Source organism: Streptomyces sp. NPDC058697 (assembly GCF_042715345.1).
Classification (GTDB): Bacteria; Actinomycetota; Actinomycetes; order Streptomycetales; family Streptomycetaceae; genus Streptomyces; species Streptomyces liliifuscus.
In genome coordinates this window covers 1-94440 of sequence record NZ_JBHXSU010000033.1, presented here as the reverse complement: position 1 = coordinate 94440, position 94440 = coordinate 1, and the positions used below count along the sequence as shown (strand labels likewise).

Here is a 94440-nt window from a genome sequence, read left to right as displayed (position 1 = left end):
CCCTAAAAGACTGCGCAGTTCCCCGCGCCCCTAAAGACCCAAAGACCTAGGGGCGCGGGGAACTGCGCAACGGGGGTTCGGGGGCGGAGCCCCCGAGTAGTGACGGGAATGGGTAGGGGCGGCGGGGGCGAAGACAGTCCGAAGCCCCGCCAACCGCGAAGGTGAACGGGGCCACGAGGGGGGGGCAAACCGGCGGAGCTACTCCGCCAGGATCGCCTCCGCGTCGAGGGTGACGCCCACCGCCTGGACGACCGAGGCGATCTTGAACGCTTCCTGGACGGTCTCCCGGTCGACACCGGCCTTGCGGAGCACCCGCTCATGGGAGTCAAGACACTGCCCACACCCATTGATCGCGGAGACGGCGAGCGACCACAGTTCGAAGTCGACCTTCTCCACACCGGGGTCGCCGATCACGTTCATCCGCAGACCGGCCCGCAGGTTCCCGTACTCCGGATCGGACAGCAGATGCCGCGTGCGGTAGAAGACGTTGTTCATCGCCATGACCGCGGCGGCGGACTTGGCAGCCGTGTACGCCTCAGGAGAGAGCTTCGCATTGGCCTCCTCCTCCAGCTCGCGCAGCACACGGGGGGACCGCGAGGCGATGGCGCAGGCGAGCACCGTCCCCCACAACTGCTGCTGCGGAAGCACGGAGTTGCCGATCACCGAACCGAGGTTCAGCCGAAGGTGCGTGGCGTAGTCCGGAATCGCGGACTTCAGCGCGTCGAGCGACATCGCTCACTCACCGGCCGGCAGCTTGACGGGGTCAAGGGTGTCCCCGCCCCAGACGCAGGCGGTCAGTTCGAAGTCGGGCAGACGGTCACCTACGGTGAGCATTTGTCTCCTCTTGGGCGACGGAAAAGGTCGTTTCGCGGCCTTCCGTGTGAGTTGGACGCCGCCAAGACTGCCATGGAGTAACTGATCGCTGAAATCGGCTGGGTCGGGACAAATGATTTGATTCGGCCAATAGTTGTGGGGCGCGCCGCAGCCGTTGCCGGTACGGGTCACACGACCCGTACCGGCAACGGCCCCGCGCCCCTGAGGCGCGCCAACTCCCTGCGCGGCCTCCTGAGGCGCGCTACTCCGTGCGCAGCCCGTCCGGGCGCATCAGCCGCAGCAGTGGCGGCACGCTGAGGGCCGTCACCGCGAGGACGACCGCCGCGCCGATGCCCGTCATGGCCAGGACGCTCAGCCAGTCCACGGTGACCTTGGTGTCCGTCATCTTCAGCAGGACCGCGCCCAGGGTGAGGCCCACCACCGAGGCGAGGACCAGGCCGAGGGCGACCGGGATCGCGGTCTGCCACAGCACCGACAGGCTCAGTGTGCGGCGCCGGGTGCCGAAGGCGACGAGGACCGACAGGAGCTTCTTGCGCTCGCGCAGCTGCTCCAGCTGTGAGACGAGCAGGCTCGCCCCGATCAGCGCGAGAACACAGGCCGCGCCGACGAACAGGCCGGTACGGATGGAGGCGAAGGTGTCGGAGCGCTCGCTCGCCGAGTACGACCAGGGGTCCGCGAGCGGGTCAACCTTCGCCGCGGCGTTGCGTACGAGTTCCTGCACGTCCGGGACCGCCATGTCGAGCTGAAGGTAGATCTGCCCGTCGAGGGTCGGGGCCGCCGCGGTGGGCAGCGCGCTCGGGGTGAACAGGAAACCGCCCCTCTCCCAGCCCTTCGGGTCATTGCCCGGGGTGGCCTTCTTGATGTCCCGCGGCACCGTCCAGGCGACCTCCTTGCCCTTCTCGGAGTCGCTGTAGGAGGGGTCGATGTAGAGCTTCTGGCCGGCTGCGGCGAGCTTCGGCGTGTCTGTGTCGTACTCGGCGCCGTGCACGGCGAAGACGTCACCCTCGCGGCACGACGGCAGCTTCGCCACCTCGCGCAGGGCGGCGCAGTCGCCGACGGTCAGCCCCGCGGCCTTCTCGGGGTCCGTCCTGCCCGCGCCCAGCCAGCCGTCGGAGAGCGCCATCGCCTCGCGCACACCGCGGGTCTCGACGAGGGCCTGCCGGGCCTCGGCGAGCGGGGCGGTCCTCGGTACGGACATCTGCATCTGTGCGCGTGAGAGGTCGTTGCCGGTGGACTCCGTGTAGTCGCTCTGGACTCCGGCGAACAGCATCTGCAGGGCGATCGCGCCGGCCACCGCCACCGCGATGCCATTCACCATGCGGGCCGCCGTACCGCTGCTCAACTGGAGCCTGCGGACCGCCAGTTGCCAGGAGACCGAGCCCGAGTTCAGCCGGGCCACGACGGCCTCCACGATCCACGGCAGCAGCGCGGTGATGCCGACGAGGAGCAGGATGACGCCACCGGTCACCATGTACTCGTTGAAGTTCCCGTTCTCGGTGCCCTTCCCGACCATCGGGACGAGCAGCCCGATACCGCCCAGCGGCAGCAGCAGCCGCCACCACAGACGGCGCCGCGCGGGCCTGGCCGTGCGCACCACGCCGAGCGGCTCGATGACCACACCGCGCAGGGCGAGCAGCGTCACCGCGACCGCGGCCGCCGGGACCGCGACGGCGATCAGGACGGCGAGTACGGGCGTCGGGTTGAGGTAGCTCGGGAAGACGCTGAAGCCGAAGACCTCGACGGAGCCCGCGATCTGACGACCGACCAGGAAGAAGCCGGTACCGAAGAGCAGCCCGAGCACCGCGCCGGAGAGGGCCTCGCCCGCGGCGATCCGGCGGGTCATCCGGCTGTCGGCGCCGACCAGTCGCAGCGCCGCGAGCCTGCGGTCACGCCGCTCGCCGCCGAAGCGTACGGCCGCGGCGATGAAGACGCCGACCGGCATCAGCAGCACCACGAAGACCGTGAGGACGAGCAGCAGCAGGACCGGGTCCAGCTCCTCCGAGGGCGCCTTCTCTCCCTGGAACGTGTTGATGCGCGTGATGCCGGGGCCGTCGCCGTACCGGGCCAGGTTCTCGCCGCCCGCGTAGAAGGCGAGTTCGGCCGAACCGATGAGGCCCGCTTCACTGATCGTGCCGGTGATCCGGTCCGGCAGCCGCTCGCGGAGCAGCTTGGAGTCCTTGGACTTCAGCAGTTCCTTGAGCGCGGGCGACACGACCATCTCGCCCGGCGCGGGGAACTTCTTCAACCCCGGAGGCAGCGGCGCCCGCAGGCCCTCCGGTTGCAGCTGGCGGCCCCGGACGTCCCGGCCGCGGAACTCGGTGCCGACGTCCGCGACGAGCACCGTGTTGTCGGCCTTGGGCGGCTCCTCCACGCCGATCGTGACGTCCATACGCGCGTGCTCGCGGTCGGACCGTGCCTGCATCGCGTTCGGTATCGCGGTGGTGAGCAGCAGCAGCGCCACGCCGAGACCGACTCCAATGCCCGTGAGCAGGACGCGAACCCAGCCCTCGCGGCCCCCGGTGAACGCGAACTTGGCGCCCATGGCCAGGTCTTTCGACCATTGGCGTGCATTCATACGACGCGCTCCATGTCCCGGGACTTGCCGTCGCGTACGACGATCTCGCGGTCCGAGTAGGCGGCGACGCGGGCCTCGTGGGTGACGAGGACGACGGCGGCGTTGGCGGAGCGGGCGGCTTCGGTGAGGAGTTCCATCACGCGCTCGCCGTTGAGTGAGTCGAGGGCGCCGGTGGGCTCGTCGGCGAAGAGCACGCGCGGGTCGGTGACCAGTGCGCGGGCGACAGCGACGCGCTGGCCCTGGCCGCCGGAGACCTCGCCGGGCCGCTTGGCCTTCAGGTCGTCGACCTCCAGCTGTTCCATCCGGGCCAGGGCGGCGCGCTCGGCCTCCTTGCGGGAGGAGCCGTTCAGCCGGAGCGGGAGCGCCACGTTCTCGACGCAGGTCAGCTCCGGTACGAGCTGGCCGAACTGGAAGACGAAGCCGAACTGGGAGCGGCGCAGCGCGCTTCGCTGGGCGTCGTTCATCGTCGCCATCTCCTGGCCGCCGTACATGATCGAGCCCGAGTCGGGCGTCACGATGCCGGCGAGGCAGTGCAGGAGGGTCGACTTGCCGGAGCCCGAGGGGCCCATCACGGCGACGACCTCGCCCGGGTGGATGGAGAACCCGGCGCCGTCGAGGGCGTTGGTGGGGCCGTACGCCTTGCGCAGGTCGTGGGCCACGAGCAGGGAGCCTGCGGGGGTCATCGAGTCACCGCCTCTGCGAGCTTGCCGAGGCGCGCGGCGGTGAGTTCCAGCCAGCGCAGGTCGGCTTCGAGATGGAAAAGTGCGTGGTCACAGATCAGCTGGTCGGCGAGATCGCCCTTGCGCTTGCGGTCGGTGAGCATCCGCATCATGCGCAGGTGCTCCGCGCGCTGGGTGTCGAGGATCCCGGACGCGTCGCGGTGCGTCAGGAGTGCGAGGACGACCTTCGTGTAGAGGGTCGACTGGAGGTACGGCTCCGGCTTCTCCGGTGTGGCGAGCCACCGCTGGACGTCGGTGACGCCCGCCTCGGTGATCGCGTACCGCTTGCGCTCGGGGCCGTCGCCCGCCTCTATCCCGTCGACCTCCACGAGGCCGTTCTTCAGCAGCCGTGACATCGTCGAATAGACCTGGCCGTAGTGGAGCGGCCGGTCGTGACCGAACTTTTCGTCGAAGGCCCGCTTCAGGTCGTAACCGTGGCGGGGCCCGGACTCCAGGAGTCCTAGGAGCGTGTGACCGATGGACATGCGGAGCACTGTACACAGGGCGTATACACCGCGTGTATACGCACCGTGGATAGCCGCGTTCGAGGCGTACGGGTCCGCAGGTCAGGCTTGATTGTCACGGTTCTGCTACTGGGGTGGCGGCGTCTTTTTCTCGCCCCCGCCGCCCCTACCCTCCCCCACTCTCGGCTTCGCTCGAGCGGGGGGACCCCCATCGTCCCTTACTCAGGGGCTTCGCCCCCGAACCCCCGAAAGACTGCGCAGTTCCCCGCGCCCCTGAAGACCTAGGGGCGCGGGGAACTGCGCGAGCAACCCACGACGGCCCGCAGCCAAAAACGAACCCGCTGCCCCCAAGCCGTACTTACTCCTCCGCCTCCCCGGAAGCGGGAGGCCGCCCCCGGCGAGGTATCGGCCCAGCCCCGCCCGGCAGGCGCCCCGTCTCCGCCAGAGCCCTCCGGAGCAGGAACTCGATCTGCGCGTTGGCGGAGCGCAGCTCGTCGCCGGCCCAGCGTGCCAGCGCCTCGTACACGAGCGGATCCAGCCGCAACAGCACCTGCTTGCGCTGCTGCTGCGGCCGCCGCTGGGGGGAAGCCCCCTCGGAAGGTGAGGTCACTGGTAGAGGGACCCCGTGTTGAGGACGGGCTGCGGGGCGCGGTCGCCGCACAGGACCACCAGCAGGTTCGACACCATCGCCGCCTTCCGTTCGGAGTCCAGCTCGACGATGTCCCGCTCGGTGATCCGGGCGAGCGCGTCCTCGACCATGCCGACCGCACCGTCCACGATCTGCCGCCGCGCGGCGACGACCGCACCCGCCTGCTGCCGCTGGAGCATCGCCGAGGCGATCTCGGGAGCGTATGCGAGATGCGTGAAGCGGGACTCGATGATCTGCACACCCGCGGCCTCCACGCGCGCGTGGAGTTCGACGGCGAGCTTCTCGGTGATCTCCTCCGCGTTGCCGCGCAGCGACAGACCGTCCTCGTCATGGGCGTCGTACGGGTACTCGATGGCGATGTGCCGCACCGCCGCCTCGGTCTGGGTGGCGACGAACTCCAGGAAGTCGTCCACCTCGAAGCTCGCCTGCGCGGTGTCCTCGACCTTCCAGACCACGACCGCGGCGAGCTCGATCGGGTTGCCGTAGGCGTCGTTGACCTTGAGGACGGCCGTCTCGTGGTTGCGTACCCGCGTCGAGATCTTCGTACGGGACGTCAGCGGGTTCACCCAGCGCAGGCCGTCCTCGCGGATCGTGCCCCGGTAGCGGCCGAAGAGCTGGACGACGCGGGCCTCGCCCGGCGCCACCATGTTCAGACCGCACATGGCGATGAAGGCCGCCAGACCGATCAGGATGCCGAGCACGATCAGCACGGCCTTGCCGCCGGTGGAGCCCACCGCGGTGGCGCTGACGACCATTCCGGCGCCGGCCAGCAGCCCGACGAGGCCGAGCAGCAGCGCGAGCCCGCCGCCGATGCTGTGCGCGACGGACTCCCGGACGCGCGGTGCGGGCATCTCGGGTACGTCGGCGATGTGTGGAGTGTCGTGCGTGGACATGGGTGATCCCCCGTTTCGTGGTACGGCGATTTGCGGTGCTGTGGCTCGTTTTGCGAGCGTCTAGCTTCGTTCTAGCTAAGTGATATCACTTTACCCCGCACAGCAACCTTCTACGCATCCGAATCGTCGGTTCCATAGGGACAGGTGGGGACAGGTGCTGATTGTCACGTCCGCAAAAGACGGGATCGACCGTCCTATGTCCCCACGCGCGGTGTTAGTTTGCTGAGCTGACCTGACCGGTGAACCTGTGAGACACGAGAGACGGAAGCGGAGCGGATCGGACCCATGGGACGAGCGGAAGAAAGACGAGCGCGGCAGCGCGGCGGTGGACACCGCGCCGCGCCGAAGCGCTCGTCCAGAGCCGGCGCCAAGGGTGGTGCCACGGCCGGTGCCAAGGCCGGTGCGAAGAGTGGCATACGTCGCCTCTTCACCTGGAAGAAGCTCCTCGGTACGTTCTTCGGCCTCTGTCTCCTCGGGATGGCGGCCTTTGTCGCTCTGTACCTGATGATCGACGTTCCCAAGGGCAACGCCGCCGCGGTCCAGCAGAGCAACATCTACAAGTACAGCAACGGCGACACGCTCGCCCGCGACGGCGACGTCAACCGCGAGCTCGTCGACCTGGACCAGGTCTCCAAGGACGTCCGGATGACCTTCGTCGCCGCCGAGAACAAGTCCTTCTACGAGGACGCCGGCGTCGACTTCAAGGGCACCGCCCGCGGTCTGCTCAACACCCTCTCCGGCAAGGGCAAGCAGGGTGGCTCGACGATCACCCAGCAGTACGTCAAGAACTACTACCTGACACAGGACCAGACCGTCACGCGCAAGCTGAAGGAACTGGTCATCTCCCTGAAGGTGGACCGCCAGGAGTCCAAGGACGACATCCTCGCGGGCTATATCAACACCAGCTACTACGGCCGCAACGCGTGGGGCATCCAGGCCGCCGCGCAGGCCTACTACCGCGTCGACGCGGACGAGCTCAACGTCGCGCAGGGCGCGTACCTCGCCGCGCTGCTCCAGGCGCCGAGCCAGTACGACTGGGCGGTCGCTAGCCCCACCAGCAAGAAGCTGGTCACCGCCCGCTGGAACTACGTCCTGGACAACATGGTCGAGGAGGGCTGGCTCAGCTCCGCCAAGCGCGACGGCATGAAGTTCCCGGTGCCGAAGGACCCCAAGGGCGCGCCCGGTCTGCAGGGCCAGGCCGGCTACCTGGTGGAGGCCGCCGACACCGCGCTGAAGAAGCAGCTCGTCTCGCAGGGCACGGCCGCAGACATGGACGAGGCCGAGACCATGGTCAAGGCCGGCGGCTGGACCATCACCCTGAACATCGACAAGAAGAAGCAGGCCCAGCTGGAGAAGTCCGTCAAGAGCCAGCTGACCGGCAAGCTGGACGCCGAGAAGCGGGACATCGACGCCGACGTCCAGGCCGGTGCCGCCTCCGTCGACCCGAAGACCGGCAGGGTCGTCGCGATGTACGGCGGCGTGGACTATGTGAAGCACTACACGAACAACGCGACGCGCCGCGACTACCAGCCCGCCTCCACCTTCAAGCCGCTGATCCTGGCCGCGGCCGTCGACAAGGACGCCGAGACGCAGGACGGCACGCCGGTCACGGCGAAGACGATCTACGACGGCACCAGCAAGCGGCCGGTCGTCGACGACGGCAAGAAGGTCGGCTTCGCCCCGCCGAACGAGGACGACGTCGACTACGGAGACGTCACCGTCCAGACCGCGATGAACAAGTCCATCAACTCCGTCTTCGCCCAGCTGGGCGTCGACGTCGGCATGGACCAGGTCATGAAGACCGCGGGCGACCTCGGCATGGACGTCGAGGGCGCCAGGTCGGTGCCCGCCCAGACCCTCGGCACGATGGGCGCGAGCCCGCTGGAGATGGCCGGCGTCTACGCGACGCTCGACAACCACGGCAAGAAGGTCACCCCGGCCCTCGTGAAGTCCGTCGAGCACAAGGACCGCGTCGTCAAGTTCCCGGACCCGGTCGGCGACCAGGTCATCAGCCGCGAGGCCGCCGACACGGTCACCTCGGTGCTGACCGGCGTGGTCGACGACGGTACGGCCAAGACGTCCGTACGCGACAACCCGGCCCGCGACGGCCAGCAGGTCGCGGGCAAGACCGGTACCTCCGACTGCAACAAGTCGGCCTGGTTCACCGGCTACACGCCCAAGCTCGTCACCTCGGTGGGCGTCTTCGGCGAGGCGGCCAAGGCGGGCACCACCCGCTGCGGCAAGGACAAGCCGGTGAAGGTCAAGGCGTTCAGCCAGGTCACACTGCAGGGCGCGGCAGGCGGCGGCCGGGTCAACGGCGGTGGCTTCCCGGCCCAGATATGGGCGACGTACACCTTCGGCGCGATGGGCGGCGTCTCCAAGTTCGACCTTGACACCGACCAGGGCGCGGCCGTCCAGCCGACGATCACGCCGACGACCACTCAGCCGCCGGCGACACCGTCCGACGAGCCGAGCACCGAGGACCCGACGACGAAGCCGCCGACGACCAGTCCGCCGGTGGAGAGCAGTCCCGAGGAGACGCCGACCGAGAGCGAAGATCCTCCGACGCCGACCACCAGCGCACCGTCGCCACCGGACGGCATAGAACTACCAACGGACCCGGACGACCCACAGTCGGATCCGTAGCCGGCAATTACTGGGAAGACGCGCCCCCCATAAGGGGCGCGGGGAACTGCGCGACCAGCCACAAACGGCCCGCAGTTCCCCACCGGCATCACAGAAAACGGCTCGCAGAAACGGCCTCAGTCCCCGTTGACCGAGTGGGCGATCCGGTCACCGATCTCCTTGTCGATGTTCCGCCAGTACTGCAGCGCCCGCTCCAGCACGGGCCGGGACACATCGGCCAGCAGATGCCCGCTGACGTTCGACACGAGCCGGTCCCGGGCGCCGTCGTCGAGGACCTGCCGGACCATCGTCCCGGCCTGCCCCCAGTCGTCGTCCTCCCGGTGCAGCTTGTACGCCTCGCGCACCAGCTCCCCGGCGGTCTGCCAGCTCGCCGGGTCGCCGAACTGCCCGTAGTCGGCGGCGGGCCCGCCGTAGGAATTGGGCGCGTACGGACGGGCCGCGTTGGACGCCTCGTACCGCATGGGGCCGTCCTTGGCGTACGAGTTGACCGGTGCGTGCGGCCGGTTGGGCGGCAGCTGCGCGTAGTTGGGGCCGATCCGGTACCGATGGGTGTCCGGGTACGAGAAGAGCCGGCCCAGCAGCATCTTGTCCGGCGAGGGGCCGATGCCCGGCACCAGGTTGGACGGCTCGAAGGCGGCCTGCTCGATGTGGATGAAGTAGTCCTCGGGGTTCCTGTCGAGGGTCATCCGGCCGACGTCGATCAGCGGATAGTCGCCGTGCGGCCAGACCTTCGTCAGGTCGAACGGGTTGAAGCGGTAGTCCGCCGCGTCCTCGAACGGCATGATCTGGACCTTGAGCGTCCAGCTCGGCGCGTTCCCGGACTCGATCGACTCGTAGAGATCACGGCGGTGCTTGTCCGCGTCCGAACCGGCCAGCTCGTCGGCCTCGTCCTGCGTGAGGTGGTCGATGCCCTGGTCGGTCTTGAAGTGGTACTTCACCCAGAACCGCTCACCGGCACCGTTGATCCACATGTAGGTGTGGGACGAGTAGCCGTTCATGTGGCGGTACGTCTTCGGGATGCCCCGGTCACCCATCAGCCAGGTCACCTGGTGTGCCGACTCGGGCGAGAGCGTCCAGAAGTCCCACTGCATGTCGTTGCTGCGCAGCCCGGTCGCCGGGTGGCGCTTCTGCGAGCGGATGAAGTCCTGGAACTTGATCGTGTCACGGACGAAGAAGACCGGCGTGTTGTTGCCCACCAGGTCGTAGTTGCCGTGCTCGGTATAGAACTTGAGCGCGAAACCGCGCGGGTCGCGCCAGGTGTCGGGCGAGCCCTGCTCACCGGCGACGGTCGAGAAGCGCGCCAGCATCTCCGTGCGCTTCCCGGGCTGGAACAGGTCGGCCTTGGTGAACTGGCTGACGTCATTGGTTACTTCGAAGAATCCGTACGCGCCACTGCCCTTGGCGTGCACCACCCGCTCGGGGACCCGCTCCCGGTTGAACTGGGCCATCTTCTCGATGAGGTAGTGGTCCTGCAGCAGGATCGGGCCGTCGGGACCGACGGTGAGCGAGTGTTCGTCGCTCTCCACCGGAATTCCGACGTTGTTCGTGGTGTAGGGAGCCTTCTGGGGTGTCTGCGTCACGAGCGTCCTCCCGTCAAGAAGAGAGTCGTAAGGTCGCTTCGGCCACCCCAGCAGTCAACTCCGCCGACGGGATGTCGGCAACATTTGGACGCGATCCAATACCGGTTCGGGTCTCACCTGCCTGCCGGGGGGCGTCTCCCGTGGGTACCCCCCGATCAGGGATCGACTCAGCCGTGGCCGGACTCGTCCAAGGTCCGACTCAGCCGTGGTCCGACTCAGCCGTGGTTCAGCTCGAACCAGACCACCTTTCCCGTGCTGAGCCGGGTCGCGCCCCACCGCCTGGCCAGCTTGTTCACCAGGTAGAGCCCGCGGCCGCCCTCGTCCGTGGCCCGCGCCTGCCGCAGCCGCGGCAACTGCGGCACATCGTCACCGACCTCGCAGCGCAGCACGTCCGTACGGAGCAGACGCAGCGTGACCGGCCGTGTCGTGTAGCGCACGGCGTTCGTCACGACCTCGCTGACGAGCAGCTCCAGGGAGTCCGTGAGCTCCTCCAGGCCCCAGCGGGAGAGCGCCTTGCGGGCCAGCCGACGGGCCCGGCCCGGCGCCGCGTCCTCGGGGTCCAGATGCCAGAAGGCGACATCGCTGGGCGCGATTCCGTCGAAGCGGGCGGCGAGCAGTGCGATGTCGTCGTCCCGGTCGCCCGGGCCGAGCATGTCGAGCACCTCGTCGCACAGCGCTTCGAGCGGCGGCGGATGGTCGGCGCCGGTCAGCTGCGCGGTGGCGGCGAGCTTCTCGCGCAGCTGTTCTATACCGGTCCACACGTCACGCAGCCGCGACTCGACCAGACCGTCGGTGTAGAGCAGCAGGGTGGCGCCGGCGGGCGCGTCCAGCTCGACCGCCTCGAAGTCCACCCCGCCCACACCGATCGGGGCGCCCGGCGGTACGCGCAGGACCTCGGCCCGGCCGCCCAGGTGCAGCAGGACGGGCGGGGGATGGCCGGCGTTGGCGATGGTGATGCGGTGCGCGACCGGGTCGTACACCGCGTACAGGCAGGTCGCCATGCGGTCGGTGCCCAGGCGCTGGGCCTGCTCGTCCAGATGGTGCAGGACCTCCTGCGGGGGCAGGTCGAGCCCGGCGAGGGTCTGCGCGGTCGTCCGCAGCTGGCCCATGATGGCCGCCGAGGTCATGGAGTGGCCCATGACGTCACCGACGACGAGGGCGACCCGGCTGCCGGGCAGCGGGATCGCGTCGTACCAGTCGCCGCCGACCCGGGCGGTCTCCGCGGCCGGCAGATAGCGGGACGCCAGCCGCACGCCGGTCGGCCGGGGCAGCGTCTCGGGCAGCATCGTGCGCTGCAGCTCGTCCGCGATGTAGGCCTCGCGCCCGTACAGCACGGCTTTGTCGATGCCGAGCGCGCTGTGCGTGGCGAGCTGGGCCGCCACGAGCAGGTCGTCCGTCTCGAAGGCGGGCCGGTCCGGGCGGCGCAGGAACAGCGCGGCGCCGATCACACGGCGGCGCCCGCGCAGCGGGGCGAGGATCGCCCGCTGGCCGCCGGGCACGGTCAGGTCCTCGCCGATCAGCTCCGGCAGCGCGGCCCGTGCGGCGGGCGCGTCCGCGAAGACGGGCCGCACCCCGCGCAGCACCTCGTTCAGCGCGCCACCGGGTCGTACGGTGCACAGCTCGGCGGTGATCCCGAGGTCGGGCTCGGGCTGGAGCGCGGGCAGCAGGAAGCCCTCGGTGTCCCGGTCCTCGGGGATCCGGTCGGTGCGCCGCAGCCGCAGCACGACGGGCCCGGTGGGCCGTTCGTCGCCGACAGGCAGCGGGTCGCGCAGATAGACGAGGATCGCGTCCGAGAAGGTCGGCACGGTGGCCCGGCACAGGCCCATCACGATCTCGTCGAGGTCGATGCCGCGGGCGATCCGCCGGGTGGCGGCCCCCACGAAGCGCAGCCGGTCGCCGTCCCGGCGCATGGGCATGGGAGTGCCCGGCGCGGGCCCCTGTCCCGTACGCCGCTCCTTGCCGCTCTGGACCGCGGACGCCTCGGCACCCGACTGGGCCGGGATCGTCTCGGGCGCGGGCCGCGGGCGGTGCGGGTCGGGCTCGGTCACGGACGGCTGGGAATGCTCGGATCCCGAGCCGGTGGGAGCGTCGGTCGGGCCGTGGCCGCCGGAGGGCGCGGGCGGGCCCTGGCTGCCGGCCGGGGTCCCGGACGCGGCGGGCGTGCCCGTGGCGGCGGCGAGGGAGCCCGGGGGTGTGGGGGAGCCGGTCGGGCACTGGCCGTCGGAAGCGGGCGCACCCGGGATCCCGGGCGGGGCGGGGGCCTCGGCCGGCCGTCCCTGTGCGGGTAAACCGGTGGAACCCTGCGCCGGCGGCTCCGGGGTACGCAGAAGCGCCCCGCGGGGGTCCGCGGGGGCGGTGGGCCGGGCAGCGCTTGGCTGGCGGCGCTCGTGGGAGGTGGGGTGCTCCGTCACGCGTGTCGAATCCATCCGTCCGGTGCTGCGCGCCGTGCGTGCAGTTCGTCCCGCAGAAATCCCGATACCCGGAATGCGTGCCCCAGGAACGGAATCACCGCGTGGTCAGACAGCCTCTCAGAAGAGGGACCGTCGGGCACCGGCGGGAACAGCCCGTCCGGCCGTCTCCTGACCGTACCGCTGTGGCCCTCGTACCCCTCGCTCACGTCCTGCCGCCCCTCGGTGACGTTCGGTCAAGCCCAGCGTGTGCTCCGGGAGTTGTCGCCTCGCGCCCGCCCGCCACCCGACCACCACTCCTCAACGACGGTGCTGCGCACCGACCGTGACTGTTCGTTGCGGAGGACGATCCTACGGTTCTACCACGGGGGCACAACAAGGGTCTCACGTGGACACGTGCGCGGGCGTACGATCCCAGTCGTCCGGCAGCGACGGTACGGACCAGGACGGATCCGGGCGCCAGTGCGGCCAGCCGTCCGAGAACGGCGGGCCCCAGGCGCGGATCACCTCCACGGCGGCCCGGCCGGCCTCCCGCACCCGCGCGGCCAGTTGGGCGTCCATCAGACCGTCCCGCCGGGCCTGCGCGAACTCGTCCTCGTCGCGCCAGTCCCAAGTCCGGTCAGGGTTCACCGAGATGTCGAGGAAGTGGTCCTCGGAGTCCACCCCGCCGGCCCATCTGGCCAGCGGTTCCTCCAAGTTGACGTACCAGTTCTTGAACTGCCAGCCCGGCTCCCAGAACAGCCACACCGACCACGGCTCACCGGGCCGGGCCAGCTTCAGCACACCGGTGCCGAACCAGTGGCCGCGCTGCACGGTCCTGGGCTTGGTGTAGCGGGACTCCAGCGGCTCCACGTGCACGGGCGTGCCGTCGGCGAGGACGGGCTTCACACACTCCGTCCCCGGGGCCAGCCACACGGCGAGCAGCTCCTCGTCGTCCCGCACGACGGTCACGGGGCGCACGATGTGGAAGCGCTCGCCGGCGTTCTCCCGGTAACGCCACAGGATCCGGCTCCCGGGGTTCCAGTACGCCGCCGACCCGCCCGCTTCCACGTGTGTCACCGCTCCACCCTCTGCCATGAACAGATATTAGGTGCCCATGGCATACGACGCTGCGGCGCGCGTCACGGTTCGCGCGCCGGGCCGCATGACGTTACGGGCGCGTCATCCGCAGGACATCCAGGGCCTCGTCCAGCTGCTCCCGGGTGAGGTCGCCGCGCTCGACGTAACCCGACTCCAGGACGACCTCACGGATGGTCCTCCGCTCGGCGAGCGCCTTCTTGGCGACCTTCGCGGCCTCCTCGTACCCGATGTACTTGTTCAGCGGCGTCACGACCGACGGCGACGACTCGGCGTACTCGCGGGCCCGCTCGCGGTTGGCGGTGATCCCGTCGACGGTCCGGTCGGCGAGCAGCCGCGAGACGTTCGCGAGGAGCCGGACCGACTCCAGTACGTTCCTGGCGATGACCGGCAGCATCACGTTGAGCTCGAAGTTCCCGGAGGCCCCGGCGGTGGCGATCGTCGCGTCGTTCCCGGTCACCTGCGCGGCGACCATCAGTACGGCCTCGGGAATGACCGGATTCACCTTGCCGGGCATGATCGACGAACCGGGCTGGAGGTCGGGAAGACTGATCTCGGCCAGACCGGTGCGCGGCCCGGAGGCCATCCACCGAAGATCATTCGCGATCTTCGTCAGCCCGACCGCGATGGTCCGCAGCTGCCCGCTGGTCTCGACGATCCCGTCCCGCGCCCCCTGCGCCTCGAAGTGGTCGCGCGCCTCGGTGAGCGGCAGCCCGGTGCTCCGCGCGACCTCGGCGATCACGGCGGCGGAGAACCCGGGCGGGGTGTTGATCCCGGTCCCCACGGCGGTCCCCCCGAGCGGCAGCTCGGCAAGCCGCGGCAGGGAGGCCTGAAGCCGCTCGATCCCGTACCGCACCTGGGCGGCGTACCCGCCGAACTCCTGCCCGAGCGTCACGGGCGTGGCATCCATGAGATGCGTACGCCCGGACTTCACGACGTCGGCGAACTCCTCGGACTTGCGGGTGAGCGCGTCCGCGAGGTGCTCAAGGGTCGGGACGAGATCGCGGGTGACGGCGGCGGTCGCGGCGATGTGGATGGACGAGGGGAAGACGTCGTTGCTGGACTGCGAGGCGTTCACATGGTCGTTCGGATGTACGTCCCTGCCGAGCCGTTCCGTCGCCAGCGTGGCGATGACCTCGTTCGTGTTCATGTTGGACGAGGTCCCGGAGCCTGTCTGAAAAACGTCCACCGGGAAGTGCTCGTCCCACTTCCCGTCCACGACCTCCGCGGCCGCCTCCTGGATGGCCTCCGAGACGTCCTTGTCCAGCACTCCGAGCCCGGCGTTCACCTTGGCCGCGGCCGCCTTGATCCTGGCGAGGGCCTCGATGTGCGCCCGCTCGATCCGCTGGCCGGAGATGGGGAAGTTCTCGACGGCACGCTGGGTCTGCGCCCGCCATTTCGCGTCCGCGGGGACGCGGACCTCACCCATGGAGTCGTGTTCGATCCGGTAGTCGCTCATGAGACGTACAGCGCCCCCGCCGCCCCTACCCATTCCCGTCCGTAGCGATTGCGGCTGCGGGCCCGGTGGGGGCTGATCGCGCAGTTCCCCGCGCCCCCAGGTACCCAGGGGCGCGGGGAACTGCGCAGTCTTTTGGTCTTTCGGGGGTTCGGGGGCGGAGCCCCCGAGTAAGGGACGGGAATGGGTAGGGGCGGCGGGGGCGAAAAAACGCCTGTCGCGACGAACGGACTAACCCAGCCCAGGCCCCCGCACAGGAATCGACGTGAACGTCGGCGCAGGCGCCGGGTCCTTGAAGAAGTCGTTGCCCTTGTCGTCAACGACGATGAACGCCGGGAAGTCCTCCACCTCGATCTTCCACACGGCCTCCATCCCGAGCTCCTCGTACTCGACGACCTCGACCTTCTTGATGCAGTCCTGCGCAAGCCGCGCCGCGGGCCCCCCGATGGAGCCGAGGTAGAAACCACCGTGCGCGTCACAGGCGTTGGTGACCTGCGCGGACCGGTTCCCCTTGGCGAGCATCACCTTGGAACCGCCCGCCGCCTGGAACTGCTCCACGTACGAGTCCATCCGCCCGGCCGTGGTGGGCCCGAACGACCCGGACGCGTACCCCTCGGGGGTCTTGGCCGGCCCCGCGTAGTACACGGGGTGGTCCTTCAGGTACTGCGGCATCTCCTCGCCCGCGTCAAGACGCTCCTTGATCTTGGCGTGCGCGATGTCCCGCGCGACGACGAGCGGTCCGGAGAGGGACAGCCGGGTCTTCACCGGGAACTTCGTGAGCTCGGCGAGGATGTCGTCCATGGGCTGGTTCAGGTCGATCTCGACGACGTCGGACGCCTCGTCGAGGTGCTCCTCCGTCGTCTCGGGGAGGAACCGCGCCGGGTCCGTCTCCAGCTGCTCCAGGAAGACGCCCTCGGCGGTGATCTTCGCGACGGCCTGACGATCCGCCGAGCAGGAGACGGCGATGGCGACCGGGCAGGACGCCCCGTGCCGCGGCAGCCGCACCACACGCACGTCGTGGCAGAAGTACTTGCCGCCGAACTGCGCGCCGATCCCGATCCGCTGCGTCAGCTCGAAGACCTTCTCCTCCAGCTCCTTGTCCCGGAAGCCGTGCCCGAGCTCGGAGCCCTCGGCCGGGATCTCGTCCAGGTAGTGCGCGGAGGCGTACTTCGCGGTCTTCAGGGCGTACTCCGCGCTCGTACCGCCGACGACGATCGCCAGGTGGTACGGCGGGCAGGCCGCGGTCCCCAGGGAGCGGATCTTCTCCTCCAGGAACTTCATCATGGAGGACTCGTTCAGGACGGCCTTCGTCTCCTGGTACAGGAACGACTTGTTGGCCGAGCCGCCGCCCTTGGCCATGAAGAGGAACTTGTAGGCGCCGCCGTCGGTCGCGTACAGCTCGATCTGGGCGGGCAGGTTCGACCCGGTGTTCTTCTCGTCCCACATGGTGAGCGGGGCCATCTGCGAGTACCGCAGGTTGAGGTTCAGGTAGGCGTCGTAGATGCCGCGACTCAGCGCGGCCTCGTCGCCGCCCTCGGTGAGCACGTTCTGTCCGCGTTTGCCCATGACGATCGCCGTGCCGGTGTCCTGGCACATGGGGAGCACGCCCGCGGCGGCGATGTTCGCGTTCTTCAGGAGGTCGAGCGCCACGAACTTGTCGTTGCCCGACGCCTCGGGGTCGTCGATGATGCGCCGCAGCTGGGCGAGGTGTGCCGGCCGCAGATAGTGCTGGATGTCGTGGATGGCCTCGGCGGCGAGCTTGCGCAGAGCCTCCGGCTCCACCTTGAGGAACGTGCGCCCGTCGGCCTCGAAGGTGGAGACACCCTCGGAGGTCACCAGCCGGTAGGGGGTGGTGTCCTCTCCCTGGGGGAGCAGATCGGTGTACGCGAACTCAGGCATCTCGCCAAATCCTTCATCGACAGACAGCGGCCGGCCTCCATTGGCGGGCGCCCACCAGCGTAGAACCTGCTACCGACACCAAGCTTGTGAGGTAAGGCTCAGTTCGCCGTCCACACCCCCTAGTCGCGATCTATCGCGTTTGGGTACGCTGCTGTCGTGGACCTAGAGAAGCGCACCTCACCCGCACCCGACCTTCGGAAGCAGACCGACCTCCGGGCGTCCGACGCCGACCGCGACCGGACGGCCGACATCCTGCGCGAGGCCCTCGCCGAGGGCCGCCTCACCGCGGAGGAGCACTCCGAGCGGGTCGAGGACGTCTTCCGCGCGAAGACCGTCGGCGAGCTGGAACCCCTCGTGGCGGACCTGCCGGTGGCCCACCGCTCCCGCCCGGCGGCGACGTTCGCCCCGGCACCGAACCGCCCCACCCCGGGCACGGTCCCTTCGGTCGCCGAGGAGAACGTGGTGGCGGTGTTCAGCGCGGCCGTCCGCAAGGGCCGCTGGCGCATCGGCCGCCGCACGCACGCGTACGCGATCTTCGGCAGCGTGGAGATAGACCTCAGCGAGGCGGTCTTCGAGCACCAGCAGGTCGTGATCAAGGCGATAGCGGTCTTCGGCAACGTCGAGATCCGCGTCCCGGAGAACGTGTCGCTGCGCGGCAACGGCGGCGGGGTCCTCGGCAACTTCGAGGTGGACACGCTCGATTCGGCCGACCACGACGCACCCGTGGTGTATGTGGACGGACTGGCCGTACTGGGAAATATCGAGGCAAAACCCAAGCGGGGCAAGCTGATCGAGGACATCCTCGACCGGGTCGGGGACCGGGTGAACGCGAAGTTGCGCAAACACCTCGGGCATTGACGGTCGCGAATTTCCCGGCGAGCGGAGGGTATTGGTCCAGTAGTGACGGTCCAGTGCCGGTCGGGATCTCCCGCGCTTCGGAACTGAGTGCATAGGCGCGCGTACAGCGGGTAGGCCTTGCTGCATCGTCTCTCGCTCGCGAAGCCGTCGTCAGGAGTAGACCGTGCTGCATCCGCCGCATCAGTCCCTGCAGGTCGCTGCCGTTCCGCCCCAGCCGGTGCCGGTGCGCGAGAGGGACCAGGACGCCCCTTGGCACACGGAGGCCGTGTGCCGCCGGGACGAGGCCGGGTTGTTCTTCGCGCCCTCGAAAGAACCCACCGCGGCCCGGCTGTCCCGGGAGGAGGCGGCCAAGCGGGTCTGCGCGCGCTGTCCGGTGATGGTCGAATGCCGAGAGCACGCACTGCTGCAACCCGAGCCCTACGGAGTCTGGGGCGGCCTCACCGCCGCCGAGCGCCGAGTCGTCCTGGCCCGACGCCGCCGCCGCGACCTCGAACTGCAGAAGGCCGCCCGCGCCACAGGCCCGATAGCCGCAGCCGGCTGACACTCACACCGATGGGGCGCCCCTCCGCACAAGGGGCGCCCCATCGCCGTACAAAAATCAATCGCTCCGCCGCAGCTTCGGCCGTTGCGTCACGTCTGCGGCGCTGAGCCTGCCACCGCGCCGCCAGAACGCGCCCCTTCAGGGGCGCGGGGAACTGCGCGACCAGCCCAAACGAACCCGCAGATGCCCACGGTCCGCATCGCACGCTTGACCAGCGAACTACTTCGCCCTGTCGAAGTCGATCGCGCTATAAGCCCGCAGCTTCGCCAGCCGATGCTCCGAGTTGATCTGCCGCACCGTCCCCGACTTCGACCGCATCACGATCGAGTCGGTCGTCGCGGTCTCGGGCCGATAGCGAACCCCCCGCAGCAACTCACCGTCGGTGATCCCGGTGGCGACGAAGAAGACGTTCTCGCCGGAGACCAGGTCGTCGGTGAACAGGACCCGGTCGAGGTCGTGCCCCGCGTCGATCGCGCGCTGCCGCTCCTCGTCCTCCTTGGGCCACAACTTGCCCTGGATCGTGCCGCCCAGGCACTTCACCGCACAGGCGGAGATGATGCCCTCGGGCGTACCGCCGATGCCGAGCAGCAGATCGATGCCGGTGCCCTCGCGCAGCGCCAGGATGGAGCCCGCGACATCGCCGTCGGAGATGAGCTTGATGCGTGCGCCGGTCTCCCGGATCTCCTTGATGATGCCGTCGTGGCGCGGCCGGTCGAGGATGACGACCGTGACGTCCTCGGGCGTGACGCGCTTGGCCTTGGCGACCCGGCGGATGTTCACGGACACGGGCGCGTTGATGTCGACGAAGTCGGCGGCCTCGGGGCCGGTGACCAGTTTGTCCATGTAGAAGACCGCGGACGGGTCGAACATGGTGCCGCGGTCGGCGGCGGCCAGCACCGCGATCGCGTTCGTCATGCCCTTCGCGGTGAGCGTGGTGCCGTCGATCGGGTCGACGGCGATGTCGCACTCGGGGCCCGTCCCGTCTCCGACGCGCTCCCCGTTGAAGAGCATCGGGGCCTCGTCCTTCTCGCCCTCACCGATGACGACGACGCCGTTCATCGAGACGGTGGAGACGAGGGTCCGCATGGCCCGTACGGCAGCGCCGTCGGCGCCGTTCTTGTCGCCGCGGCCGACCCAGCGGCCCGCGGCCATCGCGGCGGCTTCGGTGACCCGGACGAGCTCAAGGGCGAGGTTTCGGTCGGGGGCCTCGGACGGGACCTCGAGTTCGGACGGCAAGTGATGCTCGGTCATCGGAGCGCACCTTTCTGATACGACGACGGCCGGATGAGGGTTCGGGCCGACTCTATCCTCAGTCCGACAAAATGAGCAGGGGGGCCCACGGATGAGCAGACCAGTACACCTGCGACGATGGGTGCGTGGCAGGTATGAAAGGCAAGCAGACGGTCCGGGACATGGTGTTGTCCCTGGGCCTGATCGGCATAGTCGCGGGCTTCATCTACGTCTTCATTCCCAATGACGACTCGGAGCCCCCTCTCAAGCGGGTCGACTACCGCGTGGAACTCCTGACGGCCCGCCGTGCGGCCGCCTATCCGGTGGCGGCGCCCGAGGGGCTGTCCAAGCAGTGGAAGGCGACGTCGGTGCGGTTCCAGGGCGCCGACTTCGACGCGTGGCACCTCGGCTTCCACGACCCCGACGGTGAGTACGTGGCGATCGAGCAGTCGACTCAGAAGCCCGTCACGTTCATCGACGACGCGAGCCAGGGCGCCGAGGAGACGAACACGACGCAGCGCATAGGCGAGCGCACCTGGGAGCGGTACGAGGGCGCGAAGTACGACGCCCTCGTCCTCCGGGAGAAGGGCTCCACGACGGTCGTGACCGGAACGGCGTCCTTCGCTCAGCTGACGAAGATGGCCCAGGCCCTGAAGACGGAGTAAGGCGCGCGCACATGGCGACGGCCCCCGGCGTTCGTGCCGGGGGCCGTCGTCGTCATGCGTGCTGCGAGGGTCAGACCGTCGTGATGACCTGGTCGGCGTCGAGGCGCGGGGAGCGCGGGTGCCAGGCGTCCTCGGCCGGCTTGCCGATGTTGACCACCATCAGCGGGGTGTGGTCGTCGTCGAGGAACTCCTTCTGGACGCCCGCGAAGTCGAAGCCCGTCATCGGACCGGCGGCCAGGCCGGCGGCGCGGACGCCGACGATGAAGTACGCGGCCTGCAGCGCGGCGTTGACGGTGGCGGCACCCTCACGGACCGGACGCTCGGCGAAGAAGAGGTCCTTGGCCTGCGGGAAGTGCGGCAGGAGGTACGGGAGTTCCTCGTGGAACTCGTTGTCCGCGGAGAGGATCGCGACGAGCGGTGCGCCGGCCGTCTTCGGCTGGTTGCCCTCGGACATGTGCCGCACCAGGCGCTCGCGGGCCTCGGCGGAGCGGACCAGGGTGATGCGCAGCGGGGACTGGTTGAAGGCGGTCGGGCCGAACTTGACCAGGTCGTAGATCGCCTGCACCTGCTCCTCGGAGACGGGCTCGTCGGTGAAGGCGTTCGCGGTGCGGGCCTCGCGGAAGAGCAGGTCCTGAGCGGTGGGATCAAGGACGAGGGACATGAATCAACCTTTTCGGGGAGTGCGTCGAACCCTGTGGGGGGATTCGCCTTGCACTTCCGAAGGTACGTCGATGAAGTTTAGGATTCAACCAAAACTGGAGCATGGTGATCCGGTTCACAGACGGCGAGGGTCGGCGAAGCCGCTGTGAACGTGATCGCGAAGCGTGTGTCCGGGAGCTACTCGGTGCCGGAACCGGTGCCGGAGCCGGAGCCGGAACCGGCACCGGATTCGCCGGACTCCTCCTCGGCTTCCTCCCCGGCCCCCGCCAGAGCCGCGTCGAGGCGGGCGCGGGCGCCGTCCAGCCACCGCCGGCACACCTTGGCCAACTCCTCGCCCCGCTCCCACAGGGCGAGCGACTCCTCAAGGGTCGTACCGCCCGCCTCCAGGCGTCGTACGACCTCGATGAGCTCGTCCCGTGCCTGCTCGTACCCGAGCGCCTCGTCCGTCCTGCTGGTCATGCGCCCACCCTAGGGTCTGTCTCGGACATCGACTCGTACCGTGAACTCGCCCTCGGCGACCCGCGCTCGCAGGGACTCCTCCGCCGTCACCTCGTCCGGGGACCGGACCGCGTGGCCGTCGGCCTTCTGCAGCACCGCGTAACCCCGCTTGAGGGTCGCGGCGGGGGAGAGGGCCACCACGCGCGCGTGCGTGTGCGTCAGCTCCGAGTCGGCACGGTCGAGGAGGTGCCCGAGCGTACGGCGGCCGCGGTCGAGCAGCGAGGCGACATGGTCCGCGCGCTCGTCGACCATCCGGTGCGGATCCTCTATCGAGGGGCGGGCCAGCGCGTGCGCGAGACCCCTCTCCTCCCGGTCGATGAAGGACTGGACGCTGCGGCGGGCGCGGTCCCGCAGGAACTGGACGCGCTCGTACTCCTCGCCGACGTCCGGAACGACCTTCTTCGCCGCGTCGGTCGGAGTGGAGGCGCGCAGGTCGGCCACGTGGTCGAGCAGCGGGTTGTCGGGTTCGTGCCCGATGGCCGACACGACCGGTGTACGGCAGGACGCGACCGCCCGTACGAGCTGCTCGTCCGAGAACGGGAGCAGGTCCTCCACGCTGCCGCCGCCGCGCGCCACGATGATCACGTCCACGTCGTCGAGCGCGTCCAGTTCCTTCACCGCCTGGACGACCTGGGGGACCGCGTGGACGCCCTGCACGGCGACGTTGCGCACCTCGAAGCGGACGGCGGGCCAGCGGTGGCGCGCGTTCTCCAGCACATCCCGCTCGGCGGCGGAGGCACGGCCGCAGACGAGCCCGATGAGCTGGGGCAGGAAGGGCAGCGGCTTCTTGCGCTCGGCCGCGAACAGCCCTTCGGCGGCGAGGGACTTCTTCAACTGCTCCAGCCGGGCGAGCAGTTCACCCACGCCGACCGGCTTTATCTCGGCGGCCCGCAACGACAGCTGCCCACGCGGCGCGTACCACTCGGGCTTCGCGAGTACGACGACACGGGCGCCCTCGCTCACCACGTCGGCGACCGCGTCGAACACCTGGCGGTAGCAGGTCACGCTCACCGAGATGTCGTACGACGGATCGCGCAGCGTCAGAAACACGACCCCCGCGCCCGGCCGCCGCGACAACTGGGTGATCTGCCCCTCCACCCACACCGCCCCGAGCTGGTCGATCCACCCCCCGATGAGCCGCGACACCTCACCGACGGGGATGGGTGCGTCCGAGGACGTGTTGAGAGCCATGCGGCGAGGGTATCCGCCGGCTGTGACAGAGCGGTCGTGCGTCGGCCGAGTTGGGCGGGTGCGGGTCCGCTGTGGCTGATCGCGCAGTTCCCCGCGCCCCTAAAGACCTAGGGGCGCGGGGAACTGCGCAATCTTTTGGGGGTTCGGGGGCGAAGCCCCTGAGTCAGGGACGGGAATGGGTAGGGGCGGCGGGGGCGAAATCCTCGGTTCAGCCCTCCGAAGGCCCCCGCCCCCGTTGCCCCACCAGCACCCCCACCCCAACAACCAGCCACACCGCCCCCACCACCTGCGCCGCCCCCGACGCCTCGAAGATCACGGCCACAGTGATCGCCGCCCCGAGAACCGGCATCAGCACATGCCGCCACCACACCACAGCCCCACCCCGCCGCCGCACGGCGAACCAGCCCACCACACTCGCGTGCAGCAGCGTGAACGCCGTCAACGCCCCGACGTCGACCACCGACACCAGATGGTCCATCCCGTCGTCACGCCGAGCGGCCCACACCGCGGCCACCATCGTGATGACGGCCGCGCAGAGCAGAGCCACCCGCGGCACCCCGGAGTCCGTCCGGGACAGAACCCGCGGCAGCCGCCGGTCCCGGGACATCGCGAACAGCAGCCGCCCGGCCGCCGCCTGCCCGGCCAGCGCCGCGAACGCCGCCCCGATCGCCTTGCTCACCGCCACCAGATCGTGCAGCCACGTCCCGACGGAGGCGTCCACGGCGTCGTAGAACGCCGACCCCTGCTTGCCCGGATCGGCGGCGAGCTGCGCGGACGACAGAGGTTCGAGCAGGGCGATGAGATACGTCTGCGCGATGAACAGCACACCGGCGAGGGCGAGACAGAACAGCACGGCCCTGGCCACCTTCTCCGAACTACCGGTCACCTCCTCTGCGAAGGAGGCGATCGCGTCGAAGCCGAGATAGGAGAGCACGGCGACCGACACGGCCCCGACGACGGCGGACAGCGCGAACGCCCCCTGGGAGCCGTCGCCCGACAACGGCGAGAGCCACCCCCGCTCGGCCCCGTCGCGCGCGAGGACGACGACCGCCGACACGACGAAGACAAGGAGGACCACGATTTCCATCGCGAGCACCAGGAAACCGACGCGCGCGGCGGCCCGTACGCCCCACAGGTTGAGCAGCGTCGTGACGACGACGGCGAGCGCCGTCCACACCCACCGCGAGACCTCCGGGACCAGGGAGTTCATCGCGATCCCGGAGAAGAGGTACGCCACAGCCGGGATGAGGAGGTAGTCCAGCATCGCCATCCAGCCGGCGACGAACCCCGCCTCCTTTCCGAGCGCCGCGCGCGCGTAGGCGAACACCGAACCCGCCTGGGGGACCACCCGCACCATCTGGGCGTAGCTGAAAGCGGTGAACGCCATCGCGACCGTGGCGACGACATAGACCAGCGCGACCGCCCCGTGCGACTTGGCGTCGAGGGTCCCGAAGATGCCGACCGGCGCCATGGGGGCGATGAACAGCAGCCCGTAGACGACCAGATCACGGAAGCCGAGATTCCGCCGCAGGCCGTGTTCGTCGTGTTCCTCGCCGGCCGCGTGGGCCGAGGCCTCCGTACCGGACATCCGTACCTCCCGAGAGTCGCGCCTGGCCCCACCCCTCCCAGCTCCCGACCAGTCTCCCCAAGGCGGCGATCTTTGACCCGCCGGGCGCGGCCTTACGATGGGACGCATGACTGCTTCGACTGGCCGCCGTGTCCTCCTCGCCGCCCCCCGTGGCTACTGCGCGGGAGTCGACCGTGCCGTGATCGCCGTCGAGAAGGCCCTTGAGCAGTACGGGGCCCCGATCTATGTCCGCCACGAAATCGTCCACAACAAGTACGTCGTGCAGACCCTGGAGAAGAAGGGCGCGATCTTCGTCGAGCAGACGGCGGAGGTCCCCGAGGGGTCCATCGTCATGTTCTCGGCGCACGGCGTCGCCCCGGTCGTCCACGACGAGGCCGCGGCCGGCAAACTCGCCACCATCGACGCGACCTGCCCGCTGGTCACCAAGGTCCACAAGGAAGCGGTCCGCTTCGCCAAGGAGGACTACGACATCCTCCTGATCGGGCACGAGGGCCACGAGGAAGTCATCGGCACGTCCGGCGAGGCGCCCGAGCACATCACGCTCGTCGACGGCCCCGAGGACGTCGCCAAGGTCGAGGTCCGGGACCCCTCCAAGGTGGTCTGGCTCTCGCAGACCACGCTGTCGGTCGACGAGACCATGGAGACGGTCGACGCCCTCAAGAACAAGTTCCCGCAGCTCATCTCCCCGCCCAGCGACGACATCTGCTACGCCACGCAGAACCGCCAGATCGCGGTGAAGAAGCTCGCCGAGGACGCCCAGCTGGTGATCGTGGTGGGCTCGAAGAACTCCTCGAACTCGATCCGCATGGTCGAGGTCGCCCTGGACGCGGGCGCCTCCGCCGCCCATCTGGTGGACTTCGCCGCCGAGATCGACGAGGCCTGGCTGGAGGGCGTCACCACGGTCGGCCTGACCTCCGGCGCCTCGGTCCCGGACGTACTGGTGGACGGCGTACTGGAGTGGCTGGCCGAGCGTGGCTACGGCGACGTGGAGACGGTCAAGACGGCCGACGAGTCCATCACGTTCTCCCTCCCCAAGGAACTGCGCCGCGACCTGCGCGCGGAGGCGGCCGCTCTGGTGGCGGACCGCACCGCCGGGACCCCCTCGGCCGAGTGACTGTCCGTCGTACGACGTAACGTAGAGCCATGCAGATCTTCGGTGTGGACATCGGTGGCTCAGGGATCAAGGGTGCTCCCGTGGACCTGGACGTGGGCGACCTGGTGGAGGAGCGCCACAAGGTGCTCACGCCGCACCCCGCGACGCGCGACGCGGTGGCGGACGGCGTGAAGGAGGTCGTCGGCCACTTCGGCTGGACGGGCCCGGTCGGGATCACCTTCCCGGGTGTGGTCACCGGCGGCGCCACCATCCGTACGGCCGCCAACGTCGACAAGGACTGGATCGACACGGACGCCCGCGCCCTGCTCAGCGACCGGCTGGGCGGCCTGCCGGTGACCGTGCTGAACGACGCGGACGCGGCGGGCGTCGCCGAGATGCAGTTCGGCGCGGGCCAGGGCCGCCAGGGCACGGTCTTCCTGCTCACGTTCGGTACGGGCATCGGCAGCGCCCTCTTCGTGGACGGCATCCTCGTGCCGAACACGGAGCTGGGCCACCTGGAGCTGAACGGCCACGACGCGGAGAAGCACGCGTCCACGAAGGCCAAGGAGGACCACGACCTCTCCTGGGAGCACTGGGCCCACCGCGTCCAGAAGTACCTCGCCCATGTGGAGATGCTCTTCTCGCCCGAGCTCTTCATCATCGGCGGCGGCGTCAGCCGCAAGTCCCACAAGTTCCTGCCCCTGATCGAGGGCGTCAAGGCGGAGATCGTCCCGGCCCAGCTGCAGAACAACGCGGGGATCGTGGGCGCGGCGATGAGAGCGGCGAAGGCGGACTAGCGACCACGCGGTGGTCGACGCCGGGCGCCGACCACCCCAGGGGGCCCAGGGGGATCCAGAGGGACGGAACCTCAGGCGGCTGCCCGGCGCCGCTGGGCGGCACGGCGGCTCATCATCCGCACCTTGCGCACGGTGACGATGAGTCCGGCGACCAGCGTGCCCCCGTACAGCCACCCGGCGTGCAGGGCGAGAGCGGTGACCAGCCCCATCAGTCGTCCGCCGAGCCCGCCACCGCTGTCGGCGATCGGCAGCAGTCCGACGGCGAAGGCGATCGGCACGGCGACGACCGCCGTGACGAGATCGGCCCGCCGCACCCACACCGCCGTCAACGCGCACACCGGCAGGAACAGCACCCCGTAGACGACGAGCGAAGACCCGAACAGCAGCGCGTCGAGACAGGCCAGCGCGAACATCACCGCGGCACAGAACAGCCCGCTGCCCAGCCCGGTGAGCCGGGGGTTGGGGAACCGGCGTACGGCCTGCACCAGCGGTGAGGGGGCCGGCGCGGTCCTCGGGACACCGGCCCCGGCCTGCTGCCGGGCCGTACGGGTCCCACCCCGGCCGGCCTGCGGGGGAAGGGGCGCGCCGCGTCGCAGCGGCGGTGACTGAGGGGGACGAGTTCTGTGTTGCTCCACAGGTCCAACTTAGGTCGGGTTATGTGTGGAATGGGCCCTGGGACACGCGCTTTGGCCGACCTTGGGCAAGCGTTCGATACGTCGCCGGTGCGGGGCGCGGAACGCCGTAGACTGGTGGATCGTCTGGATCGTCCTCCACCCTTACGTACGGGAAGTCGCAACGTGTCGCTCACGATCGGAATCGTCGGTCTGCCGAATGTCGGCAAGTCGACCCTGTTCAACGCCCTGACCAAGAACGACGTGCTGGCGGCCAACTACCCGTTCGCCACGATCGAGCCGAACGTCGGCGTGGTCGGTGTCCCCGACGCCCGGCTGACCAAGCTGGCCGAGATCTTCGGTTCGCAGAAGATCCTCCCGGCCACGGTCGACTTCGTGGACATCGCGGGCATCGTGCGCGGCGCGAGCGAGGGCGAGGGCCTCGGCAACAAGTTCCTCGCGAACATCCGTGAGTCGGACGCGATCTGCCAGGTCATCCGTGCCTTCAAGGACGAGAACGTCGTGCACGTGGACGGCAAGGTCTCGCCGAAGGACGACATCGAGACGATCAACACCGAGCTGATCCTCGCCGACCTGCAGACCATCGAGAAGGTCCTGCCGCGCCTCCAGAAGGAGTCGCGGATCAAGAAGGACGTCGTGGCGAAGGTGGCGGCGGTCGAGGCGGCCAAGGAGATCCTGGACGGCGGCCAGACCCTCTTCGCCGCGGGCATCAAGCAGGACTCGGACCAGGAGGCCCTCCTCCACGACCTTCACCTGCTCACGGTCAAGCCGTTCCTCTATGTCTTCAACGTCGACGAGGACGAGCTGACGGACGACGCCTTCAAGGCCGAGCAGAGCGCCTTGGTCGCCCCGGCCGAGGCGATCTTCCTCAACGCCAAGCTGGAGGCGGACCTCGCCGAGCTCGACGACGAGGAGGCCCTTGAGCTCCTCCAGTCCGTCGGAGTCGAGGAGCCCGGCCTCGCCACGCTCGCCCACGTGGGCTTCAACACCCTCGGCCTGCAGACGTACCTCACGGCCGGCCCGAAGGAATCCCGCGCCTGGACCATCAAGAAGGGCGCCACCGCCCCCGAGGCCGCCGGAGTCATCCACACCGACTTCCAGAAGGGCTTCATCAAGGCGGAGGTCATCTCCTTCGAAGACCTCGTCGAAACAGGCTCAGTGGCCGAGGCCCGCTCCAAGGGCAAGGCCCGCATGGAGGGCAAGGAGTATGTGATGCAGGACGGGGACGTGGTGGAGTTCAGGTTCAACGTCTAGCGGGTGACATGTCACCACATCGCTGATCTGGCAAAAAAATGCAGGTAAGAGAGGGTCCGACTCTTCGGGGTCGGGCCCTTGGTTTCTTCCCCTGCTGGGATGGTGCTGGGATAGCTGACCCCTCGTCATCTGTCATCACTCCTGCTCATCCCTACCGTGCTGGGATCGTGCTGGGAGGGGATGAGAACGCCCGTGCTGGGTTTCGGACAGCGATCTCCCGATGCGACAGGCGGGCGGGTGGGGCTCCATCCCACGACTTCTTCACGGCTCCGGGGCCGTGCAGATTCGATCCGTGGCGCTTTTCCTACTCGTTTGACACACTCGACGTATGGGTGAGACGACGTACAGCATCGGGGAAGGCCCGGCGACGCGGGTGAGCCTGTCGCTGCCGGAGGGGACCGCGGAGGCAATCCGGGCGCGGGTGGGCAAGCGGGAGTTCTCCGCGTTCATCGCTGAGGCGGTCGAGCGTGAGCTGCGTGGGCAGGTCCTGGACGAGTACTTGGCGGACTACGAGAGCCGCAAGGGGCCGGTTTCCGAGCCGGCTCGCCAGCGGGCGCGGCAGGTCTTCGACGAGGTGTTCGCCGAGGAGGCAGAGTGGCCCGCCGCAGGTTGAGTCACGAGGGGACGCTGGTCCTCGACAGCGAGGGACTCTCGAAGCTGCTCGCCGACGACGAGCAGGTGGTGGCTTTGATTGCTGAGGCGCGCTCGCGCGGCATGGAGGTCGTGATCAGTGCGCTCGCCATCATCGAAGCCGTCCACGCTCGTACGAACAAGTCCCGCCTGAACTGGGTGCTTTCCGGGCTGCGGGTCGTCCCAGTCGGAGACGAGGAGGCGAGGGCGGCCTCGAAGTTGCTGATGAATGCCGGGTTGCACGGACACAAGTACGCGATCGATGCGGCCGTCGCCGAGGCCGCGCTGCGACAGCACCGCCCCGTGGTCATGCTGACGTCCGATATTGACGACATGGCCAAGCTGTGCGGCGAGAGGGTCCGGCTCGTGGCGGTGTGATTTCTCCTGATCCCCTTTCTGTCTTTCGACGGTTGGTCAGTGAGTGGCGGTGGAGCTACCGGCATTCGGCGGAGCGCCGGTTTCGGTAACCGGCGATCCGCCGCTATGTTGCCGCTCTTCCGTCCCTTGGTGAATTCCGTAGGTCGCGGACGGAGCCAAGACTCAGTAGGAGCGGGGCCCGTAGGGGCTCCAGTGGCGGAGGAAGGGCTTGAGGTCGTCGCCGCTGGGCATCGGCGGTGTGGCCAGTTTCGGCGCTGAGACCGATTCGGTGAGGTGTTGGAGGTGCGCGTCCGCGAACACGAGCCACGCCTCGATCTCGGTCCGCTCCTGCCCGGGCGGCAGTGATGTGGCGTGGTCGCGTACTGCTGCGATGTATTCGGTCAGGTGGCTGGCTTGGTACCAGGCGTCTGTCTGTTCTCCAAGGTGCTTGACGCGGTAGGCGTGGGCGTAGGCGGCGCGGGCTTCCTGCATGGCGGCTTCCCAGCGCTTTTGCTGTACCTCTCTGGCTTGCTGGTCTGCAAGGCGTTTACGTTCCGCGGCTTCGCCGCGGAGGCCGACCTCTTGCACGATCTCGGCGAGTTGTTCTTCCAGAGGCCGGTCGGGGAGGTCGGTCCATTCGCTGGCGCGGTGCGGGCTGCCGCCGCGGAGCATGAAACGCAGGCGGCTGGAGGGGGTGTAGTCGAAGCGGGCGATGCGCATCCATGAGTACTTCTTGGCGTCGACGAGCTCCTTGTCCGTGGGGACGTGTTCGCTGCGGTCCCGTTCTTGAAGGACGAGGAATCCGACACTTTCGCCTTGGGCGGTGATGGTGAAGTGCGGTTGCGCCTTACGGCGCCGATGGGGCGGGGGCGCGCCTTGTGTGGTTCCGAGCGCGGCCTTGTGGCCTTGTGCTTCGGTGGCGGTGATGAGGGTCTGGATAATGCGCAGGGCTCGGCCCTGGAGGGGTTTGGTCAGGCCCATGGGCTGCGGCTGCTTTTGGAGGGCGGCCACGACGGCATGGGGTTTGGTGAGTCTGGCCGCCACATGGAGCGGGGTGAGTTCCGAGAGGCGCCAGGCAGGGATGTCGACCAGCTTGATCTCGTAGCCGCGGTGGGTGCGGTATCCGTAGAGTTCTTGCGTCTGGGGGATCTTGCCGGACTTGCGGGCGGCGCTGACGCGTGACGCCCAATTCACCGCGTGCGGGCCGGATTCGATGGGCTTGATGAGACAGCCGTCGTTCGCAGCGGCCAGTTCTTCGAGTAGTTGGTCCGCGTAGTTCTTACGGGCCTTCGGCACGGCTCTGGGGCGCGGTAGTGCCGGCTTTCGGGTGGGCTGTTGTGGCGGTCGGGTGCTCTGCTCCACGGGGCGGATGCCGCGTTCGGTGAGATGCTGGCGCCCTTTCTCGGTGAGGTGGGCGCTCCAATGCCCGCGGCGTTTGGTGATTTTGATGAGCCCTCGGTTCTGCAGGGCCTGTCCGCTGGTCTTGTACGTACTGTCCGGCCAGACTCCGTCGGCACACCCCTGGCCCACCCAGTCGAGTACCTCCTGCTGCCGTTCGTTGAGGTCCTGGTGCATGTAACCTCCTGCCGTTCCCTGAGTGCGTTGCCCTGGAAACACAATGCCCGCTGCCTTTCCGGGAATCCGGGGTGGGCTGAGAGGACTCCTCGTTCGGATGAGAGGTACTGGAGGGCGCGTTTACGGCGAGAACAGGTCTTCCTGGTGTTGATGCGAAACGGCTTGGGTTCAGAGTCGTTGATGGGGTCCTGACTCAACGGGCTTGGGGTGCGGGGTACATGGCGCCTTTTGCCGTCGGCGTAGGAGACTTTGCGAATCCGGGTGGTGAGGTGAGGGTCGCGGTGCCCGGCGGCTCTCCTGGCCGAGGAGAGGAAGGCGTTGGGTCCGACGCTGTTCCGATGTCTCATCATGTGGAGTGCGTGGCGGTCCTTGAGCCGGTGGCCAAGGGCTCCTGAACTAGGGTTTTGTGCATGCACGTTATGTGTGGTGTGGGTGGTTAAGGTCGATATCTTGATGCTGGAGGACGCTCGTTCTGATGGGGCGTCAGGCGTATTGGGATGCTGGTCAGGCCGTCCGTAGCGGCGTGGGAATGGAATGGCTCTTCAGCGAAAAGGCCCCCAGCGTTGGCCTGTGAACGGCACATGCTGGAGCACAGGTCGGCCCGGATCAGCGGCGTGCAGCACGCCGGTGTGGGCGAGCGTCAGCCGTGTGTGCCGGACACGGTGGCATCCCCGCTGCCAGTGTTCCTGGGGCTCCGAAGGCTGGCACGGCGGACCGGCCTTGCCGCGTTGGAGACCTGGATGACGACGCCACCCACTCAAGCCAAGAGATCCAAGAGTCCCGAATAGCCCTCCTTGTGAGGCGACGCACGTCCATCCTGGGGGCATGACTCAGGCCGAGCCCTTGTTGGCACCGCAAAGCACGCCGAGGATCACGGCGGTGACGCGACGCGACATCTTTGACTACCTGCGCGGTGAGGGCGGCCCCTGGTGGGGACGGCTCGACGAGATCGACTTCCTCGAGAGCCTGTACGACCTGGACCGGCTGGCGTCGACGGACCGCCCGTTCACGACGGCGCGCGACGACATAGTCCAACACCGGATCAACAACCCACTGGACTTGCCGGACGACTGGGTCTTCGAGGACCCACGCTTCCAACTCCTCGATGGCCCCGATGAAGTCCTGCTCGCCTTCCTGGCACGGCTCGTTCATCCAGAGGTACAGCCCGATGTTGACCAGTCCTCCCGACGAGTCGAGAAGCTGAACCGCCTCCTCGGGCCGGACGGCTGGACATTCCGCACCTTCGAGTTCCTGTCGGGCCGGCCGATTTACACACCGTTCGCCATACAGGCCACGGGCCCGATGATCTCCCTGCCGCTCGCCGACGACGACACCGGCAAGCTCGACCTCGTTCTCGGGCAGATCTACAGCCTGCTCGACCATGACGGCGAGGAGGTGGTCCGCGACCTGATCCGCGCGACCGTCCTGACGCTGCGCCGTGACGGCGGTAACTACCACCCCATGCCCGGTGACCGATGGACGGACGATACATACGAGGCTGTTCTCACCGTGGATCGCGTGTTGCTGCCCGCGTTCACAAAAGCGGTCACTGATGTGATCTGGCAGCGGTTGGAACCCGTGTTCACCAGGCTCCAGCGCCAGGATGTTCAGTCCCTCGTGGTCGAAGGCGACCCAGGGCCTCTGCCGGCCGTCCCGCCGGACTGGAGGAACCAGACGGCCGAGGATGATCCGCCCATCGCTCGGCGTCTCCGCATCGGTCTGCTGACCCAGGAGTTCGACGTCACACGGCAGGACTTCTCGGACCTTGAGATCCGCGGACACGGATTTCCCTACTTCTACGACACCCGCCACGGTCGTTTGATCACCGAATTCCTCCTCGACGACCGGCCGCAGGTGGCGACGCTGTGCCACGTCACCCTCATCAAAAAGGACGGCGTCTTTTCTCCCAGGATCAAGCTGTGGAAGAAGGACAAGACCAAGGCTGAGAAGACGGCCGCCATGGAGGCGATTCCTGGCACCGAGGCCCCTCAGATCGTCAAGGCGCTCATTGACACCAGTGACGTCCACGAGAATTTCTGGAAGGTCATCAGCTTCCTCCAGAGCTGTGTCGGGCTGGACATCCCCGGAAGCAGCGTGCGGCTGGTCGCTGGCGACGAGGCCGAGTTGGCTCGACTCCTGGCCGACCAGGACCGCACGACGCTTCTCGAAGCTGTCAGGATCGCCGTTGGCGGCGCCCTCACGGAAGAGGACATCAGACTGATCAGCAACCGCAAGTCGCAACTCCAACGGTTCAGACAGCTGTTGAACGACCCGGAGTTCTTCGAGCGGGAGCGCGGGGCGGCAGGGCCGGAGGCGGTCTGGCAAGGCTTCTTTGAGGAGAATCCGTGGATCTTCGGGTACGGCCTTAACCTCGTCGCCTGTGGCCCCTTCGATGACGGCAAGTTGGAGCGCATCACGACTGGCGCCAACATCTTCACGGGGGCAGGAAAGCGCAGTGACGCGGTCATGCGCTCCAAGGGCTTCATCAGCAGCCTGCTGTTCTGCGAGATCAAGACCCACATGACGCGACTGCTAGCTGGCGCGCCGTACCGGCTCCCAGACGTGTATCAGGTCTCCAAGGACGTCGTCGGCGCCGTGGCGCAGGTGCAGAAGACTGCCCACAAGGCCCGACTATTGGTCAGCGGTGAACTGCACAGGCACTACCGGGACGACGGCGCCCCGACCGACATCGAAGTCTCAACCGTCCGCCCCCGACAGGTGCTGGTGATCGGAAGCCTCAGCGAGTTCACCGACGGCGGCGCGGCGAACCCAGAGAAGATCACCTCCTTCGAGCAGTACAGGAGATCAATCCAGGACGTCGAAGTCATCACGTTCGACGAGCTCTACCAACGGGCCTGCTTCATCGTGGAGGACCGCTGACGTGCACCCGACTACACCGAGACGGGACCCGATCCCCGTCTGATCCCCGGCACTTGCGGCGGTCACGGTGTGCGCGGCTGGGCGGTCAGCGGAGACCGAGGACCTACCGCTGTCAGTGCCCGAGGGGATGATGGAGCCGTCAGATGCGATTGGGGCGACAAGGGGGCGGCGTTGTTTTTGAGCCGTGTGAGCGTTTCCGGCTTGCGGGCAAGTGCGGAAGGGCCGATCGAGTGTGAGCTGCCGGGGCGTTTCAGCGTCGTGATCGGTGCGAATGGCGCGGGCAAGACGACAGTTATGGATGCCTTGTACCTGGCCCACACCAGCCGTTTTCCCCACCTGCCTCGCCTGGGCACTGCGGTTCTGGCGGCCGGTGGTGGACCAGGCGTAGAGGTGCAGTACAGCCTTGAGCAGGACAGCGCAGCCGAAGGTCCGCTAGGACATCAAATCCAGCGTTCCTGGCGTCATACGTCGGACGGAGTTGCGCAGAAATGGTTCACAGAGTTCCAGCGCAACCTGGGGGCAGTCCGCGCCAGGGTAGACCGCAACCGGATGCATGACACGGGACTGGGCACGGACCCCTTCAAATTTATCTACTTGCCGGCGTGGCGGCACCCGCTCGATGAGCTGGCCCGTCGCGAGACCCGGATCCTCATTGAGTTGTTGAGAGCGGAGCAGCAGCGACTGGACGGCAGCCGCAGCCTGGTGCCGTTGCGCGTCAAGGCGTCCCGCCTGCTGGAGAGCTTGGCCAAGGACGGACTCATCGAAGCAGTCGAAAAACGCGTCGGCGATCACCTAGCCTCGCTGTCCGCAGGGGTACAGCGCCAGTGGCCTTACGTGCGGGGCCAAGTCATAGACGACTCCTACCTTGCGCGCGTCCTTGAGCTGATGCTGGCCGTCATGGAAGGCCGTGCATCGGCGCGCCCGCTGGAAGTCTCGGGTCTCGGGTATGTCAACCTGCTCCACATCGCGGTGACTCTTGCCGCGATACCTGACTCCACCCGTGGTGCCCCGGCAGCGGAAGAGCCATCCCAAGGTCGCGAGGCATCCGAAGAAATAACGAACGAGAATGAGCAGCGCCTGGCCCAGGAACGCATGGAGCAGGCTACGGCGGAAGCCGAGTCCGAGGCTGATTCGTTCTTCCCCAGTACCCCCTTCCATACCACAGTGATCATCGAGGAGCCCGAAGCCCACCTTCACCCCCAGCTGCAGCACGCGCTCGTCCGCTACCTGCGCAAGACCGTACGTCAGCGTCCAGAACTGCAGGTCGTGCTGTCGAGCCATGCAACGGACGTCATCACCTCTTGTGATCCAGAACAGCTCGTGGTGCTGCGCCGGGCTGCAGACGGCAGCAGAGTCTGCCATCCGATCACCAAGATCCCCATGATCAAGCGAGATGAGACGCTGCGTACGGCTCGCCTCCACATGGATGCCAGCCGGTCCGCCGCGTTGTTCGCCGAGCGACTCGTCGTGGTCGAAGGTGTGACTGAAGCCGCCATCATCCGTGAGTTCGGCAGGGCATGGGCCGGAGAGGACTCGGCGAAGCACGCCTTCATCGAGGCGCTCAGCATCGTCTACACCGGGAACAAAGTCGGGCCATGGACTTCCCGCCTCCTGGCCACCAAAGGGGCAGAGATTTGTTCACGACTGGCCGTGCTGCGGGACAGTGACCTTCCGTTCGATGAGCAACCAACCGCGCCGAAATGGCTGGACGATCACGACCCAGAGATTGTACAAGCCTTCATCAGTCACCCAACGTTGGAGCCGTCCATAGCGGAAGGCAACGAGCGCCTCATAGCACTGGCCTTGGCTGACATCAGAGCAGAACTGCTCACCGAACCGGTCACCGAGCGTGCTGTATACGACTTGTTCAAAAGTGCCCGCAAGGGTAAGGAGGGTGCCCCCGATACACCGGCGGGTCCCCACGCGAGGGACAAGGGTGCTTTTGCGGATGCCCTCGCCGTCCGCCTTGCCGACGCCATCGAAGACGATGAGCCCATCCACGTTCCGGACCATCTCATGAAGCTCTTCGACTTTCTCTACCCGCAGTCCGTGGCGGAGTCGGAGAACGGACCCGAAGAAAAGCAGACAACAGAATCCGAGACACCAACGCAAACCTGGCCCACTGCTCCTGAACCGTTCTCCTTTAGCCCCAGTGCAGTTCCATCGTCCGAGCTTCCCCCAGTTGGAACTTGGCTGGCCACTGCTCCTGGCCCTGCTCCCACTGATCCGTGGACAACAGACCCGTGGAACACGGACACAAGGGCAACCGAACCTGCGACGGCGGACCCGTGGGAGGAATTCGGTGGGGACACGGAATGACATCGCCGACGGCCTGACCGCTGAACAACTCGTCGCAGCCGGAACGCCGCACCGACGCGTCTACATCGAAGCAGCGCCGGGGTCAGGGAAGACCACCGTGGCTGCACAACGCTTCGGCATCCAGCGCTTCCAGGGCACTGACCAGCGTGCCGTCCTGGCTGTGAGCTTTACCCGCTCTGCCACCGCTGAGCTACGTGACCGTGTGCTCCGCCAATGGGGCCCGGATGCACTTGCGTGGCCGCACCGCATTGTCACACTGGACACCGTCGTCTGCGATCTGCTCGGTTACTTGCTGGATACGGGGCATGTCAGCTGGCCAAGCGGACACCACAGTCTTACCGTCATCGACTCTTGGCAGGTGCAACTGCCCACCAAGTGGTCGCGCATAGAACCGATTGTGGCACTGGCTGGCAACCGGGTGGTGGTCGAAACCCTGCGACGGAGTACACAAGCGAACAGACCCAGCAGGCAGGACGTAGCCACAGCACTGGCCGAAGGCTTTTGCACCCATCAGGACGCACGTACTCTCCTCGAAGCGGCGCTGGCACTTGAAGGCGCTTGTGACGCGATCTTGGCCCGTCTAGCGGATACCGCAGGCGCACTGATCGTTGACGAGATTTTCGACGCGAACGCCTTCGATCTCTCCCTCGTACGGCTCGCGGTGGACGCCGGACTCGACGTTACCGTCGTTGGTGATCCGTGGCAGGCTCTCTACGGCTTTCGAGGAGCTCGACCCGATCTGGTACCGGAGTTGGTACGTGATGCTCAGTTCGTTCAGCGACCACTGCGACGGTCTTTCCGTTGGAGAACCGACGGACAGGAGCGCTTGGCGGATGAATTGCGGGCCGGCCATGGAGTGATCCTGCGGCAAGGGCAAGCGGAGGACATGGACGTGGTGTTGTCGTTGCAGTGGAAGACTCTGTGGAGCTCCGGACCCCACGTCCTTCCGCTGGCGTACGGATCCGCCAAGGGGCAAGTGCACGAAGCGGCCTGCACACTCCTGCTCAGTGAAGTAACGCAACAGAAGTTTGGAGTCAACGCCACATTCCACAAAGAGGCACTCATCGCGCTCGACATTGACGCTGAAGCGTTGGAGCGCTTGAGGCCCGGCTTGCAGCAACTCATTACTGATCTGGCAGGATCGGCCGGAATCGCAGAGATTTGGTCTGCGCTCAATGACGTCGTTGGGACAGAGACTCGACGAAGACTCCCGAAGAAGAGAAATCATCACCACACGGCACGTCTGGATATGCTCCGCGCTCGTCTGCATGCTGCCGGGAATCGGCTGATCCCTGGTCTCACGGCGCACCAGGCCAAAGGTCGTGAGTGGAACCACGTCGGGGTTCTCTTGACCAATTCGGAGCGTGAAGCTCTGGCGGCAGGGCTCGTCCAGGACAGGGAAGATCATCGCGCGCTCTATGTGGCACTGACCAGAGCCAAGCAGGCGACCTGCGGGGTCGCGGATGGTGGTTCCATCAGCGTTGCAATTGAAGCGAATTGACTCCGGTTTGAGATAGGCGGTTTCGAAAGGGCTGGCTGCCAGCGCCTTCTCCTGAGACGGAGCAGGCGCTTGGAAGGTGCCTGCTCTATCCGCTGAGCTATGCAGGCTGACTTGCGGCACCGCAGAAGCTTCTGGCTATGTCCCACCAAACCGTGGGGGGTATGCGGGATCCGTAGACGCTCGCGCGGGCCCGGAGGTCTGGACGTACATTCTGGACGGCGGCCAGCGGCGGAGCTGGCCGCCGTCGTCCTGGAAGACTGCGAGCGTTGTGCTGCTCTGCGAGGTTCGGAGCGGTGGCACGAGCCTGATGTGGCATGCGTAGAAGTTCCGCAGACTTCAGGCACGTGCGGGCGCTGCCGGGTAGCGTTGGCGACCTTGGATTTTCTTTAATTTGTCGCGTCGCCCGTGCTGGGATAGCGTCACATTCCCGCAGGTCAAAGGCTTGTGGCCGAGTTCCGCTTCAACGTGTAGCGGGTGACCTATCGCCACATCGCTGATCTGGCAGACATGCAGGTCAGAGAGGGTCCGACTCTTCGGGGTCGGGCCCTTGGTTTCTTCCCCTGCTGGGATCGTGCTGGGATGGGATGAGAACGCCCGTGCTGGGACGAGTACTTGGCGGACTGCGAGAGCCGCAAGGGGCCGGTCTCTGAGCGGGCCCGGCAGCGGGCGCAGCACGTCCTTGCACGGGCACAAGTACGCGATCGATGCGGCGGTCGCAGAGGCCGCGCTGCGACAGCGCTGCCCTGTGGTCATGTTGACCTCCGATATTGACGACATGGGCAAGCTCTACGGCGATCGGCTCCGGATCGTAGGGGTGTGATTTCCGCGGTCGGGGCGACCTGACTCACGCGGCTCCGAACGCCTGGGCGTAGATGGCGTGAACCTCCTCTCAGCGACTCTTGGCCGCCTCGCGTTCCTGGTATTCGCGCGGAGACAGTCCGTGGAAGCGGGAGAACGCGGCGCTGAACGTGGGGAGGTGGGCGTACCCGATCCGGCGTGCGACGGCGCTGGGCGGGGCGCCCCCGGCGAGCAGGTCGCGGGCGATGCGCATGCGGGCGGCATAGCGCCAGCGACCGAGTGTCATCCCCGTCTCGTCGCGGAAGGCGCGGTGGATCTCGGCACGGACATCGACATCCTGCGTCCCGCCGGGCTCGCCGATACGACGCAGGCATTCCATCGCGACGGCACGCGCACGCGGATCGGTGGGCATCGGTACCGACAGCGCTCGCTGCGCGGCGACCTGTTCCGCGAACAGGTCGAGGATGTGGCGGGGGTTGTGGTCGTCGGGGCGCAGTCCGGACCGGGCGCTGATCGAGCAGAACATCAAGTAGTCGTCCCACGCGGGTGAGAACCGCACCTGCAGCGGCGCGGTCAGACGGAGGTCGGCGGTGCTCGCGTTGCCCAGCGGCAGGGAGACGGAGTTCTCGCGGAGGCCGGTGACATGCTCCAGCTCCGCCGGGATCCAGGTCGCCACCCCGCGCTCCCGCTCGTAGCGCTGGTCGCCGATGTCCAGGTACCCGCTGCCTCGGTACATCCAGCTGAGGACGTGGATGTCGTTGCTGTGCGACGGCGTGCTGGCCGCGGGCAGCATCTCGGGCGCGGCGGGAGTGTCCATCTCGCGCATCATCCGGATCAGGTCGTCGGTCCCCCGTGCCGCCGCCGCCCGTTGCGTCAGCCCACCGGCACCAGGTCGGGCGGAGAGCTCCCGTCCGAACTCGTGGGGGGTCAGCCCGAACCGTCCTTTGAAGGCCCGCGTGAGGCCGTTGCGGCTGGCGAAGCCCACCAGGGCGGCCACCTGGTCCACGTCGTAACCGGCGGCGAGGAACTCCACGGCGGCGCCGAGCCGGCAGTGCAGCCGCCACCGCGCGAACGTGAGCCCAGTGTCGGCGAGGAAGTCACGGCGAAGGGTGCGCGCGCTGGAGAGCACGCGCGATGCCCATCCCTCGACCGTGAGGTCGAGCGCGGGGTCGCGCATCAGTTCGTCGGCGACCGCTCTGGCGCCGCGGGCTCGCGGCATCGCCGGCGAGGCGAACCCCTCCGGGCTCGGATCCCGCCCGACCACGGCGGGCGCCGGCGCGCGTGAGCCGGGACGCCGAAGGAGCTCCGCGATCGCCTCGGGGGAGTACCCGCGGCCGCTGAACGGAGTGACCTGAAGGTTGAAGAGCTGGATCAACCAGTCCTGCCAGCCGCTGGGAACGTCGAACCGCGTCAGGTCCGACAACCCCCGAGCGCCGACGCCGGCATGGGGACACAGCGGGAAGGCGACCGTGCCCGGCTCGGTGGTGATCGCCCGCTCCGCCCGTCCGTCCGCGGGAATCCAGGCGCCTTCGCCGGCCCCGAGGCGGAGCACCGGCCCGCTGCCGAGGCGCACCTGCGCCGTGCCGGTGCGAACCCACAGCAGCAGCGGCTGGACGGGCGCGTCCACCGGGCTCCACCGCGCGCCCGGAATCGGCGGAGGGCCGCCGGAACCCGTGGCGAACGATGAGGGCAGGACCATGTCCTAACCGTACGGCAGTCTGCGCACACCATCCTAGGTAAGGTTCCCCTAACCTTACCCGTGCGCGCCCTCCCGATGCCGGCGCGCGCCTCCTTCCCTCGAAGCGATGAGAAAGTTCGGTTCCCCGCATGCCCAAAACCTCGCGCCGGCTCACCGTGCACCCGCCGACCCTGCGTGCGGTCGAGGTGGTCCGGACCGTCGACCTCACCCCCGGAATGCGGCGGGTCACGCTGAGCGGCGGACAGTTTCGTGCGTTCACCACCGCGGACGGCTTCGCGCGGCCGGCCTTTGAGTCCCCGGGCTTCGACGACGACCTCGCGCTCTACTTCCCGTACCCGGGCCAGCGCGATCCGGTGCTCCCGGTCCAGGGCGAGGCCAGGTTGATCGTGCCCAAGGATCCTCGACCGCTGTCGAGGGCCTACACGGTCCGCCGGTGGGACACCGAGGCGGGCGAGCTGGACGTGGACTTCGTCAAGCACGGGGTGGGTGTGGGAACGACGTGGGCCTACCGCACCCGGCCGGGTGACCGGATCCACCTCGGCGGCCCGAGCACGTCCAAGGCGTTCCCGGTCGGCGCCGACTGGTGGCTGGTGGCAGGCGACGACACCGCGCTCCCCGCGATCGGCCGCCTGCTCGACGAGCTCCCGTCCGACGCCCGGGCGCAGGTGTTCATCGAGATCGCCGAGGACGCCCACCGCCAGGAGCTGCGCGAGCTGCCCGGGGTGGACGTGACGTGGCTGGTCCGCCCCGGCGCGACGGCCGGGACCGTGTCGCCGCTCACCGAGGCCGTCCGCGGTACGCGGTGGTGGCCGGGCCAGGCGTTCGTGTGGCTGGCCGGCGAGCACACGGCCGTCCGGGACATCCGCCGGCACCTGGTCGAGGACCGTGGCGTGCCCAAGGAGGACATCGACTTCGCCGGCTACTGGCGTCGCTCCGCGGTCGTCGCCCTGGACACCGACGGGGCGGTACCCGACCCGGAGCGGACGGTCACCCCGTTCCAGAAGCTCCACGACCTGACCGAGCTCGTCGCGCCGATCGCGATCCGCACCGCCGTCGAGCTGGGCGTTCCCGACCTGATCTCCCGCGGCGTGACCGGCGTGACCGAGCTTGCCGCCAAGGCCGGCGCCGACGAGCGCGCTCTGGGCAAGCTGCTGCGTTACCTGCACACCCTGGACGTGGTGACCGAGACAGAACCGGGTCACTACGCCCTGACGCCCGTCGGCGATGTCCTCACTCTCGAGTTCATCGCCGATCGGCTCCACTCCGCCGGGGTGGTCGGCCGCGAGCTGCTCGGGATGCACGGACTCACGGAGTCGGTCCGCACCGGCCGGCCCGCCTACGCGTCGGTCACCGGCCGGACCTTCGCCGAGGTGCGGGCCGAACAGGACTACGAGGACCGTCACTTGGAGCGCCTGGCGAAGTTCCAGCCCGCACTGGCCGGACCGATCGCCACGTCCGGCCTGCTCGCCGGAGTCCGGCACCTGGTGATCCACTCAGGTGGTGCCGGCGCCCACGCCCGTGAGTACGTCGCGGCCCACGAGAGCCTGCGCGTGACGATCTGCGCCCTGCCCGCCCAGGCCGACTGGCTGCGCCGCGACCTGCCCGCCACGATTCCCGACGAGCGGCAACGCACGCGGGTCGGCGTGCTGGAGCAGTCCGTCTTCGAGCCCGGCCCGGCGGCCGACGCCGTGCTCATCAGCCGCGCCTTCAAGACCCTGCCCGACGCCGACGCCGCTCACGCACTGCGCCGGGCGGCCGAGAACCTCACCCTCGATGGACGCGTGCTGCTGATCGAGGACGTCTTCGACACCGACGACCTCGACGAGCACGACGGCGAGGAAGACCTGATCGGCCTGGTCTGCCACGGCTCCGGCCTCCGTACCGCAGCGGAGTTGGATGCCGTCATCGCCCGGGCCGGCCTCACGCGCAGGTCGGCGCGCACCGTCGGCCTGGGCGTCACCGTCCACGAACTCGTCCGCGCCACCGCTGACTGATCCCCGCCACCCGGGCACACCCCTCCACCCGGGCAAGAAGAGAAAGAAAACCACCATGAGCAGCACGCCTATAGCGAGACGCGGCACGGCCCTCGCCGCCGCCCTGTTGAGTACGTCGCTCGTCCTCACCGCCTGTGGCGGTGACGGCGACGACACCGGCGGCACCGGCGACAAGGCCGCCGCCGAGACCCGCAGCGTCAAGGCCGAGAACGGCACCGTCAAGATTCCCGCCGCCCCCCGGCGGATCGTCACGATCGGCAACACGAACCTCCCCTTCATCGATCTGGGTGGCAAGCCGGTGGGCGTCACCGAGGTGTCCGACGCCGAACTCGACGTGCTGCCGCAGGAACAGAAGACCGCGTACGAGGCAGCCGAGGTCATCGGCAGCAGCGGTGGCGAGGTGGACCTCGAGAAGCTCGCCGCCCTCAAGCCGGACCTCATCCTGGTCCAGTTCCACTCGAACGACTGGGGCAAGGTCGGCAAGCGACTCGAGTCGATCGCCCCGACCGTGTACTGGGGGCTCGACACCGAGTGGAAGGCCTTCGCCGACGAGATCGCCAAGGCCGGCGACGTCACGGACGAACTCGGCCGGCAGAAGGCGGAGTTCAAGGAGAAGGTCGGCAAGATCCAGAAGACCTACCGCGAGACCATCGCCGACAGCTCGTTCGTCGATGTCTCCCGGGGAGACTGGAGCGATCCCGGAACGTTCTACATCGCGGACATCGGCTGCTCCGAGATCGCCCGGGACGACATCGGCCTCGACCTGCCCGAGGCGGCCGAGGGCAAGGACCCCCTGGCCTACGAGTCCCTGCCGTTCGAGCAGATCGGTGAGCTGTCCAAGTACGACGTGATCACCTACCCCGTCGACGCCGACGGCAAGCCGACGGAGCCGTTCAAGCCGGTGGTCGCAACCAACACCTGGAAGGCGCTGCCCGCCGTGACCTCCGGCCGAGCGCTGGGAGTCTTCTGCCCCGGCAACAACTCCTACGGGCCCGTCCTGCAGTACCTGGACTCGCTCGACCGCGCTCTGGCGACGCTCCCCGGCAAGCAGTGACAGCCCTCGCCCTGCGGCAGGACGGTCCGGGCACCGAGACGGTGCCCGGACCGCGTCGTCGTCTGCTCGGCCTGGTCGTCGCGCTGGTGGTACTGGTGGTCCTGCTGGTGCTGAGTGTCATGATCGGCTCGACGGCGATCGCGCCGTCGGTGGTGTGGGACGCGCTGTTCCACTCCTCGGCCGACGCCGACGAGTTCGCGATCCGCGACTTCCGGCTGCCGCGCACGATCGTGGGTCTGGTGGTCGGCGCCGCCCTCGGTCTGTCGGGCGCGCTGATCCAGGCGCTCACCCGCAATCCCCTGGCCGATCCGGGTGTCCTCGGCGTCCATGCCGGCGCGTCCTTCGCGGTGACGGTCGCCGTGGGCCTGCTCGGCGTCAGCGACGTCCAGGGCTACATGTGGTTCGCGTTCGCGGGAGCGCTGATCGTCACGCTCCTGGTGCTCGCCCTCGGGTCGACACGACAGGGCTCCTCGGCGGTGGTCATGGTGCTCGCCGGGATATGCGTCGGCGCCGTGCTCGGCGGCGCCAGGGAGGCGCTCCAGTTGACCGACCCGGACGCCTTCGACGCGATGCGGAACTGGAACGCCGGGTCGATCGCGGGTCGCCCGCTCGACGTCGTATGGCCGGTCCTGCCGTTCCTCGCGGTGGCACTCGTCCTGGCCTTCGCGGTGTCGGGCCCGCTCAACGCTCTGGCTCTGGGCGACGAGTTGGCGGTCGCCCAAGGGATCCGGTTGGTACGCACCCGCGTGCTCGCGGTGATCGCACTCACCCTCCTTGCCGGTGGCGCCACGGCGATCGCCGGACCCATCGGATTCGTCGGACTCATGGTGCCGCACGTGGCCCGCTGGATCGTCGGCCCGGACCAACGCTGGATCTTCGCGTACAGCGTCCTCCTCGCCCCGAGCCTGCTGCTGGTCTCCGACATCCTCGGCCGCGTCGTGATGAGACCCGGTGAGATCCCCGTGGGGATCGTCACCGCCTTCGTCGGCGCTCCCGTCCTTGTCGCGCTGGCGCGGCGGAGGAAGGCGAGCGGACTGTGAACACGCACGTTCCGCAGGTGGACTTCGGGCGGCGGGTGCTGGTGCTGCGGCGCGGGCGGATCGCGGTGCGGCTCCAGTGGCGCCCGGTCGTCGTCTGCTCGGTGCTCGCGGTCGTGATCACCGGTACGGCGGTGCTCGCGCTGATGACCGGCTCGTACTCGCTGGGTCCCGGGCAGGTGCTCTCCGCACTGACCGGCCGGGAGACCGGCATGGTCCACGACATCGTGGTCGAGTGGCGGCTGCCCCGGGTGGCCGCGGCGCTGGTGTTCGGCGCGGCTCTGGGAGTGAGCGGGGCGGTCTTCCAGTCACTGTTGCGCAACCCTCTCGCCGACCCCGGCCTCATCGGGTTCTCCCAGGGCTCCTACACCGGGGCGCTGGTCGTGATCCTGGTCGTCAACGGCACCTACGCGCAGCTGGTCGGCGGGGCGTTGCTGGGCGGGATGGCCACCGCCGTGGGCGTGTACGTGCTCGCCCACCGACGAGGGGTGCAGGGGTTCCGGTTGATCGTCGTCGGCATCGGCGTCTCGGCGATGCTCGAGTCGCTCAACACCTGGCTGATCCTCAAGGCCGACCTGGACCAGGCGATGTCCGCGGCCGCGTGGGGTGCCGGTTCGCTCAACGGCGTGTCCTGGGACCGGGTCGTCATCGGCGGCGCCTGCATCGCCGTACTCCTGCTGCTGGCCGGGATGTTGAGCCGGCCGCTGCGGCAGATGCAGCTGGGTGACGACGTGGCCGCCTCGCAAGGGGTACGGGTCTCGCCCGCACGCCTGGGCCTGATCCTGGTGGGAGTGGCGCTGACGGCGACGGTCACGGCCGCGTCGGGGCCGATCGCGTTCATCTCCCTGGTCGCCCCGCAGATCGGACGCCGACTCGCCCGCACCGCGGGGATCACCCTCGCTCCCGCCGCGTTCGTCGGAGCGCTGCTGTGCCTGGCGTCGGACTACCTCGCCCAGCACGTGGCCCCCACCCCGCTGCCGGTCGGCATCATCACCGTCGTGCTCGGCGGCGGCTACCTCGGATACCTGCTGTTCACCGAAGCAAGGAGACGCCTGTGAGCGCAATCCCGCCCGGCACCGCGCGCCTGAGCGTGGAGTCGGCGACGATCGGCTACGACAAGCGGATCATCTCCGAGCACCTCTCGGTGGCGATCCCCGACGAGTCGTTCACGGTCGTCGTCGGTCCGAACGCGTGCGGCAAGTCCACCCTGCTGCGCGGCCTGTCCCGACTGCTGAAGCCGTCGGCCGGGCAGATCGTCCTCGACGGTGCCGACATCAGCTCCTACCGGACCAAAGAGGTGGCTCGGCGGATCGGACTGCTGCCGCAGAGCTCGATCGCCCCGGACGGGGTCACCGTCGCCGATCTGGTGGCCCGGGGACGGTACCCCCACCAGGGGTTCATCCGGCAGTGGACCGAGGACGACGAGCGGGCCGTGCTCAGGGCGATGCGCCAGACCTCGGTCACCGACCTGTCCGGGCGCCTGGTGGACGAGCTGTCGGGCGGGCAGCGCCAGCGTGTGTGGGTGGCGATGGCGCTGGCGCAGCACACCGACATCATGCTGCTCGACGAGCCGACCACCTTCCTCGACATCACCCACCAGATCGAGCTGCTAGAGCTGTTCACCGACCTGCACCACGCCGGCCACACCCTGGTCGCCGTACTGCACGACCTGAACCACGCCGCCCGCTACGGCACCCACCTGATCGCCATGAAGGACGGTGCCGTGGTCGCCGAGGGAACTCCGGACGAGGTCGTCACGGCCGAACTGGTCGAGGAGGTGTTCGGTCTGCGCTGCCTGGTGATGCGTGATCCGGTGGCCGGCAGCCCCCAGGTGGTGCCGCTCGGCCGCGAACGGACCCGGCACAGGTCCGCCGACCACACCGATGCAGACCACACCGATGCGGAGAGCGCGATACATGTCTGATCCGTCCGTCGAGAAGCTGTCGACCGGTGAGTGGAGCCCGGAGAGGTTCAGACGGCATCTCGAGCAGTCAGGTACGCCGCTGGTCGAGCGGGTCTCCGCGGACGAGGTGGAGGTGACGTTCGTCGACGAGCCCGGAGACGACACGACGGTCACCCTCTCGGTGGTGATCGGCCCCAGAATCGGCTTCAACCCGATCGACACGGAGTTCACCTCGGTGGCGGGGACGCCGTTTCGCGTGCTCACCCTGCGGATGCGTTCCGACCTGCGCTTCTCGTACGTGTTCACACGAGGTGGGCCGACGCGTGAGGGCGAACAGGTCCCGGACCCGTTCAACCCGCCGCCGAGGTTCTCGGAATGCTCGGTGGAGCGGTTCTCCGGGGCCTCGGTGGCGGTGCTGCCCGACGCGGTGCCGCTGCCCTGGCTCGACCGGGCCGAGGCGCGGCCGGCCCCGGCGATGGATGCCGCCGTGCTGGCGAGCGAGTTGCTGGGAAACGAGCGCCGCATCTGGGTCTCGATGCCCCCGGGCGAGCTCCCGGACGGGAGCGCACTGCCCTTCGTGATCCACCTGGACGGGACACCGGATCACAGCGCGCCGAGCGTTCGTGACGCCCTCGTCGAGGCGGGACTGATCCGGCCCTGTGCGGTGGTCCTCGTCGAGCAGCCCGGATCGCAGCGCGACAAAGAGCTGCTCTGCGATCCGGCGTTCTCCCGGATGCTGGTCGAAGAACTGCTGCCGTGGCTCCACCACCGGTATCCGCTCTCACGCCACCCCGCCGACGTGGCGCTGGCTGGCGAGAGCTTCGGCGGCCTGTGCGCCGGCTGGACAGCGCTCCACCACCCGACGGCGTTCGGCAACGCCATCCTCCAGTCCCCGTCGTGCGGATACCACCCTGACCTCACGTGGGGCACCGGGGCGGGCGAGCTGCTGCGGCGCACCCCCGTACCGACGCTGATCGCCGACCACCTCGCCGCGGAAGCGGCACCGGTCCGCATCTTCCACGACGTCGGTGAGCTGGAGGGCTCGAACACCCACAGCCGCTGGCTGGACCACGTGCTCACCGCGAAGGGCTACGACACCCTCTACCGGGAGTTCGCCGGCGGACACGACTACGCATGGTGGCGGGGACTCTTCGCCGATGCCCTGCTCTGGTGTTTCCCGCTCGGCGACAGCGACCGGAGCCACGCGTGAGCAACTCCTCGCGTTTCTCGGGCGCCGACACCGCGGGACTGGGGCGAGGACCTCTGACCCGCCGGCTGCCCACGCTGCTGCAGTCACCCCCCGAACCGGACGAAGCTCCTCCGTTAGAGGCCGGAGCAGGTATTACACCGGGTCGGTTCCTGCTGCGTGTGATCTTCTCGGTGAAGCGGGTCACCGTTCCGGCGATGCTGCTCGCGGTCGTGTGGCAGGTGGGCGAGTCGGCGGTCCCCGTGGTGATGGGTGTCGCCATCGACCGGGCGCTGGCGACCGGGGACGCGGGGCAGCTGGTGCTGTGGCTCGGCGTGCTGATGGCCCTGTACGCCGTGTTGACGCTGGCGGCGAAGTTGGCGAATCGGCTGACCTCGTACGCGGTGCAGCTGCTGCAGCACCGGCTCCGGAGCACCCTCTCGACCGCCGTGCTGCATCCGGCCGGCGGTGCGGCGCGGGCGCCGGACGGCAGCGTCGTCTCGGTGATGACCAACGACGTCGCCCGCCTGGCCAACGCGGTGATCCTGCTGATCCTGCCGGTGTCGAGGATCGCGGCCATCGGGTTCATCGCCGTATCGCTGCTTGCGACGCACTGGCTGCTCGGGCTGGTGGTGCTGCTGGGAGCGCCTGCCGCGGTGTGGCTGATGGGCGTGCTCAGCGAGCGGCTCTCCCGGGACACCCGCGCGTACCAGGAACTCCTGGCCTCCACCGTCGGACGGGCCACGGATCTGGTCGCCGGCTACCGGGTGGTCAAGGGCATCCGCGCCGAGGCCGAGGCGACAAGGAGGTACCGGCAGGCGAGCCAGGAGACCCTCGTCGGGGCCAAGCGCAACGCGCGGCTGCTGGGCAGGTTCCTCGCGGGCTCGGGTGCGGTCAGCAGCGCGTTCGTCGCCGCGGTGATGGGGCTGGCGGGCTGGTTCGCCGTGGACGGACGGCTGAGCATCGGCGAGCTGATCGCCGCCGTCGGCCTCACCCAGGCACTGCTGCCGCAGATCCAGTCGATCGCGAGCGCCTCCATCCCCAACCTCGCCGGAGCCCGCGCCGCGTCCGCGCGCGTCATCGACGTGCTGCGCGGCACCGGCGGCGGGAGTCCCGGACAGGACGACGCGATACGGGCACAGGCCGCGCCGTTGCCCGTACTGGAGGTGTCCACGCCGGGCGTGACGATCCGGGTTGACCCCGGAGAGCTCGTGGGAGTGCGCGCCGACGACCGGACCGCCGCCCGCATCGCCCGGGCGCTGCTCGACCCGCGCGCCGGCGGCGAGGTGGAGGCGCGACTCGACGGACTCCCGGCACGGGAGCTGACCGCGGCGGAGTACCGCTCCCGGGTCACGGTCGCCCCGCACCGGGCCACACTGTTCAGCGGAACGATCCGCGACAACCTCACCGTCGGCGCCGGCGCGCCGGAGCTGATCGACGCCGCGGTGCGAGCCGCGGCGTGCGATGACTTCGCCGCCGATCTCGACCTCCCGGTCGGCGAGGACGGCAACCGCCTCTCCGGTGGCCAGCGCCAGCGGATCGCGCTCGCCCGGGCACTGGCGAGCGACGCGCCGGTGCTCGTGCTGCACGACCCGACCACGGCGGTGGACCCGGTCACCGAGCACGCGATCGCGGTGCGTCTGCGCGGCGTCCGCGCGGGCCGCTCCACGCTGCTGATCGCCTCGTCCCCGGCCCTGCTCGGGCGCTGCGACCGCGTCGTCGACCTGTTCGAGGACGCACCCCTGCACGGAAGGACGATGGGATGAGCGTGGCATCCGCTACGACCGGACAGGCGCTGCCCGTCGCGGGCGGCCGGGCGACGGCCAGGGAGGTACGGCGGCTCGGCCGCGGACACGGGCTCCGGCTCGCCGCCGTCGGCGTGGTCGGGATCGTCAGCACCGCTGTCGACCTGATTCCGCCGGTGGCGATCGGGTACCTCGTCGACCGGGTGCGGGCGGGCACCGCGGATCTCGGCACCGTGCTGACGGTCACGGCCGTCATGGTGCTTTCGGGCGTCCTCGGCGCCGCCGGCACCGCGGTGGCGATCGTGCACGCCTCCCGCATCTACCACAGCGTCCTCGCCGCGCTGCGCGAGCGGCTCGTGAGCCGCGCCATGCAGCTCCCGCAGCACCTCGTCGAGCGCGCCGGTACCGGGGACCTGATATCCCGGTCCAGCGACGACGTCACCGCCGTCGCCGATGCCGCCCCCACGGTGATCCCCGCGCTCACCGTCAGCGCGTTCACCATCGTCGTGTCGCTGGGCGGGCTCGCGGCGCTGGAATGGCCCTATGCGGCCGCGTTCGCCGTCGTGCTGCCCGTGTACGCGCTCGCCATGCGGTGGTACCTGCGCACCGGGCCCCGGGTGTACCGGGCCGAGCGTGCGGCGATGAGTGCGCGGGCCCAGCAGATCCTCGAGTCCCAGCGCGGTTACGCCACCGTGCTCGGCTTCGGGCTCGCCGAGCGACGTCATCGCACCGTGCTGACGGACTCCTGGGGCGTCGCGGTGCAGTCGCTGCGGGCACGCACCGTGCAGAGCATGCTCAACGCCCGGCTCAACCTCGGCGAATGCCTGAGCCTGGCCGCCGTGCTCGTCGTCGGATTCGTGCTCATCGACCACGGATCCTCGACCGTCGGCGGTGCCACCACCGCCATGCTGCTCGTGCTGCGCCTGCTGGGGCCGGTCAACCAGCTGCTGTTCGTCATCGACACCCTTCAGTCGGCCCTTGCCTCGCTGAGTCGCATGATCGGAGTCGTCACGATCCCGACGGTGGACGCGGCCGAGGCGACGACGACTCCGACGGACCCGATGGACGGGGTCGAGCCGATAGACGAGGTAGAGCCGACAGACGAGGTGGAGCCGATAGACCCGGCGGACACGGCCACCGCCGCCGTTCGGCTCCGCGAGGTCGCGTTCCGCTACGCCGACGGTCCACCCGTACTCGATGGCATCGACCTCAATGTCCCGGCCGGTCAGCACCTCGCGATCGTCGGCCCGTCCGGGGCGGGGAAGACCACGCTCGCCGCCGTGATCGCGGGCGTTCACCGACCTGACGACGGGACGGTGACCCGTCCCCGCCGCACCGTGGTGATCACCCAGGAAGTACACGTGTTCGCCGGGACGCTGCGGGAGAACCTCACGCTCGCCGCCCCCGACGCCACCGACCGCGACATCCGCGCCGCGCTCGAAACCACCGGCGCGGCCGATCTGCTGGACCTGTCGGCGGATGCCCTCGACACGGTGGTCGGTACCGGCGGACATCCGCTCACCGATGCACAGGCGCAACAGCTCGCCCTCGCCCGCCTGCTCCTCGCGGACCCCGAGCTGGCGATCCTCGACGAAGCCACCGCCGAGGCCGGTTCCGCCCACGCCGAGCGGCTCGACCGCGCCTCGGAAGCGGTCCTCGCCGGCCGGACCGGCATCGTGATCGCTCACCGGCTCTCCCAAGCCGCCACGTGCGACCGGATCGTGGTCATGGACGCCGGCCGTGTCATCGAGACCGGCACCCATGACGAACTCCTCACCGCCGACGGCACATACGCCCGGCTGTGGGCGGTGTGGCAGGCCGGGCAACACATCAGCGCGAACAGGTGAGGGTGGCGCCGGTTCGTCTTCCGGCAACAGGGCAGCCTCAACGGCAGCCGCTGGACGCGCCTGCAGGAGCAGCGACAGTCCCTGGGAGTCCCCCCACGCAGTCAACAGGGGTCTGACTCTTTGAGGTCAGGTCCCTGGATTTTTACTGTGCTGGATTCGTGCTGGATTCGTGCTGGGAAGGATGAGAGCGCCCGTGCTGGGGCGTGCATTGTCCAGAGTCTGGCCTGCGGCCGAGAAGTGCGTGGTGCCCGGTGTCCGCCTTCGTTCACGCGGCGGGGCGATGGCGCTCGTCTTGCGAGTGGCAAAGGTTCCGGCCGGGCGCCTGCTTGGTCGAGTGTTCCTGGCCGGGGGGTGAGGAGGTCAAGACCCTGAACGCCGAGGTCGCCGAGATCGTGGTCGGCATGCCCGGCATCGGTCAGCTGCTCGGTGCCGAGTTCTTGCCGCGGTGGGCAACGACCTGGCGGACTTCACCAGCCCGGACGGGCTCGCGGCGTTCGTCGGTGTAGCTCCGGCGCCGCACGATTCCGGGAAGCGGAACGGCAACCCCCACCGGCCGCGCCATTACCACCGGGACTCCAGCGCGTTTCCCGCATGTCCGCCCTGACGAGCGTGCGTTACGACCCCAACTCCCGGGCGTTTTACGACCGCAGGCGCGCTGAGGGCAAACGCCATACCCAGGCCGTGCTCGCCCTCGCCCGCCGCAGAGTCAACGCCCTGTGGGCCCTGATCCGAGACGGCCGACTCTATGAAGTTGCCCCGCCCCGACTCATCGGTCAGGGGCACAAAGACCGACAGGTCTATTTCGTGGCTACGAGCATCCGGGCCGGTTCGAGCATCGCCTCAGGCAGATCCTCCCAGTCCACGATCGGGGAGTAGAAGGCCGAGGGCTTGAACTTGGCGGCGGCGACGGCGTCGAGTGCGATGGAGACGTTCGCGGCACTGTTGAAGCGCGCGAGACGCACGGTGATGCCCTTCATGAACACCGGGAACGCGGGGAACGGTATGTCACCGGTCAGGCCGCCGAGGCTCTCGAAGAAGCCTTCCCCCGCGAGCAGGCTGAGGCCGCGGTGGAACCATTTGGTGCTTGCGGATGCCTCGATCGCCAGGTCGAACAGGCCCTCGCCCTCGGGCGGGGGCTCCGGTGCGGTCTGCGCGCCGTACTGTTCGGCGATGGCCCGGTTGGCGGGATCGGGATCGACGTAGAGGACGTGCTCGGCTCCGTAGGCGAATGCCAGGGCGGTCTGGAAGAGCCCCGTCACTCCGGGGGCGAGCATGAGTACCCGCTTGCGTCCGCCGTCCACGACGTGGCGGCGCGCCAGTTCCTCGGTGGCTCCGCCGATGTCGCCGAGGGTCACGCAGTCGAGCGGATCGACCCCGGCGGGGATGCGGTGCAGCATCGTGTCGGCGTAGGGGACACGCACGAGGTCGTCGAACAGGCCGCCCCACTGTCCGTTCACCGCCACTCCGTAGGTGGCGCCGTGCGGCATGGTGGTGCACTGCGTGCTCCATCCGCGCAGACATGGCTCGCACTGGCCGCAGGACAGTTCGGGCGACACGACCACCAGATCTCTGACGGCGACGCCGGTGACGGTGTCCCCGATGGCGACGACCTCGGCGACCGCGTTGTGCCCGAACGCGTATCCGGGCGGTATGGGAAGCCGGCCGTGAAGAATCGGCACGTCCAGCGGACAACGTGCGGCGATCACCGGCCGCACCAGCGCCTCGGTGTCGCCCTTCAGCGCCGGCGCGGGCACTTCACGCCACTCAAGCCGACGGGGCTCGACGAACCAGAGCGACCGCATCGAATCAGCCATGGTGAACCACGTTCTCTCTACGGGTTGGAGTTCGGGGGCGTGCCGCAGATCCTATACCTGTAGCTATAGTAAATTGAGTGATCCAGTTCACAATCCTTCTCCCGTCCTGGGCTGATATGTGGGCGTGACGGCAGTTTCTCTGCATGTTGAGCTATAGTCGGAGACATAGCTAGCGAGGAGGTTGATGTGCCCAGCAAGCCACGGACCGACGTGCGCCGCCGGATGCTGTTCGCCGGGTTCGAGACCGTGCAGGAGAACGGTGTCGACGCGACATCGCTGACCGAGGTCGCCGACCGGGCCCAGGCGCCGCGCGGCTCGATCTACCACCACTTCCCCGGCGGCAAGGCCGAGCTGCTGCGTGACGCGATCCGCCTGGCCGGGACGCTGCGCAGCAGGCAGATCGCCGCCCTCGTGGCCGACGACGACCCGACCCGCGTCGTCGACGAGATCATCGACATGTTCCGGGAGCAGTTGAGGGCGAGCGACTACCGGGCCGGATGCCCCGTCGCCGCGAGCGTGATCCACGGCGACAACTACCCCGAGGCGATGACCGCCGCCGGCGAATCGTTCTCCTCCTGGGAAGAGCTGATCACCCAGGGCCTATGGCAACGCGGACTCACGATGGAGCACGCCCAGTCGCTGGCCACCATGGTTCTCACCTCCATCGAAGGGGCGCTGCTGCTCGCCAAGGCCCAGCAGGACACCCGGGCGCTGGACCGCATCCAGACCGAACTCACCAGGGCGATCACCATCGCGGTGCAGAGCGCCGCGTCCGGAGGAAAGGGGTGACGCCATGGCATTCGTGGCCTCGGTCGTCTGGACCGCCCGCGAAGGGATGGAGAAGACGCTGCATCAGGCCGTCGAGCAACTGGTGCCGGCGAGCAGGCGGGAACCTGCCTGCCTGAGCTACGTCGCGTACCGGGATCCGGCGCGGCCCAGGACGATCCACATCCTCGAGATCTACGCCGACCGCGCCGGTTTCGAGGCCCACGCGGCCAGCGACCACTTCAGGACCTGGGGATTCGGACAGGCCCTTCCGGCCCTGGAAACCCGGGACATGCAGTTCTACGAGACCGTCGAGCCGTAGGTCGTCGGCCGAACCCGCAGCCCGAGCAGAAGCATGAGGTTGACGATGACCGACGTATCCGGCGTGTGCGACGACCGTTTCGCCGGCCTGCGCGCGCTGTTCGCGAAGAACATCGACGCGGGCGACGAGTTGGGCGGATCGCTCGTGGTCGACGTCGGCGCCGTGCCGCTGGTCGACATCTGGGGCGGTTGGACAGACGGGCGGCGAACCAGACCCTGGCAACGGGACACGCTCACCAACGTCTGGTCGTGCACGAAGACGGTGACCGCGCTGGCGGCGTTGCTGCTGGTCGAGCGTGGTCTCCTCGATGTCGACGCCCCGGTGGCGCGGTACTGGCCGGAGTTCGCCGCCGCGGGCAAGGAAGACGTGCGAGTGAGGCACGTGTTGTCCCACACCTCCGGCGTCCCGGGATGGGACCAGCCGATAGAGCTCGAGGACGTCTACGACGCGCGGACCGCGGCGGCCCGACTGGCCGCGCAGGCGCCCTGGTGGACGCCCGGGACCGCGTCCGGATACCACCTGCTCGACTACGGGCATCTGGTGGGCGAACTGATCCGGCGGGTGGGCGGACGTACTCTCGGACGGTTCGTCGCCGAGGAGATCACGGGCCCTCTGGACGCCGACTTCCACATCGGGCTGCCCGACACCGAGACCGACCGGGTCGCCGACATCGTTCCGCCACAGCGCACGTCGTTCGATCCCTCCACGCCCGACCCGGACAACATCAGGTTGCGCACCTTCACGGGACCGCTGGTCGACGCCCGCGCATCGCTGACACCCCAGTGGCGTCGCGCCGAGATCGGCGCGGCCAACGGCCACGGCAACGCCCGCTCACTGGCCAGAATCCAGTCCGTCGTCGCCTGTGGCGGTGCGGTCGACGGGGTGCGGTTGCTGTCGCCGGAGACGATCGCTCTCATTTTCCGGCCGCAGTCCGACGGCCCGGATCTCGTACTCGGCGCACACGTGCGGTTCGGCATCGGGTACGGGCTGCCGTCGCCCGCCGTGCCGTACATCCCGCACGGACGCGTCTGCTTCTCGCCCGGGTTCGGCGGATCGATCGTCGTGATCGACACCGAACGCCGGACCACGATCTCCTACGTCATGAACAAGATGGGCGCCGGGCTGCTGGGCAGCGACCGCACGATCGCCTACGTCAACGAGGTCTACGCCGCCCTGGCCTGACGCCTCGTCAGCGGCCAGCCGCCTCCGCGCGGTTTCCGCCCGCAAGCCGAGGAAGCCGTCCGCGGTACGACCTGACCGGGTCTCTGGAGGCCAGGCAACGTCACCCGTGTCACTTACGTGTTCATCGCGCCGCCCGTGGCGGTGGCCCTGACCAAACACCCGGTGTGCCGTCACCGCAGTCGAATTCCTGGCGGCAATACCCAAATCACCGGCCGGAAAGATCCTGTGCAGGGATCTTCGGAATCTGAATGGATGACCAATGAGCAATCACTCGCAGTTTGACGTCCATGTGGTGTCGCCGTCCTACTGGAAGGTGACCTTCGAGAATGCCCCGATCAACCTCATCGACCTCGACACCGTCGAGCAGTTCGCCGATCTGGTGACCCGCATCGAGCAGGACCCCGATCTCACCGTCGTGGTCTTCCAGAGCGCCAACCCGGACTTCTTCATGGCGCACCTCGACCTTCTGATGGACAACGAGCGCGCGGCCGCGATGCCGCTCGGCCCCACCGAGCTCCCCCCTGTCTCGGACAACCTGCTGCGGCTGAGCAGGGTCCCGGCCGTCACGATCTCGGCGATCAACGGCCGTGTCCGAGGCGCGGGCAGCGAGTTCGTACTGAGCACCGACATCCGCTTCGCCGGCCCCAGCGCCATCCTGGGCCAGCCCGAAGTGGGCATCGGCGCCGTGCCCGGCGGCAACCCCATGGGGCGTCTGGCCGAACTGGTGGGCCGGGGCCGCGCAATGGAGATCGTGCTGGGAGGTGACGACTTCCCGGCTCAGCTCGCAGCCGAGTACGGCTATGTCAACCGCGTTCTGCCCGAAGGCGAACTGGACGATTTCGTCGACGCCTTCGCCCGCCGCATCGCCGGTTTCGACAAGGCCGCGATTTCGGGCACGAAGGAGTTCGTCGACGCGGCCACCACGATTCCGGCGAGTGACTACGCAGCCTCTCTGGCCGCCTTCGGGCGCACGGCGGGCCGTCCGGAGAGCGCGGATCGCGTGCGCGGCCTCTTCGCACGCGGCTTCCAGCAGCCCCAGGGCGTCGAACTCGATCTCGGCAGGCACATCGCCGAGAAGGGTTGAACCTCTCCAGCGTTCCTGTCACCGCCTGCGGTAGGAGCATCTCTCTTGATCGACCGGGCAGGTCCCAGGCGCTCCCCACTCCCAGTCCTCCAGCGGCACTTGGGGCTGTTCCCCTTCGAACTGCTCTGCGATGTCCTGGGCGGGCGGGACGAGAGGTCGGCTGTCATGCTCTGGGCCGGCCCTGGTCAGGTGAGTTCCAGGCCGCCGTCAACGGTGAGGATTTGGCCGGTGAGCCAGGTCGTGGCCGGATCCGCCAGACGCAGGACCCAGGTGGCGACCTCGTCGGGCTCGCCCCGGCGGCCGAGGGGAATGCGGGACACTTCCTCCCGCTTGATCTGATCGACGATCGTCTCAGGCAATCCAGTGGCGGCGAGCGCCTGGCTCTCGGTGGGGCCGGGTGCCACAGCGTTGACACGGATGCCCTCGGCGGCCAGTTCCACTGCCCAGCTACGGGTGAGCTGTTCCAGCGCCGCTTTGGAGGCCGCGTAGTGCGCGGCGCCGGGCAACGGCCGGTGGCCGAAAGTGCTGGAGACGTTCACGATCGAGCCCTTGGTCCGGCGCAAGTGCGGCAGGGCGGCGTGCGCGAGCAGGCTGGGTGCGGTGACGTTGAGGCCGAACAGGGCCGCGATGCCGTCGGCGGTGGTCTCGGCCAACGGCATCATCTTGGTGGCTCCGGCGTTGTTGACGACCACATCCAGGCGCCCCCACCGATCTGTCGCGGCCTCGATCACCTGCTGAGGTACGTCCGGGGCGCACAGGTCGGCCGCGTGCGCGACGATCCCAGCGTGTTCGGCGGCAGTCTCCGCCAGGGCGTCACCGCGGCGGCCGACGCCGAGAACGTGGGCCCCGGCGCGGGCGAAGGCTTGGGCAGTGGCACGGCCGATCCCCGATCCCGCGCCCGTGACGACGACGACCTTGCCGGTGAAATCCTCGTGCGACTGAGTGGGCACCACAGCTCCCTTTGTTCGACGTTCGTGAAACATCGAACAAGCTGCCATGGTCGTCATGAAGCAAGCACGCCACCCCGAGTCGGACGAGATGACCCTCATCGGGGTGATGGCAGCCCTCAGCGACCCGATCCGTGTCGGGCTGGCGCGCGTACTTGCCGACGGCCGGGAGCGGGGATGGGGGGAACTGCGCGCCCCCGTCGCCAAATCGACGCTCAGCCACCATCTGCGCGTGCTGCGCGATGCCGGTGTCACCCGAACCCGCCAAGAAGGCACCCGCTGTTTCGTCAAGCTGCGCCGCAGCGACGTGGACGCCAGATTCCCCGGGCTGCTCGATGCCGTACTCGATGCCGCCCACAGCGATGACGTCGGCGACCGGGTGGGCCTCACCGACGCCCCAACCGCGGGCTGACCCGACACCCCGGGAGACGGGCCGAGGACACACCCTGGAGCCCTCGAAGCGTGCGACTAGGTCGTGTCCTGCCGATCACACTGGTGACGGGGGCATGCCTGCTGTTCATGTGCGAGCAGGAGGCAGAATCTGAAGTACTAGCCTGTGGAAGTGGAGATTTCCTACGTAGCTCGCGTCCCGCATGAGCCGGCGAAGCGTCCCCGTGTCGGGCACATTCAGTTCCTCAACTGTCTGCCGATCTACTGGGGCCTGGCCCGCACCGGCAGTTTGCTCGACCTGGAGTTGACCAAGGACACTCCGGACCGGCTGAGTGGTCTGCTGGTCGACGGGACCCTGGACATCGGTCCGATCGCTTGCATGGAGTACCTCAAGAACGCCGGCGACCTGGTGTTGCTCCCGGACATCGCGGTGGGCAGCGATGGTGCGGTGACCTCCTGCCTGATCGTCAGCCAGGTTCCACTGCGCGAGTTGGACGGGCGCCGGGTCGCCTTGGGCTCCACCTCGCGCTCGTCGGTACGCCTGGCTCGACTGCTGTTGGAGGAACGGGAAGGGGTTCGCCCGGAGTACTTCACCTGCCCGCCGGACCTGCCGGTGATGATGCAGGACGCAGATGCCGCGGTCGTCATCGGTGACGCCGCGCTGCGCGCCTACCTCCACCAGGCCGAGGATCTGGGACTGCTGGTGTACGACCTGGGCGAGATGTGGAAGGCGTGGACCGGTCTGCCGTTCGTTTTCGCGGCCTGGGCCGTCCGCAAGGACTACCTGGAGCAGAACCCTCACATCGTGCGCGAAGTACACCGGGCTTTCCTGGAGTCCCGGGACCTCTCGATGGCCGAAGTCGACAAAGTGTGCGAGCAGGCCGCCCGGTGGGAGGCGTTCGACGAGCAGGCGTTGCGCCGCTACTACACCGAGGCCCTGGACTTTTCCTTCGGCGAACGCCAGCTCGCGGGGGTGCGCGAGTTCGCTCGCAGGGTTGCTTCGGACTCTGGCTTTGATCCTGAGCTGGAGATCGAGGTCCTCCAGCCGTAGCTGCCTTCACTGCTGGGTCGCGTAGGAGTTCACATTCGGAGCCGGATGCCGAGGGCCGCTGCGGTGGCGGTGCCGAGGAAGACGTAGCTGGGCGCAGTCAGCCTGCTGGCCTGGCGTGACAGCAAGGGCTATGCCGCAACGCCCGTTTTCAGGGGCGCAGGGAGTGCGGCATGTCGCCGATCCTTGCCGCGACCGTCTCGGCCGAGCCCTGGGCGTACTGCGAGTCCATCGCCTCGTAGGTGATCCGGGCGTAACTCTGTGCCTCGGCCATGTTCTTCGAGCCGCCCTCCAGCATCGACATGACGGCGGTGTGCGGGAACGGCGAGTGTTTCCTGATGGCCAGCGCGGTGTCGGTGGACAGCTCCGGTGCCACGCCCACGAACACGCCGTTCCCGACCTGGAGGATCCAGACCGGTACGTCGGCCGTGCCGTTCGGGGTGAAGTCGTAGGTCTTCGTCGGTCCCGTCGGGTGTCCCATCGGCATCGCGCCGACCGTGACGGAGTCGGTGACGAGACGCACCGTCGAGCCCGGGCCGCCGCCGGAGGTCTCGATCGTCTCGCTGACCCGGACGGCCGCGGTGCCCGTCCGCTCGCCCTGCACCGTGAGCAGCAGCCAGCCGGCGTCCCGGGCGTCGACCTGGGACCAGTTCCTGTCCTTGTCGATGGTGTACCGCTTCGACCTGAACGCCGGTGCCTGGTCCCCGCAGGAGCCGACCAGGAAGAACCCGACGACGTCGCCGCCGCGCAGGCGATCACCGAGGTCATCCGGGACCAGGGCACACAGGTCAGCACGGCCCTGTGGGACGGCAGGTCCACGGCCGCGGAGTTCGCCGCCGACGTCCGGAGCATGAAGGCGCAGCGGACCCCGGTGAACTTCGCCGCCTTCGAGGCCGGCACGGTCGTGCCGGCCCTCGTTCGTCGGGGTGGCGGCGCGAGCGCGACGGTACCGAGTGAAGTAAGATTCAATCTACGTAAGAATCCATCTACTTTGGTTGCCGTGAGGTGCTCGTGGAGTTTCAGGGCCGGGCCGGAGATCTTGAGCTGCTGGGCGGGCAGTACCGGACCGTGGCGGAGGGGGGTGGGGCCACCCGGGGGCGGGCCGTGATCATGACGGGGCGGCGTCGGGTGGGGAAGTCGCGGCTGGTGCAGGAGTTCTGTGACCGGTCGGGGGCGCCGTACGTGGTGTTTCAGGCCACTCGGGGGCGTAACCCCGTGACGGAGCGCGCCGAATTCGCCGCGACCCTCGCGCAGTCGCCGCTGCCGGGTGCGGAGCTGGTCGCCGGGCTTCAGGCGCAGGACTGGAACCAGGCCCTGCGGTCGCTGGCCCTCGCGGTGCCCGACGACTCGCCCAGCATCGCGGTGATCGACGAGGTGCCCTGGCTGGTCGAGCAGGACCAGGAATTCGAGGGCGCCCTCCAGACCGTCTGGGACCGTCACCTGTCCGCCAAGCCCGTGCTTCTGGTACTCGTCGGCAGCGATACGTCGGTGATGGAGGCGTTGCAGTCGTACGGCCGCCCGTTCTTCGGGCGGGCGGCGAAGATGACCGTCCATCCGCTGAACCTGGCCGATGTCCGGGCCATGACCGAGCTCGATGCCGCGGCGGCCGTCGACGCCCAGCTGATCACCGGCGGATTTCCCGAGATCGTGCAGTCCTGGCGGCCGGGGATGGGACGTACGGACTTTCTGCGGGCCTCGGTCGCCAATCCGCTCTCGCCCCTGCTGGTGGCCGGCGAGCTGTCCCTGCTGGGCGAGTTCCCCGAGGCCTCGCACTCACGGGCCGTGCTGGAAGCGGTCGGCAGCGGTGAGCGCACGTTCAGCGCGATCGCGGCCCGGGCCGGTGGTGCCAGTGCGCTGCCGTCCGGGACCCTCTCCCCGCTGCTGGCCACGCTGCAGGCCAAGCGGGTCCTGGCCGCCGATCTCCCACTCTCCGCCAAGCCGGACAGCAAGAACAAGCGCTACCGGATCGCCGACCCCTATCTGCGGTTCTGGCTGGCGTTCCTGGCACGCGCGATCCCCTTCATCGAGCGGGGCCGCGGTGACCTGGCGCTGGAACGCATCGAGCGGTCCTGGACCACCTGGCGCGGGCGGGCGGTCGAACCACTGGTCCGCGAGTCCCTGCTGCGTCTGATGCCCAGTGACGAGTGGCCCGAGACCGAGGCCGTCGGCGGCTGGTGGAACCGCCAGAACAACCCCGAGCTCGACCTCATCGGCGCGGACCGCGAACCGGTGGCCCGGCGGGTGCACTTCGTCGGGTCGGTCAAGTGGCTGGAGACCCAGCCCTTCGGCCGTCACGAATACGACGCCCTGGTACGCGACATGCTCGCGGTCCCCGGGACCACTCCGGACACCCCACTGGTCGCGGTCTCCCGCTGCGGGGTGTCCGACGATCTGCCGCTCGCCGCGCACTGGGGACCGGAGGACCTCGTACGGGCGTGGCAGCCCCGGTAGTCGCGGAGACCGGGGCTGCCGAGAGGCGGTACGGGGCGTTCTAACGCGGCGGGACCGGGCGGTCGTAGACGTTCTTCGGGGTCACGATCTCGGTGATCTTCTGGGCGAGGACCGAGGACGGCTCCTTGCCCTCGTAGGAGATGTCGGTGTTGAGGAGGATCACCAAGGTGGCCTTCTTGGACGGCAGGTAGACGGTCACGCTCTCGTACCCGGGGATGGAGCCGTTGTGGCCGATCCAGCCGTCGGACTCGAAGATGCCGAGGCCGTAGTTCGTGCCGGGGAAGCCGGTCGGCAGCATCTTGAGCCGTTCCCGCTGGGTCTCGGGGCTGAGCAGGGTCCCGGTGGCGACGATCTTGGCCCAGCGGCGCAGGTCGTGCAGGTTCGAGATCATCGCCCCGGCCGCCCAGGCCCAGCTGGGGTTCCAGTCCGTGGCGTCCTCGACATCGCCGCTCAGCGTCTGGTTGGTGTAGCCGCGCGCGTGCGGCTCGGGGAACTCGGCGTCCAGGGGGAACAGCGTGTGGCCCAGGTGGGAAGGGCGCAGCACCCGCTGGTCGATGACGTCGACGAGGTTGTGCCCGGTCACCTTCTCGATCACCAGGCCGAGAAGGACGAGGTTGCTGTTGGAGTACTGGAACTGCTTCCCCGGCTTGAAGGTGTTCTTGTGCTTGAAGCCGTACGCGAGCACCTCTTGCGGGGTGAACGAGCGGCCCGGGTCGCTGAGCAGATCGTGCACGAAGTCCGGGTCGGCGCTGTACGGGTACAGGCCGCTGCGCATCTCGGCGAGATGACGCAGGGTGATCCGCTTGCCGCCCGGCACGCCATGGATGTACTTGGAGATCGGGTCGTCGAGCCGGATCCGTCCGTCGTCGACGAGCTGGAGCAGCGCGGTGACGGTGAAGGTCTTGGTCTCGCTGCCGATCCGCATGAACGGGTCGGTGGTCATCGGCCTGCCGGTGGCGGTGTCGGCGACCCCGGTCGCGCGTACGTAGCTTCCCTTGCCCGGCATCCACAGTCCGACGATGACACCGGGGATGTCGGCATCCCGGCGGACGTCCGCGATGGCCTTGTCCAGCCGGGCGGTCAGCTTGGGACCGAGACCCTTCGGCGGGCACTCGTCCTTGTCGTGCCGGTCGACGCCGTGCCGGTCGGCGCCGTGCGGGTGGACGCAGTGCCGGTTGCCGTCGTACGGGCCGACGCCGTGCCGGCCGACGCCCGCGGCGTTGACCGCCGTGGCGGGGATCGCTGTCATCGGTGCCAGCACCGACGCCACGAGGATCGCCGCGGTGAACAGCCGGCGGGAGGGGGTACGTCGCATGTCGGGGCGTCTCTTCCAGGTCAGGGGTCCGGACGGCAACGTCACCATCCGGACCCCGGGCGGAGGTCCCCGTCCGCTAATCGTTCCGGCGAGTCCACTCGTTCGGAGCCCTGGGGCCCTGCGGGCGTCAGGCGGGGCCGGTCCTGTCAGGGGTCGGCCCCCTTCGTGTCGGCGCGGGGGCCGGCGCGGGTGCCGGCGTGGGAGAGGGCGTGGGCCGGCGTGGAGGAGGTGTCGCCGGGGGAGCGGACGGAGGAGGGGCCGACTCGGCGAGGGTGTCGAGGATCGCTCTGCGGACCGCCGCGATCCTGGGGTCGCGGCGGTATCCGTTGTGCCGCTCCAGGGGCCAGAAGACCGGCTGGGCGCGGGTGCGGGCGTGCGACCGCCCGGTGTCGGGGTCCATCGGCGCCACCCCGTCCTTCCACTCCTGGTCCACGCCGTCGACATGGGTCGGACCGGCCAGCACGTCGGTCTCGCGGTGGATGTTGACCCACGTCCTGAGCAGGCGAGTCCTGTCCGGGGCGGCGTCGTCCCCGCCGTCATCCCCATCGTCGTCCTCGTTGCGGACCAGGGCGTCGAGGGACTCGGCCGTCACATAGCCGGGGTAGTGGCGTGCGAACACCGCGCCGATCGGGCTTCCGGTCGTCAACAGGCCGATACGCGGACGCAGTTCGGGCGGAATCTGCCACAACGCGGCCACGGCGATGACCGACCCCATGGACTGCGCGTGCAGCAGTATCCGCGTACGGCTGTCGGAGTCGAGCAGATGCTCGATGCGGTGCACGAGTTCGGGCACGGTCCGTACGGTCCAGGCCGCCGGGGCGAAAGGGTGCGCGGCGCGCGGCCAGAACACGCCGAACGCCCAGGCGATGCCCGTGTTCCTGCGCATCTCGGGACGGAGCGCGACGGCCCGTACGGCGAGTACCGCGACCGCCACGAGGGCGATCAGGGCGAGGGCGCCGAGGGTGGTGAGCTGCCTGACCGTGTCGCTGGTGGTCCGGCGGACGTCCGTCGTCAGGGAACCGTCGCCCACCCAGTTCGCCAGGTACAGGGTGAGGACCAGGGCCACGATGAGGGAGGCCAGCGCGGCGAGGCCCTGGTCGTACCAGTTCAGGCCGTCCTCTCCCACGTTCCGGGCCCAGTTGATCTCGCTGCGGTGCTTCCTGTCCTCCTTCTCCTCCCCCGGGTGTGCCGCGGCCCCCGTCCTGCGCCTCCACAGTTTCCACAGGGCGTTGGCCCCGGCCGCGAGCCCGCCCAGGACCACCACCAGCGGGAAGGCCGCGGCGATCACCCGTACCGCGCGCGGGAGTTCGGTGGCGTACGGGTCGCCGTCCGGGGTGAGCCAGCCCTGCACCCACAGGGAGAACGCCGCCGTGTAGAGCCACCCGATGAAGCAGGCCACCACCGCGACCACGGGCCCCAGCAGTCCGTACAGGGACGTCCTTCCCGCCCGGTCGCGGTCCCTGAGGCACATCACCAGACAGGCGACGACCATCAGCAGCACGCCGACGCCCTGGGCGATCACGACGTCGTTGGCCTCCTCGCCCATTCCCGGCAGCATCCGGGAACTCCCGCGCGCCGCGAGCCAGTCCCGCTCGGGGAGCGCGCAGTAGAGCATGGCGCAGACCGTCACCCCGAGACACACGCCGAGGGTGGTGCGCCGGTGGTTGGGCGGCCACCGATTCGCCCACTCCACCCTTCTGAACCAGGGCCCGTCGGCGACCATCAGCGCCGCCAGCAACAGAATCAGCACGAACAGCACCAGGCCGACGACCGTGCCGTCCCGGCGCAGGTCGTACTGGAGCCCCGGAACGATCACCAGCATCGCGACGGTGAGCAGTCCCGCACACCGGTGCTGTGAAGTGAGGCCCTCGGCCCGCCAGTTGTGCTCCCAGAAACCGCGCACCTCCAGCGGCCGCCGCACCTTGCCGGTCTCCCGGGCCCGCCGCTTGTCCTCCCGGTCCAGGCGCCGGTACTCCTCGCCCTCCACGGTCTTCAGGACCGGCCGGTACTCCTTCTTGGCGTCCCGCGCGCTGAACGCCATCACCGCTCCGACGAGCAGCGGCACCACGGCCGCGAGCGTCAGCCCCAGTCCGGTGCCCACGTCGCGTGCGGGCCCGACCAACGGGTTCTCGGCACCGCAGGCGGAGTGCGCGGGCGCCCCGCACTGCCACACGACCTGGTCCATGGCGGCCTGCCCGAACACGCCCACCAGCATCACCGTCAGCGACAGTCCGAGCAGCCGGGCCCCGAAGTCGTACAGCCAACCCGACACCCTGCTGCGCCGCGGAAGCCTGGGCTGCATCCACGTCACCAGGTTGATCAGCAGAAAGGGCAGCAGGAGCAGCCACATGGCCCGGCCCGCGCCGCCGATCGTGAGCCGGTTCCAGTCGTACACCTGCCGTTCGACGATGGGCTCGGTGTCGTCCTCCTCCACCGCTCCGAACCAGCCGGCGGCCTCGTCCCCACTGATCCGGTGGACGACCGGTGGCTCCAGTGCCTCCGCGCGGTCCACCGGACCGATGCCGGGCACGACCAGCTCGACCAGGCGGGTCTCCCGGGCCTGTGATCCGTTGTCCATGGCAGATCACAGTGGGGCCATGGGCACCCGCTCACAATGCGTAAAAAGTACGAGACCGAGAGTGGTCACCGGGATTCCGCTTCGCCCGGCCATGGGCGGGAACCGGGCCGAGCCTTCCGTACGTTGAGGACTACACGAGGAAAGCCAGGAGGTTCTCATGGCGTACGGGCCGTACGGCGTGGCTGTTCCCGCGCCGGTGTCGCGCGGTGAGCGGGTCAAGAACGCGGCCCTGTTGACGGGCGGCTGGGTCGCCCTGCTCTGGGTGCTGGAAGCCATCGACGTGGCGACGGGCCACGCCCTGGACACCTTCGGCATCACACCGCGCGAGTTCGGCGAGCTCCGGGACATCGTGCCCGCCGCGTTCGTGCACTTCGGCTGGGACCATCTCGCGGCGAACAGCGTGCCGTTGCTGCTCCTCGGCTTTCTCGCCGCGCTGTCCGGGATCCGCCGCTTCCTCGCCGTCGTCACCGTGACGATCCTCGTCAGCGGCCTGGGCGTCTGGCTCACCGCGTCCGAACACTCCATAACCGCCGGCGCGTCCGGCGTCGTCTTCGGTCTCTTCGGCTACCTCCTGGTCCGCGGCTTCGTGGACCGCCGGATCGGTGACGTGGTCATAGGGCTCATCGTCGGCGCGGTCTACGGCTCGATCCTGTGGGGCGTACTGCCGACGACGGCCGGCGTCAGCTGGCAGGGCCATCTCTTCGGCCTCATCGGCGGAGTGGCCTCGGCGTTCGTGTTCCGCCGGCCCCGCGACGCCCGCACCTAGCCCGCGGTACCTCGGCGGTCCGGGCGGGCGCCCCGTCCGGCGTCCGGCGCGACTGTCGGTCCCCCGTGGAAGGATGACCGCTCATCGCGGCGTACGGCACACGAGGGGCGTCATGGCGGAGGGTGAGGGGGCGGTCGACAGCCCCGTACCGGTGGGGCGGAGGACCCGTACGGTCGTCGGGCGGGGCGAGCGGCTGCGCGGGCTCGCGCGACGAGTGCTCGACGATCACGCGCGGGCCGTCGACCAGGTGCGTACGGCCCTCGCGCCGGTCCTCGCCGAGCTGGTCGCCCAGGAGCTGGAGGGCATCCCGGTCTCACGCCTGAAGGACGTCACCGAGGGACGGCTCAGGCTCGGAGCCCTTGAGGCGGCGGGGCTCGGATCGGTGCGCGGCGTGTTCGACGCGAGCCGGTACGAGCTGCGGCAGATACCGGGCGTCGGAGCCCAGACCGCCGACCAGGCACTCGCCGCCGCCCGGCAGATCGCCCGAGCGGTCGAGGAGACCGTGTCCGTACGGATCGACGTCGACCACCCCGAACCGCGGACCACCGCCCTCGTCATCGCGCTGCGCCGGCTCGTCGAGGCGGGCCCCGAACTGCGCCGGGCCGTGGACGCCGCCACAGAGCTCGACCGGACGTTCAAGACGCTTCTCCCGGCGGCCCGTCCGGCCACCGGGCGGCTGCGGATGGCCCTTACCGGCAGGGCCAGGCGTGAGAGCGCCCTCGCCGCAGTCGCCGAACTCCGCGCGCTGACCGGCGACGCCGTCGCCAAGGGCGTACCGATGCTGCTCACGCAGGCATCCACCGACCTGCTGCGGGAGTCCGCGTCCGACGCCGAGGCGTGGGTGGACTTCGAGCTGCGGTCCCCGGAGTACTACAGCCAGCTCGCCGAGATCGCCGGCAGCGCGCCCGACGTCGAGGCCGCCGAGGGGTTCCTGCCCGCCGAGGTCGCGGACCGGGTGCACGCGCAGGGGCTCGACGACACGCACCGCCGGGTCTCGCTCCGCGGCTACCAGTCCTTCGGCGCGCGGTTCGCGCTCGCCCAGCGCCGGGTGGTCCTCGGCGACGAGATGGGCCTCGGCAAGACCGTCCAGGCCATCGCCGTGCTCGCGCACCTCGCCGCCGACGGGCACAAGCACTTCCTGGTGGTGTGCCCGGCGAGCGTACTGATCAACTGGACGCGCGAGATCCGCTCCCGCAGCACCCTGCGAGCGGTGCCCGTGCACGGACCGGACCGGCAGGAGGCGTACGCCGAGTGGCGCGAGCGCGGCGGTGTCGCGGTCACCACCTTCGACGTGCTGCACAGCCTGCCGGACCCGGACCCGGACCCGGCCCGGGACTCGGCGAAGGGTGCGCGGGGGACGAAGGGCGGGAGGAGCGCGAAGGCCCCGGCCGGGGTCCCCGCCGCACCCGCTGCCCCCGCCGCGCTCGTCGTCGACGAGGCCCACTACGTCAAGAACCCCGACGCCCGTCGCTCCCGGGCCGTCGCGCGATGGACCGACCGGTGCGAGCGCGTCCTGTTCCTCACGGGTACGCCGATGGAGAACCGTGTCGAGGAGTTCCGCACCCTCGTCCGCTACCTCCAGCCCGAGCTGGTGCCGAAGATCCAGGGCAGCGACGCCGTCGCAGGACCGCACACGTTCCGCAGGTCCGTCGCCCCCGCCTATCTGCGGCGCAACCAGCAGGACGTGCTCACCGAACTGCCCGCGCTCGTCCAGGTCGACGAGTGGGAGGAGTTCAGCGCCGCCGACATGGACGCCTACCGCGAGGCGGTCGCCGCCGGGAACTTCATGGCGATGCGCAGAGCCGCGTACGCGCACGCCGAGAAGTCGGCGAAGCTCCAGCGGTTGCGCGAGCTCGTCGCGGAAGCCGCCGTGAACGATCTGAAGGTGGTCGTCTTCTCCTACTTCCGGGACGTCCTCGCCACCGTCCAACAGGCCGTCGGTGAAGGTGTGTTGGGGCCGATCGCGGGTGGTGTGCCCGCCACCCGGCGGCAGCAGCTGGTCGACGAGTTCACGGCCGCGTCCGGGCACGCCGTGCTGCTCTGCCAGATCGAGGCCGGCGGTGTCGGCCTCAACCTCCAGGCCGCGTCCGTCGTGATCCTCTGCGAACCGCAGGTCAAGCCGACCCTGGAGCACCAGGCCGTCGCCCGCGCCCACCGCATGGGGCAGGTCCGTTCCGTCCAGGTGCACCGGCTCCTCGCCACGGACAGCGTGGACGACCGGCTGCTGCGGATCCTGGAGAGCAAGTCCCGCCTCTTCGACGCGTACGCCCGCCGCAGTGACGTCGCCGAGGCGACGCCGGATGCGGTCGATGTTTCGGACGGGACGATTGCTCGACGGATTGTGGAGGAGGAGCAGCAAAGGTTGGCCGCGGGGTGAGGTTGTGTTTCGCCTGCGGGCCGGTGGGGGCTGGTCGCGCAGTTCCCCGCGCCCCCAAAAGATGAAAGACAGGGGCGCAGCCCCGTTTTTCAGGGGCGCGGGGAACTGCGCGACCAACCCCCACCGGGCCCGCACCCGAAACACCACCCGCAGCCTCTACAGACGCGCGAGCCCCGATTTCAGGCCCGCGCCGCACAGCGGCACGACACCCGTGCGCGCCCCCAGCACCCCCTCCCGCACAGCCGCCCAGCAGGCAACCCCCGTCGACTCCACGTACAACCCCTGCGAGGCAAGGTCCCGCTGGGCGTGGCGGAGTTGGTCCTCCGTCACGGTGAGGAACGTGCCGCCGGACTCCCGTACCGCGCGCAGGATCTGCCGGGCCCGCGGCGGCCGGGGGATCGCGATGCCCTCGGCGAACGTGGGGGCCGCCGGGGTGACCCCGACCAGGTCGTCGGCGCCCTCGTGCCAGGCGTGGGCGAGCGGGGCGACGGCGGCGGACTGGACGGCGTACAGGGCGGGCCGGCGGTCGATCATTCCCGCCGCGTGCAGCTCGGCGATCGCGAGGGACGCGCCGAGCAGGAGCGTGCCGTTGCCGACGGGGACGACGATCACCTCGGGGAGCCGGCCGCCGAGGTCCTCCCACAGCTCGTGGACGTACGTCTTCGTGCCGTGCAGGAAGTACGGGTTGAAGACGTGCGACGCGTAGAACGTGCCGTCCGCGTCCGCCGCCTCCCGGGCCGCCCCCGCGGCCGCCTCCCGGTCGCCCGGGACGACTTCGAGGCGGGCCCCGTGCGCCCCGATCTGCTCCAGCTTCTTCGCGGACGTGCCGTCGGGTACGTAGACCGTGCAGGGCAGTTGGGCCCTGGCGCAGTACGCGGCGACCGCCGTGCCCGCGTTGCCGCTGCTGTCCGCGACGACCCGGCCCGGTCGCAGCCGCAGGGCCAGCTCGGCGAGCAGGACGGCTCCGCGGTCCTTGAAGGAGAGCGTCGGCATCAGGAAGTCCAGCTTGGCCGAAACGCCGTCCTTGAGCGGGACCAGCGGGGTGCGGCCCTCGCCGAGGGACACCGAGGGGGACGACAGGGGCAGGCACTCCGCGTACCGCCAGAGGGAATTCACCCTGCCCGCGAGGGACTTGAGGGAGGCGGGCGTGGGCGCGAAGTCCAGGTCGAGCGGGCCGCGGCAGACCGGACAGCACCACGCGAGCGAGTCCATGGGGACGCGCGTGCCGTCCACCGGGCAGAAACAATCCGGCAAGGGAGTCATGTCGGCAGGTTAGATGCACCGATTGGTGACGGAGTGTCATGACTGGCATATGGCACCTGCGTTACGTCTGCGCAGGGCTCTTGTGCAATTCCTGTGGAAGCCGCAATCTTTCGGCTGAGCGCAGGGCGAACCGGCCAGTTCTTTGACATGACCCTGCCGTCTTCCTGTGCGCACGACCGCACCACCCCCCACCACCAGCGCACCACCGATTGAGGAGGATCCTCAGATGGCAGTGATGCGTCATGCCCGGCGAAGACTCGCCGGTATCACCGGATTCACCGGTATCAACCGATTCGCCGGTATCGCGGGCATCGGTACGGCGGCCCTCGTCGCCGGTCTCGTCTCCGCCCTCCCGGCGCAGGCCGCCGCGGGCCCCGAAGGCCGGATCCAGTACGCCGGCGCGCCCGACACGATCGCGAACAGCTACATCGTGACGCTCCACCCGGACGCCGCGAAGTCCGGCTCGGCCGAGGGCAGGGCCCTCGCGAAGGAGTACGGCGCCACCATCGAGCGTACGTACAAGAAGGCGCTGAACGGTTACGCCGTCGAGGCCACCGAGGCCGAGGCGAAGAGGTTCGCCGCCGACCCGGCCGTCGCCTCCGTCGTCCAGAACCGCGTCTTCTCCATCGCGACGACCCAGCCCAACCCGCCCTCCTGGGGCCTCGACCGCATCGACCAGGCGGCCCTCCCGCTCAACCAGAGCTACACCTACGACGACACCGCCGGCGAGGGCGTCACCGCCTACGTCATCGACACCGGTGTCCGCATCACCCACACCGACTTCGGCGGCCGGGCCTCCTACGGCTACGACGCCGTCGACAACGACAACACCGCCCAGGACGGCCACGGCCACGGCACGCACGTCGCGGGCACGGTCGCCGGCACGGCGTACGGCGTCGCCAAGAAGGCGAAGATCGTCGGCGTCCGTGTCCTCAACAATGCGGGCTCCGGCACCACCGCCCAGGTCGTCGCGGGCATCGACTGGGTGACGACCAACGCCGTCAAGCCGGCCGTCGCCAACATGAGCCTCGGCGGGACCGTCGACACGGCGATCGACGCCGCCGTACGCAACTCCATCACCTCCGGTGTCACCTACGCCGTCGCGGCAGGCAACGAGACGACGAACGCCTCGACCCGCTCGCCCGCCCGTGTCACCGAGGCCATCACCGTCGGCGCCACCACCAGCACCGACGCCAAGGCCAGCTACTCCAACTACGGCACGGTCCTCGACCTCTTCGCCCCCGGCTCCTCCATCACCTCCGCCTGGGGCACGGGCGACTCCGCGACCAACACCATCTCCGGTACGTCGATGGCGACCCCGCATGTCGCCGGGGCCGCCGCGCTCTATCTGGCCGACAACCCGACCGCGACGCCGGCCGCCGTCCAGACCGCGCTGGTCAACTCGGCCACCACCGGGGTCGTCACCAGCCCCGGTACGGGTTCGCCCAACCGTCTGCTGAAGGTCGGCGGCGGCGGTACCACTCCGCCTCCGACGGGTGACCTCTTCGAGAACACCGCGGACTACGCGATCGCGGACAACTCCACCGCGAACTCGCCGGTCACGGTGAGCGGCGTCACCGGCAACGCGCCCGCCGCGCTGAGCGTGCCGGTGAACATCGTCCACACCTACATCGGTGATCTCCAGGTCCAGTTGATCGCTCCCGACGGGACGGCCTACACGCTGAAGGCGTACGGGACCGGGGGTTCGACGGACAACATCAACACGACGTACACGGTGAACGCCTCGTCCGAGGTCGCCAACGGGACGTGGACCCTCCGGGTGAGCGACAACGCTTCGCTGGACACCGGGTACATCAACTCGTGGGGGCTTCAGTTCTGACCCGTCCGACGACTACGTGGCGGTAGCGGTCCGCCGGTAGTTCCCCTCGCCCCCGCCGCCCCTACCCATTCCCGTCCCTTTCCGGGGCTCCGCCCCAGACCCCGTGGGGTTGGTTTTTGGCTGCGGGCCGTCGTGGGTTGCTCGCGCAGTTCCCCGCGCCCCTAGAAACCTAGGGGCGCGGGGAACTGCGCAGTCTTTTGGGGGTTCGGGGGCGAAGCCCCCGAGTAAGGGACGGGAATGGGTAGGGGCGGCGGGGGCGAAGAAATGTAGTCGCCGACCGAATCGTCGGGATCGTTCCCTGTGTTCCGTCGCCGTCCGGGCCGCGCTTACGATGCGCCCTGTCGTACGTCAGTTCCGCACCACCGGGACACCCAGCACTCGGACGAGGAGCACGGTACTAGTGGAGATACCCCCGCCCCCCGGTCCCCAGCCCCCGCAGGGGCCGTCCCAGGGACCGTACCCGCCGCCGGGCCAGCCCCAGGGCCCGTACGGCGCGTACCCGGGCCAGCCGCAGGGCCCGGTCCCGGGACCAGGACCGGGCGGCCAGTACGGCTACCAGCCCTGGGGGCAGGGTTACACCCCGTACAACAGCCCGGCCCCGGTCAACGGCCTCGCCATAGCCGCACTCGTGCTCGGCATCCTCTGCTTCCTCCCCCTGGTAGGCCTGATCCTCGGCTTCTTCGCGCTGGCGCAGATCAGGAGGAAGGGCGAACGCGGCAAGGGCATGGCGATCGCCGGCATGATCCTCTCGGGCATCGGCGCCGCGATCCTCGCCCTCGCGCTCGCCACCGGCGGAGCGGCCGAGTTCTGGGACGGCTTCCAGGAGGGGGCGCGTGAGGCGAGCGAGAACGGCGCCACCTTCTCCGTGGACGAGGGCGAGTGCTTCGACACGCCGGGCGGCTCGCTGGAAGGCATGGCGTACGACGTCGACACGGTGCCCTGCGACGAGGAGCACGACGGCGAGGTCTTCGCGAACTTCAGCATGGCGAGCGGCAGTTACCCCGGTGACAGCGAGATCACCGAGGCCGCCGACGAGAAGTGCTACACACTCCAGTACGCCTACGCCATGGACACCTGGGCCATCCCGGACAACGTCGACATCTACTACTTCACGCCGACCCGGGACAGCTGGAGCCTCGGCGACCGCGAGATCAGCTGTCTGTTCGGCAACGTGGACGAGAAGGGCAGCCTGACCGGCTCCCTGCGCCAGGACGAGACGACCCTCGACGCCGACCAGCTCACCTATCTGAAGGCGGCCCGGGTCCTCAACGAGGCGATGGACTCGGCGCCCGAGGAGGAGTACGTCGAGGACGACCTGCCCGGCCACAAGGAGTGGGCGACCAGGGTCTCGGCCGCCCTCACCGAGCAGCTCGGAATGCTGCGCGGCCACGACTGGCCCGCCGACGCGAAGGATCCGGTCGCCGCGCTGGTCAAGGACCTGGACAAGGCGCAGGGGGAGTGGTCGGCAGCGGCGAAGGCCACCGACGCGGACGTCTTCTACGAGCACTACGACAAGGCGCTGGAACTCACCGACGCCGAGAAGACGGTCACCACGCGCAAGGCTCTGGGCCTCGCCTCTTCGCCGCCGGAGTCGTACGAGGACGGCGGCGGTGAGGACAGCGGTACGGGAGGCGGCACAGGAGGCACCGGCGCAGAGGTGTGACGGCGGCCATAGCGGGGAGAAAATGCCTGCGTAAAGCCTTGAGCGGCCGCAAGTCATCACATCGAGTGATTCTCTGGCCTTCGCTTGCCTGGCACAACCCACGGTTGCCACCCTGTAGCTGTCTGTACAACCTGACGGGAGTGGCCAGTGACATTCGGTGAGCAGCCGGCGTATCTGCGCGTCGCAGGTGATCTTCGCAAGAAGATCGTCGACGGATCGCTGCCACCGCACACACGGCTCCCGTCACAGGCCAGAATCCGCGAGGAGTACGGCGTCTCGGACACGGTCGCCCTTGAAGCCCGCAAGGTCCTGATGGCCGAGGGTCTGGTCGAGGGCCGCTCCGGGTCCGGTACGTATGTGCGCGAGCGTCCGGTGCCGCGCCGCGTCGCCCGCTCCGGGTACCGGCCGGACAGCGGTGCGACACCGTTCCGCCAGGAGCAGGCCGACGTCTCCGCGCGCGGTACGTGGGAGTCGCACAGCGCGCAGGCCGAGGCGAGCGGTGCCATCGCCGAGCGGCTCGGCCTTCAGGCCGGCGACCGCGTGATGTGCACGAAGTACGTCTTCCGGGACGCGGGCGAGGCCATGATGCTCTCCACCTCCTGGGAGCCCCTCACCGTCACGGGCCGCACACCGGTGATGCTTCCCGAGGAGGGTCCCCTGGGCGGCATGGGCGTGGTCGAGCGCATGGCCGCCATCGACGTGATCGTGGACAACGTCACGGAGGAGGTGGGCGCCCGGCCCGGCCTCGCCGAGGAACTGTCGGCGCTGGGGGGTGTGCCCGGGCATGTCGTGGTCGTCATCCAGCGGACGTACTACGCGTCGGGGCGGCCGGTGGAGACGGCGGACGTGGTGGTGCCGGCGGACCGGTACCGGATCGCGTATCACTTGCCGGTGAAATAGGCCGTAACTGCCCTGGCCGCCTTCGACTTGGGGCGGCTGTGGGCTGCTCGTCGGCGGGGTGGTGCCGGTGGAATCCGGTCGTTCTCGTGGGGGGTGTTCGGCGCGGTCTCCGCACTGTCGGCGGGAGCCTGAGGGGGATGAGGGGGCGTGTCCGTGAGGATGCGCCCCCTTCGTGCTGGCCGATTGCGTACCTCTCGGGCATCCAGCGCATACCTCTTTGTGAAAAGCCGTATTCGCTGCGTGAAGGTTAGGCGTAGGCTCGGGCATATGCGGATTGCGGTTTCCTTATGTGGCGGGGCAGGACGCGAGCCGGGGGCGGGGAGCGGAGGGGCGCGATGAACGACGGCACCATCACACTTCCCTGGCTCGTCATACGACAGGACGACAACGGCAATCGCTACCGCGTCGGCAGGTACGCGACGAGGGCCGAGGCCCAGAAGATCGCGGACAGCCTCGACGACCGTGGGCACAAGCAGCTCTACTGGGTCGAGCGGATCGGGCAGAACGGCTCGAAGTGACGCGTGTGGGTGTGTCGGTGGGGCTCCCGTAGGCTCCGGCGCATGACCGAACGGATCGTGGTGGTGGGAGCCGCCGTGCTGAGCGACGGGTGTCTCCTTGCCGCGCGTCGCAGTGCGCCCGCGGAGTTGGCCGGGCGGTGGGAGCTGCCCGGGGGGAAGGTGGAGGCCGGGGAGACTTCCGAGGGGGCGCTCGTGCGGGAGCTTCGCGAGGAGCTCGGGGTCGAGTCGGAGGTGCTTGACCGTGTTCCGGGTGAGTGGCCTCTGCGGTCGCCGTATGCCCTTCAGGTCTGGACCGTGCGGCTCCTGGCTGACTCGCCTGCGCCCAAGCCGCTCCAGGACCACGACGAGCTTCGCTGGTTGACCCCGGATGAGCTTTGGGACGTGGAGTGGCTGGAGCAGGATGTGCCGGCCGTGATGGAGGTTGCGCGGGGGGTTTGGGGGAGCGGGTCGGCAGCGGGGTAGTGACCTTCTTTCGCCCCCGCCGCCCTTACCCGTTCCCATCCCTTGACGCCGGACGGGCTGGTGGTCAGCCCCTCCGGCGTTTGAGGAGCGGGGGTTCGGGGGCTGGCCCCCGAAAAGGGACGGGAATGGGTAGGGGCGGCGGGGGCGAAGAAAAAGGTGTGACCATCACAACTTCGCGCACTCGAGTCTGCGGGGTGCGGGACGCACACCGTACGTGGGACGCTCGGGCTCGCGAGGCGCATGTGGCGGCCGAGACGAGCGCCGAGTACGCCGTTCGCGCCACAGTGCGCCCTCGCGCACGGTACTCCGCCCGGGATATCGGGTATGTGCCCATTAACCCCATGAAACCGGACATGGTCCGCTTCTGGCCTGGGAGTGATCTGCGTGATCCACACCGAGGGCGATATCGCCGAGTGGACCTTTCCCGCGGATCCAGGCGCCGTCCGGACCGCCCGAACCGTCGTCCGGGGGCAGCTCAATGCCTGGGGCCTCGACTCTCTCGGAGACGTGACCGCGCTGTTGGTCAGCGAGCTGGTCACCAACTCCCTGCGGCACGCCACGGGTCCCATCGGGGTTCGCCTCGTACGCCCCACGGAACCGATGGACGTCCTGCTGGTCGAGGTCTCCGACCCCCTCCCCGACCCACCGCAGGAACGCGACGCGGAGCCCGAGGACGAAAGCGGCCGCGGCCTTCAGCTGGTGGCGAACTCCTCCCGCCGCTGGGGCACCCGACCGGGCGGCAAGGGCAAGACGGTGTGGTTCGAACTGGCACTCCCGACCTGACCGGCAGCCGCTCCACAGCCGACCGGAAGCCGCCCCGCAGCTGCTCGGCAGCCAATCGCGAGTCCCTCGCAGCCGACCCCAAGCCGGTCAGCGGCCGGCCCTGAGCCGATCAGCGGCCGACCCCAAGCCGACCATCAGCTGACCGCAAGCCGATCGGCAGCCGCCCCCAACCGACCATCAGCTGACCCCAAGCCAGTCCGCAGCTGTCTCTCAGGCCGATCCGCAGCCGACGGGGAGTCCACCCGCAGCCGGCCGGGCGTCCACCCCCAGCTGACCAGCGCCTCCTCCCCAACTGATCCCCGTCAGATCCCCCTCCGATCTGCAGCCGATCTGCAGCCGGACGGCAGCCGGACGGCAGCCGGACGGCAGCCGGACGGCAGCCGACCCGCGGCCTCCTACCCCCCGCCGATCCCCAACCGGACGGCAGTCAACCCAAAGCCCCCACGCGGCCCCCTCGCGCCCACCCCCCCGGCCGATCCCCAACCAATCCCCAACCCACCCCAAGCCAATCCGCAGCCACTCCCCAACCGATCCGCAACCCATCCCGAGCACCCCCCAAGCACCCCCCGAACACCCCCCGACCCCTCGGACACACGAGCCACCGCCAAGTCCGTGGTTCGACGGGGTCCCACGTGGTTAGAAGACTGGGAGTGTTTGTCGCGGCCGGTCCTAAAAGCATCGGGACCGTGCTGTGATCGTGAACACCGTGTTGTGCGGCACCGTAGTGCTGGATACTGCGGGCAGCCGCCTCCGGTGACCGGTGCCGGGCGCGGTGAGCTGGAGGGGACGGTTCGCGTGAGCGAGATACCAGCGAAGGCCACGGAGTCCGAGGACCCGTCGGGCGGCGCGATGGCTGATGCGACGACAGGCGATGGCGCATTGCCGGTGCCGGACGAGGCGCGGCGCGCGGGGCACGGCGGAATATCCGGTGTGCCCGCCGAGACGCAGGGCGAGGTGCCCGGCGAGGTCGTGTGGCAGAGCAGTCCGCCCGGATCGATCTACGACTACATCAAGGTCGCCTCGTTCTCCATCGGCCCCGACGGCCTCGTCGACCAGTGGAGTCTGCGCGCCGAGCAGCTCTTCGGCATCTCGACCGAGCGCGCGGTCGGCATGGACCCCATCGAGGCCTTCGTCGCCGAGGACAAGCGCGAGCTGGGCCAGCGCAAGATGGCCGAAGTCCTCGACGGCCGGGAGTGGACCGGTGTGGTCCCCTTCCGGCTGCCCGACCCCGAAGACACCGGCCTGACCGCCGAAGGACTCGCCGAGGTCTACGTCATGCCGACGCGGACCGAGGAGGGCGAGCGGGCCGCCGTCTGCATAGTCGTGGACGTACGCATTCTGCGCAGGATCGAGACCGATCTTGCCGCCTCGCAGGCCATTTTCGGCCAATCTCCTTTCGGCTTCCTGCTGATCGACCCGGACCTGCGCATCCGCCGTGCCAACGAGCGGTTCGCCTCGGTGTTCGGCGGCACCGTCGACGACCATCGCGGACGCACCGTCAAGGACTATCTGCCACCGGGCGAGGCCGAGCGGGTCTCCGCGATCCTGCGCAGGGTCCTGGAGACCGGTGACTCGGTCAACGAGCTGCTGGTCAGCGGAACCGTGCCCGGTTCCAGCGAGCGCCGCCACTGGTCCATCAACCTCTATCGCGTACACAGCGGTTCGGGCCGTCCGATCGGCATCGCCTGGCTGGGCACCGACATCACCTCGCGCCGCGCCGCCGCCCGCGAGGCCGCCCAGGCGCGGCGCAATCTCGCCCTTCTGAACGAGGCGGGCGCGCGCATAGGCAACTCCCTCGACCTGGAGACCACGGCCCGCGAACTCCTCGACGTGGCGGTCCCGGGCTTCTGCGACCTCGCTTCAGTCGACCTCTACCAAGGCCTCCTGGCAGGCGACGAGACCCCGCCCGGCCTCGCCGACGGCAGCGCCGAGATGCGCCGCGTCGCCTACGCCAGCGCCGTGTCCGACGCGCCCTTCATCGGCGGCCCGGAGCCGGTGAACGTCGGCGCGGTCCACCACTACGCCTTCAACTCGCCCTTCGCCGACGCCCTGCGCACCGCCCGCCCGCAGAGCGTCGCCGCCGAGGAGGGCGGCCTGATCCAGTCCACGCTCGCGGTGCCGATGGTCGCCCACGACACGGTCGTCGGCCTGGTCCAGTTCTCGCGTACGAAGGGGAGCGAGCCGTTCGGGGAACGGGACAGCTCCCTCGCGGTCGAACTGGCCTCGCGCGCCGCGGTCTGTATCGACAACGCCCGCCTCTACCGCCGGGAGCACGAGCGCGCCCTGATACTGCAGCGCTCCCTGCTTCCCCCGGGCGACCCGGAGGCCTCCGGCCTGGACATCGCCTGCCGCTACCTTCCCGGAAACGCGGCCACGGAGGTCGGCGGCGACTGGTTCGACGTCATCGAACTCCCCGGCCACCGCACGGCGTTGGTGGTCGGCGACGTGATGGGCCGCGGTCTGCGCGCTGCCGTCGCGATGGGTGAACTCCGCACGGCCGTACGCACCTTGGCGCTGCTCGACCTCGAACCGGCGGAGGTCCTCTCCGCGTTGGACGAGATCGCCCGCGGTCTGGGAACGCCCGGCGGAGTCCAGCAGTCTACGCGCGGTGCGCGCCAGTCCCGGGACGCCGACCTCTCCGAGGTCTACCTCGCCACCTGTGTGTACGCGGTCTACGACTCCGTCACCCGCCGCTGCACCTTCGCCAACGCGGGCCATCTCCCGCCGGTCCTCGTCGAGCCGGGCGAGAGCGCGCTGATGCTCGACGTACCGCCGGGGATGCCGCTCGGCGTCGGCGGCGAGCCGTTCGAGGAGGTGGAGGTGGAGCTGCCGGAAGGCGCCCTCCTGGCGCTCTACACGGACGGACTGGTCGAATCACGCGACCACCCCCTGGACGAGGGCCTGCAGGCCTTCGTGGGCGCCCTCACGGACCCCTCCAGTCCCTTGGAGGACGTCTGCGACCACGTTCTCAACACGCTCGACACGCATCACGGCGAGGACGACATCGCCTTGCTGATGGCACGTGTCCAGGGGCTGCCGGCCGAGTCCGTCGGCGACTGGACGCTGCCGCGCGAGCCGCGCAGCGTGGGCCGCGCCCGGGAGTACGCCCGGGGCCAGCTCGTCAGCTGGGGCCTGGAGCCGCTCGTCGACACGGCCGAACTCCTCGTCAGCGAACTCGTCACCAACGCCCTGCGCTACGGCGAGGGCGAGATCCGGCTGCGTCTCCTCCTCGACCGCACCCTGGTCTGCGAGGTCTGGGACGCCGGCCTGGTGCAGCCCCGCCGCCGCCGCGCCCGTGACACGGACGAGGGCGGCCGCGGCCTCCAGCTCGTCGGCCTCCTGAGCGCGGCCTGGGGCTCGCGCCGCACACCCCGCGGCAAGACGGTGTGGTTCGAACTGCCCCTCCCCAACGGCGGGAAGGGCCTCACGGACCCGGCAGAGGCGCTGCTGAGCCTGTTCTGACCCCGGCCGGGTCCCGCCACCTCGGCCGGGTCCGACCTCCTACACCGAACCGGACGGCCGCCTGCGGATCTTGTCGCCCAGCCACACCAGCGGATCGTACTTGCGGTCAACTGCCCGTTCCTTCAAGGGAATCAGGGCGTTGTCCGTGATCTTGATGCCCTCGGGGCAGACCTCCGTGCAGCACTTGGTGATGTTGCAGTAGCCGAGGCCGTGCTCGTCCTGGGCGGTCTTCTTGCGGTCCAGACCGCTCTCGTCGGCCGCGTCCAGGGGATGCATGTCCAGCTCGGCCACCCGCATCAGGAAACGCGGGCCGGCGAACGCGGTCTTGTTCTCCTCGTGGTCGCGCACCACATGACAGGTGTCCTGGCACAGGAAGCACTCGATGCACTTGCGGAACTCCTGCGACCGGTCCACGTCCTCCTGCATCATCCGGTACTCACCGGGACCGAGATCCTCCGGCGGCACGAACGCGGGCACCTCCCGCGCCTTCATGTAGTTGAAGCCGACGTCCGTCACCAGGTCCCGTACGACCGGGAACGCCCGCAGCGGGGTCACGGTGATCGTCTCCTCGCGGGTGAACACCGACATCCGCGTCATGCACAACAGCCGCGGACGTCCGTTGATCTCCGCCGAGCACGAACCGCACTTGCCCGCCTTGCAGTTCCAGCGCACGGCCAGATCGGGCGCCTGGGTCGCCTGGATGCGGTGGATGATGTCGAGCACCACCTCGCCGTCGTTGACCTCGATCCCGAAGTCCTCCAGGCCACCGCCCCCGGCATCCCCGCGCCACACCTTGAAGCGGGCCTCATAGCTGCTCACTCGTACAGCTCCTCTTCGGCGAGGTACTTGACCAGCTCCTCCTTGTCGAAGAGGGCGAGCAGGTCGGGGCGGATGGGTTCGGTGGTCTCGCGCACCAGGTCGATCTGGCCGCGCACGGGGTCGGTCGCCGCCAACCCGCCGGTGGGATCGACCAGTTGGCAGAGCAGGTTCACGCGCCGCCACGCCCGGTCCATCGCCGGATGGTCCTCCCGCGTGTGGCCGCCCCGCGACTCCGTACGCTCCAGCGCGGCCCTCGCCACGCACTCGCTGACGAGCAGCATGTTCCGCAGGTCCAGTGCGAGGTGCCAGCCGGGGTTGAACTGCCGGTGCCCCTCTACACCGGCCCGCCGGGCCCGTACGCGCAGGTCGGCGAGTTTCTCCAGGGCCGCCTCCATCTCCGCCTCACGACGGATGATGCCGACGAGGTCGTTCATCGTCTGCTGGAGTTCCTGGTGGAGGGTGTACGGGTTCTCCGGCGGCCGGCCGTTCTCCGCGCCGGGCTCGGGGCCCTCGGCGGAGAAGGGCCGCAGTGCCTCCGCGGCCGCGGTGTCCACCTGGACGTCGTCCACCAGGGGCCGGGCCCCCGTGAGCCCGGTGGCGTACCGCGCCGCGTGCAGACCGGCCCGCCGCCCGAACACCAGCAGGTCGGAGAGGGAGTTGCCGCCGAGCCGGTTGGAGCCGTGCATGCCGCCGGCGACCTCCCCGGCCGCGAAGAGACCGGGCACGCCGCGCGCCGACGCGCTGTCCGACTCGACCGCGATCCCGCCCATCACGTAGTGACAGGTGGGCCCGACCTCCATCGCCTCGGCGGTGATGTCGACGTCCGCGAGTTCCTTGAACTGGTGGTACATGGACGGCAGTCGGCGCCGGATCACCTCGGCGGGCATCCGGGTCGACACGTCCAGGAAGACGCCCCCGTGCGGGGAGCCGCGGCCGGCTTTCACCTCGGAGTTGATGGCCCGTGCCACCTCGTCCCGGGGGAGCAGCTCAGGGGGCCGGCGGTTGTGGTCCGGGTCCTCGTACCACCGGTCGCCCTCCTCCTCCGACTGCGCGTACTTCTCCTTGAAGACGTCCGGGATGTAGTCGAACATGAACCGCTTGCCCTCGGAGTTTCTCAGAACCCCGCCGTCCCCGCGCACGGACTCCGTGACGAGGATGCCCTTCACGGACGGTGGCCAGACCATGCCCGTCGGGTGGAACTGCACGAACTCCATGTTCAGCAGGGGCGCACCCGCGAGCAGCGCCAGCGCGTGCCCGTCGCCCGTGTACTCCCACGAGTTCGACGTCACCTTGAAGGACTTGCCGATGCCGCCGGTGGAGACGACGACAGAGGGGGCCTCAAGGACGAAGAAACGGCCGGACTCGCGCTCGTAGCAGAAGGCCCCGGAGACCTTGTCGCCGTCCTTGAGGATCCGGGTGACCGTGCACTCCTGGTAGACCTTCAGGCGTGACTCGTAGTCACCGGTCTCCTTGAAGTCCTCCTGCTGGAGGGACACGATCTTCTGCTGGAGCGTGCGGATCAGCTCAAGTCCCGTACGGTCGCCGACGTGCGCGAGCCGCGGGTACTCGTGCCCGCCGAAGTTGCGCTGCGAGATGCGCCCGTCCTTCGTGCGGTCGAAGAGGGCGCCCCAGGTCTCCAGCTCCCAGACCCGGTCGGGAGCCTCCTGCGCGTGCAGCTCGGCCATCCGCCACTGGTTGAGGAACTTGCCGCCGCGCATGGTGTCGCGGAAGTGGACCTGCCAGTTGTCCCCGGAGTTCACATTGCCCATGGCCGCCGCGATGCCGCCCTCGGCCATCACCGTGTGCGCCTTGCCGAACAGCGACTTGCAGATCACGGCCGTACGCGCCCCGCGTTCACGTGCCTCGATGGCGGCCCTGAGGCCGGCGCCCCCGGCACCGACCACGACGACGTCCCACTCCTGTCGGTCGACCACGGACATCAGAAGGCCCCACTCATCTAGAAAAACCTCGGATCGTCGAAGGCACCGGACGCGACCAGGTACACGTAGAAGTCCGCGAGCGCCACGCTGATCAACGACGCCCAGGCGAGCTGCATATGGCGGTTGTTCAGCTTCCCCACGAACTTCCACGCCTTGTAGCGCACGGGGTGCTTGGAGAAGTGCTTGAGCTTGCCGCCGACGATGTGCCGGCAGGAGTGGCAGGACAGGGTGTACGCCCAGATCAGCGTGATGTTGACCAGGAACACGAGCGTGCCGAGCCCCATGTGGCCCCACTCGTAGTGCTCGTCACGGAAGGCGAGCACGGTGTCGTACGTGAGGATCCCGGCGACCGGCACCGCCGCGAAGAAGAAGTAGCGGTGGATGTTCTGGAAGATCAGCGGGAAGCGGGTCTCGCCGGTGTACTTCTTGTGCGGCTCGGCGACCGCGCAGGCCGGCGGCGAGGCCCAGAAGCCGCGGTAGTAGGCCTTGCGGTAGTAGTAGCAGGTCAGCCGGAAGCCGAGCGGGAAGATCAGGACGATCAGCGCGGGGGACAGGCCCCACCAGCTGCCGAAGATCTCCCAGTTCGGGCCGCTCCGCATCGGCTCGCAGTTCTCCGCCAGACAGGGCGAGTAGAACGGCGAGACGTACGGGGCCGCGTAGTAGTCGCTGTTCGCGAACGCCCGCCAGGTCGAGTAGACGACGAAGGCCAGCAGCCCGGCCGCGGTGGCGGCGGGCGCCAGCCACCAGCGGTCGGTCCGCAGATGCGGGGCGGCGATCGCGGCGCGCGTACGGGTCCGTACGCCGCCGCTGTTCATTTGGGGTTCCGTACCAGTGGCCAACTTCAGACTCCGGTCGGGTTCAGGGTGCGTGGCGGTCGCGGGCGCCGAGACCCTCGTCGTCGGAGTCCGTCCACAGGGTGTTGTCGTACGGGGTGTCGGGGATGGACACGAGGTCGGGGCGGCGCGGTTTGCCGAGGCCGGGTGCGGCCTCGCGGAGCAGCGCCACGCTCTCGCGGAGGTGGTCGGCGTCGGTGCGCACCCTGCGCATCTCCAGGCCGCCGCCACCCATCTGCTGTTCCAGACGCTTCACGGACCTCACCAGGTCGTCGAGACAGCGCTGGACTGACGTCAGGTCATCGTGCACGGACATGACTTGCCCTCACTTCCGCGGACCTCCGGCCCAAGGCGGCAACGTTCATGCGCCTGCGAGTGTCGCGCGTCACATCGGCCCCTGTGAAGGGATCTGCATGGATTACCGGATCGTGTCGCTCCCTGCACGCCCTGCGTGCGCCCCCGGCCCGGAGGGGGCGCGCCCGGTGGCGCGGAGCCGTTGGGCCGCACGGGTGGGCTTCCGTGGGCCGGTCGCCGTGTCGCCGCCCGCGGGCGGCGACTCTCCCCTTCAGTGGGGCGATAGATCAGATCAACTCCATAATACCGCCAAAAGTGATCTACATCACAGTGCCTGACCTGCCCCGTCCGTCCTGCTCATCGTGATCAGCGCTGCCCCGGAGGTACCAGTCATGTCCCACGACGGCGTCGGACCCCGCGCGGTGATGCGCTCGGTCGCGTTCCTCACGGCGGGCGTGCTCGCGGTGCCGGCCCTGGCCGGATGCAGCGAGAAGGACCCGGCGGGCAAGCCCACCGCTGGTCAGGAGATCGCCCCTGCGGAGCGCGGGCTGATCGCGGACGGCGGCACCCTGCGCTGGGCCGTGGACGCCCTCCCGGAGACCCTCAACGCCTTCCAGGCCGACGCCGACGCCGGCACCTCCAAGGTCGCGGGCGCCGTGCTGCCCTCCATGTACCGGCTCGACGCGAACGGCCGGCCGCAGCGCAACCCCGACTACCTGGAGTCCGCGAAGATCGTCGACCGCGAGCCCAGACAGGTCGTGCTCTACAAGCTCAACCAGCAGGCCGTCTGGAGCGACGGCCGGGAGATCGGCGCCGCCGACTTCGCCGCCCAGTGGCGCGCCCTGTCCGGCAAGGACTCCGCGTACTGGACCGCACGCAACGCCGGCTACGACCGCATCGAGAAGATCGAACGCGGTGCCGACGACCTGGAGGTGCGGGTCACCTTCAGCAAGCCGTACGCCGACTGGCAGTCGCTCTTCTCGCCGCTGTACCCGAAGGACGTCATGGGCACCCCGGACTCCTTCAACGACGGCGCCCGCCGCAAGCTGAAGGTCACCGCGGGCCCCTTCGCCCTCGACACCGTCGACAAGGACTCCGGCGAGGTCAGGCTGAAGCGCAACCCGCGCTGGTGGGGCCGCCCCGCCAAGCTCTCCGAGCTGGTCCTGCGCGCCGTACCGCGCGACAAGCGCACCGCCGCGCTCGCCGAGGGCAAGGTCGACCTGGCCGAGATCGACTCCGCCGAGGCCCACCGCATCACGCTCGCCGCCCGCGACAAGGGCAAGGGCAACGGGGCGCCGCTCGCCCACGGCCCCGGCGCCGCCCTCACCCCCGGCAAGTCGCTGCGCTCCTGGGCGATCGCGCACGGCTCCGACGAGGAGGCGGCCGACGAGGAGATCCTGGCCCGCAAGAAGCGGGGCAAGGCTGTCGCGAAGTACGCGGACGAGCAGTCGGCCCTGCGCGGCTTCGAGGTCCGCAAGTCCCTCGAACCCGCCTTCACCCAGCTCGCGTTGAACGGCGAGGAGGGGCCGCTCGCCGACGAGCGGGTCCGCCGGGCCGTGGCCCGCGCCCTCGACCGGGAGGAGCTCGCCCGGGTCGTCCTGCGGCCGCTCGGCCTGCCCGCCGAACCGGTCGGCAGCCATCTCGCGCTCTCCGGACAGCACGCGTACGCCGACAACAGCGGAGCGCTCGGCGGCCAGGACACCAAGGAGGCGCAGGCCCTGCTGGCCGACGCCGGGTGGGTGTCGGGCGGTCCGGTCAAGGAGGAGCAGAAGGAGAAGAAGGCGGCCGGCGCCGGGGCCTCCAAGGAACCGGCGGGCTCGGAGGCGTCGCAGTCATCACAGCCCCCCGCGGACTCGGACACGGACTCGGACTCGGACACGGACTCCGACGAAGGCTCGACCGGCTCCGAGGATTCCGGCAGCTCGGGCAGCTCCAGCAGCTCCGACGGCTCGGAAAGTTCCAGCAGCTCCGACGGCTCCACGGATTCCGACAGCTCCGACAGCTCCGGGAGCTCCGACAGTTCCAGCAGCTCGGACAGTTCCGACAGCTCCGGGGACGACGGTACGTACATCGTCGGTGAGGACGGGAAGCCGGGCGACGACAAGCCGGGTGCCGACCGCGCCCCGGCCCTGCTCGTGCCCGCGCCCCTGGCCGAACTGCAGCGGGTCGCGCTCCTCGACCAGGCCTATGTCCTGGGCGTACGCGGCCAGGCCGAGAAGGCGAAGAAGGCGAAGAAGCCGCAGGCCGGGAAGAAGCAGAGGGCCGAGACCGACACGAAGCAGAAGATGGACGGGCCGGGTACGTCCGGCAAGGTGGAGAAGAACCTCGCCCGCGAGGGCAAGTCGCAGTTGCAGCACGGCAGTGCCCCGGGGGCGTACGCGCCGAAGGGCACCGCGGCCCCGGGGCAGGCCGCGGCCGGACCGCTGGCCAAGAACGGCAAGCCGCTGTCGCTGCGCTTCGTGCTCCCCTCCGGCCCTGGTTCCCAGTCGCTGCGGGCGGTCGGCGAGCGGATCGCGCGGATGCTGGAACGTATCGGCATCCGCACCGAGATCTCCAAGGTCGCCGACGAGAGCTACTTCAAGGACCACATCGCCTCGGGCCAGTACGACCTGGCGCTGTACTCCTGGCCCGCGTCCGCGTTCCCCGCGACCGACGCCCGCCCGATCTACTCCAAGCCGGTCCCGGCCTCCGACGGCTCCCTGAACGTCGAGCAGAACTACACCCGCGTCGGCACCGACCAGGTCGACCAGCTCTTCGACCAGGCCATCGCCGAACTGGACCCGGGTGAGTCCCGCTCCCTGGTCCGCAAGGCGGACGCCCGCATCTGGGCCGCCGCCGGCTCGATCCCCCTCTACCAGCGCCCCCAGCTCACCGCGGCCCGGACCAACCTCGCCAACGCGGGCGCCTTCGGCTTCCAGACCCCTCTCTACGAGGACATGGGCTTCCTGAAGAAGCCCACAAAGCCGCAGGTGAGCCCATCGTCCTGAGCGGGGCTGCGGCCCCGTAAGGGGCGCGGGGAACTGCGCGATCGGCCCCCACGGCCCGCACTGTGAGAGCCGGCCTGCCCAGCCCGCGGAGCCCCAGCGGCAGCGTGCACGTACGATGGGGTAAGGCCGTGGCACGTTTCAGCCCGGCAGGGCCCCGCGCAGCGGAGGCCGTTCACTCACTCCGGGAGAAGCGCCTCAATATGGCCACGCGCCACGACATCCGCAACGTCGCCATCGTCGCCCACGTCGACCATGGCAAGACCACCCTGGTCGACGCCATGCTCAAGCAGGCCGGTGCCTTCGCCGCGCACGCCGCCGAGTCGCTCGACGACCGCATGATGGACAGCAACGACCTGGAGCGTGAGAAGGGCATCACGATCCTGGCCAAGAACACGGCCGTGAAGTACCACCCGAAGGATGGCGGAGACGTCATCACGATCAACATCATCGACACCCCGGGCCACGCCGACTTCGGCGGCGAGGTCGAGCGCGGTCTGTCGATGGTCGACGCGGTCGTGCTGCTCGTCGACGCGTCCGAGGGCCCGCTGCCCCAGACGCGCTTCGTGCTGCGCAAGGCGCTCCAGCAGCGTCTGCCGGTCATCCTGTGCATCAACAAGACCGACCGCCCGGACTCCAGGATCGACGAGGTCGTCAACGAGACCTACGACCTCTTCCTGGACCTGGAGGCGGACGAGGAGCAGATCGAGTTCCCCATCGTCTACGCGTGTGCACGCGACGGTGTGGCCTCGCTGACCAAGCCGGAGGACGGCACCGTCCCGGCCGACAGCAACAGCCTGGAGCCGTTCTTCTCCACGATCCTGTCGCACGTCCCGGCCCCGCAGTTCGACACCGAGGCCCCGCTCCAGGCGCACGTCACCAACCTGGACGCCGACAACTTCCTCGGCCGTATCGCGCTGCTCCGCGTCGAGCAGGGCGAGCTGCGCAAGGGCCAGACCGTCACGTGGATCAAGCGCGACGGCACGATGTCCAACGTGCGCATCACCGAGCTGCTGATGACCGAGGCGCTCACCCGCAAGCCGGCCGAGATGGCGGGCCCCGGTGACATCTGTGCCGTGGCCGGTATCCCGGACATCATGATCGGTGAGACCCTCGCCGACCCCGAGAACCCGATCGCGCTGCCGCTCATCACGGTCGACGAGCCGGCGATCTCCATGACCATCGGTACGAACACCTCGCCGCTGGTCGGCCGTGGCGGCACCGGCAAGGGCGCCTCCGCGAAGGCCGCCGTCAAGGACCGCAAGGTCACCGCCCGTCAGGTCAAGGACCGCCTGGACCGCGAGCTGATCGGTAACGTCTCGCTGCGGGTCCTCGACACCGAGCGCCCCGACGCCTGGGAGGTCCAGGGCCGTGGTGAGCTCGCGCTCGCCATCCTGGTCGAGCAGATGCGCCGCGAGGGCTTCGAGCTGACCATCGGCAAGCCGCAGGTGGTCACCCAGGAGATCGACGGCAAGGTCCACGAGCCCGTCGAGCGCATGACGATCGACGTGCCCGAGGAGCACATGGGCGCGGTCACGCAGCTCATGGGCGTCCGCAAGGGCCGCATGGACAATATGTCCAACCACGGTTCCGGGTGGGTGCGTCTGGAGTTCGTCGTGCCGTCCCGCGGTCTCATCGGGTTCCGGACCGAGTTCCTCACCGGCACCCGCGGCACCGGTATCGCGCACTCGATCCACGAGGGCCACGAGCCCTGGTTCGGCGTGCTGACGACCCGTAACAACGGCTCCCTGGTCGCCGACCGCGCCGGTGCCGTCACCGCCTTCGCGATGACGAACCTCCAGGAGCGCGGCGTGCTGTTCACCGACCCCGGCACCGAGGTGTACGAGGGCATGATCGTCGGCGAGAACTCGCGCTCCGACGACATGGACGTGAACATCACCAAGGAGAAGAAGCTCACCAACATGCGCTCGGCCGCCGCCGACTCGTTCGAGGCGATCGTCCCGCCGCGCAAGCTCTCCCTGGAGCAGTCCTTGGAGTTCTGCCGCGACGACGAGTGTGTCGAGGTCACCCCGGAGTCGGTCCGCATCCGCAAGGTGAACCTGGACGCCCGCGAGCGCGCCCGTTCCGCGAGCCGCGCCAAGCACGGCTGACGCCTCCTCAGGGCTTCTGAACGCCCGGTTCTCCGCACAAAGGCGGGGAGCCGGGCCTTCGGTGTACCCGGACGCCGAAACCGTGTCAGTTCGGGCAACGGCGCAGTGGAAGCAGCGGCGTTCGCATATCGGGCATTGGCCAATCAAGTTTCGGACACGTAAACGAAATTTTCGTCATTCATGTCCGCTTCGCCGGATTCTCATCTCACCTGTCAAGCGCGCGCAGGTGTCAATCTTTGCAATTTTTGCTCAAAATTTCGACGGTAGGGAGATCCCTATGTCTTCCGCCCTTGACGCGCGTTGACCCACTTGGTGAAAGTTCCCTGAAACCACAGAACCTGCCGGTATCTGTGCTGCGCTCAACTCTCCATCCCCCGGGGGAAGAACAAAGATGACCAGTCCAACCAAGGCCGAGGGCTCCGGGCCGTCGGCGGCCTTGGACCCCGAGCTCGCGTCGAAAACCGAGCCGGTCGAGGCGGAGAAGCTCGAAGGCCGCTCCCCCGGGCAGTTGATGTGGCATCGCTTCAAGCGAGACCGTACCGGAGTCATCTCCGCGTGCGTGGTGATTTTTTTCTTCGCGATCGCCGCACTGGCCCCGGTCATCTCGGCGCTGTACGGGAAGGATCCGTACACGCTGTACGCGCAGGAGCCCGACTATCCCTTCCTGCTCGACGACTTCGCCATGCCCACCGGCTCCTTCGGGGGAATATCCGGTGACTTCTGGTTCGGAGTCGAGCCCAAGCTCGGGCGCGACGTGTTCACGATGCTGCTGTACGGCATGCGGACGTCGCTCTACATGGCCGTGCTGGTCACGGTGTTCAGCGTTCTGACGGGTGTCGTCATCGGCATGGTCAGCGGCTACTTCGGCGGCAAGGTCGACTACTGGCTGGGCCGGGTCACGGACTTCTTCCTGGCCTTCCCGCAGCAGCTGTTCTTCATCGCCTTCATGCCCGTGGTCACGGCGCTGTTCGTCTCCCCGACGGACGAGACCCCGGTCTATCTGCGCGCCGTCGCGATCATCCTCGTGATGTGGTTCCTCGGCTGGATGGGCATGGCCCGTCTCGTGCGCAGCTCCGTACTCTCCCTGCGGGAGCGGGAGTTCGTGGAGGCGGCCAAGGTCTCGGGAGCCTCTCCGACGCGCATCGTGCGCAAGGAGATCCTGCCGAACATCGTCACGCCGATCCTCGTGCAGGGCACCTACATGCTGCCCAGCTCGATCCTCTCCATCGCCTTCCTCTCGTACGTCGGTGTGGGCTTCGTCGAGCCGACGCCGGACTGGGGCCGGATGTTCGCCATCGGCTCAGAGATCTATGAGCAGGACCCGATGTTCATGTTCTTCCCGGGCGTGGCGATGGTGGTCTTCGTGCTCGCCTTCAATCTTCTCGGCGACTCCGTCCGGGACGCTTTCGACCCCAAGACCGGACGCTAACCGTCCATTGGTGGTGGGGGGACTGCCACCCCCGTTCCGGGTGACCGGACCGTCAGGCAGTACTCGTGGACAACTATCGACAGGTAGGTGCATCGGCATCATGAAGCCCATCAGAACGCGCACCGTGCGCGCCATAGCCGTCGCCATCACGGCGGGTTCGCTGGCGCTGACCGGCTGCTCCAGTGACAGCGGCAAGGACAACTCCAAGGACAACTCCAAGTCCAAGGACGACGCCGCGGCACAGTCGAAGCCTGTCGCCTACGGTGATGCCCAGGCGTCGAACGGCCCGGCCGAAGCGGTGGCGGGGGCCAAGACCGGCGGCACCATCAACGTCTACCAGCAGTCCGACCTGACCCACATGGACCCGGGCCAGATCTACGTCAGCGACGCCGGCCAGTTCGCCAACCTGGTCCACCGCGGTCTGACGAACTTCCAGGAGGACGACAAGGGCAACCTGACGGTCGTCGGTGACGTCGCCACCGACTCCGGCAAGTCGTCCGACGGCGGCAAGACCTGGACGTACACCCTCAAGGACGGCATCAAGGACGAGGACGGCAACGCCATCACGTCCGCCGACGTCCGCCACACCATCGAGCGGCAGTACGCGAAGTTCATCTTCGACGGCCCGACCTACGTGCAGAACTGGCTCTCGGGCCCCGAGTACCGCAAGGCGCTGCCGGACGGCCCGTACAAGGGCAAGCACCTGCCGGACTCCGTCCTGGAGACCCCGGACGCCAAGACCGTCGTCTTCCACTTCAAGACGGCCCAGCCGGACCTCCCGCAGGCCCTGGCCATGGCCGGCTACGCCATCGTGCCCGAGAAGCAGGACACGAAGGAGAAGTACGACAAGGCTCCGGCCTCCCTCGGCCCGTACAAGGTCTCCGAGTACAAGGCCGGCAAGTCGGTGACGCTGGTCAAGAACACCGAGTGGGACCCGAAGACGGACTCGGTGCGCCACCAGTACGTCGACGGCTACAACTTCAGCAACACCATCGACCAGGCCAGCCAGACCAAGCGCCTGCTCGCCGACCAGGGCGAGGCCAAGAACGCCATCCAGTTCACGGACTCGGTGGACCCGGCCCAGCTGTCCACGGTCATCGGTGACGCGTCCGCGAAGAAGCGCACCATCCAGGGCTACCAGCCCTACGTGTGGCAGCTCTCCTTCAACCTCGACAGCGCCAAGATGAAGGACAAGAAGGTCCGCGACGCGATCACCTACGCGATCCCGAACCAGTCCATGGTCCAGGCGGACGGCGGCCGTTACGGCGGTGAGGTGGCCGGCGGTCTGATGGCCCCGACCCTGCCGGGCTTCGACCCGACGTACGACCCCTTCGGCAAGCTGAAGAAGCCCAACGGCGACCCGGCCAAGGCCAAGGCGCTGCTGGAGGAGGCGGGCTTCAAGCAGGGCACCAAGCTCAGCTACGCCTACTCCAACACCCCGCGTGGCCAGGCCCAGATGGTCATCATCAAGGACGCGCTGAACAAGCTCGGCTTCGACGTCCAGGCCAAGGAGATCGACCGCGCGACCTTCTACGAGCAGGTTGGCAAGCTGAAGAACCCGTACGACCTCTACATGACCGGCTGGGGCCAGGACTGGCCGTCCCCGGGCACGGTCATCACCCCGGTCTACGACGGCACGCAGGTCGCCGACGGTTCGCCGAACTACTCGCACATCGACGACAAGCAGGTCAACGACCTCATCCAGAAGGCCGTGACGCAGGAGCCCGAGGAGGCCGCCAAGACCTGGGAGCAGGCTCACCACCGCATTGTGGAGGAGATCAACCCCGGTGCCCCGGTGTACTACTCGAAGCAGATCCAGCTCTACGGGTCGAACATCGGCGGTGCCCGGTACAGCACGGAGTCGAGCTACATCGACATCAACGACGTGTACCTGAAGCAGCCGTAACCCCTCAGCTCGGCTGATCCGTGGGGGTGTGCGCCAGGCGGAGCGCACCCCCGCGGACGGTATCCCCCTCCTGCCGCCGCGTTCCGAAGAGAGCACCCACCCGCCATGCTTCAGTTCCTCATCCGCAGGCTGAGCGGCGCCGTCGTGATCATGTTCCTGATCGGCGCCTTCACGTTCTTCCTGTTCTACACAATCCCCCAGGACTTCGCGCAGCTGTCCTGCGGCAAGAACTGTTCCCCCGAGAACATCGCGGTCATCCGTGAGAACCTCGGCCTCGACAAGCCCATCACCACCCAGTTCTGGGAATTCATGATGGGCATCGTGTCCGGCCGGGACTTCCCGCAGGGCCACTGCTCCGCCCCGTGCCTGGGCGTCTCCTTCGACAGCGGCGACTTCGTCTGGGACTCCATCATGGACCGCTTCCCGCTGACGCTCTCGCTGACCCTCGGCGGCCTGGTGATCTTCCTGCTGTTCGGCCTCGGTACGGGTCTGCTGGCCGCGTGGAAGCGCGGCACCGCCGTCGACAAGGTGGTCAGCGGTTCCTCGATGGTGCTCAGCTCGTTCCAGATCTACTTCCTGGGTCCCATCGTCCTCAGCCTCCTCGTCTACAACACCGGCTGGCTGGAGAACCCCAAGTACGTGTCGTTCACTGGCGACCCGGGCGGCTGGTTCATGGGCATGCTGATCCCCTGGGCCGTGATGGCCACGATCTTCACCGCCCAGTACACGCGTATGGCGCGCTCGACCATGATCGAGCAGCTGCAGGAGGAGCACGTCCGCACCGCCCGCGCCAAGGGCATGCGACAGCGGTACGTCTTCTTCCGCTACGCCTGGCGTGGTTCACTCATCCCGATCGTCACGATCATCGGCATGGACCTCAGCGCGCTGCTGTCGGGCGCGGTGGTCACGGAGTTCACCTTCGACCTGGCCGGTATCGGGCGTCTCGCGGTCGAGGGCTCGCTGACCAAGGACCTTCCGCTGACGATGGGCGTCATGCTGTTCGGGGCCTTCTTCATCCTGATCCTGAACATCGTCGTGGACCTCGCCTACGCCTACATCGACCCGCGCGTGCGCCTCGCCTAGGAGAAATACCGTGACCACACTGACCAAGACCGAAGGCGAGAAGGCCCCGAGCGGGCCGGAGGCCTTCCTCTCGGTCCGCGACCTGCGCGTGCGGTTCTCCACCGAGGACGGCATCGTGAAGGCCGTCGACGGGCTCTCCTTCGACGTCGAGCGCGGCAAGACCCTGGGCATCGTGGGCGAGTCGGGCTCCGGCAAGTCCGTCACCAACCTGACCGTCCTCGGCCTGCACAACCCGAAGACCTCCACCGTCGAGGGCGAGATCGTCCTGGACGGCAAGGAGCTGGTCACCGCGACCGAGAAGGAGATGGAGAAGCTCCGCGGCAACAAGGTCGCGATGATCTTCCAGGACCCGCTGACCGCGCTCTCGCCGTACTACACGGTGGGCCGGCAGATCGCGGAACCGTTCATGAAGCACACCGGCGCCTCCAAGAAGGAGGCGAAGGCGCGGGCCATCGAGATGCTCGACAAGGTCGGCATCCCGCAGCCGGCCATGCGCTTCAACGACTATCCGCACCAGTTCTCCGGCGGTATGCGCCAGCGCGCGATGATCGCCATGGCGCTGATCTGCGACCCCGACCTGCTGATCGCGGACGAGCCGACCACGGCCCTGGACGTGACCGTCCAGGCGCAGATCCTCGACCTGCTCAAGGACCTCCAGCAGGAGTTCGGCTCGGCGATCATCTTCATCACCCACGACCTCGGCGTCATCTCCAACATGGCCGACGACCTGCTGGTGATGTACTCGGGGCGGGCCGTGGAACGCGGCACCGTCCGCGAGGTGCTGCGCAACCCCCAGCACCCCTACACCTGGGGCCTGCTGAGCTCGATGCCGCGACTCGGCGGTGACACCGCGCAGGCGCTCACGCCGATCCCCGGCTCCCCGCCCAGCCTGCTGAACCCGCCGTCGGGCTGCCCCTTCCACCCGCGCTGCGGCTTCACCGCCGAGGTCGGCGGAACCCGCTGCTCGGACGAGCGGCCGCAGCTGCCCGAGGGCCGGGGCGCCGCCTGCCACCTCGACGCGGCGCAGAAGTCGACCTTTTTCATCGAGCAGATCAAACCCCGGCTGGGCTAGGGAGAACGAGACATGAGCGACAAACTCACCCTGCCGAAGCCGCAGGGCCCCGTCGACGGAGCCGGCGAGCCGCTGCTCTCCGTCGAGGGCCTGACGAAGCACTTCCCGATCTACGGCGGATTCCCGATCAAGCGCAAGGTCGGAGCCGTGCAGGCGGTCGACGGGGTCGACCTCACCGTCGGCGTCGGCGAGAGCGTCGGCCTGGTCGGCGAGTCCGGCTGCGGCAAGTCGACTACGGGCCGGCTCATCACCCGCCTCCTGGAACCGACCGGCGGAAAGATCACCTACGCGGGCCAGGACATCACGCACGCCTCGCGCAAGCAGATCGCGCCCGTACGGTCCGAGATCCAGATGATCTTCCAGGACCCGTACTCCTCGCTGAACCCGCGGCAGACCGTCGGCACGATCATCAAGTCGCCGATGGAGGTCAACGGGATCAACCCGAAGGGCGGCCGGGAGACGCGCGTACGCGAACTCCTCGAACTGGTCGGTCTCAACCCGGAGCACTACAACCGCTTCCCGCACGAGTTCTCCGGCGGCCAGCGCCAGCGCATCGGCGTGGCGAGGGCGTTGGCTCTCAACCCGAAGCTGATCGTGGCGGACGAGCCGGTCTCCGCCCTGGACGTGTCGATCCAGGCGCAGGTGGTGAACCTCCTCCAGAAGGTCCAGGAGGAGATGGGCATCGCCTTCCTCTTCATCGCCCACGACCTGGCGATCGTGCGGCACTTCTCGCAGCGGCTCGCGGTGATGTACCTCGGCAAGGTGGTGGAGGTCGGGGACCGGGACTCCATCTACAACCGGCCCCGTCACCCGTACACCCATGCCCTGCTGTCGGCGGTGCCGGAGGTCGCCCTCGACGACGAGCCCCTCGACCGTGAGCGGATCCGGCTCTCCGGTGACGTGCCCTCGCCGATCCATCCGCCGAGCGGGTGCCGGTTCCGGACGCGTTGCTGGAAGGCGAAGGACAAGTGCGCCACGGAGGAGCCTCCGCTGGTCCAGATCTCCGGGAACCGGGCCGGCCATCTGACGGCCTGCCACTTCCCGGAGGACCCCACGACCGAGGCCCGCGACGAGGACATCGTCCTGGACCCGGCCCTGGCGGCGCTCGAACAGGACGCCACAAAGGACTGACCTTTCCCGTCCCCTGGGGCTCTGCCCCAGACCCCGTGGGGTTTGTTGTCGGGTGCGGGCCGGTGGGGGCTTGTCGCGCAGTTCCCCGCGCCCCTAAAGACCTAGGGGCGCGGGGAACTGCGCAATCTTTTGGGGGTTCGGGGGCGGAGCCCCTGAGTTAGTGACGGGAATGGGTA

Annotated in this window: 72 protein-coding genes and 2 pseudogenes; 45 read left to right on the top strand and 29 right to left on the bottom strand. The window is 68.9% G+C overall.

Annotated elements, in window-relative coordinates; translation table 11 throughout:
• Positions 1-198: 198 nt before the first annotated feature.
• The 6 genes from ACFWXQ_RS42335 to ACFWXQ_RS42310 all read right to left on the bottom strand — a co-directional run bounded on the left by ACFWXQ_RS42335 (position 199) and on the right by ACFWXQ_RS42310 (position 6134).
• The gene (locus ACFWXQ_RS42335) at positions 199-732 is read right to left on the bottom strand and encodes an alkyl hydroperoxide reductase (RefSeq protein ID WP_383957496.1); all 534 of its coding nucleotides are present in this window, start codon (positions 730-732) and stop codon (positions 199-201) included.
• 343 nt (positions 733-1075) lie between these two features.
• Positions 1076-3409, bottom strand: coding sequence for an ABC transporter permease (locus ACFWXQ_RS42330; protein WP_383956905.1), 2334 nt, complete (start codon positions 3407-3409; stop codon positions 1076-1078).
• Complete coding sequence (locus tag ACFWXQ_RS42325) at positions 3406-4092, bottom strand: ABC transporter ATP-binding protein (RefSeq protein WP_362088310.1); 687 nt, start codon at positions 4090-4092, stop codon at positions 3406-3408. Before ACFWXQ_RS42325 ends, ACFWXQ_RS42330 begins: the two co-directional genes overlap by 4 nt.
• Positions 4089-4613, bottom strand: a complete 525-nt coding sequence (locus tag ACFWXQ_RS42320) for a PadR family transcriptional regulator (protein ID WP_143636691.1) — start codon at positions 4611-4613, stop codon at positions 4089-4091. Before ACFWXQ_RS42320 ends, ACFWXQ_RS42325 begins: the two co-directional genes overlap by 4 nt.
• A 337-nt stretch (positions 4614-4950) precedes the next feature.
• Positions 4951-5202, bottom strand: a complete 252-nt coding sequence (locus ACFWXQ_RS42315) for a hypothetical protein (protein ID WP_383954482.1) — start codon at positions 5200-5202, stop codon at positions 4951-4953.
• Entirely contained in the window at positions 5199-6134 is a 936-nt protein-coding gene (locus ACFWXQ_RS42310; protein ID WP_383954480.1) for an SPFH domain-containing protein, read from the bottom strand. The genes ACFWXQ_RS42315 and ACFWXQ_RS42310 overlap by 4 nt, the downstream gene beginning before the upstream one ends.
• 285 nt (positions 6135-6419) lie before the next feature.
• Between ACFWXQ_RS42310 and ACFWXQ_RS42305 the strand changes: the two genes are divergently transcribed.
• Positions 6420-8780: a transglycosylase domain-containing protein gene (locus tag ACFWXQ_RS42305; RefSeq protein ID WP_383954478.1), complete on the top strand. Its 2361-nt coding sequence runs from the start codon at positions 6420-6422 to the stop codon at positions 8778-8780.
• Between the two features lie 116 nt (positions 8781-8896).
• Here ACFWXQ_RS42305 and ACFWXQ_RS42300 read toward each other — a convergent pair whose 3' ends face one another.
• The 5 genes from ACFWXQ_RS42300 to ACFWXQ_RS42280 form a co-directional block, all read right to left on the bottom strand.
• Positions 8897-10360, bottom strand: coding sequence for a catalase (locus ACFWXQ_RS42300; RefSeq protein WP_383954477.1), 1464 nt, complete (start codon positions 10358-10360; stop codon positions 8897-8899).
• 215 nt (positions 10361-10575) lie between these two features.
• Positions 10576-12786: a SpoIIE family protein phosphatase gene (locus tag ACFWXQ_RS42295; protein WP_383954475.1), complete on the bottom strand. Its 2211-nt coding sequence runs from the start codon at positions 12784-12786 to the stop codon at positions 10576-10578.
• Between the two features lie 366 nt (positions 12787-13152).
• Entirely contained in the window at positions 13153-13845 is a 693-nt protein-coding gene (locus ACFWXQ_RS42290) for a DUF402 domain-containing protein (RefSeq protein ID WP_383954473.1), read from the bottom strand.
• 73 nt (positions 13846-13918) lie between these two features.
• The gene (locus tag ACFWXQ_RS42285; protein ID WP_383954471.1) at positions 13919-15304 is read right to left on the bottom strand and encodes a class II fumarate hydratase; all 1386 of its coding nucleotides are present in this window, start codon (positions 15302-15304) and stop codon (positions 13919-13921) included.
• Positions 15305-15532: 228 nt separating this feature from the next.
• Positions 15533-17200, bottom strand: coding sequence for a fumarate hydratase (locus ACFWXQ_RS42280; protein ID WP_383955448.1), 1668 nt, complete (start codon positions 17198-17200; stop codon positions 15533-15535).
• Positions 17201-17356: 156 nt separating this feature from the next.
• Between ACFWXQ_RS42280 and ACFWXQ_RS42275 the strand changes: the two genes are divergently transcribed.
• Positions 17357-18058: a DUF1707 domain-containing protein gene (locus ACFWXQ_RS42275; RefSeq protein WP_383955445.1), complete on the top strand. Its 702-nt coding sequence runs from the start codon at positions 17357-17359 to the stop codon at positions 18056-18058.
• Between the two features lie 163 nt (positions 18059-18221).
• Entirely contained in the window at positions 18222-18599 is a 378-nt protein-coding gene (locus ACFWXQ_RS42270) for a WhiB family transcriptional regulator (protein WP_362088257.1), read from the top strand.
• 219 nt (positions 18600-18818) lie between these two features.
• Here ACFWXQ_RS42270 and glpX read toward each other — a convergent pair whose 3' ends face one another.
• Positions 18819-19850: a class II fructose-bisphosphatase gene (gene glpX / locus ACFWXQ_RS42265; RefSeq protein WP_200396080.1), complete on the bottom strand. Its 1032-nt coding sequence runs from the start codon at positions 19848-19850 to the stop codon at positions 18819-18821.
• Between the two features lie 125 nt (positions 19851-19975).
• Between glpX and ACFWXQ_RS42260 the strand changes: the two genes are divergently transcribed.
• Positions 19976-20494, top strand: a complete 519-nt coding sequence (locus ACFWXQ_RS42260) for a DUF4245 domain-containing protein (RefSeq protein WP_383955441.1) — start codon at positions 19976-19978, stop codon at positions 20492-20494.
• A 70-nt stretch (positions 20495-20564) separates the two neighbouring features.
• On the opposite strand, the gene ACFWXQ_RS42255 is transcribed toward ACFWXQ_RS42260, so the two are convergent.
• The 4 genes from ACFWXQ_RS42255 to ACFWXQ_RS42240 form a co-directional block, all read right to left on the bottom strand.
• The gene (locus ACFWXQ_RS42255; RefSeq protein WP_383955438.1) at positions 20565-21155 is read right to left on the bottom strand and encodes a malonic semialdehyde reductase; all 591 of its coding nucleotides are present in this window, start codon (positions 21153-21155) and stop codon (positions 20565-20567) included.
• A 176-nt stretch (positions 21156-21331) separates the two neighbouring features.
• Positions 21332-21613, bottom strand: coding sequence for an exodeoxyribonuclease VII small subunit (locus ACFWXQ_RS42250; RefSeq protein ID WP_383955435.1), 282 nt, complete (start codon positions 21611-21613; stop codon positions 21332-21334).
• A 9-nt stretch (positions 21614-21622) separates the two neighbouring features.
• Complete coding sequence (xseA, locus tag ACFWXQ_RS42245; RefSeq protein WP_383955432.1) at positions 21623-22843, bottom strand: exodeoxyribonuclease VII large subunit; 1221 nt, start codon at positions 22841-22843, stop codon at positions 21623-21625.
• A 208-nt stretch (positions 22844-23051) separates the two neighbouring features.
• Positions 23052-24431 carry an APC family permease gene (locus ACFWXQ_RS42240; RefSeq protein WP_383941367.1) on the bottom strand — a complete coding sequence of 460 codons (1380 nt, stop codon included), beginning with the start codon at positions 24429-24431 and terminating at the stop codon, positions 23052-23054.
• Positions 24432-24528: 97 nt separating this feature from the next.
• Here ACFWXQ_RS42240 and ACFWXQ_RS42235 point away from each other — a divergent pair, with 97 nt between their 5' ends.
• The gene (locus ACFWXQ_RS42235) at positions 24529-25545 is read left to right on the top strand and encodes a 4-hydroxy-3-methylbut-2-enyl diphosphate reductase (protein WP_383941364.1); all 1017 of its coding nucleotides are present in this window, start codon (positions 24529-24531) and stop codon (positions 25543-25545) included.
• 29 nt (positions 25546-25574) lie between these two features.
• Positions 25575-26321, top strand: a complete 747-nt coding sequence (gene ppgK, locus ACFWXQ_RS42230) for a polyphosphate--glucose phosphotransferase (RefSeq protein ID WP_383941361.1) — start codon at positions 25575-25577, stop codon at positions 26319-26321.
• A gap of 71 nt (positions 26322-26392) precedes the next feature.
• On the opposite strand, the gene ACFWXQ_RS42225 is transcribed toward ppgK, so the two are convergent.
• Positions 26393-26956, bottom strand: coding sequence for a DUF6542 domain-containing protein (locus ACFWXQ_RS42225; protein WP_383941358.1), 564 nt, complete (start codon positions 26954-26956; stop codon positions 26393-26395).
• Positions 26957-27118: 162 nt separating this feature from the next.
• Here ACFWXQ_RS42225 and ychF point away from each other — a divergent pair, with 162 nt between their 5' ends.
• The 3 genes from ychF (at position 27119) to ACFWXQ_RS42210 (ending at position 29215) form a co-directional block, all read left to right on the top strand.
• Positions 27119-28207: a redox-regulated ATPase YchF gene (ychF, locus tag ACFWXQ_RS42220; RefSeq protein WP_383941355.1), complete on the top strand. Its 1089-nt coding sequence runs from the start codon at positions 27119-27121 to the stop codon at positions 28205-28207.
• 328 nt (positions 28208-28535) lie between these two features.
• A complete protein-coding gene (locus ACFWXQ_RS42215; protein WP_093721254.1) occupies positions 28536-28820 on the top strand; it encodes a hypothetical protein in 285 nt (94 codons plus the stop codon).
• On the top strand, positions 28802-29215 hold the full coding sequence (locus ACFWXQ_RS42210; RefSeq protein ID WP_232026479.1) for a DNA-binding protein: 414 nt from the start codon (positions 28802-28804) through the stop codon (positions 29213-29215). Before ACFWXQ_RS42215 ends, ACFWXQ_RS42210 begins: the two co-directional genes overlap by 19 nt.
• Positions 29216-29377: 162 nt before the next feature.
• Here ACFWXQ_RS42210 and ACFWXQ_RS42205 read toward each other — a convergent pair whose 3' ends face one another.
• Positions 29378-30769 (bottom strand): hypothetical protein, encoded by a 1392-nt coding sequence (locus tag ACFWXQ_RS42205; protein WP_383941351.1) that lies wholly within the window; start codon positions 30767-30769, stop codon positions 29378-29380.
• A gap of 825 nt (positions 30770-31594) precedes the next feature.
• On the opposite strand from ACFWXQ_RS42205, the gene ACFWXQ_RS42200 reads away from it, so the two are divergent.
• The 4 genes and pseudogenes from ACFWXQ_RS42200 to ACFWXQ_RS42185 all read left to right on the top strand — a co-directional run.
• Positions 31595-33649 (top strand): Shedu anti-phage system protein SduA domain-containing protein, encoded by a 2055-nt coding sequence (locus ACFWXQ_RS42200; RefSeq protein ID WP_383941349.1) that lies wholly within the window; start codon positions 31595-31597, stop codon positions 33647-33649.
• 186 nt (positions 33650-33835) lie between these two features.
• Positions 33836-35968, top strand: a complete 2133-nt coding sequence (locus tag ACFWXQ_RS42195) for an AAA family ATPase (protein ID WP_383941346.1) — start codon at positions 33836-33838, stop codon at positions 35966-35968.
• The gene (locus ACFWXQ_RS42190; protein ID WP_383941344.1) at positions 35952-37469 is read left to right on the top strand and encodes a UvrD-helicase domain-containing protein; all 1518 of its coding nucleotides are present in this window, start codon (positions 35952-35954) and stop codon (positions 37467-37469) included. Before ACFWXQ_RS42195 ends, ACFWXQ_RS42190 begins: the two co-directional genes overlap by 17 nt.
• A gap of 670 nt (positions 37470-38139) precedes the next feature.
• Positions 38140-38289: pseudogene (locus tag ACFWXQ_RS42185) on the top strand (DNA-binding protein); the annotation flags it as partial.
• Positions 38290-38358: 69 nt separating this feature from the next.
• Here the strand turns inward: ACFWXQ_RS42185 and ACFWXQ_RS42180 are convergent.
• Positions 38359-39966, bottom strand: a complete 1608-nt coding sequence (locus ACFWXQ_RS42180) for a helix-turn-helix domain-containing protein (RefSeq protein ID WP_383941341.1) — start codon at positions 39964-39966, stop codon at positions 38359-38361.
• 128 nt (positions 39967-40094) lie between these two features.
• Between ACFWXQ_RS42180 and ACFWXQ_RS42175 the strand changes: the two genes are divergently transcribed.
• The 9 genes and pseudogenes from ACFWXQ_RS42175 to ACFWXQ_RS42135 all read left to right on the top strand — a co-directional run.
• On the top strand, positions 40095-41960 hold the full coding sequence (locus ACFWXQ_RS42175) for an SIP domain-containing protein (protein ID WP_383941339.1): 1866 nt from the start codon (positions 40095-40097) through the stop codon (positions 41958-41960).
• Between the two features lie 55 nt (positions 41961-42015).
• Positions 42016-43014 carry an ABC transporter substrate-binding protein gene (locus ACFWXQ_RS42170; protein ID WP_383941337.1) on the top strand — a complete coding sequence of 333 codons (999 nt, stop codon included), beginning with the start codon at positions 42016-42018 and terminating at the stop codon, positions 43012-43014.
• Positions 43011-44054, top strand: coding sequence for a FecCD family ABC transporter permease (locus ACFWXQ_RS42165; protein WP_383941335.1), 1044 nt, complete (start codon positions 43011-43013; stop codon positions 44052-44054). Before ACFWXQ_RS42170 ends, ACFWXQ_RS42165 begins: the two co-directional genes overlap by 4 nt.
• Positions 44051-45109 carry a FecCD family ABC transporter permease gene (locus ACFWXQ_RS42160; RefSeq protein WP_383941332.1) on the top strand — a complete coding sequence of 353 codons (1059 nt, stop codon included), beginning with the start codon at positions 44051-44053 and terminating at the stop codon, positions 45107-45109. Before ACFWXQ_RS42165 ends, ACFWXQ_RS42160 begins: the two co-directional genes overlap by 4 nt.
• A complete protein-coding gene (locus ACFWXQ_RS42155) occupies positions 45106-45975 on the top strand; it encodes an ABC transporter ATP-binding protein (RefSeq protein WP_383941329.1) in 870 nt (289 codons plus the stop codon). The genes ACFWXQ_RS42160 and ACFWXQ_RS42155 overlap by 4 nt, the downstream gene beginning before the upstream one ends.
• Positions 45968-47164: an alpha/beta hydrolase gene (locus ACFWXQ_RS42150; protein WP_383941326.1), complete on the top strand. Its 1197-nt coding sequence runs from the start codon at positions 45968-45970 to the stop codon at positions 47162-47164. Before ACFWXQ_RS42155 ends, ACFWXQ_RS42150 begins: the two co-directional genes overlap by 8 nt.
• Positions 47165-47322: 158 nt before the next feature.
• On the top strand, positions 47323-48906 hold the full coding sequence (locus ACFWXQ_RS42145) for an ABC transporter transmembrane domain-containing protein (protein WP_383941323.1): 1584 nt from the start codon (positions 47323-47325) through the stop codon (positions 48904-48906).
• Positions 48903-50732 (top strand): ABC transporter ATP-binding protein, encoded by a 1830-nt coding sequence (locus ACFWXQ_RS42140; protein WP_383941320.1) that lies wholly within the window; start codon positions 48903-48905, stop codon positions 50730-50732. The genes ACFWXQ_RS42145 and ACFWXQ_RS42140 overlap by 4 nt, the downstream gene beginning before the upstream one ends.
• Before the next feature lie 383 nt (positions 50733-51115).
• Positions 51116-51488: pseudogene (locus ACFWXQ_RS42135) on the top strand (transposase); the annotation flags it as partial.
• A 41-nt stretch (positions 51489-51529) separates the two neighbouring features.
• Here the strand turns inward: ACFWXQ_RS42135 and ACFWXQ_RS42130 are convergent.
• Positions 51530-52546 carry a zinc-binding dehydrogenase gene (locus ACFWXQ_RS42130; RefSeq protein WP_383941317.1) on the bottom strand — a complete coding sequence of 339 codons (1017 nt, stop codon included), beginning with the start codon at positions 52544-52546 and terminating at the stop codon, positions 51530-51532.
• Positions 52547-52732: 186 nt separating this feature from the next.
• Between ACFWXQ_RS42130 and ACFWXQ_RS42125 the strand changes: the two genes are divergently transcribed.
• The 4 genes from ACFWXQ_RS42125 to ACFWXQ_RS42110 all read left to right on the top strand — a co-directional run bounded on the left by ACFWXQ_RS42125 (position 52733) and on the right by ACFWXQ_RS42110 (position 55899).
• Positions 52733-53335 carry a TetR/AcrR family transcriptional regulator gene (locus ACFWXQ_RS42125; protein ID WP_383941314.1) on the top strand — a complete coding sequence of 201 codons (603 nt, stop codon included), beginning with the start codon at positions 52733-52735 and terminating at the stop codon, positions 53333-53335.
• A gap of 4 nt (positions 53336-53339) precedes the next feature.
• A complete protein-coding gene (locus ACFWXQ_RS42120; protein ID WP_383941311.1) occupies positions 53340-53633 on the top strand; it encodes a putative quinol monooxygenase in 294 nt (97 codons plus the stop codon).
• A 45-nt stretch (positions 53634-53678) separates the two neighbouring features.
• Positions 53679-54815, top strand: coding sequence for a serine hydrolase domain-containing protein (locus ACFWXQ_RS42115; protein ID WP_383941308.1), 1137 nt, complete (start codon positions 53679-53681; stop codon positions 54813-54815).
• A gap of 259 nt (positions 54816-55074) precedes the next feature.
• Positions 55075-55899 carry an enoyl-CoA hydratase/isomerase family protein gene (locus ACFWXQ_RS42110; protein WP_383941305.1) on the top strand — a complete coding sequence of 275 codons (825 nt, stop codon included), beginning with the start codon at positions 55075-55077 and terminating at the stop codon, positions 55897-55899.
• A 185-nt stretch (positions 55900-56084) separates the two neighbouring features.
• On the opposite strand, the gene ACFWXQ_RS42105 is transcribed toward ACFWXQ_RS42110, so the two are convergent.
• Positions 56085-56849 carry an SDR family NAD(P)-dependent oxidoreductase gene (locus tag ACFWXQ_RS42105; protein ID WP_383941302.1) on the bottom strand — a complete coding sequence of 255 codons (765 nt, stop codon included), beginning with the start codon at positions 56847-56849 and terminating at the stop codon, positions 56085-56087.
• A gap of 55 nt (positions 56850-56904) precedes the next feature.
• On the opposite strand from ACFWXQ_RS42105, the gene ACFWXQ_RS42100 reads away from it, so the two are divergent.
• Together ACFWXQ_RS42100 and ACFWXQ_RS42095 are read left to right on the top strand one after the other, a co-directional pair.
• Positions 56905-57258, top strand: a complete 354-nt coding sequence (locus ACFWXQ_RS42100; protein WP_383941299.1) for an ArsR/SmtB family transcription factor — start codon at positions 56905-56907, stop codon at positions 57256-57258.
• A 150-nt stretch (positions 57259-57408) separates the two neighbouring features.
• A complete protein-coding gene (locus tag ACFWXQ_RS42095; protein WP_383941296.1) occupies positions 57409-58287 on the top strand; it encodes a menaquinone biosynthetic enzyme MqnA/MqnD family protein in 879 nt (292 codons plus the stop codon).
• A gap of 148 nt (positions 58288-58435) precedes the next feature.
• Here ACFWXQ_RS42095 and ACFWXQ_RS42090 read toward each other — a convergent pair whose 3' ends face one another.
• The gene (locus tag ACFWXQ_RS42090; protein ID WP_383941293.1) at positions 58436-58888 is read right to left on the bottom strand and encodes a hypothetical protein; all 453 of its coding nucleotides are present in this window, start codon (positions 58886-58888) and stop codon (positions 58436-58438) included.
• Positions 58889-59295: 407 nt separating this feature from the next.
• On the opposite strand from ACFWXQ_RS42090, the gene ACFWXQ_RS42085 reads away from it, so the two are divergent.
• Positions 59296-60735 carry an ATP-binding protein gene (locus ACFWXQ_RS42085; protein WP_383941290.1) on the top strand — a complete coding sequence of 480 codons (1440 nt, stop codon included), beginning with the start codon at positions 59296-59298 and terminating at the stop codon, positions 60733-60735.
• A gap of 40 nt (positions 60736-60775) precedes the next feature.
• Here ACFWXQ_RS42085 and ACFWXQ_RS42080 read toward each other — a convergent pair whose 3' ends face one another.
• Positions 60776-62050 (bottom strand): serine hydrolase domain-containing protein, encoded by a 1275-nt coding sequence (locus tag ACFWXQ_RS42080; protein WP_383941287.1) that lies wholly within the window; start codon positions 62048-62050, stop codon positions 60776-60778.
• Positions 62051-62177: 127 nt separating this feature from the next.
• A complete protein-coding gene (locus tag ACFWXQ_RS42075) occupies positions 62178-64628 on the bottom strand; it encodes a hypothetical protein (protein WP_383941284.1) in 2451 nt (816 codons plus the stop codon).
• A 157-nt stretch (positions 64629-64785) separates the two neighbouring features.
• Here ACFWXQ_RS42075 and ACFWXQ_RS42070 point away from each other — a divergent pair, with 157 nt between their 5' ends.
• Complete coding sequence (locus tag ACFWXQ_RS42070) at positions 64786-65394, top strand: rhomboid family intramembrane serine protease (protein ID WP_383941281.1); 609 nt, start codon at positions 64786-64788, stop codon at positions 65392-65394.
• Between the two features lie 112 nt (positions 65395-65506).
• Positions 65507-67771, top strand: coding sequence for a DEAD/DEAH box helicase (locus ACFWXQ_RS42065; RefSeq protein ID WP_383941370.1), 2265 nt, complete (start codon positions 65507-65509; stop codon positions 67769-67771).
• Positions 67772-67927: 156 nt separating this feature from the next.
• Here the strand turns inward: ACFWXQ_RS42065 and ACFWXQ_RS42060 are convergent, their stop codons facing one another.
• The gene (locus tag ACFWXQ_RS42060; RefSeq protein ID WP_383957166.1) at positions 67928-69034 is read right to left on the bottom strand and encodes a threonine synthase; all 1107 of its coding nucleotides are present in this window, start codon (positions 69032-69034) and stop codon (positions 67928-67930) included.
• Between the two features lie 226 nt (positions 69035-69260).
• Here ACFWXQ_RS42060 and ACFWXQ_RS42055 point away from each other — a divergent pair, with 226 nt between their 5' ends.
• The 7 genes from ACFWXQ_RS42055 (at position 69261) to ACFWXQ_RS42025 (ending at position 78662) form a co-directional block, all read left to right on the top strand.
• Complete coding sequence (locus ACFWXQ_RS42055) at positions 69261-70874, top strand: S8 family serine peptidase (RefSeq protein ID WP_383957169.1); 1614 nt, start codon at positions 69261-69263, stop codon at positions 70872-70874.
• A 400-nt stretch (positions 70875-71274) separates the two neighbouring features.
• Positions 71275-72537, top strand: a complete 1263-nt coding sequence (locus ACFWXQ_RS42050) for a DUF4190 domain-containing protein (RefSeq protein ID WP_383949410.1) — start codon at positions 71275-71277, stop codon at positions 72535-72537.
• 147 nt (positions 72538-72684) lie between these two features.
• Positions 72685-73437 (top strand): GntR family transcriptional regulator, encoded by a 753-nt coding sequence (locus ACFWXQ_RS42045; protein WP_383949407.1) that lies wholly within the window; start codon positions 72685-72687, stop codon positions 73435-73437.
• 335 nt (positions 73438-73772) lie between these two features.
• Positions 73773-73955 carry an SPOR domain-containing protein gene (locus tag ACFWXQ_RS42040; RefSeq protein WP_055618615.1) on the top strand — a complete coding sequence of 61 codons (183 nt, stop codon included), beginning with the start codon at positions 73773-73775 and terminating at the stop codon, positions 73953-73955.
• 42 nt (positions 73956-73997) lie between these two features.
• Entirely contained in the window at positions 73998-74417 is a 420-nt protein-coding gene (locus tag ACFWXQ_RS42035) for a (deoxy)nucleoside triphosphate pyrophosphohydrolase (RefSeq protein ID WP_383949405.1), read from the top strand.
• 375 nt (positions 74418-74792) lie between these two features.
• Positions 74793-75200 (top strand): ATP-binding protein, encoded by a 408-nt coding sequence (locus ACFWXQ_RS42030; RefSeq protein ID WP_383949402.1) that lies wholly within the window; start codon positions 74793-74795, stop codon positions 75198-75200.
• 795 nt (positions 75201-75995) lie between these two features.
• Entirely contained in the window at positions 75996-78662 is a 2667-nt protein-coding gene (locus tag ACFWXQ_RS42025; protein WP_383949399.1) for a SpoIIE family protein phosphatase, read from the top strand.
• 39 nt (positions 78663-78701) lie between these two features.
• On the opposite strand, the gene ACFWXQ_RS42020 is transcribed toward ACFWXQ_RS42025, so the two are convergent.
• From ACFWXQ_RS42020 to ACFWXQ_RS42005, 4 genes are read right to left on the bottom strand one after another with little or no spacing between them, the layout of a single operon-like run.
• Entirely contained in the window at positions 78702-79481 is a 780-nt protein-coding gene (locus tag ACFWXQ_RS42020; protein ID WP_383949396.1) for a succinate dehydrogenase/fumarate reductase iron-sulfur subunit, read from the bottom strand.
• On the bottom strand, positions 79478-81421 hold the full coding sequence (locus ACFWXQ_RS42015) for a fumarate reductase/succinate dehydrogenase flavoprotein subunit (protein ID WP_383949393.1): 1944 nt from the start codon (positions 81419-81421) through the stop codon (positions 79478-79480). Before ACFWXQ_RS42015 ends, ACFWXQ_RS42020 begins: the two co-directional genes overlap by 4 nt.
• 17 nt (positions 81422-81438) lie before the next feature.
• Complete coding sequence (locus ACFWXQ_RS42010) at positions 81439-82260, bottom strand: hypothetical protein (protein ID WP_383949390.1); 822 nt, start codon at positions 82258-82260, stop codon at positions 81439-81441.
• Between the two features lie 19 nt (positions 82261-82279).
• On the bottom strand, positions 82280-82570 hold the full coding sequence (locus ACFWXQ_RS42005; protein WP_055615711.1) for a hypothetical protein: 291 nt from the start codon (positions 82568-82570) through the stop codon (positions 82280-82282).
• Between the two features lie 370 nt (positions 82571-82940).
• On the opposite strand from ACFWXQ_RS42005, the gene ACFWXQ_RS42000 reads away from it, so the two are divergent.
• The 7 genes from ACFWXQ_RS42000 to ACFWXQ_RS41970 all read left to right on the top strand — a co-directional run bounded on the left by ACFWXQ_RS42000 (position 82941) and on the right by ACFWXQ_RS41970 (position 94264).
• Entirely contained in the window at positions 82941-85535 is a 2595-nt protein-coding gene (locus ACFWXQ_RS42000; protein ID WP_383949387.1) for an ABC transporter family substrate-binding protein, read from the top strand.
• A 200-nt stretch (positions 85536-85735) separates the two neighbouring features.
• Complete coding sequence (gene typA, locus ACFWXQ_RS41995; RefSeq protein ID WP_383949384.1) at positions 85736-87643, top strand: translational GTPase TypA; 1908 nt, start codon at positions 85736-85738, stop codon at positions 87641-87643.
• Positions 87644-88034: 391 nt separating this feature from the next.
• Positions 88035-89072, top strand: coding sequence for an ABC transporter permease (locus ACFWXQ_RS41990; RefSeq protein WP_383949381.1), 1038 nt, complete (start codon positions 88035-88037; stop codon positions 89070-89072).
• Between the two features lie 100 nt (positions 89073-89172).
• Positions 89173-90978, top strand: coding sequence for an ABC transporter substrate-binding protein (locus tag ACFWXQ_RS41985; RefSeq protein ID WP_383949378.1), 1806 nt, complete (start codon positions 89173-89175; stop codon positions 90976-90978).
• 105 nt (positions 90979-91083) lie between these two features.
• Positions 91084-92061, top strand: a complete 978-nt coding sequence (locus ACFWXQ_RS41980) for an ABC transporter permease (RefSeq protein ID WP_383949375.1) — start codon at positions 91084-91086, stop codon at positions 92059-92061.
• A gap of 10 nt (positions 92062-92071) precedes the next feature.
• Positions 92072-93133 carry an ABC transporter ATP-binding protein gene (locus ACFWXQ_RS41975; protein ID WP_383949372.1) on the top strand — a complete coding sequence of 354 codons (1062 nt, stop codon included), beginning with the start codon at positions 92072-92074 and terminating at the stop codon, positions 93131-93133.
• A 12-nt stretch (positions 93134-93145) separates the two neighbouring features.
• Positions 93146-94264, top strand: coding sequence for an ABC transporter ATP-binding protein (locus tag ACFWXQ_RS41970; RefSeq protein WP_383949369.1), 1119 nt, complete (start codon positions 93146-93148; stop codon positions 94262-94264).
• Positions 94265-94440: the final 176 nt, after the last annotated feature.

What these genes read in the sequence shown, in the direction of transcription:
- ACFWXQ_RS42070 (WP_383941281.1), top strand. Translation starts at nt 64,786, where the DNA reads ATGGCGTACGGGCCGTACGGCGTGGCTGTTCCCGCGCCGGTGTCGCGC.
- ACFWXQ_RS42110 (WP_383941305.1), top strand. Translation starts at nt 55,075, where the DNA reads ATGAGCAATCACTCGCAGTTTGACGTCCATGTGGTGTCGCCGTCCTAC.
- ACFWXQ_RS42175 (WP_383941339.1), top strand. Translation starts at nt 40,095, where the DNA reads ATGCCCAAAACCTCGCGCCGGCTCACCGTGCACCCGCCGACCCTGCGT.
- ACFWXQ_RS42100 (WP_383941299.1), top strand. Translation starts at nt 56,905, where the DNA reads ATGAAGCAAGCACGCCACCCCGAGTCGGACGAGATGACCCTCATCGGG.
- ACFWXQ_RS41985 (WP_383949378.1), top strand. Translation starts at nt 89,173, where the DNA reads ATGAAGCCCATCAGAACGCGCACCGTGCGCGCCATAGCCGTCGCCATC.
- ACFWXQ_RS42330 (WP_383956905.1), bottom strand. Translation starts at nt 3,409, where the DNA reads ATGAATGCACGCCAATGGTCGAAAGACCTGGCCATGGGCGCCAAGTTC.
- ACFWXQ_RS42040 (WP_055618615.1), top strand. Translation starts at nt 73,773, where the DNA reads ATGAACGACGGCACCATCACACTTCCCTGGCTCGTCATACGACAGGAC.
- ACFWXQ_RS42055 (WP_383957169.1), top strand. Translation starts at nt 69,261, where the DNA reads ATGGCAGTGATGCGTCATGCCCGGCGAAGACTCGCCGGTATCACCGGA.
- ACFWXQ_RS42215 (WP_093721254.1), top strand. Translation starts at nt 28,536, where the DNA reads ATGGGTGAGACGACGTACAGCATCGGGGAAGGCCCGGCGACGCGGGTG.
- ACFWXQ_RS42280 (WP_383955448.1), bottom strand. Translation starts at nt 17,200, where the DNA reads ATGCCTGAGTTCGCGTACACCGATCTGCTCCCCCAGGGAGAGGACACC.
- ACFWXQ_RS42035 (WP_383949405.1), top strand. Translation starts at nt 73,998, where the DNA reads ATGACCGAACGGATCGTGGTGGTGGGAGCCGCCGTGCTGAGCGACGGG.
- ACFWXQ_RS42120 (WP_383941311.1), top strand. Translation starts at nt 53,340, where the DNA reads ATGGCATTCGTGGCCTCGGTCGTCTGGACCGCCCGCGAAGGGATGGAG.
- ACFWXQ_RS42170 (WP_383941337.1), top strand. Translation starts at nt 42,016, where the DNA reads ATGAGCAGCACGCCTATAGCGAGACGCGGCACGGCCCTCGCCGCCGCC.
- ACFWXQ_RS41980 (WP_383949375.1), top strand. Translation starts at nt 91,084, where the DNA reads ATGCTTCAGTTCCTCATCCGCAGGCTGAGCGGCGCCGTCGTGATCATG.
- ACFWXQ_RS42250 (WP_383955435.1), bottom strand. Translation starts at nt 21,613, where the DNA reads ATGACCAGCAGGACGGACGAGGCGCTCGGGTACGAGCAGGCACGGGAC.
- ACFWXQ_RS42295 (WP_383954475.1), bottom strand. Translation starts at nt 12,786, where the DNA reads ATGGATTCGACACGCGTGACGGAGCACCCCACCTCCCACGAGCGCCGC.
- ACFWXQ_RS42180 (WP_383941341.1), bottom strand. Translation starts at nt 39,966, where the DNA reads ATGGTCCTGCCCTCATCGTTCGCCACGGGTTCCGGCGGCCCTCCGCCG.
- ACFWXQ_RS42285 (WP_383954471.1), bottom strand. Translation starts at nt 15,304, where the DNA reads ATGAGCGACTACCGGATCGAACACGACTCCATGGGTGAGGTCCGCGTC.
- ACFWXQ_RS42015 (WP_383949393.1), bottom strand. Translation starts at nt 81,421, where the DNA reads ATGTCCGTGGTCGACCGACAGGAGTGGGACGTCGTCGTGGTCGGTGCC.
- ACFWXQ_RS42000 (WP_383949387.1), top strand. Translation starts at nt 82,941, where the DNA reads ATGTCCCACGACGGCGTCGGACCCCGCGCGGTGATGCGCTCGGTCGCG.
- ACFWXQ_RS42140 (WP_383941320.1), top strand. Translation starts at nt 48,903, where the DNA reads ATGAGCGTGGCATCCGCTACGACCGGACAGGCGCTGCCCGTCGCGGGC.
- ACFWXQ_RS42065 (WP_383941370.1), top strand. Translation starts at nt 65,507, where the DNA reads ATGGCGGAGGGTGAGGGGGCGGTCGACAGCCCCGTACCGGTGGGGCGG.
- ACFWXQ_RS42080 (WP_383941287.1), bottom strand. Translation starts at nt 62,050, where the DNA reads ATGCGACGTACCCCCTCCCGCCGGCTGTTCACCGCGGCGATCCTCGTG.
- ACFWXQ_RS42205 (WP_383941351.1), bottom strand. Translation starts at nt 30,769, where the DNA reads ATGCACCAGGACCTCAACGAACGGCAGCAGGAGGTACTCGACTGGGTG.
- ACFWXQ_RS42320 (WP_143636691.1), bottom strand. Translation starts at nt 4,613, where the DNA reads ATGTCCATCGGTCACACGCTCCTAGGACTCCTGGAGTCCGGGCCCCGC.
- ppgK (WP_383941361.1), top strand. Translation starts at nt 25,575, where the DNA reads ATGCAGATCTTCGGTGTGGACATCGGTGGCTCAGGGATCAAGGGTGCT.
- ACFWXQ_RS42150 (WP_383941326.1), top strand. Translation starts at nt 45,968, where the DNA reads ATGTCTGATCCGTCCGTCGAGAAGCTGTCGACCGGTGAGTGGAGCCCG.
- ACFWXQ_RS42235 (WP_383941364.1), top strand. Translation starts at nt 24,529, where the DNA reads ATGGGACGCATGACTGCTTCGACTGGCCGCCGTGTCCTCCTCGCCGCC.
- ACFWXQ_RS41990 (WP_383949381.1), top strand. Translation starts at nt 88,035, where the DNA reads ATGACCAGTCCAACCAAGGCCGAGGGCTCCGGGCCGTCGGCGGCCTTG.
- ACFWXQ_RS42255 (WP_383955438.1), bottom strand. Translation starts at nt 21,155, where the DNA reads ATGTCCCTCGTCCTTGATCCCACCGCTCAGGACCTGCTCTTCCGCGAG.
- ACFWXQ_RS41970 (WP_383949369.1), top strand. Translation starts at nt 93,146, where the DNA reads ATGAGCGACAAACTCACCCTGCCGAAGCCGCAGGGCCCCGTCGACGGA.
- ACFWXQ_RS42130 (WP_383941317.1), bottom strand. Translation starts at nt 52,546, where the DNA reads ATGGCTGATTCGATGCGGTCGCTCTGGTTCGTCGAGCCCCGTCGGCTT.
- typA (WP_383949384.1), top strand. Translation starts at nt 85,736, where the DNA reads ATGGCCACGCGCCACGACATCCGCAACGTCGCCATCGTCGCCCACGTC.
- glpX (WP_200396080.1), bottom strand. Translation starts at nt 19,850, where the DNA reads ATGACCGAGCATCACTTGCCGTCCGAACTCGAGGTCCCGTCCGAGGCC.
- ACFWXQ_RS42305 (WP_383954478.1), top strand. Translation starts at nt 6,420, where the DNA reads ATGGGACGAGCGGAAGAAAGACGAGCGCGGCAGCGCGGCGGTGGACAC.
- ACFWXQ_RS42335 (WP_383957496.1), bottom strand. Translation starts at nt 732, where the DNA reads ATGTCGCTCGACGCGCTGAAGTCCGCGATTCCGGACTACGCCACGCAC.
- ACFWXQ_RS42325 (WP_362088310.1), bottom strand. Translation starts at nt 4,092, where the DNA reads ATGACCCCCGCAGGCTCCCTGCTCGTGGCCCACGACCTGCGCAAGGCG.
- xseA (WP_383955432.1), bottom strand. Translation starts at nt 22,843, where the DNA reads ATGGCTCTCAACACGTCCTCGGACGCACCCATCCCCGTCGGTGAGGTG.
- ACFWXQ_RS42290 (WP_383954473.1), bottom strand. Translation starts at nt 13,845, where the DNA reads ATGGCAGAGGGTGGAGCGGTGACACACGTGGAAGCGGGCGGGTCGGCG.
- ACFWXQ_RS42200 (WP_383941349.1), top strand. Translation starts at nt 31,595, where the DNA reads ATGACTCAGGCCGAGCCCTTGTTGGCACCGCAAAGCACGCCGAGGATC.
- ACFWXQ_RS42115 (WP_383941308.1), top strand. Translation starts at nt 53,679, where the DNA reads ATGACCGACGTATCCGGCGTGTGCGACGACCGTTTCGCCGGCCTGCGC.
- ACFWXQ_RS42005 (WP_055615711.1), bottom strand. Translation starts at nt 82,570, where the DNA reads ATGTCCGTGCACGATGACCTGACGTCAGTCCAGCGCTGTCTCGACGAC.
- ACFWXQ_RS42240 (WP_383941367.1), bottom strand. Translation starts at nt 24,431, where the DNA reads ATGTCCGGTACGGAGGCCTCGGCCCACGCGGCCGGCGAGGAACACGAC.
- ACFWXQ_RS42060 (WP_383957166.1), bottom strand. Translation starts at nt 69,034, where the DNA reads ATGACTCCCTTGCCGGATTGTTTCTGCCCGGTGGACGGCACGCGCGTC.
- ACFWXQ_RS42310 (WP_383954480.1), bottom strand. Translation starts at nt 6,134, where the DNA reads ATGTCCACGCACGACACTCCACACATCGCCGACGTACCCGAGATGCCC.
- ACFWXQ_RS42075 (WP_383941284.1), bottom strand. Translation starts at nt 64,628, where the DNA reads ATGGACAACGGATCACAGGCCCGGGAGACCCGCCTGGTCGAGCTGGTC.